We start from the raw sequence: 111860 nt of genomic DNA, 5'->3' as shown, positions 1-111860 counted from the left end.
ATCGCGGATCCGACCGGCCAGCCGCAGGGCAGCAACACCGGTGACGACACGATCGGTGTCGGCCTGGGCAAGAACAAGGCCCGCGGCAACGCCGGTGGCGACACCATCTCGGTGGCGACCGACCGTCCGGACGGCACCCTGCCGGCCGGGATCAACACCTTGATCGGTGACGCCGGTAACGACCGGATCTCCGGCGGCTCGAACGCGGACCGCATCTTCACCGCGGCCGAGACCGAGTTCGGCGTGGACGAGGACGGCCCGGCCGACACCGGCGCGACCAACACTGTCGACACCGGCCTCGGCAGCGACAAGGTCTGGGGCAGCACGGGTATCGACCTGATCACCAGCCATTCCCAAGGTGACCAGACGGCCCGTCTGCTCGGTGGCTCGAACGACGACATCCTGCTCGGCGGCTTCGGCACCGACGAGGTGTACGGCGGGCCCGGTCAGGACTACGTCATCGCCGAACCGGCCCAGGTCGGCCCGAACACCGGTGCCGACATCATCGACGGCGTGAACTTCGGTCCGCGCCGGCTGGTGACCAAGCTGCCACTACCGGCCGGGGTGGCGTCCAACGCCAAGACCCTGGTCGGTGGCCTCGGCGACGACCACGTGATCGGTGGTGACGGCCCGGCGAAGATCTTCGGTGACAAGCGGATCGACGGCGAGCTGTGCAAGCCGGGCGAGCCGGTCACCTCGGACCCGGTCGGTGAGAGCAGCAGCGAGGCCGACGGCGACGGTAACGACCGGATCCTCGGTGGTGCCGGTATCGACACGGTCTCCGCGGGTGGTGCGAACGACCTGGCCGAGCTGTTCGGCGGCAACGACCTGGCCTGTGGCCAGGAAGGCAAGGACACACTGCGCGGTGGCGGTGACAAGGATCACCTCTGGGGCGGCAAGGACGCCGACATCCTGTACGGCGACGCCGGAGTGGACTACGTCTTCGGCAACACCGGCAACGACGTCGCGTACGGCGGCACCGAGGCGGATGTGATCGAGGGCAACAACGGCGCCGACTGGGCGACCGGCGGCGCGGGTGACGACCTGATCTACGGCGGCACCCGGGCGGCAGGCCGGACCGACACCGGAAACGACGACCTGTACGGCGATCTCGGCCAGGACAGGTTGATCGGCGACAACGGCACGGTGGACAACCCGGAGACCGGGGCGGACGCCGCGGCGATTCCGTTCGACCTCGACGGCGAGACGGCCGCGGCCGGAACCGGCGACCGCATTCACGGCGGCGACGGCCACGACACGGCGTACGGCGGTCTCGGCGCCGACCAGGTCAACGGCAACGGCGGCAACGACCACCTGGAGGGCAACAACGCGGCAGACGTCGTGCACGGCAACGATGGTGAGGACGCCATCGTGGGTGGTTCGTTCCAGCAGGCGTCGGACGGCATCGGCCGTCCGGACACCGGTGACCAGTTGTTCGGTGACGCCGGACCCGACCTGCTGGCAGGCGACAACGCCATCCTGGGGCTGACCAGCGATCCGGCCGCGACCACGCCGGTGACCCGCAACCGCGGCTTCGCGCTGGGGCACACCGTGACCCTGCTCGACCTCGGTCTGAACCCGGCGGCCGCGACCTCCGGCAACGACCAGATGTCGGGTGGTGACGGCCAGGACGTGCTCTACGGCCAGGACGGTGAAGACCGGGCCAAGGGTGACGACCAGGACGACTACGTCGAGGGTGGTCAGGGCAGCGACTGGGTCGAGGGTGACCTGGCCGATGACGACCTCGTCGGCGGCAGCTCGACCCCGTTGGCCGGAGCGGGCGCGACCCGGACCGGGCAGCGTGACACGGCCGACGCGGTCTTCGGTGGACCCGGTGACGATGTGGTTGCCGGTGACAACGGTCAGGTACTGCGCCCAGGCGCCGGCCAGACCCCGACGCGGGCCACGGTCCGCCTCGGCACCGAGCCGGGTGAACTGATGGCCGGCCGGATCGTCGAGCGGTACGACCTGGCCGCACTGCCGGCCGCGGACCGCTTCGGCGCCGACCGGTTGTCCGGTGGTGCGGGCGTCGACATCATCTGGGGTCAAGATGGCGGCGACTTCGTCTCCGGCGGCAGCGGTGCCGACTACGCCGAGGGCAACGGTGGCGCCGACGTACTCCGGGGCGACCTGTCGCTCGCGGGGGACTCGGAGCTGACCACGGTGGCTCCGCTGGCCGACCCGGGCTGGCCCGGTGACGCGAGCGCGGCGGCCGTGCTCGAAGGCGCGCTCACGCCGGACGGTCAGGACGACCTGATCGGTGGTAGCTCCGCCAAGGGCTTCCGCGACACCGGTGACACGATCGAGGCCGACGGCGCCGCGGACGTCGTACTCGCCGACAACGGCACCCTGGTGCGCACGGTCACGGGCGCGCCGGGTGCCCGGGTGGAGAAGGTCTACGCCGATCGCTATCCGAACGGCACCCCGCCGGCCGGGGCGACCGTCTCCCGCACGCACGACCCCGACTTCAGCGAGCCGAGCACGCGCTTCTGCACCGAGGCGCAGGCGACCTGTGAAGCAGTAGGGGCCTTCGGCAACGACAAGGTGTACGGCGAGGCCGGCGACGACGGTATCTGGGGTCAGGACGGTGACGACCTGATCCTGGGCGGCGCCGACAACGACGACCTGTACGGCGAACTCGGCAACGACAAGCTGTTCGGGGAGAACGGCGAGGACGCCATCCTGGGTGACCGTGGTGGCGTGGTGAACCAGCGGCTCGACACCGGGGACAACCCGGCACAGTTCACCTTCAGCCTGAACTCGCCACCGGCCGAGACCTACGTCGGGTTCCGGCGCGGGGCCTACGACCGGCGGGTCGACCTGGAGCACGACGTCGACGGCGACCAGTGGATCGGGTCCGCGACCAGCGCGGAGATGCCGCACGACGGCATCACCACCGGTGGCCGGGACCAGATCCGGGGTGGCGCGGACGCGGACAACATTCACGCCGGGTACGGGGACGACCTGGCCAACGGCGACAGCGGCGGCGACCAGGTGTTCGGCGCCGACGGTGAAGACGTGCTCTGGGGCGGTAAGGGTTGCGACCCGGTCCTCGACGCGGCCACGCCGGACTGTCTCACCAACGGCGTGTTCGATCCGGACTCGCGCGGTACCAACGACCGGTTCATCGACCACATCTTCGGTGGCGTGGGCGAGTCGGATCCGGCCAAGCAGGACGTGATCGGTTCGGATCTGCTCGACTTCAACCCGCGGGGTGCCTACCCGGGTGACTGTGCGCCCGGCGACTGGCCGGTCACCACCGGTTCGGTCACGGTCGACCCGTGCCTGTGGTTCGAGCTGACCAACAAGTCCGACGACACGGCCGATCCGGAAACGCTGAAGAACAACAACCACCACCAGGGCACGGACTGGATCTACGGTGGCTGGGATCGCGACGTGATGCAGGCGGATGTGGCGCAGAACGGTCCCAACCCGGGTGACCGGCTGATCGACTGGAACGGCGCGTTCAACCTCTACACCCACTGCAACGCGGCGTACGGCGGCTTCAATGACGTACGGCAGCACTCCCCGGCGATGAAGGACTTCATCAACCTGCTCGCCTGGGGTTCAGGCGCCGGTCGCGCGACGACCGACGTGACCACCGCCGGCACCTCGGCGTACCGGGAACTGGCCTTCGCCTACAACCCGGACTTCAACACCCACGCGGTAGGCCCGGCCTATCCGACCACTCCGGGTCATTTCGAGGCCCCCGTGGCCTGCAATGACTGATCACTACTAGGAGCCTGTGAGGCCCTTGCCCCGTTGGGGTGAGGGCCTCACAGGTTTTTGAGGCTCACAGGTTCTCTAGGTAGGCCGCGGTGGTGGTGACGGTGCCGAGCTTGGGGAACATGTAGTCCACGGCGAACTCGTGCGCGTGGGCGTCGAGGCCGGTCATGGCGTCCGCCACGAAAACCACCGCGTAGTCGTGTTCGTCGGCGATGCGCCCGGTGGACTCGACACCGAAGTTCGTCGCGATACCCGCGAGCACGACGGTCTCGATACCGCGCTCGCGCAGCGCCTCGTCCAGGCCGGTGTGGTGGAAGGCGCCGAGCGTGCGCTTCACGATGACGAGATCGCCCTCGGCGGGCTCAACCGCCAGTTCGCTGCCCTCCGGCTGTACGTCGACGCCGGGCCGCTCGACCCGCACCCAGACGATCAACCCGCCTGCGGCACGGGTGGCGTCCGCGAGTTCCACGCAGCGCGCGAGCACGGCGGTTCCGTCGTACGGGCCGGTCGGCAGGGCCACGATGCGAGGCATCAGGTCGATCAGTACCAGCGCGGTTTTTGTCGTATCGGTCACGGCCGCACTCTATGACGCCACGGTGGCGCGCACGCGACCGTTTTCGGGCGCCGGCGCTACCGCGCACCAGCGGTGAGCCGACCAGGCTGGTCTAGCCGATTCCGCTAGATCGACCCGGAGGTTGTCCATGTCCGTCACCCGGTGCCTTGTCGCCGCCGGTTTGACCCTGCTCTCGCTGAGCCTGGTCGCCGCACCCGCGCAGGCCTCGACTCCCAGCGATGATCCGGTGCGCGCGCTGAATCGCCACGCGCAGCCGATCCGGAGCACCGAACCGTTCGCCCGGGCCGCCGATCTGCGCGGCCTGGAACGCGCGATCGGCCAGGCTTCGGTCGTTGGTGTCGGGGAGGCCACGCACAGCAGTCACGAGTTCTTCACGCTGAAGCACCGGATCTTCCGTCAGCTCGTGGAGCGCAAGGGGTTCCGGACCTTCTCCCTCGAGATCGCCTGGAGTACTGGGCTCCGCCTGAACGAGTACGTCCTGACCGGCAAGGGCGATCCCGCGGCCATCCTGCGCGCGGAGGACGCCGTCTGGGCGACCCAGGAGTACGTCGACCTGCTGAAGTGGATGCGCGCGTACAACCGCAGCCATCGGGACAAGTTGCGGTTCATGGGCAACGACCCGGTCTATCCGGGTAACCCCGTGTTCGCCGAAGTGACCGGCCATCTCGGCCAGGAACACCCCGCGCTGCTTGCGGCATACCAGCGGCTGCAGGCCCGGCTGCGGCTCGCAACGACGGAGCCCGAGGCCTGGCGCAACGCGTACATTGAGCGGCCGCTGGCGGAGCGCAAGGCTGTAGCCGCGGAAGCCGCTTCGATGCACCGCAAGTTGGCGCGAGCGTCCCGCAACGAGTGGGCCGTTCAGAATGCCCTGGTCATCGCGCAAACCCTGCACCTGCTGGCTTTCGACTTCACCCGGCCTGAGGAGGAGGCGCCGCGCGCGATGCTGTTCCGCGATCGCACGATGGCGGAGAACACGGCGTGGTGGCATCGGTACACCGGGGACAAGGTCGTGCTCTCGGCGCACAACGGACATGTCGGTTACGTCAGCCCCGATCGCTACTACCCGAAACTGCAGGGCGCGTTCCTCCGGGACCAGCTCGGCCGCAAGTACGTCAACATCGGCATGTCGTATTACCAGGGCGGTTTCAACGCGCAGGACGAAACCGGCGCCTGGAAGGAATTCCACCTCGGCCCCGCGCCGGCCGGATACAACGAGCACACCCTCGACCAGGTCCGGTACCGCGACTTCCTGATCGACACCCGTACGGCGCCCGCCGCCGCGCGCGGGTGGCTCGACAAAACGAGGCCCACCCGCGACGTCGGCACGGCTTATCCCGACCCGGACAACCTGATCGCGCTCGGCCGCTCGTACGACCTGGTCGTCCACCTGCACCGGGTGACCCCGGCCCGGCGCCTTACTTCACCGCTCCAGCGGTCACTCCGGCCACAAAGTGGCGCTGGGCGAGCAGGAAGCCGATGACGACCGGGATGCTGACGACGAGAGCCGCCGCCATGATCTGGTTCCAGTAGACGTTGGTCTGGGTGGAGTACTGGCGCAGGCCGACCGACAACGTGCGGTTGGCCTCCGTCGTCATCACCGAGGCGAACAGGACTTCACCCCAGGCCGTCATGAACGAGTAGATCGCGACCGCGATGACACCTGGACGGGCCGCGGGCAGCACCACCCGCCCGAGCGCGCCGAGCGGCCCGCAACCGTCCACCAGGGCGGCTTCGTCGAGCTCGCGCGGAATGCTGTCGAAGTAGCCGACCAGCATCCAGATCGAGAACGGCAGGCTGAAGGTCAGATAGGTGACGATCAGCCCGATCCGGGTGCCGACCAGCTGCAGCCCGATCGAGTTGTTGATGTTGACGAGATCAGGAACAACGGCAACAGGAACAGCACGCCCGGGAACATCTGCGTGGACAGCACCGAGGTGGTGAACGTGCCCCGGCCGCGGAAGCGGAAGCGCGAGACCGCGAACGCCGCCAGGATCGCGACCGCCACACTGAGCACGGTCGCGACCACGGCCACGATCGTGCTGTTCACGAAGTAGCGCGCCAACGGCACCGTGCGCCACATCTCGAAAAACGGTTCCACCGTCAGATTGCTCGGCCACCACTCGAAGGCGCCTTGTACGTCGCTCAGCGGTTTGAGCGAGGAGGTCGCCATCACGTACAGCGGAATGACGGTGAAGACGCCCAGCACGGTCAGCACGACCGCGCGGTAGATCTTGAATCCTGTGGTGTCACGCACGACGCGACCTCCGGTTCGTGATGACGAGATAGCCGATCGTGACGACAAGCAGGAACAGCAACAGCAGCACGGACATGGCCGCACCCGAGCCGAAGTTCCACGTCAGGAAGGACGCGTTGTAGATGTGGAAGGTGATCAGGTCACCCTTCGGCGGCTGTGCCGTGCCGAACAGCACGTACGGCGTGTTGAAGTCGCTGAAGGTCCACAGGAACAACACGAGAACCAGCACCAGGTTGACCGGCCGCAAGGACGGCAGCGTGATGTTGCGCCACTGCCGGACCGAGCCGGCGCCATCCACCGACGCCGCTTCGTACACGTCACGCGGAATGCTCTGCAGGCCCGCCATCAAGGTCAGGAAGGCGAACGGCCAAAGGCGCCAGACCGCCACCGTCACCAGCGACGTGAGCGCGTTGCCGCCGAGCAGCCAGAACGGCCGGTCCGACATCAGGCCGAGGTTGTCGACCAGCACGTGGTTCACCATCCCGGTGTCCCGCTGCAACATGAAGTTCCAGGTCAGGATGCCGGCGTACGCGGGCAGCGCGTACGGAATCAGGAACAAAGTGCGCATGAAGCTCCGGCCACGAAAGACCGGCTGGAGCGCGACCGCGGCGGCCATGCCCAGCAGCCACGAGATCGACACCGTCAGCAGCGAGAACGCGATCGTGACCAGGAACGAGCGCAACAGGCCCTGGCCGACCGTGCCGTTGAGATCGACCGCGATGCGGTAGTTGTTGAAGCCGGCCCAGGGCGCGGCCGACCAGTTCGCGATGAAGAACTTGGTCAGCTTGACGAAGCTCATCCAGATGCCGACGAACATCGGAATGATGTGGATCAGCAGTTCCAGCAGGACGGCGGGTGCCAGCAACAGGTACGGCAGCCAGCTCTTCTGCCCGGGCTGGCGCGGGGGTCGCGCGCGCGACCCCCGCCGCCGTGTGGATTCCTGGACGGCGACAGCCATCAGCCGCCCGCCGTCACCTGGTCCTGGGCATCTTTGAGGGCAGCCCGGACATCGTCGGCGGTCACCGTGCCCCCGGTGGCGATCTTGGCGAACATCGCGTTCATGGCCTTACCGACCGTGCTCTCGTACTGGTCCTCGGCCGGTACCAGCGGCAGCGGCTTGGACTTGGTGGCGTAGATGTCCTGGAAAATCTTCGCCTCGACCGGGTTGTCGGTGAACACCGGCGTCTCGTTCTTCAGTACCGGCAGCGAGGCGAACGGCTTGCCCAGCGTCTTCTGGGTGGCCGGATCCGTCATGTACTTGACGAACTTCAGCGCCGCGTCCTTGTTCTTCGTGTTCTGGAAGATCGACAGGTTGATACCCGCCACATGCGAGGCGACCTGCTTGCCGCCGGCCGGCGACGGGAAGGCCACCACGCCGTACTCGCTGCTCTTCATGCCGTTGGCGACGATCGAGGAGGCGGCGTTGTTCTGGTTCAGCACCATCGCGACCTTGCCGGTGGCGAAGTCGTTGACCGCCTTGGTGCCGTTGTCGTACTGCGCGTTGGAGGTGTTCGCGACCTTGTCCTTCTGCATCAGGTCGAGATAGCGCAGTACGCCCTGGACGTTGCCCTCCTCGGTGAACGTCGGCTTGCCCTCGGCGTTGAACCACTCGGCGCCGTTCTGCGCGCCGTTGATGAAGGCGAAGTGCACGTTCTCGGTGTAGCTGCCGGCGGCCAGCGCCATGCCGTACACCTTCTTGGCCGGGTTCGTCAGCTTCTTCGCGGCGGCGACCATCTCTTCCCAGGTCGTCGGCGGCTGCAGTCCGGCCGCGGCGAACATCGCCTTGTTGTAGTACAGGCCGTAGGCGAGACCGTAGAGCGGTACCGACGTCGGCGGCTTGCCCGCGGCACCACCGGTCGCGAGGGCGGTGTCGATGAACTTGTCCTTGCCGCCGATCGCGTTCATCGCCTCGTCGTCGAACGGCAGGAAGGCCTCGGTGGCCTGCAGCGACGCGGCCCAGGTATTGCCGATGTTGACCACGTCCGGCGCCTGGCCGGAGGTGATCGCGGTCTGGATCCGGGTCTGCAGGTCGTTCCAGCCGATCACCTCGAGGTTCACCTTCACCCCGGTCTCGGCGGTGAACTTCTCCAGCACAGGCGTCAGCACCTGCTTGTCGTGGTCGAGGCTGGTGCCCTGGTTACTGGCCCAGTAGGTGAGGGTGCCCTCGCCGGAGCCTCCTCCACCGTCGTCACCGCCGCACGCGGTGAGGCTGATCCCCAGTGCGGACACCGCTGCCGCGGCGATAAGCGAGCGCAGTCTCACGTCGAACTCCTTGATCGTGACAGCTCCCCGACCGGCGGGGAACGGGTCCGGCCATCCTCACCGAACCGGTTCAGCATGGGAACCCAAACCGGTTCAGTCGACCGGTCTTCGTTACCGGTCCGTAATCTCCGGAGACCTCTTGCGCGCTGTCCTGAGCGTTTCGCGCCGCTACGGACGGAATCAGGCGAGCTGGTCGGCTCTTGCGAGCAGATAGCGCTGCTCGGCCAGGCTGAGCGTGGCCCGGGCAGCGAGCCGGTACGCCGCGATCGCCCCGGCGAGATCGCCCATTCGCTCCAGCAGATGCGCCCGGACGGCGTCCACGCGATAGCTGCCGGGTAGTTCCGCGAGCTCGCGCAGGCCCGCCGCCGGGCCGTGGACCTCCGCGTAGGCGACGACCCGGTTGAGCGCGACCACCGGGCCCGGGGCGATCGCCGCGAGCAATTCGTACAGCCCGAGGATCTGGAACCAGTCGGTGTCCTCGGCGCGCGTGGCCTCGTCGTGCAGCGCGGCGATCGCGGCCTGGAGCTGGTACGGCCCTGGCCGGCCGGCCCGCTCGAGCGTACGGGTGACGAGTTCGGTGCCTTCGTGAATCAACGCGCGGTCCCACTTGCCGCGGTCCTGCTCGGTCAGCGGCACGAGGTTGCCCTCGGCATCGGTGCGGGCGGCGCGGCGCGCGTCGGTGAGCAGCATCAGCGCCAGCAGTCCGGCCACCTCGCCGTCGCCCGGAAGGCGCTCGTGCACCTGCCGGGTGAGCCGGATCGCCTCGGCGGAGAGATCCACTCGCTGCAGCGATTCACCCGAGCTGGCGGTGTAACCCTCGTTGAAGACCAGGTACAGCACGTGCAGTACGGCCGTCGGGTCGATCACCTCGGGCAGCACGAACGACGCTCCCTTGAGCTTCGCCTTCGCCCGGCTGATCCGCTGCGCGATCGTTGCCTCCGGTACGCCGAAGGCGCGCCCGATCTCGGCCGTGGTCAATCCGCCGACGGCCCGTAGCGTCAGCGCGACCTGCGAACTCGTGGTGAGCGACGGGTGGCAGCACAGGATCAACAGCGTCAGGCTGTCGTCCACGGCAGATCCAAGCGGTGCTGGTTCCATCGCCGCCACGGCCTCCTCCCGGCGCTGCCTGGCGGTTTCGCTACGCCAGATCTCCGTACGACGCCGGGTCGCGACCGTGATCAGCCAGGCCTTCGGGTTGTCCGGCAGACCTTCCTCCGGCCATTGCGTCGCTGCGGCCAGCAAGGCCTCCTGTACGGCGTCCTCGCACAGGTCGAACCCGCCGTACCTGCGGGTGAGTGCCGCGAGAACCTGTGGCGCCAGCTCTCGGAGTAGGCCTTCGACGCTCGGTCGTGGGGTCACAGGAGGTCGTTCAGCTCCCGTGTCGGCCGCACCTCCACCAGACCGAACTGCGCCTCGGGAATCCGGGCGGCGGTCTCGATCGCCTGCTCCAGGTCATCGCAGTCCAGCACGTAGAACCCGGCCAGGTGCTCCTTGGTCTCGGCGAACGGCCCATCGGTGCTGAGCACCTCGCCACCCGGCCCGACCCGCACCTGCTTGGTGGCGGCCGGCTCTGCCAACGGTGCCGTGGCCACCAGCCGGCCTGACGCGGCCAGGTCCTTCGTCAGGCCCGCGTAGTAGTCCAGTCCGGCCGACTTCTGCTCCTTCGGCATGCCCTCCCACATCTTCCGGGTCTCAAGATTGCCGTAAATCAGCACCAGAAACTTCACCGCGGACCTCCATCGATGTCGAGAACCAGCCCTCGGCTCCTACGTAACAACACAGTAGGCATATCAACCCCAAGGAGCAGTCATGTTCGAGCACACGAAAGCGTTCAGCGGATTCTCGGCCGACGACATCCCGGCGGCCAAGCGGTTTTACGCCGAAACCCTCGGCCTGAAGGTTTCCGAGACCAACGGCATGTTGCTGCTGCATCTCGCCGGAGACCGGGACACGCTGATCTACCCCAAGGACGACCATCAGCCCGCGACGTTCACCATTCTGAACTTCCCGGTCGACGACATCCATCAGGCCGTCGCGGATCTCGCCGCGCGCGGTGTCACCTTCGAGCAATACGAGGACACCGACGCCGCGGGTATCGCGCGGAACGAGGGACCGCTGATCGCGTGGTTCAAGGACCCCGCGGGCAACGTGCTCTCGGTCATCCAGGAGCCGGCCATCTGAACATTTCGCGGATGCCCTCCGGCGGGGCCATCCGGTCGGCGCCGAGCTCGATCCGGGTGACCGCGTCGGCGTAGTCCATCGGTACGTACGGCTGGTGCATCTCGGGCCACAGCCGCCGCATCCGGGCCATGCCACCGAACGACGCACTCTCGTCCTGCAGCACCATCGGGTCGCCGTACACGCCGGGCTGCAGGCCGAGAGAGGCGCCGTAGAAGATGGCGGAGCTCATCCGGTTGGAGGCGACGCGGCGGAATCCGCGCAGCACGCGGAGCTGGTTGGCGAGGAACTCGTGGTCGGTGTCCTTCCAGTGCAGGCCGCGATAGCCGTGCGTGATGACCTCGAACCCGGCGTTCTCGTAGATGGCGCGAACCTCGGGCATGCCGTACTCGTGCCAGTACAGGCAGACCGTGATCGGGCCGTCCTCCTTCTCCTTGATCTCGCGGACCAGGCCCTCGTGGGACCCGCTCACGTGCTGACCCTCCCAGCCGTGGAACGGGTAGAAGATCGTGCCGGTGGCGTCCGGTGCTTGTTTCGCCAGCTCGGGCTCGATCTTCAGCAGGTACATCCAGGGTGCGCCGACCACCGCGTAGTTGCGACGGCCCATCGCGTGCCCGCGGCGGCGAACGCTGTCGGACCAAACGAACTTCGGCATCCCCTCGCCGAACGCCGTACCGACGGCGAAACCGTCCAGGATGTTCCAGCCGTGCTGGAGGTAACCCCAGATCCGCTGGGACTCCTTCAGTCCGGCGTACTGCGCCATGATGTGGGCGTGCCCGTAGAAGTGGTTGGCGTGGTGCATGTCAGGCGCCCTTGCCCGGAATGCGGCGGGTGAGCGCGCGCAACTTGGAGGCCGGGCGCAACACCATGCCGCCGACGCGGTAGGTGCGCGAGCCGCGAATCCGGTTGACCGTCACTTCGAGCCAACTCACCTGCGACCGCAGGTCCTCGATCTCCGCGGACAGCCGGGTGATCGCCGCCGCCGCCTCCCGAAGCCCTTGCGGCACAGGGATCTCCGCCGCCGGAGCGAATCGCGGCCCGGTCTCGGCGGCCACCTCGGCATCCAGCTTCGCGGCAGCCTCGAACAACGCCTGGTCGCACTCGATCCCGGCACCAGCGGCCAACCTGGCCACTAGTTCCTCCGGCCGCGCGCCTGCCGGCCAAGGGGAACGAACCCCAGCGGCCAGCTGCCGAACGGCGTACCGAGTGAGGTTGCGAACGGCAACAACCTTGGCGTCAGCGGACAGTTTCAGCTGCCAGGCCGGATCCAGTACGGCGAACCCGTTGTCAGGCGTGACCACCACGTTGTCCGGTACGGCGATGAGGGCCTGCTGCTGGCCGGCGAGCCACCTGACATACGCCGTGGCCAACGCCTGCAGGTTTTCCTGGTCGTCCACCCGGCAGGCGGCCAGGAGACGATCCTCCAGTAGAGCCCCAGGCGGTACGACGACGTCGTTGCGGCCGGACAGGTTGCGCCCGGGCGCGGGGTTTCCGCTGACCACGCGACGGGCCCAGCGTCGTTCGTCCTGGCGGTCGAGCGACACCACCAGTGGCTGGTCATCGGCACCAGGCTCGGCCGCGAGTACGGCTGGTAGGCCCGTCGCCTCGGCGCCCAAGATGAACCACCAGGCGGGGGCGAGCGGAAGACCCAGGCCGTTCGTCAGTACGTCGCGCACAGTGTGCCGGGGGTCGGTGAACGCCTCGGCCGGATCCATCGCGGTGGCGATCGTGGCCTGGAGCAACGGATCGTCCGCGTGGTCGGTCAGCAGGCTCGCGCTGACGGTGAGGTGCGGCTGCGTCGTACTGGGGTAGACGGCGTAGCTCGCCTTGTGGCCAAGAGCCTTCTCGAGATTGGCCAGGCCCGACGGCGGTTCCGCGCTGACGAGGCGGGGCCAGGCATCATCGGTGGGCAGGCCGGTATTGGCCGCGCTGATGAGTTCGTCCAGGCCGAGGTTGTTGCTGACCGCAAGGATCAGACGACCGCCCGGTTTGACCAACCTGCGCAGGGTTTCAACCGACTGCTGCCAGGTCAGTTCGTTGCTGTCGGGGCCGTAGAGCCGGGTGATGCCGTCGAGGGCGATCACCACGTCGTACTCGGGTTTGGCTTCGACACGGTCCAAGCCGCCGCAGATCACCTGGGCGTCGGGGAACTTGCCCGCGAGCGCCGTGGCGTCGTCCGCCGATCGGACCAGCAGGTCGAGACCTCCCGCGCTCGCGCCCAGCGCCGTCAGTACGTCGAGGTGGTGCGGGCCGGCCACCAGCACCCGGTCGGAACCACCGATCAGCGAGCGCAGCAGCGGCACGGCGACCGGGCCGGACATCGCGGCCGGACCGCTCACCGGGTCGAGATCCGACCACTCGAGGATCTCGCCACCGACCAAGCTGAGCCGTTCGTTCATGCCGTTTGCCCTCCGGGCGCGTAGTAGTCAGAGCTGTCGCGGCACGCCGGAGCGTCGCTCAATCGCCGCACAAGATCATCGCCGTCCTCGACCAGCAGGGCATCGCCCCGGTCGATGGCCGGTCCCAGATACTCCCAGCCGGGCAGTTTCACCACCACGGTGCGGCAGCCCAGCACCATGCCCTCGAACAACGCGGTGGTGGAGACTCCGACCTGGTAGCGGGCCGCCGTCAGCAGGTCGTTCGTCGATTCGGACGGGCCCGCGGACAACCGGAAGTTCTTGGGAAAGTCCGTCCGCTCGTAGTCGGTCAGGTGCTCGCTCGGGTGCAACCGGAACACCACCTCCAGCTCGGGCCGCTTCTCGGCCAGCTGGACTGCCACCGGCAACAGGAACGAGCCGATCGTGCCCTGCGAGGCGACCAGGACGAGGTTCGGGTCCTTGGCCTTGGCCTCCGCCTCGGTCAGCCGCCGGATGAACGGCGCTCCGACCACCCGGGTGGTCATACCCGCGGGGAGCTCGACGTTCTCGGTCCAGTACTTGCCGAAACACCACAGCTCGTTCGGCTGATCCGCGACCTCCGGACGGCCGGGATAGCTGTAACCGAGGTGGAACGGGCTCATCGCGCCGTGTTGCAGCTCGACCACCGGGATGCCGAGATCCCGGGCGGCAGCGACCACGTGCTGGTGGAAGTACGCCACGACGACGTACACCGTGCCAGGCCGGGTCTTGCTGAACAGCGCGCGATAAACCGCCCGCAGGCGGCGGTGCTTGGTCAGCTCGCGCGTGACCAGCCCGCTGATCGGGACCTTGATCCCGGTCAGGCGATGGAGCTCTTCCTCCGCCTGCAAGGCTCGCGCCGCGTCGACCGTGCTCAGGCCGATGCGCAGCTTCTGGCGGACCTTCGCCTCGGCGTTCGCCGCGGAGGTGAAGAAGTCGAGGGTGCGGCTGTTCGGCAGGGGAGACCCGTTGATGCTGCTGTCGAGTACGAGGACCTTGCCGTCAAGCCCGGCCAGGATCGCGTCGGAGTAGATGTCCTTGCCGTCGATCTTGCGGTGATGCGGCACCATGACCGCGTCGTACTGCCGCCTGCCCAGGAACGGGTTCTGGCGCAGTAGCGCGGTCAGGTGATGCGTCACCAGCTTCGCCTTGGCCTTGCGGCCGCGACGGACCGGGTGCGGGTCACCGTGGATCCCGGACCGGCGGCTGAGCTCGTGGAACACGCGCATCCGGATCACCGGCCAGATGCTGACGCCGTCGATTTGCCAGTCAAGCAGGGCGAGCTGGGTCTCCGCCGTCCACACGGCCCGGCACACCGTCGCCACCGACAGTTCCATGGACCGTCCGGTACTCGTCATGGTTGATCCCCACTATGCCCGCGAGACTGCCGATCCCCGAGAAGAATCGCCGGAACCCCTTCAGCAGCCAGGGTTTCCTGGCCAGCACCAGACCGCCGAGCAGGAACACGACCGACGAGGCGAGTCGCGCTGAGGCGAACGCCACGACACGGAGATAGCTGCCCGGTGGCGAGCCGATTAACAACCGGCTGATGGTATCACCGCTGCCTGAGCGAAAGGCCCGTCGCCGCAACCAGGCCAGCGTTGTACGCGATGGCGGCACCTGCTCGGTGATGACCGCCTCCTCGCACCACAGGATCCGGAAACCGGCCTGGTGTACGCGGAGGAAAAAGTGCAGGTCACTGGACCCGGTGAAGCGGAAGGCCGGATCGAAACCGGGCGTCACCCGGTGGTAGACCCGCTGCGCCACCAGGGTGTTGTTGGTGTAGGCCTTGTCCAGTTCGTCGCCGGTCTGATGCTTGCCGACGGAGTTGTGTACGTCACTGTGGTGGTTCCAGGCCGGTGCGCCCTCAGGCAGGATGCCCTTGATCGGGCCGGTGATCACGTCCGCGCCGGTCTGTTGCCAGTAGCCGACGAGCGCCTGCAGCCAGCCGGGCGGCGCTTCCTCGTCGTCGTCCACGAAGATCAGCGCGTCGTCGTTCCAGGCGAGCTGGACCGAGCGTTCGCGCGCGAACGGAATGCCCGGCTCGGGTTCGACCGCGGACTCGATCGGCAAACGCGCGTTCTTCGAGGCCTCGGCGATCACCTCGGCGGCCGAACCGGCGGCGTCGTTGTCGACGATGACGATGCGTACGTCGTAGGCCGCGGCGGTTGCGGGCTCAAGTTCTTGGCTCTGCAGGCTGGCCAGCAGTTTGGCGAGCAGATCGGGCCGACGGCAGGTGATGATCGCGATCGCGATGCGCTGCCGGCCATCCGCGGCCGCGGGCGAGGGTTCCACGGCTGCACAATAGAGCCTCTGCCCTGATAGTGACCAGGCGACCACCGTGCGTGGCCTCTTGGCGGGCCGGTTGGTGAGACACGCATCGCGAGTATGGTCGGCCGGGCGTCACCCGAAATCCGACCGAGAGGACTCCATGCTTCGTCTCACCCTTGCCGGTGTGCTCGCCACGGCGACCGCCATCGCCGTGCCCGCCGCCGCCGTCCAGCCCGCGCCCGCGTACGCCGCCCAGGCGTCGACGACGGCCGCCGCGCAACTGGCCGCGATCAGCTGCTCGACCGCCACCGGCAGCAGTGACTTCTACGACGGGCCGTCGGCCTCGAAGGTCTACGACGCCAAGTTCAGCTCAGCGCCCGCGATCGCGCAGCTCAGCACGCACACCCCGCAGGGCGCCGGCACCTGGTTCAACTGGGACGGCGCGGGCAAGCACCTGCTGCTGGTCACCTCGTACCGGACCGGCTCCCGCTCGCTGATCATCGGGATCAACCCGTCGACCGGCAAGACCGTCGGCATCGTCGCGATCGCGGCCTCCCACGTCGGCGGTATCACCGTCAGTAACGGCTGGGCGTTCGTCTCGGGCACCAACTCCGGTAGCAACGGCACGATCCGTAAGTACCGGCTGTCGGAACTGCGCACGGCGATGAAGAAGGCCGGTACGCCGTACCTGAAGCAGGTCGGCTCCGCCCGGGTCGTCTACGGCTCATCGTTCATCTCCAGCTACGGCGGCTACCTGTGGTCCGGCCGGTTCCAGGAGAAGACCCGCGGCAAGATGTACCAGTACAAGATCAACGCCAACGGCTCGCTCACCACGATCAACCGCGCGTGGGAGATCCCGACCAAGACCCAGGGCCTGCTGGTGGCGAAGAACCACTTCATCTTCAGCACGTCGTACGGCCGGAGCAACCGCAGCAACGTGTACGTCGTTCGCCGTGGCCAGCCCGACCTCGACCGCGCGCGGCTGAAGTGCTTCCGCGCGCCGAGCATGTCCGAGGGCCTGACCGAGTTCGGCGGCCGGGCGTACCTGGTCTTCGAGTCCGGATCGCACCTGTACCGCTCGGATTCGCGCACGCTGAACGTCATTCCGCGCATGCACAAGACCCCGCTGTCCGCGCTGACCTCGATGGTCTGACGCGCTGCCCTTCGCCGTTCCTGCGCGCGGCCGTCAGGTCGTTCGCAGGGCGGGGAAGGTGAGCTCGATCGCGCTGTGGTCGAGGGTGACCGGCATTGAGCCGCTCAGCTTGGCCTCGGTGGCGGCATCCGCCCGCAGGTCGTGACCGGCCAGGATCAGGCTGATCGCCGCGCTTGTCGTCAGCAGTACGACGTTGCGCCCCGGGCAGACCGCCGGCCCGGCGCTGAACGGCACCAACGGCCAGTCGCCGTCGGATCGGCCGTCAAGCCAGATGGCGGGCTCGAAGCTGTTCGCGAAGTCGAGTGCCTCGTCGTCGCGATGGAAAACCGAGCTGATGATCGCGAACTCCGTGCCCACCGGTGCCGTCCGGCCGCGGAACTCCACCGGCCGGGTGTTCTGCCGGAGGATCACGAGCGTGGTCGGCCAGAGCCGGACGGACTCGTTGATCGCCGCACTGGCCTGCGGTAGCAGCGGCGAAGGCTGCGGAGCCCGGGCCTCCTCGATCACCGGCGCCGCGAGTTCGGGCCGGGCGGCGAGTACGGCGAGGGCGCGCCACAGGGCGATTCCCGCGGCGTCGAAGGCGAACAGCCAGTGCGGGACCTGTCCGGCCGGATCCAGGTCCTTGTCGGCGGCCCGGAGACCACCGGCCAGCGAGGTTGGCGGCGCGCTGCCGACGTACGCCCGGAGCCGGTCGGAGAACCGCTTCCTGGTCCGATCCGCCCGCCAGTGGAGTTGCGCCCAGTTGGCGTCGCTCCGCAGCTGGTCGAGCTGGTCGGTCAGGATCGTGTCGTCCCGCGCGGCGTCGCCGAGCACGATCCGCCGGGCGATCCGGTACCAGATCTCGCGGAAAGCCGGCCAGTCCATCGGTTCCAGCGTGGCCAGCTCGGCGCGCAGGATGTCGAGCATGCGCTGCCCGTTGCGATGTACCGGCTGGCTGCTGTCGAGGGCTTGCTCGTTGAGCTCGCGACGGGCCGCGCGGATGGGCGGATCCGAGGTGAGTACGGCGTGCGGCTGGAAATGCCTCAGCGCCCCGACCTTCTCGTCGGTGGCGGCGGTGAACGGCTCGGGCGTTTCCGCGAGCAAGCGTCGTACGTCGGCTGGATCGATGACCAGGGCAATGGTTCGGCCCGGGATCCGCAACAACACCGGCCCGTCGCCGTACCGCTGCCGGAATCGCCGGACCACCTTCAGCGCGCGCGACTCCAGGTCGAACCGTTCCGCCAGCACGAGCGCCCGAGGCCGTCGCAGGATCGCGCCCTCGGCCACGAGCGGCAGCAGGGCGTCACGAACCGCCCGGGCGGAATCGGTCACGGTTGCTGTGGGCAACATGTCGCTGCTCATCCCGCGGCGCTGATCGTGGTTTGGCCCCAGCTACGCAACAGGTGATCCGCGGCCAGGTTGTCGACGCCGAGCGAACACGCCGCGCCGAAGAGCACATCGCCCAAGCGGTGCGGGTCCTCCCGCACGAAGCTGTCGCACAGGTCGTGCGCCGCGATCTGCTCGTGTACGGCGTCGGCCTCGACGTGTTCGTTGAAGTACCGCGCGGCCTGTTCGTCGGCGCCGAGCCGGGCGGCACCTGCGGCGTACCGGCGGTTGGGGGCGGTCGACGTCATCTCCAGGGCCGCCAGGTGGCCCAGCAAGGCGCCGGTCCACTGGCGGTGCAGGGCGAACAGCGACATCACGTTCGAGACGGCCAGGGTGACCGCTGGCACCTCCGGCACGTAGTGGCCGTAGGTGTCGTTGAGGCCGAGCCAGCGCATGGTGGACCGGAACAGCTCGGCGTGCATCCGCTCGGGCCGGCCGCCGCCGTACTCGTCGGCCTGGATTTCCACCAGCGCCGCCTTGCTGACCCCGTCCAGCCGGGGAATGCCGAAGCTGTGCGGATCGGCCTCCTTCAACTGGTACACCGAGCGATTCAGCACGAACTCGCGGAACTGCTGCTTGGTCGCGTGGCGATGCAGGTACTTGGCGAGGCTCGGGCCGTTGTCGTTGTCGATCAGCTCACGTAGTTGCCTCGAAGCCGGTTCCGAGGTGATCCCGACGGGCGCGAAGCTGCCGCGCAACCAGTCGAGCCACGGCTGCTCAAGCTCGGCCCGGAAGGCCAGCACTGCCAGGTCCCACTCGGCCTCGGGCGGTACGTCCTCGAAACCGCGATAGTGCAACTCGTAGCAACACCAGAGCGCAAGCTGAAAATCCTCGTCCTGCCAGACCTCACCGCTGGTGGTCACGCTCGGGGCGGCCGTCGTTCCGCCGGTCAGGTGGCTGGTGAGCCAGTCCGTCAGCGGGCCACGGGCAGGGGGAAGCCGCATCTTGCACTCCTTGAGGGTTCGTTCGGACCACCCCGGTACCCCGCCGAACCACCGCACATGCAACGTGTCCGGATGGGTACTGGGCTCGCATGAGCGATTCGAAGGCGGTCATCCGGGCGTATCCGGACGGGCCCTTGCTGGTCCGCGGCGAGTTCGAGCTGCAGGACGAGAACGGCGAGCCGCTGGACCCCGAGCGGGCCACGATCGCGTTGTGCCGCTGTGGGCGTTCCGCGCTGAAGCCGTTGTGCGACGGCAGCCACGCCCTGACGCGGAAAGCGCATCGCGCCTGAATCGCTGCTCAGCGTGACGGGCCCGGCGTGTGGTGTGCCGCCGGGCCCGTCCATCCAACTTCGTTCCTGCTAGTCGAGCAGCTCCGTTACGGTGCCCGCGGCAACGGTGTGACCGCCCTCACGGACGGCGAAACCGAGGCCGACGTCCATCGCGACGGGCTTGGCCAGTTCGACGCCCAGTTCCACCGTGTCACCCGGGTGCACGAGCTGGATCTCCCCGAGGTCGATGCCGCCGGACACGTCCGTCGTACGGAAGTAGAACTGCGGCCGGTAGTCCGCCGCGAACGGCGTGTGCCGCCCGCCTTCCGCCGTACTCAGCGCGTGCAGTTGCGCGCGGAACCGCCGGTGCGGTTGCACCGTGCCCGGCAGTACCAGCACCTGGCCCCGCCGTATCTCGTCCCGCTTCACACCGCGCAGCAGCACCGCCGCGTTGTCGCCGGCCTCGGCCGACTCCAGCGACTTGCCGAACGTCTCCAGACCGATCGCGACACTGGTCACGGTCGGGCCGAGACCAACGGCCTCGACGGTGTCGCCGAGACGCAGCGTGCCGCGCTCGACCGCACCCGTGACGACCGTGCCACGCCCGCTGATCGTCAGCACGTTCTCGATCGGCATCAGGAACGGCTCACCCAGCTCACGCGGCGGCACCGGCACGTACGCGTCGATGGCGTCGAGCAGCGCACCGATGGCCCCGGTCCACTGCGGGTCGCCCTCGAGCGCCCGTAGACCGGACACGCGAACCACCGGCACCTCGTCACCGGGGAAGCCGTACTCGGCCAGCAGCTCGCGGACCTCCAGCTCGACCAGGTCGAGCAGCTCGGGGTCGTCGACCGCGTCGGCCTTGTTCAGCGCGACCACCAGGTACGGCACGCCGACACGCCGCGCGAGCAGCACGTGCTCCCGCGTCTGCGGCATGGCGCCGTCCTGCGCCGATACGACCAGGATCGCGGCGTCGACCTGGGCCGCGCCGGTGATCATGTTCTTCACGTAGTCGGCGTGGCCGGGCATGTCGACGTGCGCGTAGTGCCGCGTCGCCGTCTCGTACTCGACGTGCGAGATGTTGATCGTGATACCCCGCGCGATCTCCTCCGGCGCCCGGTCGATGCCGTCGAACGCCACGAACGAGTTGTTACCCGGGTCGCGCTCGGCCAGCACCTTGGTGATGGCGGCAGTCAGAGTGGTCTTGCCGTGGTCGACGTGTCCCATCGTGCCGATGTTCAGGTGCGGCTTGGTCCGCACGAATTGGCTCTTGGCCATGATCAATCCTTGTTCTTCAGGGTTTTCCGGCAGGTGAATGCACAGCTCGTTGCCGTCGGAGCTGGTGCCAGGACCGTGGAAACCGGCCATTCCCCTTTGTTCTTCGCGCCGTTCGCCCGTTGGTGGCCTGATTGCAGGTCTCGGGGCGCGCGGCGGCGGTTGGATCGGGGAGTGGCGGCCGGTTCAGCCGACCCTCCTCCGTCGGTCCTGCTGGAGCAGGAGGAGGGTCAGCGTCGGGCGCCGGTATCGGGCAGCGTCTTCAGCGTTTCCGCGAAGGAGCCCGAGGTGCACACGGCAGCGCCCGGCAGGCTTGAGCCTGACAGGAACGCGAAGGTGGCCGTGGCGAACATGCTGATCACGGTAGAGGTCAACACGGCTGGGAGCAAGCTAATTCCCGGGCTGGTGCCTACACGGTTTTGGGCGGTTGGTGGTGTGATGTTTCCCTTTGTGGATAAGGGGTCTTCTGGGATTTGGTGGGGTTTTTGGGTTGGTAGCGTCTTGGGCATGTTCGAGGGTGATCTTGGTGGCTTCGAACCGGCTCAGGTGCTTTCCTTCGCCGGTGAGTTCAGCGCGTTCAGGGAGCGGGCAGACGTCCGGATCCTTGAGGTTGCGCTGGCCTATGCCGATCTCCATCCGGAGCCGCGGGTGCCTGAAACGCCCCCGGTGTTGGCCGGTGTCGTGGCTGGGCCCGAGGGCCTACCGGGCATGGAGCATCTCAAGGTTTACGGCGGCGAGGGCTGCCCGGAGGTGGCGGAATTCGCCGTTGCCGATCTGGGGGTCGCGTTGGGGATCTCGTCGGCGGCTGCCGCTGGGGTGATGAGTGACGCTCTTGGGTTGCGGCACCGCCTGCCGCTGGTTTGGGCCCGGGTTCTCGCGGGCGAGGCTCGGGCATGGCGTGCCTGCCGGATCGCCCGGGCCAGTGCTGCGCTGCCGAAGGACGCAGCCGCGCTGGTGGACAAGGCTGTGGAGAAGATCGTGAACCGGGTCGGGCCGGATCGGCTGAAGAAGATCGTCAACGCCGCTTTGTGGACCGCCGATCCGGAGCGGGCCCAGCGCAACGCCGAAGAAGCGGCGCGGGCTCGGGGCGTGTGGATTGGCCGGTCCGACGAGTTCGGTACCAACACGTTGTTCGTTCGGGCCGCGACGGGGGATGTTGTTCGGCTGAACGCGACCATTAGCGCGTTGGCCCGGGCGTTGCGGGAGTTGGGGGATACGGATTCGGCTGCTGCGAGGCAGGCGAAGGTGATCGGATGGCTTGCGGATCCGGAGGCGGCGATCAACCTGCTTGCGGCGGCGCGCCATCTGGCCGGGACCGAGTTCGATCCGGTTCCGCCGGCTTCCTCGGCGGCTGCGTCGGCAGCGGAGGGTGGCTCGGATGGTGGTGACCGGTTCACGCGTGCGGCGTTGGCTGATCGGCTGCCTGAGCGCCTTGCGGAGTTGAAGGCCCGTGCCCGGAGTACGGCCAGGTCTCGCGAGCGACTGCTCAACGAGGCACGGCTTTCCTCTCCGGGTGCGGGTCGAACCGCGCGGGCGGCTGATGCGGTGTCTACCCCTGCGCCGGGCGGCGAGCCTGGGCCGCCGAGGGACGAGGCGGACTCGGCCAGCGTCGCGGTGGAAGACCTCCCGGCTGCCGCGGCTCCGCCCGCGGCGGATTTGGCGCGGCCGGGCGGATGGACCTCAGCGGTCCGGGACCTCGGTGGCGGTCGGCGCGACCTTTACGTACACCTCAGCGATCTCACCTTGGCCTCCGGTGAAGGCGTGGCCCGGGTTGAGGGCATCGGGCCGATGCTGTTCTCGCAGTTGCGCGAGGTCTTCGGCCATGACCAGATCGTGGTCAAGCCTCTGATCGATCTCAACGATCGGGTCAGCGTCGACGCCTACGAGACACCAGCCCGGATCCGGGAACGGGTCGTGCTGCGCGATCTCTACTGCACGTTTCCCTGGTGCGGCAGACGGGCGACCCGCTCGATCGATCTCGATCACATCGTTCCCTACGACCCGGGAGGGCCGCCGGGGCAAACAAGCACGGACAACCTGACTCCGAGCTGCCGATACCACCATCGTTTGAAGACCCACGGTGGCTGGAAGGTCATGCGGCTACCCAACGGCGGGCTGCAATGGACCAGCCCGTACGGCACGGTCGTCATCGTCGACCACACCGGCACGCGGTACGGCTCGGCCACTCGCCTGACCGGGGTGCGACGGGCGGACGATGGCGACAGCGTGCCCATCGATCGTCACCGCCTGTCCGGCGACGACCTCGATCCGGAGACGGAGATCAGAGCTCGTTCTGCGTAGGTCGTGAGGCGGTGGGCACTGGTGGCGGATGACCGTCTATGGATTCCATGCGTCGCATGAGCAGATTCCGCCCGGCGATCTGCTAGCCGCCGTCGTCCGGGCAGAGCAGGCCGGCTTCGGCGCGGCCATGTGTTCGGACCACTTCAGCCCGTGGAGCGAACGCCAAGGACAGTCGGGCTTTGCCTGGTCGTGGCTAGGTGCCGCGCTCCAGGCCACCAATCTCACCTTCGGTGTGGTCAACGCACCCGGCCAGCGGTATCACCCGGCGATCATCGCCCAGGCCATCGGCACGCTCGGCTCGATGTTCCCGGGGCGGTTCTGGGCTGCCCTCGGTTCGGGCGAGGCCAGCAACGAGCACATCACCGGCCAGCCCTGGCCTCGCAAGGAGGTCCGGAACCAGCGCCTGCGCGAATCGGCCGAGGTGATCCGTGACCTCCTGAACGGCGAAGAGGTGAGCCGGGACGGTTTGGTCACCGTCGACAGAGCGCGGCTTTGGACCCGGCCACAGCAGCGCCCGGACCTGTTCGCGGCTGCGGTGTCGCCAGAGACCGCTCAGTGGTGCGCCGATTGGGCGGATGGCTTGATCACTGTCGCAGCGCCTGCTGACCGTCTACGCGAGGTGATCTCGGCGTACAGAGACGCGGGCGGCCGAGGCAAAGTCTGCCTGCAGGTTCACCTGAGCTATCACGAGAATGAAGACGAGGCGCTGCGGATAGCGCACGACCAATGGCGTTCGAACGTCTTCGCGCCACCGTTTTGCTGGGACGTCGATTCGGCGACCGTCTTCGACCAAGCGGCGGAGCACGTCCAGCCGGAGGCGATGCGCGACGCGGTCCGCGTGTCATCCGACCCAGGCCGCCACGTCGAGTGGCTCGCCGAGTACGCCGACCTGGGCTTCGACGCGATCTACTTACACCACGTCGGCCAGGACCAGCGCGACTTCGTCGACGTATTCGGCGACCAGGTGCTACCCCGACTGGAGGTAACCAAGGTATGAGACTGACCCAAACGGCAGATCTGTGGTGGAAGAGCGCCGTGGTGTACTGCCTGGACATCGAGACCTTCTTCGACACCAACGGCGATGGCGTCGGCGACATCAGGGGCCTAGGGCAACGAATAGACCATCTCGCGGAACTCGGCGTGACCTGCCTGTGGCTGATGCCGTTCTATCCGACACCGGATCGCGATGACGGCTACGACATCACCGACTTCTACGGCGTTGACCCGCGCCTCGGTACGCATGGTGACATCGTCGAGCTGATCCGCCTGGCGGCCGACCGCGGCATGCGAGTCATCGCCGACCTGGTCGTCAATCACACCTCCGACCAGCACCCCTGGTTCCAGAGCGCTCGGTCCTCGCGCGAGTCGCCGTACCGCGACTGGTACGTCTGGCGAGACACCCCGCCAGAGGACGGTCCCGAGGGCGTGGTGTTCCCCGACCAGGAAGACAGCCTCTGGCAGTTCGACGAGCAGGCCGGCCAGTACTACCTGCACAGGTTCTACAAGCATCAGCCCGACCTCAACGTGGCCAACCCCGAAGTCCGGGAAGAGATCAGCCGCGTGATGGGCTTCTGGCTGGAGCTAGGTATGTCCGGCTTCCGCGTCGACGCCGTACCGTTCCTCCTCGAGACGGCAGGCGCGACGGATGCCTCCGACCTGCCCGACCCGCACGACTACCTGCGAGACCTGCGAGCGATGCTGGCCCGTCGCAACGGACAGGCCGTCCTGCTGGGCGAGGTCAACCTGCCGTACCCCGAGACGCAGAAGTTCTTCGGCGACGAGGACGGCGACGAGCTGACGATGTGCTTCGACTTCATCGGCATGCAGCAGCTCTATCTGTCGCTGGCCAGGTCGGAGCCGGGCCCGCTGATCAAGGCGCTGCGAGAGCGCCCGAAGGCAGCAGAGGAAGGCCAATGGGGCACGTTCATCCGCAACCACGATGAGCTCACCCTCGACAAGCTCACCGACGACGAGCGCCAAGAGGTCTTCAAGGCGTTCGGACCCGAAGAGCACATGCAGCTCTACGGGCGTGGCCTGCGTAGGCGCCTCCCGCCGATGTTCGGCAACGACCAAGCCCGGCTGCGTATGGTCTACAGCCTGCTGTTCTCGATGCCCGGCACTCCCGTGCTGTTTTATGGCGAGGAGATCGGCATGGGCGAGAACCTCGCAGTCGAAGGCCGCAACGCGGTCCGGACCCCGATGCAATGGACCGAGGGCTTCAACGGCGGCTTCTCCGTAGCCGACCCCGCCGACCTCACCGTGCCCATGGTCGACGGCGAGTTCGGCCCCGACAATGTCAACGTGGCAGCCCAGCGCCGCGACCCGGACTCCCTGATGTCCTGGATCAGACTCCTGATCCAGGAGTACCGTGCCTGCCCCGAACTGTCCTGGGGCGACTGCACGGTTCTCGAGCACGACGCCCCGGCGGTCTTCGCGCACAAGTCCGACTTCGAGGGCTGCACGGTGGTTGCCGTGCACAACTTCTCGGACCAGCCCGCCGAGTTCACTCTCGCGGTGGCGGGCGCCGGCCCCGGCCTGCGCTTGATCGACCTGCTGAAGGTCGGAGAGGCCGAGGTAGCCGACGACGGTACGACCCGTCTGGAGCTCGAGCCGTACGGCGCCCGCTGGCTGCGACTCCTACGCCCCGGCGACCGCTACGTCATCTGAGCAGGCCAGCCAGACGAAGCCAGTAAGAAGACAATGCCAAGCAGAAACGGCCGCTACCCCGATTCCGGAGTAGCGGCCGTTTCTGCATATGCGGTTCAGCTGTCCGAGGCCTGCTTGCGCAGTTCCTCCTTCAGCTCGTCCTTGCCCATCCCGGATACGCCGCTGACGTCGGCGTTGCGGGCCTGCTGCAGGAGCTGGTCCTTCGTGGTGTCCGCGGGCTGCTGACCGAGGTGCTCGGCCCGGCTGGCGGCGAACGCCTCACCCAGCTCAAGCCGCCGGTCGTCACTCAGCCGGTCCCGGATGCCCGGAAGAACCTTCGACTCCTCTTCCTCCACGTGGTGCGTCACGGCGTCAACCAGCTCGTTCAGGACCTGGTCGAAGTCGGGCGACTGCGGGTCGGTGGCAGCCAGCTGTTCCAGCAGTTTGTCCGCCTCGACGTGCTCTTCCTGGCTGTGCGCGACCTCGTCGGACTCGCCGGCCTCGTCCTTGGCTGCCGGGTAGACCTCGGCTTCCTCGGCCCGGCTGTGAGCGGTCAGCAGGGTGGTGAGAACGGGAACCAGATTCGGCCGCTTCTCGGGATGATTTTTCAGCTCATCGAAGAGCCGTTCCACCTCACGGTGGTCCTGCATGATCAGCTCGACAACATCTCCGGCCACGGCAGTACTCCTTTCTAGGTGTGCTGGGCGCCCGGTACCCCGGTTCAATCGCCAATACCCGGGTACCGGGGCGGCACGAACCGAAGCGGAGGAGAGGTCGATGCGCGCCCTGGTGCTGAACTGCACGCTCAAACCCTCGCCGGCGGAGTCGAACACGGCCAAGCTGGCCGCCGTCGTCATTGAAGCCCTGCGCAAGCAGGGGGTCGAAACGTCCGAAGTCAGACTCGCGGACCTGAATCTGCCTCCAGGAGTTTCCACCGACGAAGGGCCCGGCGACGACTGGCCGGGTGTGCACGAGAAGCTGCTGGCGAGCGAGATCCTCGTGGTCGCGACGCCGACCTGGGTGGGCCGGCCGTCCTCCATCGCGCAGCGCATGCTCGAGCGGATGGACGCGATGATCAGCGAGACCGACGACGAGGAACGACCGGTCGCCTACAACCGGGTCGCCGGCGTGGTGGTCACCGGTAACGAGGACGGCGCTCATCACGTCATCTCCGAGCTCAGCGGCGGGCTGGCCGATATCGGTTACACGATTCCGGGCCAGGCGTGGACGTACTGGAACCGCGGTCCCGGGCCCGGCCCCAGCTACAGCGAAACCACCGAAGGCCATGAGTGGTCGCACAAGACGGGCCAGGCGATGGCCCACAACCTGGTGGCGGTCGCTAAGGCGCTAGCCGCCAATCCGATCGGGAGGCCGCAGTGAAAGCACTGACCTGGCAGGGCAAACGGAAGATCGCGTACAGCGACGTACCGGACCCGGTGATCAAGGAACCGACCGACGCCATCATCAAGGTGACGTCGTCCGGCATCTGCGGATCGGACCTGCACTTGTACGAGGTGCTCGCGCCCTTCCTCGATCCCGGCGACATCCTCGGCCACGAGCCGATGGGCGAGGTGGTCGAGGTGGGCTCGGAGGTGGACAACCTCAAACCGGGGGACCGGGTGGTGGTTCCGTTCCAGATCGCCTGCGGCCGGTGCTTCATGTGCGAGCAAGGCCTGCAAACCCAGTGCGAGACCACCCAGGTCACCGAACAAGGCATGGGCGCCGCGCTCTTCGGTTACACCAAGTTGTACGGCCAGGTGCCGGGCGGACAGGCCGAACTCATGCGCGTTCCGCAAGCGCAGTACGGCCCGATCAAAATCCCGCAGGGCCCACCCGACGACCGGTTCGTCTACCTGTCCGACGTACTACCGACCGCCTGGCAGTCCGTGGAGTACGCCAACGTGCCCAAGGGCGGCACGGTCGTCGTACTGGGTCTGGGCCCGATCGGCGACATGGCGGCCCGGATCGCGGTCCACCGCGGCTTGCGGGTGATCGGCATCGACCTGGTGCCGGAGCGGCTCCAGCGTGCCCGGGTACGCGGCGTGGAGACGCTGGATCTCAACGAGCACGACGACATCGCCAACGTGGTTCGCGAACTCACCGGCGGGCGTGGTCCCGATTCCGTCATCGACGCCGTCGGTATGGAGGCCCACGGGTCACCGAAGGCCAAGGTGGGCCAGCAGCTCACGGGCATGCTGCCGGACGCGATCGCGCGCAAGGTGATGCAGACCGCGGGCGTCGACCGGTTGGCCGCGCTCTATCTGGCCATCGACATGGTTCGCCGCGGCGGCACGATCTCGCTGATCGGCGTGTACGGCGGTGCGGCCGATCCGTTGCCGATGCTGATCATGTTCGACAAACAGATCCAGCTGCGCATGGGCCAGGCCAACGTGCATCGCTGGGCCGGGGACATCCTGCCGCTGTTGAGCGACGAAGACGTGCTCGGCGTGGATCTGTTCGCCACGCACCACCTGCCGCTGTCCGAAGGCCCCGCGGCGTACGAGATGTTCCAGAAGAAACAGGACGGCGCCGTCAAGGTGCTGCTCAACCCCTGACCCCAAGAGCAAGCTGACCGCGCACGCTGAGCCCGGAGGCACTGGTGCAACGGATCGAGACGAGCCCCCTGACCGAAGAAGAACTGAGTGGCCTGGACGCCTACTGGCGGGCCGCCAACTACCTTTCGGTCGGGCAGATCTACCTGCTGGCCAACCCACTACTGACCGAACCGCTGGCGCCGGACCACCTCAAACCGCGCTTGCTCGGCCACTGGGGTACGACGCCAGGACTCAACCTGGTCTACGTCCACCTCAACCGGATCATCCGGCAGCGCCAACGCAAACTGATGTACGTCGTCGGCCCGGGCCACGGTGGTCCGGCGATGGTGGCGAACTCGTGGCTCGAGGGCAGTTGGACCGAGTTCTATCCCAACACCACCCAGGACGCGGCCGGGATGGGCCGGTTGTTCAAGCAGTTCTCCTTCCCGGGCGGAATCCCGAGCCACGTCGCGCCGGAGGTGCCTGGCTCGATCAACGAGGGCGGCGAGCTCGGGTATTCGCTCAGCCACGCCTATGGCGCCGCCTTCGACAACCCCGACCTGGTGGTCGCCTGCGTGATCGGTGACGGCGAGGCCGAAACCGGCGCGCTGGCCACCTCGTGGCACTCGAACAAGTTCCTGGACCCCCGCGGCGATGGCGCCGTACTGCCGATCCTGCATTTGAACGGCTACAAGATCGCGAATCCCACTGTGCTCGCGCGGATCGGTGACGAGGAACTCACGAGCCTGTTGGAGGGGTATGGGCACGAGCCGATCCTCGTCGAGGGGTCCGAGCCGGCCGAGGTGCACCAGGCGATGGCGGCAGCGCTGGATCGTTGCCTGGACCGGATCGACGAGATCCAGGCGGAGGCCCGTTCGCCGCAGGGCCTGGGCACCCGGCCGGCCTGGCCGATGATCGTGTTGCGTACGCCGAAGGGCTGGACCGGTCCGCGCACGGTGGACGACCTCCAGGTGGAGGACACCTGGCGGTCCCACCAGGTACCGCTGTCGGGCGTACGCACCAACGAGGAGCACCGGCGCCAACTCGAGGACTGGCTGCGGAGCTACCGGCCTGAGGAACTGTTCGACGCCGAAGGACGACCGGTGCCGGAGTTGCTCGAACTCGCGCCCGGACCAGAGTTGCGGATGGGGTCGAGCCCGTACGCGAACGGCGGGGTGCTTGCGCGGGAGCTCGAACTACCCGATCCCAGCGAGTACGCCGTGGCCGTGAAGGTTCCCGGCGCGGAGAACGCCGAGGCCACGCGGGTCCTGGGCAGTTACCTGCGCGACGTCTTCAGCATGAACGCGCCGTACCGGAACTTCCGCGTGGTCGGCCCGGACGAGACCGAGTCGAACCGCCTGGGCGCGATCTACGAGGTGACGGACAAGGCCTGGAACGCGAACAAGCTGGACACCGACGAGAACCTGGCCCTCGATGGCCGGGTGATGGAGATGCTCAGCGAACACACCTTGCAGGGCTGGCTCGAGGGCTATCTGCTGACCGGGCGCCACGGGTTGTTCTCGTCGTACGAGGCGTTCGTGCACATCGTGGACTCGATGTTCAACCAGCACGCCAAGTGGCTCAAAACGGTGAACCGGCTGGAATGGCGGCGGAAGATCCCGTCGCTGAACTACCTGCTCACCTCGCACGTGTGGCGGCAGGACCACAACGGCTTCTCCCACCAGGACCCGGGCTTCATCGATCACGTGGTGAACAAGAAGGCCGAGGTGATCCGGGTCTATCTCCCACCGGACACCAACACGCTGCTGTCGACGATGGACCACTGCCTGCAGACCAAGAACTATGTGAATGTCGTGGTGGCGGGCAAACAGCCGCAACCGAGCTGGCTGGACTGGGAGTCGGCCGCGCTGCACTGTGCGCGAGGCGCCGGCGTATGGCCGTGGGCCAGCAACGACCAGGGCGATCCCGACGTGGTGATGGCCTGTGCGGGCGACGTACCGACGATGGAGACGCTCGCGGCGGTCGACTTGCTACGCGAACACCTTCCTGACTTGAAGATCCGCGTTGTGAACGTGGTCGACCTGATGCGCCTGCAGGATTCCGCGGAGCACCCGCACGGGTTGACGCATCCGCAGTTCGACGCGCTGTTCACCACCGACAAGCCGGTGATCTTCGCGTACCACGGCTATCCCTGGCTGATCCATCGCCTCACCTACCGGCGGCGCAACCACGAGAACCTGCACGTGCGCGGGTACATCGAAGAGGGCACCACCACCACGCCGTTCGACATGGTGGTGCGCAACAACCTGGACCGGTATCACCTGGCGATGGACGTCATCGACCGCGTGCCCGGCCTCGGTAGCCGGGCGCTCACCTTCCGGCAGTACCTGGAGGACCAGCGGGTCCGGCACCACGCGTACGTGACCGAGTACGGCGAGGATATGCCGGAGATCCGCGAATGGCGCTGGGGCCGACGCGGTTAGCTGACAGCGGCGAGCGCGGGGCGGCCGCGGCCGACGGCGCGCAGGTCGTACGGGCGGTAGTCGAGCAGGCGGACCGCCGTACCGGTGCGATCGGCGAAAACGGCATACCGGCCGGTGGATCGATCGGTCGGTGGCACCAGCCAGTCCAGGTCGAGGTGCTGGGCGTAGAAGGTGTCGACGTCCCCGACCTCGTAGATCGCGCCGGAGCGCAACGCGGATTCGACCGGGTCGCGAACCAGCATCAGCGTCGGTGGTTCCGAACGGTCGGAACCCAGCAGCACGGTCTCGTCGTCCGGCCAGCTCAGCGGGTACAGGCCGAGGTCACGGTAGTAATCCACACTGGCGTCAAGGTGTTCGACCGGACGGAGCTCGAACAACAGCTTCACGGGGCGTCCTCCTTCTTCGCTGGCGCTTGATTGCTCTGACGGGTGGTGCTGGGCTGCTGGCGGACCTCGGCCGTGTCGGCGGCAAGGGCCGTGAGCTGGTCCGCGAGGGCCGGGTGGCTGGCGGCAAGGTGGGGTGTTACATCGGCGAGAGGCGCGATCAGGGCGGCGCTGTCGTTCTCGCCGAGGGCGGCGCGGACTCGGTCGACGCTGGCCTGGGTGGCGGGATCAAGGCCAGCGAGGGCAGTGATCTGGCCGGCGAGACCGCGCAGGGTCGCCGAGTTGTCCCGGGCCCAATCGGCCACCGCGCGATCGCCGGCCCGGCGGTCCCGCGTCGCCTGGACGCGTTGGTCGCCGGTCAGACTGGAGTCGCCGCCTTGGTCCTCAAGCCGAAGGAACCGTCGTTCGGCGGCCTGCCGGCTGGCCAGCCCGAGCGCCGGGGCGATCTCCGCCCAGCTCGCGCCGCGGTCCCGGGCGGCGCTGATCAGCAGCGGCTCCCAGCGGGCGATCTCCTGCAACAGGCCGCGCAGATCCGTCAGGCCGGTCAGCAACTCGACCTGAGTGGTCGACTCGTCGTCGAGCCGGTTCACCAGCGCGGCGAGCGTGTGGATGACCTCCGTGGCCGGGCGCGGAGGGGCTGCGGCGTCGAGGGTCATCGGTCCTCCATCGGGAAGCGGCCGTCGTCATTCCAGTGACAACCCTACTTGTCGTCGTTCCGATGACATGCTACAACAGGAAATGCGTATTGACCACCGTCGCGTAACGACAAACAGGAGGTGGAAAGGCGATGTTGATGCGCACCGACCCGTTCCGTGAGTTCGACCGGCTGGCCCAGCAGATGCTGAGTGGCGCCGCGCCCGGCACGTGGTCGCGGCCCAGCCCGATGCCGATGGACGCCTACCGCAGTGGCGAGGAGTTCGTTGTCGTCTTCGATCTGCCCGGCGTGAGCCCGGACGCGATCGATCTGGACGTCGAGCGCAACGTGCTCACCGTGAAAGCGGAGCGTCGCCCGGCCGACGTACCGGACAACGCCGAGATGCAGGTCGCCGAGCGGCCGCTGGGTGTCTTCTCCCGGCAACTGTTCCTGGGCGATTCCCTCGACGCCGACCGCATCGAGGCCCACTACGACGCGGGCGTGCTGACGCTGAAGATCCCGATCGCGGAGAAGGCCAAGCCCCGCAAGATCACTGTCGGTACGGCGGGATCCGACCGCCAGCAGATCAGCGCCTGACATTCCGCGGCGCGCACATGGCACTGCCCTGGGCTGTTGGGCCCAGGGCAGTGCTTTGTCGCGGGTGGCTCTGCCGGCTGTTGATCAGCGCGGTACGTCGCCTCGCCAGGCGCCGGTCTCGCTGCCTCGTGACTCGATGAACTCCTTGAAGCGCTTCATATCGCCCTTCACCTTGCCCTCGATCACGCCCAGCTTGTCGCCGATCTTCTCGGCGAAGCCTTCGGGATCGATGTCCATCTGAGCCGTCACCCGGGTGTGGGTGTCGTCGAGCTTGTGGAACGTCACCACACCGGCGTGATTGGGTCCGCTGTCGGACTTCCAGGCCACCCGCTCATCCGGGTGCTGCTCGGTGATGGTCGCGTCGAACTCCCGGGTGGCACCACCGACCTTGGTGACCCAATGCGTGTGGGTGGCATCCAGCTGACGGACCTCTTCGACACCGTCCATGAACTTCGGGAACGACTCGAACTGGGTCCACTGGTTGTACACCGTGGTGACCGGGACAGCCACATCGACCGATTCGGTGATCGTGCTCATCGGCTCGTACCTCCTTGATCTGTGGGGTTCTCCCTCCGGGTACCCAGCAATCCAGCTCCAACACGGGGTGATTTCCGGTTTGCCGACGGGTACGGGCGAAAGCGACCAGGGATGGAGGTCCGCAAATGCCGACCGTGATTATCACCGGCGCCGGAACAGGGATCGGCGCGAGCACCGCACTGCACCTGGATCGAACGGGCTGGCGGGTGTTCGCCGGCGTGCACGATCCGGCCGATGGCGAGGTGCTGGCCAAGGGCGGGTCCGACCGGATGATGGTCGCGCCGCTCGACGTGACCGATCTCGCCAGTATCAAGGGCTTTGTCGCGAAGGTCGACGATCAACTCGGCGGCGAAGGACTGACCGCCCTGGTCAACAATGCGGGCGAAGGCGTCGCCGGACCCTTGGAGTCGCTGCCGGTCGACCGCCTTCGCCACCAATTCGAGGTCAACGTCGTCGGCCAGGTGGCGATGACCCAGCAGGTGCTGCCGTTGCTGCGCAGGGAACGCGAGCGGCCGCGCATCGTTTTTGTCGGCTCGATCGGTGGGCTCGTCGCGGTGCAGTTCGCGGGCGCCTATCACGCGTCGAAGTACGCGATCGAGGCCATCGGCGATGCCTGGCGGCAGGAACTCGCGCCCGACGGCATCTCGGTGGTCCTGCTCGAACCGGGGCCGGTCTCGACCCCGATCTGGGCCAAGGCTGCGCACGCCCTGGACTCGCTGCCGGTCGCCGAGCGCTATCGCGAGCGGGTCGACGCCTTCCAGGAGACTTTGCGCAAGCAGGGCAAGAACAGCGCCAGCCCGCATTCGGTCGCGGAGCTGATCGCCAAGGCCCTCACGGCGGAGCACCCTCATACCCGCTACGCCGGCGGTCTCGCCGCCACCGTCGTACCCAAAGTGCGTCGCCTGGTGCCGGATCGCGTCTTCGACAAACTCGCTCAGCGCGCCACAAAGTGACACTGCCGGTTCTCGATCAGTCACCGGGGTCAGTGGAACAACCGCAGCGAGAATCCCATTGGGAAGCCTTTTCCCAGCGGGGGTTTGAGCTTATCGTGAGCGAGCGTACGCGGAAAGTACCCGCCCACTCTCTGCGATGAGGAAGCCCATGCCCCCATATTTACGTTTGCTCACGGCAACCACTGTGCTGGCCGGATCGATGCTCGCGGCCCCTACCGCGACGGCCGAGGTCGAGCCCGGCGGCTGGACGTCGTACTCGCCCGGTTTCACTGTGCAGGAACGCGGTTGCGGCCAGGTCAACGACCTGACCTTCCAGCTCACCTGCTCCACCACCAGTGGTGACCAGCGCGCCGAACGGCGTTATGCCACCTATTCGAGCGGTTCGCGGCAGTTCGAAGGCTATTTCCGGATCACCAGCATGGCCGGCACCCGGATCAGCCTGAAACAAACCTTCAACGAAAGCGGCTCCGGCCCATTCTTCATGCTCGCGGTCGAACGCGGTGGCCGCCTTTACCGGGTTGGTGGTGACACCATCGAAAGTGGTGCCGCGCCGGTCGGTACCACCGTGCGGGTCAATACCGTGCACGTTGTCGGTAGTGCCCATCGCACCTACATCAACGGATCCCAGCGGCACAGTATGAGCAGCCCTGGTGGCAGCTTCTACGACAAGTTCGGCTCGTACCGGACCGACAGTGGCGCAGGCCCGATCACCACGCAGTGGAGCGGTATTCGCTTCTGGCGGAAGTAGGCTCCGTTGCCACGATTGGCCTGTACGGCGGTCCTGCTGGCCGTGCTCACCGGGTGCTCAGGACCCAGTGCGCCGGCCGGCGGGGCAGCCGCCGGATCGCCCGAGCCGCGGCAGACGGGTGCCGTAGCGCTCGCCGCCACGCTCGTTTCACCGATCGATATCGAGCTGAGCTGGACCGGAACGCCCCGCGAGGCCGCCAGTGCGATCGTCGAGTTCGCCACCGAACCGGCCGGCCGGTACACAATCCTCGAGTTCGTACCGACCGGGCGAACGACGTTCCGGCATCCGGACTTGATGCCGCGAACGCCCTTCTATTACCAGGTCACGCCCGTGCTCGGGCCGGTTTCGGCCGCGCTCGACGTCAACCTGGCCAAGGGCGGCGGTCGAACCGCGCCGGGTGCAAGCGCCGTCCGGAAGGTCCCCGTGCGCGAGGCCGCCGCGGCGCCGACCGGCCTGCGGGTGGTGCCGTTGAAGGACGACGGCGCCCGCGTCACCTGGTCCGACAATGCCGAAGGGGAGGAGGGTTACCTGCTGGAGATCCGGTCGCAGGGCCAGTCCAGCTATCGTGTCGCGGGCTTCATCGATCCGGACGCCACCTCGGTCGAACTCACCACGTTGCCCGCCGAGCGCAAGGCGTCGTACCGCGTCCGGGCCTTCTATCGCGGCACGCCCTCCAACCTCGCGCACCAAACCACCGGCGCGGCCTGAAGCGATACCCGGTCAGGCCGCGACCCGGTCCTGGCGGATCAGCACGGTCTGGCCGTCGAACGTGCTGGATTCGGCCAGCTGCAGGTTGAACCGGCTGCGGTCGGCGCTGAACACGCGCTTGCCGCCGCCGAGTACGACCGGGTGCACGACCACGTGGTACTCGTCGATCAAACCCAGCTCGGTCAGTACGCCGGCCAGCTCGGCGCCACCGGTCAGCAGCAGGTCCTTGCCGGGCTGGGCCTTGAGCGCGGCGATCTCGGCTCCGAGGTCCGTCCCGACTACCCGGGTGTTCCAGTCGGCCGAGGTCAAGGTGGTCGAGCAGACCACCTTCGGGGTCTCCCGCCACAGCGGCGCGAACTTGAGGTCGTGCGGATCGTCCGACATCGTTTCGGCCTGCGGCCAGAACGACGACATCAGGTCCCATGTCCGCCGGCCGTAGACGAAAGTGTCGACGCGGTCGTGCAGGCCGATCGAGTACGCCGACAGCTCCGGGCCCATCAGCGGCCAGTCGAACTCACCGTTCGGGCCCTCGATGAAACCGTCGAGCGACTGGTGAACGAAGTAGATGAGCTTGCGCATCCGGTGACTCCCTGGTCAGTGCACCCGGCGGGTGCTTTCACAGGCAGGACGGAGCCGCCTCGGCTCTCTCGACATCTGACTCAGATCTTTTTTCAGCTGACCTTCAACTCGGCTCGGATGGCTCACGGCTTGAACCAAGCCCTGCCCGAATTCGCCGCGCGATCGTCATTATCGGTGCCGAGGCATTGACAGCGGGTGAACTTGGCGTGAAGGTGAGAGCGCTCTCACAGTATTTCGGACCGCCCCCTTCCGGATGGACTGTGAATACCGGCCAGGTCACCGCTCACCTGGTGTGAGCCGATCCGCCCCGATCGGCTTGCGAGCCGTGCCCCGGTATCTCACTCGTCACTTCCTAGGGACCGACCTGAGGAGGTATTCGAGCGTGCGTATCAAGCAGAAGACATGCGCCTTGCTCGCCGCCGCGGCGACCGTCGCGGCCGGCCTGACCGCCATCGTCGCCCAGCCCGCCACCGCGGTACCGGCGACGATCCCGCTGAAGTTCACCAACAACTCTGGCCGCGCCGAGCCCGTCTACATCTACAACCTCGGCACCGAGCTCTCGACCGGCCGGCAGGGCTGGGCCGACGCCGGTGGCGGCTTCCACCCGTGGCCGGCCGGCGGCAATCCGCCCACCCCGGCGCCCGACGCGTCGATTCCCGGCCCGGCGAACGGGCAGTCGATCACGATCCAGATCCCCAAGTTCTCCGGCCGGATCTACTTCTCGTACGGGCAGAAGCTGGTGTTCCGGCTGACCACGGGTGGTCTGGTGCAACCCGCGGTGCAGAATCCGTCCGACCCGAACCGCAACATCCTGTTCAACTGGTCCGAGTACACGCTGAACGACTCGGGCATCTGGCTGAACAGCACCCAGGTCGACATGTTCTCCGCGCCGTACGCGGTGGGCGTCAAGAAGCCCGACGGCAGCACCATCAGCACGGGCCGGTTGAAGCCGGGCGGTTACAACGGCTTCTTCAACGCGCTGCAGGGACAACCAGGTGGCTGGGGCAACCTCATCCACCGCAAGCCGGACGGCTCGATCCTGCGCGCACTCGCTCCGCTGTACGGCGTGGAGACCGGCGCGTTGCCCGCCTCGATCATGGACGACTACGTGAACCGCGTTTGGTCGAAGTACAGCACGCAGACGCTGACCGTGACGCCGTTCGCCAACCAGCCCGGTCTCAAGTACTACGGCCGCGTATCGGGTGGTGTCATGAACTTCACCAACGGTTCCGGCCAGCTCGTGACGTCGTTCCAGAAACCCAACGCCAGCAGCATTTTCGGCTGCCACCAGTTGCTCGACGCACCCAATGACCAGGTCCGCGGCCCGATTTCGCGCACGCTCTGCGCCGGCTACAACCGATCGACGCTGCTTACCAATCCGAACCAGCCGGACGCCGGCAACTCGGGCTTCTATCTCGACAACGTGACGAACCACTACTCGCGCAAGATCCACGCGCAGATGGCCGATGGCAAGGCCTACGGGTTCGCCTTCGATGACGTCGGCCACCACGAGTCGCTCGTTCACGACGGCAATCCCCAGATGGCCTACGTGACGCTCGATCCGTTCAACTGACCGCCCACGCCTACAAGCCCGTCGACCCCAGTGGCCGGCGGGCTCGCTGGTTACTGAAGGGTCGCCAAATCCAGTCGAGTGTTAGAAGGTGAGAACGGTTCGTCAGGACCTGTCAGTGAGGCTGTTGGAGGAGCGATGTCGATCTCGTCCGTCACCGAGACCGGTAAGGCCGCTGAGGAGCGGGTACGGCGCGAGCTGGCCCTGGCGTTGCGCAGCGGGCCTTTTCCAGCCGCGTTGCACCTGGCGATCGAGGTCAGCGGTCTGACGCTGGATCAGATCCGCGACTGGCTGGGCGATCACGGCGCCCATCTCAGCGTCGCGACGTTGAGCTACTGGCGCCGGGGCCGGAGCCGCCCCGAGCGAGCCGCCTCCCTTCGCGCGGTTCATCTGCTGGAGCAACTGCTCGAGCTGCCGCCGGACGGGCTGGTTTCCTTGCTCGGACCGAAACGCGCCCGGGGCCGCTGGATCGGGCATTCCCCGGGCAGCTTGGACTTCAGGCAGCTGTACGCCGACTCGCGGCCGGAGGACCTGCTCAACGCGGTCGGCCTCCCGCATGGTGGAGCGTTGCGCCGGGTCAGTACGCATGTCACGGTGCGCATCGGTGCCGATCGCAAGGTCCATTCGATCAAGGTCCGCGAGCTGGTCCGGGCGGCCGTGGACCGGGTATCGCGGTGCTGCGTGATGTATTTCGCCGAGGAACAACCCGACCACCCGCCAGAGCTGACCGGCGTCGAGTACGCGCGGGTCGGCCGGCTCGGCACCGATCGCCGGATCGGCCTGATCGCGGCCGAGCTGATCCTCGATCGGGTCCTCGAACAAGGCGAACCCGCGCTGCTGGAGTACGAGTGGCGCTTCGAGCCGTCGATGTACATCGTCAACTACGAACACCGGTTCGTCGATCCGATCCGGGAGTACGTACTGCAGACCAGGTTCGAGCCCGGGGTGGCTCCGGCGCGATGCCATCGCTATGACCGCCGGACCGTTGCCGCGCCCGAGGGCAATACCCAGGAGCTCTGGATCGGCGCCTCGAACACGGCCTTGCTGGCGGAGACGGATGTTGCCTCGGGCATCGTCGGCATGCGCTGGACCTGGCCCGGCGAGTAGACCGCCGGCGTCTCGTGGACGGTTAACAGTTTTGGCCTGAACTGTTAATGGGCTGTCTTAACAAGGCTGTTCGGCACGTCGTGGTCCTCCCTACCGTCGGTGCGGCACCCCACCGCCCAGGAGGAACCATGAGAATCCCGTTACGCCGGCGCAAGGCCATTGCGATCATCGGTCTGGTCGCCGCCGCGTCGATCGCCATCACCCAGGGTCCGGCCGCCGCGGCAGCCCCACCCGAGCCGGAAGGGGTTGTGGTCAGCAAGGCCAAGAACCCCGTGCCCGGCAGCTACCTCGTGACCCTGAGCCCGAGCCGCTCGCTCACGGCCGCGGCCGTGAGCGAGACCGCGAAGGCGCTTGTCGACCGGCACGGTGGCCGGGTGAACAGCGTGCTGACCGCAACCATGCAAGGCTTTGTGGTCAAGGGCCTGTCGGCCAAAGAGGCCCGTCGGCTGGCGGCCGAGCCTGGCGTGGCCGAGGTCCGCCAAAGTGGCACCACCGGCATCGCCGGCGCGTACGGCGCGTACGGCGCGTACGGGGCCTACGGCGCGTACGGGGCCTATGGCGCCTACGGTCCGGGCGGCACTCAGAGCAATCCGCAGAACTGGGGCCTGGACCGGATCGACCAGCGGGACCGGCCACTCGACAGCAAGTACACCTATCCGAACGACGGCGCCGGTGTGAACGTCTACATCGTCGACACCGGTATTCGCTACAGCCACCAGGAGTTCGGCGGCCGGGCCAAGTTCGGCGTCGACCTGCACGCGACGCAGAACCAGGGCAACGACTGCAACAACCACGGCACCCACGTGGCCGGTATCGCCGCCGGTACGACGCGTGGTGTTGCCAAGAAGGCCAACCTGATCTCCGTGCGGATTCTCGGTTGCGACGGCCGGGGCGAGGACGCCGGGCTGATCGAGGCCGCCGAGTGGATCACCAAGAACGCGGTCAAGCCCGCCGTGGTGAACCTCAGCGTCTACACCGACGACAAGGACATCGCCGTACCGGCCATCCGCGCCTCGATCCAGGCCGGCATCCAGTGGTCGCTGATCACCGGCAACAACGGCGGTAACGCCTGCAACTACGGCCCGGGCGGTCCGATCTCCGAGGCCCTCCAGGTCGCCAACTCGACCAACCAGGACACCCGGGCGTTCGACTCGAACGCTGGCACCTGCATGGACCTGTTCGCGCCTGGCTCCGGGATCGACTCGGCGTTCAAGGGCAGCGACACCTCGTACGGCCAGCTGAGTGGTACGTCGATGGCGGCGCCGCACGTCGCGGGCGCGATGGCCTTGCGGCTGAGCGAGGTCCCGGGCAGTACGCCGGCCGATCTGCACAAGTGGGTCATGGACAACGCCAGCACGGGCAAGATGTCGGGCCTGGCCACGGGGGTGCCGAACAAGCTGCTCTACGTTCCGAACGCGCCCACCAATCCGACCGATCCCGTCGCGAAGTTCACCGCGAGCTGCCCGACGGGTGGTTTGGCCTGCAGCTTCGACGCGTCGGCCTCGACCGATCCGGACGGCACGATCGCGTCGTACGCGTGGGCCTTTGGCGACAACACCAATGGCGACGGCAAGACGGTCAACCACACGTACGGAACGGCCGGTACCTACACCGTGCGGCTGACCGTCACCGACAACAGTGGCAAGACCGCGAGCACCGAGCAGCAGGTTCGTGTTGGGGACAGCGGTGGTGGCCAGGCACCGACCCCGAGCTTCACCGTGAACTGCCAGGCGGCGCTGAACTGCGCCTTCGACGCCTCCGCCTCGAAGGACCCGGACGGCTCGATCGCGTCCTACGCCTGGGACTTCGGCGATGGTGCCAAGGGCAACGGTGTACGGACGACGCACGCCTATCCGGCCAGGAGCGCGACGTACTCCGCCAAGCTCACCGTCACCGACAACTCCGGTCAGACGGCCACGACGGCCAAGCAGATCCAGTGCTGGTCCTTCAGCGCCACGCAGGGGTTCTGCTTCAGCAGTTGATCTCCCACCAGTGAGGAGAAGTCCATGAGAACACTCGTTCGTCTGGCCGCCGTCACCGCGGTCACCGCCGCCTCGATCGCGCTGGCCATTCCCGGCGCGACCGCCGCCCCGCGGGCTGCTACGGATGACCCGAGTCCGGGAGTTGTTGGTGGCAACCCCGCCACCGTTGCCAAGTACCCGTTCATCATCTCGCAGCACCGCACGGGTGGTGCCCGTCCGGCGGAGCAGTCCTGCACCGGCTCGGTTGTTGCCAAGCGCATCGTTCTGATCGCCGCGCACTGCAAGTTTGCCGAGGGCACCAAATACCTGGTGTACGGCCGGGATGATCTTTCGGACACCAGCAAGGGCGTCCGGATCGAGATCGAGGAATACCGCACGCATCCCAACTACAACGCCAACGACGGCTGGCGAACGGGCTGGGACGTGGCGGTCATCATCGCCAAGTCGGACATCCCCACGCCTGCCGGCATGGCCTATCCCGAGATCGCCAAGTCGGGCGACACCCTCCCGATCGGGACACGAGGTACGGCGATCGGATACGGCAAAACCGACGCGCAGGACGCCAACCGCAACAGCAAGCTCTACGAGGCGGTCCTTCCCGTGGTGGAAGGCCAGAACTGCAAGAACATCAACTCCCAGTACGACGACCGCTACATGATGTGCAGCGGTTACGGCAGTGGCGGTCCGAGCCTTTGCCAGGGCGACAGCGGTGGTCCGTACTACTACAACGGCAAGGTCTACGGCGTCTTCTCGTGGCTGCGAACCGACTGCGCGTCGTACAACGCTCACGGCCGGCTCTTCGGCGTGATGGGTGACTGGGTCCACCAGCAGCTCGGCACGAGTGGTCCGCCCACGGGCGGTCAAGCGCCGACGGCAAGCTTCACCGTCAACTGCCAGGCGGGTCTGACCTGCGCGTACGACGCCTCGGCCTCGGCGGATCCGGACGGCTCGATCGCGTCCTACGCCTGGGACTTCGGCGACGGCAGCACCGGGACCGGCGTGAAGACCACGCACGCCTATCCCGCCAGAGGCGCGACCTATACGGCCAAGCTGACCGTCACGGACAACTCCGGCAAGACCGGTACGACCGAGCGACGTGTGCAGTGCTGGTCGTTCGGTTCGGGTCAGGGGTTCTGTTTCGCGACCTAACCCCTCGACCGTGCAGGTGGCCTCCGATCGGCGGGCGCGATCGGAGGCCACCGGGTCACGTCTCGACCAGCGCGGGTACGGCGATGCGCTCGGCGTGCGCGTAGACGTTGAGCGAGCCGTTCCGGATGAACCCGGCGAGCGTCAGCCCGGATTCGCACGCCAGGTCGATCGCGAGTGACGAAGGCGCCGAAACCGCGCCCAGGACGGGGATTCCGGCCATCACCGCCTTCTGGGCCAGCTCGAACGAGGTCCGTCCAGACACCACCAGGATGCATCCGCGAGCCGGGATACGCCCTTGCAGCAAGGCCCAACCGACGGCTTTGTCCACGGCGTTGTGCCGCCCGACATCCTCGCGGACCACCAACTGCTCGCCTTCGGCCGTGAACAGCCCGGCCGCGTGCAAGCCGCCCGTACGGTCGAACACCTGCTGCTGCGACCTCAAGACATCCGGCAGCCCCGCGAGTACGTCGAGCGCCACCCGCACGGGATCACCCAGGGGCAGGTGGCGCGACTTCAGCCGTACGGCGTCCAGCGAGGCCTTTCCGCACACCCCGCACGAGGACGTCGTGTAAAAGTTGCGCTCGACCCCGATCTCGGGCGGTGCCACGCCAGGCGCAAGCGCGAGATCCAGCACGTTGTAGGTGTTCCGTCCCTCGTCGTCGCGGGAGTCGCAGTAGCGGGCACTGAGGATGTCGTCCGGGCCGCCGATCACGCCTTCGGTCTGCAGGAACCCGTGCGCCAATTCGACGTCGTGGCCGGGTGTACGCATCGTCACCGCCAGGGCCTTGCCGTTCACGCGCAGCTCGAGCGGTTCCTCGACCGCGATCGAGTCTGGCCGTCGCCGCGTCCCCTCGGGTCCGAACCGGACGACTGGCCTGCGCGCGATCAAACGCCCCACGAGTGCTCCCCTTGTGTCAGTGGCAACAACCGGGCGGTGATCGCCGTGGCGGGCCCGGGTTCGACCACGGCGAGGGCGTCGGCCATCGCGACGCCACGCAACATGGCCGAACCACCGTGTCCCACGGGTTCGGCGGCGCCATCGCGGAGGCGGACCGGAACCAGCCGGGTGCTGGCCGGATGGCAGTCCAGGCCGCCGCGAATAGGTGCCGTCGGCAAGAACGCGAGTGGTTCACCCCGAAGGCCGGCGATGGCAGGTACGGCGAGGGTGAGGAACGCCGTCAGCGCGGCGAGAGGGTTGCCCGGCAGGCCGATGACGAGCCGACCGTCCGGCAGTATCGCGAGCGCCTGGGGATGACCAGGGCGACAGGCGACGCCGTCCACCAGCAGCGAAGCGCCGAGGGAGTCCAGCGCGGGCCTGAGGTGGTCCGCGGGCCCGGCGGCGGAGGAACCCGAAACCAGGATGAGGTCCGCCTCGGCCCCCGCGAGTGCTGTCACGAGGCGTTGGCGCGAATCCGGTACGCGCCTCAAGGGCAATGCCGTTGCCTGGTGCAACAACCCCGGCAGCATCGGGCCGATCGCGTCGCGGGTTCGGCCCGGACCGGGCATGCCACTCGTGACCAGTTCGTCGCCGGTGACAAGGGCCGCAACGCGCGGCCGGGGGATGACCGTCAGGTGGTCGAGGCCCAGCGCGGCGGCATGACCGAGGACCGCGGCCCGGATGGGAGTTCCGGCCGGTAGCAGGACTTCCCCGGCTCGGCATTCCTCACCGGCGTACCGGATGTGCCGTTTGGGTCCGACCGTGCCGTGGACTCGATCGCCCTCACGCAGTACGTCCTCGTCGGGCAGTACGGCGTACGTGCCAAGGGGTACGGCGGCGCCGGTCACGACCGCCATCGCCTGACCGTCGGTCAACCGCCCTGGGCTGTTCGAACCGGCCCGGATGGTCCCGATGACCATCCACGGGCCTGGCCCGCGCACCGCGTACCCGTCCATGGCAGAGCGGTCGCAGGGCGGGAAGGCGGCCGGCGCGATCAGCGGTTCGGCCAGTACCGTGCCAAGGGCCTGCGCGAGCGGTACGGCGCGTGGGCGCAGTGGTTCGGCGGCGACATAGGCGAGCTCGCGGGCCTCGTCCCAGCCGACGGCATGCCCGGTATGGCTGGACACCAGAACCGCGCGCATCAGCGCCCCAGGCGCAATCGGTCGGCGGCACGAACCGCGACCGGATCGAGTTCGTTGCCGCCGGCATCGAGGTATTCGAGCAGGGCCGCCGTCATCCGTGGTTCCCAGAACGTCCGCAGATGCTCCGCGATGGCCGTCGCGGCGCGGTCCGGCGCCTGGTGGTGGAACTGGATCGCGATCTCGTTGGCCAGCCGCACATGCGGTGGTACGCCGTGCCCGCTCATCAGTCGCTCACCGCCACCGGCTCGCGCTCGGAAGACACTGTGGGCTGCTCGGCGGTGAGCGCCACCTGGACCGCGGTGACCTTGTACTCCGGGCAGTTCGTGGCCCAGTCGGAGTTGTCGGTGGTGATCACGTTCGCGCCGGTGACGGGATGGTGGAACGTCGTGTAGCAAACGCCCACCGGCATCCGCTCGGACAAGACGGCCCGCAGCGAGGTCCTACCGACCCGGCTGGACATCGAGACCATGTCGCCATCGGTGATGCCGCGCACCTCCGCGTCGTGCGGGTGCAACTCCAGCAGGTCCTCGGGATGCCAGGCAACGTTCGCGGTACGACGTGTCTGCGCGCCGACGTTGTACTGCGACAGGATCCGCCCGGTGGTGAGGATCAGCGGGTACTTCCGGGTCGACCGCTCACTCGTCGGTACGTACACCGTGTCGACGAAGCGGCCCTTGCCGCGGACGAACCCCTCCTCGTGCATGATCGGCGTCCCGTTCGGGGCGTGCACGTTGCACGGCCATTGCACGCTGCCGACCTTGTCCAGGTGGGCGAACGAGACCCCGGCGAACGTCGGCGTGGTGAAGGCGATCTCGTCCATGATCTCGGCGGACGAGTTGTAGTACATCGGATAGCCCATGGCCTGCGCGATTTCGCAGACGATCTCCCACTCCTGCTTGCCCGTGAGCGGCGCCATCACCGGGCGGACCCGGTTGATCCGGCGCTCCGCGTTGGTGAAGGTGCCGTCTTTTTCCAGGAACGACGTACCGGGCAGCAGCACGTGCGCGAACTTGGCCGTTTCGTTCTCGAAGAGGTCCTGCACGATCAGCAGGTCGAGCGCCGCCAGGGCCGCGTGCACGTGGGTGGTGTTCGGATCGGACTGCGCGATGTCCTCGCCCTGCACGAACAACGCGCGAAAGGTGCCCTCGATGGCCGCGTCGAACATGTTGGGAATCCGCAGGCCCGGTTCGTCCAGCAGCGCCGTACCCCAGAGTTGTTCGTAGACCGCGCGGGCGCCGTCGTCCGAGACGTGCCGGTAGCCGGGCAATTCGTGCGGGAACGAGCCCATGTCACAGGAACCCTGGACGTTGTTCTGGCCGCGCAGCGGGTTGACGCCGACGCCGGGCCGGCCGATGTTGCCGGTCAGCATGGCGAGATTGGCCATGCCCATCACCATCGTGGAGCCCTGGCTGTGCTCGGTGACGCCGAGACCGTAGTAGATCGCGCCGTTGCCGCCGGTCGCGTAGAGCCGGGCGGCCGCGCGGAGTTCCGCCGCCGGTACGCCGGTGATGGCCTCGACCGCCTCCGGGCTGTGCTCGGGCGAGGAGATGAAGGTCTCCCAGTTGTCGAAGTCCTCGCAGCGTTCGGCGATGAACTCGCGGTCGGCCAGGCCTTCGGTGACGATCACGTGGGCGAACGCGTTGATCACGGCAACGTTGGTGCCCGGCGCGAGCTGGAGGTGGTGCGCGGCCTCGATGTGGGGCGAGCGGACCAGGTCGATGCGGCGCGGATCGATCACGATCAGCTTCGCGCCCTGGCGAAGGCGCCGCTTCATCCGCGAGGCGAAGACCGGATGTCCATCGGTCGGGTTGGCGCCGATGACCAGGATGACGTCGGACTGGGCGACGGACTTGAAGTCCTGGGTTCCAGCCGACGTACCGAAGGTCTGCTTGAGGCCATAACCCGTCGGCGAGTGGCAGACCCGGGCGCAGGTGTCCACGTTGTTGTTGCCGAAGACGGCTCGCACCATCTTCTGAACGGCGTACACCTCTTCGTTGGTGGTCCGGGATGACGTGATCGCGCCGATCGATCCCGCGCCGTGCTGGGTTTGGATCTCGCGAAGGCGTCGGGCGGTATAGGTGATGGCCTCGTCCCAGCTGACCTTGCGCCACGGATCGGTGATGGAGTCGCGGACCATCGGCTCCATCACCCGGTCCGGGTGGCTCGCGTATCCGAAGGCGAACCGGCCCTTCACACACGAGTGGCCCTCGTTCGCGCCACCGTCCTTGTGCGGGACCATCCGGACCAGCTCGTCGCCGCGCAGCTCGGCCTTGAAGGAGCAGCCGACACCGCAGTACGCGCAGGTGGTGATGACGCTGCGAGTCGGCATTCCCAGCTGGACAACGGTTTTCTCCTGCAGCGTGGCCGTCGGGCAGGCCTGGACGCAGGCACCACACGAGACGCAGTCCGACTCCATGAACGAGACACCCGCGCCGGCGGCGACCTTCGAGTCGAACCCGCGTCCCTCGATCGTCAGCGCGAATGTGCCCTGGACCTCGTCACAGGCCCGGACGCAGCGGGAGCAGGTGATGCACTTCGAGGCGTCGAAGTCGAAGTACGGGTTGGACGTGTCCTTCGGGGCGTCGAGATGGTTCGCACCGGCGTCGACACCCGAGCCGTACCGGACCTCGCGGAGGCCTGTCACGCCTGCCATGTCCTGCAGTTCGCAATCGCCGTTGGCGGAGCAGGTGAGACAGTCGAGCGGGTGATCCGAGATGTAGAGCTCCATCACGCCGCGACGGAGTTTCCCAAGTTTCTCGGTCTGAGTCCGTACGACCATGCCAGGCGCCACCGGCGTCGTACACGAGGCCGGCGTACCGCGAGCGCCGTCGATCTCCACCACGCACAACCGGCAGGAACCGAAGGCCTCCAGGCTGTCGGTGGCGCAGAGCTTCGGGATGTCGAGGCCGGCCTCCTTGGCGGCGCGCAGCACGCTCGTCCCGGGTGGCACGAGCACGTCGATCCCGTCGATCGTCACGGTGACGGTGGCTTCACCGTGCCGCGCGGGCGTGCCGAAATCCGGTTCTTTGAGCAGGGTCATGCGCTGAAGTCCTCTCCGAAATGGCGTACGGCGCTGCGAACGGGCATCGGGGTCAGTCCGCCCATCGCGCACAACGAGCCGTCGGTCATCAGCTCGCACAGGTCATCGAGCAGTACGAGGTTCTTGCTCCGGTCCTCACCCGCACGGATCCGGTCGATCGTCTCCACCCCGCGGATCGCGCCGACGCGGCACGGGGTGCACTTGCCGCACGACTCCTCGGCACAGAACGCCATCGCGAACCGGGCCATCGCCGCCATGTCGACCGACTCGTCGAACACCACGATGCCGCCGTGGCCCACCATCGCCCCGGCCGCCGCGAAGGCCTCGTAGTCCATCGGCAGGTCGAACTGCTTGACGGGAAGGTAGGCCCCGAGCGGCCCACCAACCTGTACGGCGCGAACGGGCCGGCCGGACGCTGTACCACCGCCGAGGTCGTTCACCAGTTCGCCGAGCGTGATTCCAAAGGCGGTCTCGACGATGCCACCGCGGGCGATGTTGCCGCCGAGCTGGAAGACGCTTGTGCCGAGCGAGCGGCCGGTGCCGTACGACGCGTAAGCCTCGGCGCCGTTCGCCAGGATGGTCGGCACCGAGGCGAGTGAGAGCACGTTGTTCACCACGGTCGGACGGCCGAAGAGGCCTTCCAGGGCAGGGATCGGCGGTTTCGCGCGAACCGTGCCGCGTTTGCCTTCCAGGCTTTCCAGCATGGAGGTTTCCTCGCCGCAGATGTACGCACCCGCGCCGACACGGACGTGCAGGTCGAACGTCAGCTTCGAACCCGCGATGTCCTCGCCCAGCCAGCCTTTGGCCCGGGCCGCCTCGATCGCCTTGGCCAGCGCTTCGACCGCGTCGGGATACTCCGAGCGCAGGTAGACGTAACCCTCGGTCGCGCCGACGGCGTACGCGGCGATCGTCATACCCTCGATCAGCACGAACGGATCGCCCTCGATCAGCATGCGGTCCGCGAAGGTGCCGGAATCGCCTTCGTCCGCGTTACAGCAGACGAACTTGAGATCCGCGTCCGCGCCGAGCACGGTGCGCCACTTGATACCGGTCGGAAAGCCCGCACCGCCACGGCCGCGCAGGCCCGAGTTGGTGACCTCCTCGACCACCTCGGCCGGGGTCATCGTGAGCGCCTTGCGCAGGCCTTGCATACCGCCGTGCTGCTCGTACTCGTCGGCCGAGCGCGGATCGATCAGGCCAACGCGGGCGAAGGTCAGGCGTTGCTGGCGGCGCATCCAGTCGAGGTCTTCCACCAGGCCGAGGCTTTCGCCTGCGCCGTCGAGCATGCCCGCGGCGATGAGACCGTCGACCTGCTCCGGGGCGATCGGGCCGTAGCCGATCCGGCCCTGCGGGGTTTCGATCTCGACCAGTGGTTCGAGCCAGAGCATGCCGCGCGAACCGGTGCGCACCACCTCGACGTCGCGGCCGATCGCCTTGGCCGAAGCGGTGATGCGCTCGGCGACCTCGTCGGCCCCGACGGAGACAGCTGCCGAATCCCTGGGTACGTAGACCTTCATCGGGCTTCTCCCACGATGGCGTCGAGGCGGGCCGGACTGACCTTGCCGTGCAGTTTTCCGTTCACCTGGACGGCTGGGCCGAGGGCGCAGTTGCCGAGGCAGAAGACCTCTTCGAGCGTGAGTCTCCCGTCCACCGACGTTTTGCCGAAGCTCAGTCCGGTACGGCGTTTGACGTGCTCACCGAGGGCCTCGGCGCCAACGGCCTGGCAGGCCTCCGCCTGGCAGATGCGCAGCGTCGTACGGCCGGCCGGCTCACGGCGGAAGTCCTTGTAGAACGTGACAACGCCGTGTACCTCGGCGACGGACAGGTTGAGCACGTCCGCGATCACGGCGACGTCGACCTGATCGACATGACCGAGATCCGCCTGTACCGCGTGCAGGATCGGCAGCAGCGCGCCGCGGAGTTCGCGCAGCTCCGAGGCGATCTCCCGCACTCGTGCCGTGCGCACCGCGGCCGGGTTCGTCGTGTCGATGGTCATGTCACGAGGGTCGCCGTCCGGCATGAGCAGCGGCAAATACAACTTATCTATGTCGTCATAGGTGGTGCCTATCGTGACGGCCTGGGTACCGGACCGCTTACAGCCCGGGTCCGAGGGCTATCGGTGCTTGAGTCAAGGAGGACGTCGCGATGATCGTGGTCACCACACCGACAGGCCGGGTCGGGTCGCGGGTAACGCGGCTGCTGGTCCAGGCTGGAGAGCGCCCGACCGTGCTGGTCCGGGATCCGGCCCGGCTGGACCCCGGACTGCTGCCGTACGTCGATGTCGAGGTCGGCGATCAGGGCGACGTCGACTTCGTGGTGGGCGCGACGAAGGGCGCCGAGGCGTTGTTCTGGGTCGATCCGCCGACGGGTGACGACGACCCGGTAGAGGGTTACGCCCGGATGGGGTTCAGCGCCGCGAGAGCAGTGCTCTCGAATCAGATCGGGCGAACGGTTTTCCTCAGCAGCGTCGGCGCGGAGAAGCGCAAGGGCGCGGGCGAGATCGACGGCCTGGGCCGGACCGAGGAACTGCTCGACGCGACCGGCGCCGCCGTACTGCACTTGCGATGCGGCTACTTCTTCACGAATCTGCTGCTCGACCTGGAGTCCGTGCGCGAAGGCGTGCTGCGTACGACGATGCCGCTCGACGCGGTCATGTCGTGGGTCGATCCGCGGGACATCGCCGAGATCGCGGCGGTCCGGCTGCTGGCGACGAACTGGGTCGGCCGGCACGTCCAGGCGGTGCACGGGTCCGAAGACCTCAGCTTTGCCCGGGTGGCCGAGATCCTGACGCAGGTGCTCGGCCGGAAAGTGGCGGCCGAGCGGATCACCGACGACCAGCAGCGCGACACTCTTCGCTCGTTCGGCATGACCGAGGCGCAGGTGGAGGGCATCGTCGGTATGTCCGCCGGCCTCCGCGACTTCACCCCCGAGAACCCTCGCGACTTCCTGACCACCACCCCCACGACCCTCGCCGCCTGGGCCCAATCCCACCTTCTACCGGCGCTCTGAGTCGCCTCGACCGCGGCTAGGCGCCGGCCTGGCGGGCTCGGTGGGTGGCGGCTTTGACGCGGCTTTGGCATTGGGACGAGCAGAAGCGGCGCTTGCTGTTCTTGGAGGTGTCGACGAAGACCCGGTCGCAGTTCGGCGCGGCGCAGACACCGAGCCGCCCGGCGAGATCGCTGCCGAGCGCGATCGCCAGCCCGGCCGCGCAACCGGCCGCCCACCCGTTGGCGAGACTGTCGTCCGGTCCGTGGAAGTGCAGGTTCCACCCGTCGGTCTGGTCGAGCTGAGGCCGGGCGTCGGTGGCTCGCAGCAGGGCGTTGACCTCCGTCGCGGCCCGATCGGTATCACCCGCGTGAGCCGCCTCGAAAACCACTCGCATCCGGCCGGCCACGTCCGCCAACCGATCCGCGTCCGCTGCCGTGACCTGAGGACGTGGTCGGCCATCCGCCGATAACGCCTCCGCAACCGCCTCGACCCGGTCATCACCCATCGGCGCGATCAACGCCGTACCTCCGGCGTGCCCGGGCGTGAGCCGGTTGACCAGCTGCACCGAGGTGGTCAGCAGGATCAACACGTGACTATCGAAGTTCACTTGACCAGTCACTCCCAAGCTTCGTAAGGTCGAGGCGTTGTGACCAACCATAGCTGTTTCGATAGTCACGGGGGTGGGAGAGTGCCGCGGCTCTGGCGTGGATTACCGGTGCCGGTCTGGGTGCTGGTGATCGCGCGGGCAGTGAACCGCCTCGGCGCCTTCACGTTGCCGTTCCTGGGCATCGTGCTGACCGTCGAGCTCGGTGCGAGCCTGGCCGAGGCCGGGTTCGTCGTCACGCTGTTCGGTCTGGCGACCATCCCGTCGAGGCTGCTCGGCGGCCACCTGGCCGACCGGCTCGGCCCCAAACGCACGATCGTGGTGGGCCTGGTGGGTTGTGCTGTCGCTCAACTCTGGATCGCCCTCGCCGGAAGTCTCTGGTCGGCCGTGGTGGCGGTGGTCCTGCTCGGCCTGGTGTTCGAGATCTACGAGCCACCCAGCCAGGCGGTCATCGCCGACGTCACCGAACCGGCGGCCCGTCCTGCCGCGTACGGACTGCTCGGTGCGGCAGTAGCCGCGGGCGCCGTACTGGCTGGAATCCTCGCGGCGGCGCTCAGCCACGGAAGCCTCCGCTGGCTGTTCGTGGCAGACGCGGTCACCTGCCTGGCTTGCGCTTTGCTCATTGCCGTGGCGCTACCGCGTGCAAGTACGAGCCTGCGTCAGGACGGTTCCCGTGGTGGGAGCGGTTGGCGGGACAGGAGGTTGCTGTTGATGCTGGCGGCGGGTACGGCGTTCGCAACGCTCTACATGCAGCTGATGGTCGGCCTACCGCTCACACTGCTCGACCGCGACCTACCTGCTTCAGCGGTCGGGATCGTCCTGGCGGTCTCTGCGCTGACCCTGATCGCTGCACAGCCTCTGCAACGCGCGGCCCGCGTGCGGGATCTCGACGACTTCCAAGCGATGGCGATCGGCTATCTGCTGCTAGGGATCGGCCTTCTCGGTAACGGCTTTGCGACCACCTTGCCGGGATTCCTCGCCTGTACCGTCATCTGGAGCCTGGGCGATCTCCTACTGTTCAGCCGCACCTACACAATCGTGGCCGCCCTGGCGCCGGACAAGTCCCGCGGTCGGTACATGGCGACGTACGGCCTCAGCTGGGGGATCGCCACTACCGTCGCCCCGGTCCTCGGTACCCAGCTCCTAGCCGCCGCAGGCCCCACTACCCTCTGGACGCTCTGCGCCCTGGTCGCCTTCGGTCTAGCCGGCCTCCAACCGGCACTCCGTCTTCGCCTGAACCCGTTGACCCTGAGGCCTTCCGAGCTCGGCGGCTGAGGAGCACACTCGCCGTGGGGGTGCTTCGTGCTGGGTGGGAGACGAAGCCGCAAGCGTTTGGGGGATGGCATGACGGGACAAGTGCGTATTGACGAGGGTGGTTTGCTCGCCCACTACGCCGAATGGCGCAGCCGGACGGCAGGGCGATCGGTGGCGGCAATCGGGCCGGCGGATCTGAGCGCCACCGCATACGTCGCGGACGAGGTGATCGTCGACGAGGACGACCGGGACCTGATCGAAGAACTGACCGGCCGGTACGGCGCGGAGGTGATCGACGACCGGGCCTTGCCCGAGCCACCGGAGGGCCTTCGGGTCCGGGAAGACGTGCGCGAGGCGCCGATCGCCGTACGGCTGAGGTTTCGCGATGTGCCTTCGGTCGACGGGCAGGACGACCTGTTGCAGCGGGCGGTCGGTGACACCGCCGATGAGGTGTTCGCGACCTCCGAACAAGGCGCGGCCGTCGCGGCCCTGACGGCGCGATTCGCCTTCGAGGGCAGGCCGATCGGGCTGAACCTGTTCGGCGAACCACTCGCGATGCCGTTGTCCACGGCAACGGAGAGCGCGATACCGGGTGCCGGGGCGAACCCGTTCGCCTGGGCCGCGTTCGCCGGGCGGACCCGGATGGTCGAGGCCTGGCAGCTGATGGACTCGATCCAGCGCATGCGGAGCAACCCGTTCGTCGTACTGGCCGTGCTGGACAACGGCTTCTGGCTCGACGCCACGGGGGCGCCGAACCTTGCCGCTGGGCAGACCGAGTCCGACCTCGGCGCCGGGGTGATGCAGCTCAACCTGCTCGCGGAGGGAACGCCGGCGGGCGGGATCTCGCCGAACAACGGCTGGCACGGCAACGCGGTGGCCAGCGCCGGCGCGGGCCTGCTCAACAACGCGGCCGGTGCAGCGGGCAGCGGCGGGTCCGTGGCCTCGCCGATGTTGTTCCGCACCGACATCTCGGTGGACCAGATCCTGCGCTGTGTCCGGATGTGCGCGGCCTGGGGTCTCGACGTACTCAACATGAGCATTGGCACCTGGGGACAGACCGAGCTGTTCTTCCCGACCAGTAGCTGGGACAAGACGTTCCAGTTCGCGGCGGACAACGGCGTCGTGATGATCGCGGCCGCCGGCAACAGCACCCTGGACCTTCCGGATGATCTGAACATCCGGCCTGCCACCAGAACCCCGGGCGTACTGACCGTGGGCGCGCTCGACGCCGCGGACAACGCCGCCGGCTTCTCGAACTACGGTTCGTCGGTCAACCTGTGGGCACCGGGTACGGCGATCCCGGTCGCGCCGGACGGAGCCGCCCCGCTCGGCTCGACCAAGAACGGCACGTCGTTCGCCGCACCGATCGTGGCCGGTGTCGCGGCGATGATGCGCAGCGCCAATCCGGATCTGGATGCCCACGACATCCGGCGCATCCTGGTGGAGACCGGCTGGCAGGGAACCGGCCGGGTGAGCAAGGGCCTGGACGCGTTCGCGGCGCTGTTCGCGGCCGTCGGCGCGGCGATTCCCGACGACAGTGAGCCGAACAACACCCCGGCGCTGGCCCGGCAGCTCATTCCGACTGGCCCGGGTGGCGCGTTGCAGCCGGGACTCGGCCCGTTCACCACCCGGTCGAAGGCGGGGGATACGGACTACTGGAAGTTCCGCGTGGACCGGTTCGCCACGGTCGGCGTCGTCGTCGAGTGGTACGAGCGCCTCAGCACGCTGGGGGTTCTCATCGAGGCGGTGGACCCGGATGCCCGTGGCGTGACCGATCTGACCGCCTCGAGTACTGCCGGCCGGACCACGTTGACCGGGTTGCTACCACCGGGGGACTACCTGATCCGGATCACCGGCGGCGGCGTCACGGCGTACAGCCTGCGGGTGACACAGCGACCGGCCGCGTTGACGCGGGACCAGTTCGAGGCCAACGACTCGTTCGACTCGGCGGCGCGGATGATGTTCGTGACGAACAAGTGGAGCCAGTTCTTCCTGCGCAGTTGGGGTCCGGGCACGTACGAGGCGACCTTGCACCGCGACCTGTTCGTCTCGCCGTACATCGGTGGTGGTGTCAAAGGCTCGGTGAATCCCGACTACTTCCTGCTGGACGTGCCGGATCGAAGCGTCTTCAGCCGCCCGGCGGTCGCGGTGTTCGACGCCGACCAGCCCCTCGACGTGACGCTGTACGACGAAGCGCGCAACGTGATCGAAAGCCGGAGCAGCATTCGGAACGCGAAGTTGTACCCGCCGCCGAGTTCGACGTGCTACCTGCGCGTGAGTGGTGGTCAGGTCACCCGCTACCGGATCTCCACCCGGATGGAGGCCGACGCCCGGATCATTCCCGGCCCCTGGGAAGAGGTGCAGGTGATGCCGAAGTGGTGGGGTGATCCGCCACCACTGCGCGTCGCCGACGTGGTCACGCACTACCTGCACGAACTGGGCGAAGACCTGGGCGAAGGACCCGCGCTGGCCTTCACCGATCCCGGCGAAGACCTCCGGATCGAGCTCATCGACCGTACCGGCGAGGTGATCCGCGAGGCCCGCGTGCTCGGCGACCGCCTGCTCCTGGACACCGACGGCCTCGAACCCGGCCCGTACCTGGTCCAGTTGACCCGTCGCGAAGCCGCCAGCGCCATCGAAGTCCAAATCGTGCCGCCCCTCCACCACTAGCCGGGCTGGCGCGTTCCAACAAACGTCGCGGCGGTCGGCGTGAGCCGGAGTTCGGTGGTGAGCAGGGCCGGATGGTTGAACCAGTGCAGCCGGGCGTGGTCGATCGAACGGCCCTCGCCGGGTGATCTCGGACCACTCGCCGGTCACGATCTCCACGTCGGGCTCGGCGGCGAACAACTCGCGGACCAGATCGGCCCGCTCGGGGTCGCGTTCGACGCTCACGACTCGTACGCCGGGCCTGCGGCCGCTGATCAGCCAGGCCAGGCCGACACCACAACCTGTGCCGGTCTCACCGATAACTGTGCGCGCGCCACCTGCCAGTACCTGTAACAGGCGCCCATGCTCGGGCAGGCACGAGGTGGTGAAGCCCGTGCGGTCAGCGAGCTCCATGGCTGCAACAACCTGCAAAGGTGCTTCGGTCGCTCCCATAAGGCTTCATTGTGGTTGCTGCGGGAGTTGGCCGGGTCGTACGGGCGCGCCGAATCACGTCGACTCACGCCGGGCCGGGGTAATACCGGCTGCGGGGCAACCTGTTGGGGTCCTCCGCTCGTACAGGGGGCGGAGGAGGCGACAGCATGCGCGACAAACAGGTGGAATTCGCTCAGTTCGTGGCTCAGGCCTCGGCTTCGTTGCAGCGAACGGCGTACCTGGTGTGCGCGGATGAGCACTACGCCGACGATGCCGTGCAGGACGGCCTGACCAAGGTGTATCTGGCCTGGTCCCGGCTGAACCGGAACGGCAACGTGCTCGGCTACGCCCGCCGGGCCGTGGTGAACGCGGCCATCGACGCCTCACGACGGCCCTGGCGGCGGGAGCGCGTCACGGCGGAGTTGCCCGAGCGATCCAGTGACCCGGACGGACTCTCGGCGTACGTCGAACGCGACGAGGTGCTCACCGCGCTGGCGACGTTGCCGCCACGACGGCGTGCCTGCGTGGTGTTGCGGTACTACGAGGATCTTTCGGTCGAGGAGACCGCCGCGATCCTCGGTTGTTCCGCCGGCACGGTGAAGAGTCAAACCGCTCGTGGCATCGAGTCCCTCCGCCAAACGCTGGCCGGAACGCGGTCGGCTGCTGTGGCCAGGAAGGGAGAAGGCCAATGAGTGACGACGACCTGAAGACGATGCTGCGCGGCGCGGCCGATCGACGGACCTATCCGCGGATCGATGTCGGCCCGCTGATCGAGCGCGCCGACCGGATCCGGCGCCGGCGGCGCTGGGGCGCGGGTACGGCCGTCGCGATCGCGGTCAGCCTGATCCTCGCCGCGCCCATGACGGTCAAGGCGATCAACGAGCCGGAGCCACCCGTCACCTTCAGCGGTACGCCCATGCCTGGCGTGGGCCGCGGGGACGAAGCGCTCGCCAAGGTGACTGGGGCGGAGGCCATGCGCCGCTGCGAGCTGCAGTGGAGTACGACCCTTGGCCGCCCGGTCAAGGGTGAGGTCCTCGCGAAGGTCGGCGTGGATACCCGCCCGGTCCAGCCGGGTGCCGTGATCATGATGGTGAGCCAGGACGAGCAGGGCATGTTCGACTGTGCGATTCCGGGCGATACCGCGCCGAGCGCGGCGGATCTCGACGCCTTCGCCGAGCCGGACCCGCCGACCGAGCAGGGCGAGATCCTGCGGCGTTGCTCGACCCGCTTCTGGCATGACCTGAGCAGCTGGACCGTGCAGAGCATCAGTGTGGAGCCAGGCCTGGCGAGCGGCCTGATCGCGCTGTCGCCCTCGGGCAAATACGTGGTCAAGTGCTTCCTGACCGCACCGAAGGCGCGGAGCCAGCTCTGGGACAAGTCGGGTATCGAACCGGTCAGGCCCGCGCCGAAGGGCCTGTCGGAGCTGTCACCGTTGAGCAAGTCCAGCCAGATGATCTTCGACCGGGCCATTCAGCTGTGCGCGCGGAAGCCCGACGACTGCCGCATCTTGTTGCCCGAGGCCGGACGCGTGCCGCGGAACGTGGCGAAACTGCACGTCCAGACGAACACCGCCACGTACGAGGTGCCGGTGCGCGACGGCTGGTTCGTCTACACGATCGGCCGGAACAACGAGCCCTTCGAGCACGTGGCGGTGAAGGTGTCCGCGTACGACGCCACCGGCCGCAACCTCGGTCCAGTCCGCGGCTGGCCCCTAGACCTTCGCGGCACCGGCTAGCCCCCTCCCGCCGACCCGGCTCGCGCTAACCACCTGAGCCCTGCGTCGATTGGTCTGGACTTGCCCCGCTGGAGTGGCGGGTCAGATGTCCGCAAAAGTGCATGCGGGCAAATCCTGACGAATCGTCGCTAGTGCCGGACGACGTACCGCCTCCGCCACGGCCCACCGGCTGCCCGGCGGCGCGGGCATCGGCCCAATCGCGGCGAGCCGGTGTGGCGTGGGGATGGGTGGACAGATCGGGGTAACTGCGGCGCGGTGGGTGGGGCCGTGGTACAAATTCCTGCACCACTCCAGCGGCGCGGGTGGCCAGTGGCTGACGCATGTCTGGAGCCGGGTGATGGCCGAGTTCGACCCCGACGAGCCCTTCGCGGCGCATACCTTCGCGGAGTTGGCGGTCGAGTTGCATGACGCGCCCACGGTCGAGGAGACCGTGGAGGCGGTACTGCAGTTCGCGCTGCAGGCCGTGAACTGTGGCTACGCGGGTGTCGCGCTCGCCGCCCGAGGTGGCCGGGCCGAGATCGGCGCCGTCACGGATCCGGTGATCGAAGCGGTCTACCAGCTGCAGATCGACACCGGCGAAGGTCCGCTGCTGACCGCGCTGACCGAGCAGATCATCATCGGCGTACGCGACATCAACGAGGAAACCCGCTGGCCGCAGTGGTCGGCCAAGCTGGCCACCATCGGGATCGGCAGCGTGCTGCACATGCCGCTGGCGATCGGCGAGCAGACCGTGGGCGTGATGAGCCTGTACAGCAGCGAGCCGAACGCCTTCAGCGACGATGATCTGGCCATCGCCCACATCCTCGCCCGGCACGCCTCCATCGCCGTCGCCGCCGCCCGGCACGAGGAAACCATGGCCAAGGCCGTCGACGCCCGCAAACTGGTCGGCCAGGCGATGGGCATCCTGATGGTCAAGTTCGACGTCGACGGCGACCGCGCCTTCGCCATCCTCAAGCGCTACTCCCAAGACACCAACACCAAACTCCGCGACGTAGCCCAACGCGTCATAGACACCCGCAATCTCCCCACCTGACCCCGTCCGGCCCCAGGCGCCTCGCCAGCTGATACGCGCTGCCTGGGGAGGGTGTGGCGGGGAGAATACGGGCATGGACCTTGCCGAGCGTTTTGCCACTTTGACCACCGCGCATCTGGCTGATGCCTGCATTCGGGCCCAGGTGCCGGTGCGGTGCGGGCCGTTCCAGCTCAGTCCGGTGGTACCCGGGGGACGGGTCGTCGGGCCGGTTGTACCAGCTCGTCATGTCGGCAGCGTGGACATCTTTCTCGAGGCCTTCGAACTGGCTCAACCCGGCGGAGTGCTCGTCGTCGACAACGGCGGCCGCACCGACGAGGCCTGCGTTGGCGACCTGGCGGTGCTCGAGGCGCAGGCCGCCGGATTGGCCGGTGTCGTGATCTGGGGGTTGCATCGCGATACCGCCGACATCCTCGCGATCGGCCTACCGGTCTTCAGCCTGGGCGCACTGCCGACCGGCCCGCTGCGACTCGACGCCCGCCCGGACCAGGCCGTCGAGTCGGCCCAGGTGGGCGAGTGGACGGTCGGCCCGGCTGATCTCGTGCTGGCCGACGACGACGGCGTGCTCTTCATCCCGGCGGACCACGCGACGGAGCTGTTCGACCTCGCGGAGGGCATTCGCGATACCGAGCGCCGCCAGGCCGAACGGATCCGCGCCGGCGAATCCCTGCGCGCGCAAGTCGACTTCGGCACCTACCTAGCCCGGCGCAAGGACGACCCGGCGCTCACCTTCCGCGAGCACCTCCGCTCAGTCGGCGGCGCCATCGAGGAATAAGCCGCCACCGCACCATCGACGGCCAACCGTTAGGGGCGGTTGACGAGTGCGTAGGCTCGTGGGTAGTTCTGCTCTCCGGCCGGATCCCGGCTCACTCGGGTGTGCGCGTCCAGCCCGGCCTCGTTGAGTGCCGCGGCGAGGGTGTCCACCTCGCGCAGGTGGTAGTCGAGTTCCACCTCCTGGCCGAAGGCCTCGGTACGGCGGACCAGTTCGTCGCCGGCGACCACGGCGATCGCGATCTGGCCGCCCGGTTTCACCACCCGGCGGAATTCCGCGAACACCCCGGGCAGCTCCGCCGGTGGAATATGCATCAGGCCGTACCACGAAACGAGCCCTGCCAACGAGGCGTCCGGTACGTCGATGGCCGTCATCGAGCCGATCTCGAACCGCAGCTGTGGATGGGACGTCCGGGCGATCTCGACCATGCGCGGCGATAGGTCGATCCCGGACACGTCGAGCCCGAGCTCATGCAGATGCGCCGTCGTATGCCCTGGGCCGGAGCCGACCTCCAAGACCGGCCCGGCTGGTACCAGTTCGGCGAAGGCGGCGAGCAACGCCCGGTCCACCGCCAGCCCCTTCAGCTCGCTGTCGAATTGCTCGGCGTAGCTCGCCGCCATCAGGTCGTACGACTCGCGGGTTCGTGCCAGGAAGTCCGTCATGCCCGAGGACCCTAGAAGACCCCGCCGACAATTTCCGGCCCAAGGCCCAAGGCGCGCGACCCCAGGCCCTAGGCGCGCACCCCGCGTCGTACGGCGAACAAGGCGATCGGGAACAACGCCAGCAGCAACGCGAGCGTGGCGAAGCCAGCGACGAGGGTGGTCGCCGTGGCCACGGCCGCGACCAGCAACGGACCGCCGGCATCTCCGAGTTCGCGCCCGACCTCGGCTGATCCCATCGTCTGCCCGAGCCGTTCGGCCGGAGCCGAGGTGGCGAGGGCGGCGAAGCCCAATGGCGTGATGAGCCCCGTGCCGGTTCCGATCAGCAAGGCCGCGCCGAGTACTCCGGGCAGGCCCGGCACGATCGCGAAGGCCAGCCCGGCAGCCGTGAGGAGAAGACCCATCGTCAGGCCCATCCGGGTACCGAGCCGCCCGCTGTCGAGGGCGCGACCTGCCTGGGGCTGAACGAAGGCAGCGGTGGCGGCCAGGACCGAGACGGCCGCGCCGGTCGCGATAGCGCCGAGTCCGGCCGAGGCGCCCGAAACCGGGAGGAACCCGACGCCAACCGACAGCGCCGCGGTGGCACCGGCAAGAGCCGCGGTCGGCTGCCAGAACGACGGCTCAGCCAGACGCCGTGCCAGGTCGACAACCGTCTGTCGCGTCCTCGGAAGTGGTGCGACGGCTGGGACCGCCAAGGCGGCCCAGAGCGCCACAGCCATCCCAAGTACAGCCATCACGGTGAACAACAGTCGTAGGCCGCCAACCCACATAAGTACGCCACCCACCAACGGCCCAAGGGTGTATCCGATGCTCTTGTAGAACCCGTAGCTCCCAAAGGCCCTTCCATGCTTGGCAGCCGGGTTGAGCCGCGCCACCAGGGCCGAGGCCGCAGGGGAGAAGGCAGAGGCTGCAGCGCCTTGCCCGAGCCGTGCGGCCCACAACCAGCCCGGGCTGTCTGCCAACGCGTAGAGCGCCGATGCCGCCGCGAACGCGACAAGCCCGCCTAGCAGTACGGGACGAGCGCCAACGCGGTCAGCGAGACTCCCGAACAAGGGCTTGAGCACGACCTCAGCACCGTCGTACAGCGCGAGTAGTACGCCAAGGGCGAGCAGGGAGGTGACGGCATCACCAGAGGCTCCAAGGCTTGCGGCGATCCCGTGGGCGCCGAAGGCCGTCGTGAAGCCTGCGGCGTACAACGGCCACATCTGCCGCCTGTTCGAACTCATGGCGTGCCATGGAGTGCAGCGATCACGCGCTCGGCGTAGTCCTCGCAGGCGGCTGCACATTCACCTAGGCGTCGGGACGCCTCCACCGCTTCGGGCGTGCCAAAGACGTCTCGGGCGGTCAAGTCGCGATGCCACCGCCGCAGTCGTTCCAGGGACTGCTCTTCTTCTTCCAACTCGGCAAGCGTGAACTTGGCCTGCCGGATCTCCTTGGCCAACTCCGCCTCGAACTTGCCGCAGTCGGCCAGGAACTCGCGCCAGTCCTCCCGACGGGCTTCGGCGAACAAGTCCTCAAGACGCCGGGAGTCGGTCTCGGTCCGGCCCGCCGCGTCCAAGGTCACCACCTCGCCCTCGGCCCGCATCGCCAGTTCGACGGCTCGCGCGAGGCCGTCAGCGAACACCGGCACGTCCGGAACGGCCCAGGCGCCTTGTCCCAGCGAGAGCGCCCCGATCCGGCGAAGCTCGCGCCACACCGCCACCCGGTGCCGAGACGGTCCAGCGGGCAGCCGAACCAGCAGTACGACCCAACGCGTAGTCACATCGCGAAATGTAACACTCGCTACATCAACCGCTGAACGGCTAGGGTCGCGCCATGAGCGAGACCGACCTGCTGACGGCGGCACGCAGCGGCGACGAGACTGCGTTCGAGCAGCTCGTGGCCGCGCACCGGCGGGACCTGCTGGCGCACTGCTACCGAATGCTCGGCTCGGTCCAGGACGCGGAGGACGCCGTACAGGAGTCGCTGCTCAACGCCTGGCGCGCGTTCGACCGGTTCGAAGGCCGGAGCTCGTTGCGGACCTGGCTCTACCGGATCAGCACCAATGCCTGTATCCGGCTGAGCTCGAAGCGTGGGCCACGCCTGCTGTCGCCCGACCACGGCCCGGCGTACACGCAGACGGCCGACCTCGGCGAGATCGTGACCGGCCCGGTCTGGGTGGAGCCCTGGCTGGACAGCGGATCGGATCCGCTCGCGCACCGGGAGTCGGTCGAGCTGGCGTTCGTCGCCGCCCTGCAACACCTGCCCGCGACGCAGCGCGCGGTGCTCATCCTGCGCGAGGTTCTGGAGTACTCCGCGGCCGAGGTCGCCGAACTGCTCGACACCACCCCGGCCTCGGTGAACTCGGCCTTGCAGCGCGCCCGCAAAGCCGTCGACGAGCGGGTGCCGCCGGTATCGCAACAAGCGGAGGCGGCAGCCCTCGGTGCGACGGCCCAGCGCGAGCTGGTGGAGGCGCTCGTCACCGCGTGGCACCAGGCGGACGTCGACGCGCTGCTGGAGTTGCTGACCGAAGACGCCAAGTTCACGATGCCGCCACTGCCGGCCTGGTTCGAGGGGCACGCGGGCGTCCGTGCGTTCATGACCGAGCGCGTGTTCGCCGAACCCTGGCGGCTTCGCCCGATCGAGGCCAACGGCCAGCCCGCGTTCGCCTGCTACATGCGCGATCCGGCCGGACGATTCAGCCTGAGCAGCGTCCTGGTGGTCAGCATCCGCGACGGGCGGATCAGCTGGCTGGCGGCATTTCTCGATCCCGCCGCGCTGGCGCCGTCCGGTCTGCCGAAGGAACTCGCCGACTGATTTCGCCCGCACCGATGAATCCGGACGGGTCGCTGTCTCTATCCCGGTAAGAGCGTGCGAACGAACGCACCTCACCGAGAGGAGCACCCGAAATGCGCAAACTGATCGTCACCGTCATCGTCTCGCTGGACGGCTACTTCGAGGGCCCCGGCAAAAACGTGATGGCCCTGCCGATGGACCCGGCCTTCGACGCGCACAACCTCGAACGGTTGCGAGCCGCGTCCACGCTGCTGCTCGGCCGTACGACGTACCAGGGCTTCGCTTCGTACTGGCCCGGTGTCGCCGATGACCAGAACGCGCCGGAGGTCGAACGCGAGATTTCCCGGATCAACAACACGATCGAGAAGGTAGTCATCTCCGACACGCTGAACGCGGCTGAAGTCGGCAGTGCCTGGGCCGACACCACGGAGGTCGTACCGGTGGCCAACGCGTTCCGGCGGATCGCCGAGCTCAAGGCCGGTGAGGGCGGCGACATCGTCATGTTCGGCAGCCAGACGCTTTGGAGCGCCTTACTGGCTGAAGGCCTGGTCGACGAGCTGTACCTGATGTACGGCCCAGTGGCGCTTGGCGGCGGCACACCCGCCTTCAACGCCGGCGAGACCGCACGGATGAGTCTGCTTGGCGTTCGTACCTTTGAAGGCTCGGACAACTTCGTGGCCCGGTACGACGCCCAGCCGCGCTAACTCTTACCGGGACCTGGCGGTAGTGGTTGTTCCGCCAGGTCCGGAGGCGCGGCTTGTTTCCAGGAATCGACGACGATGTCGTACAACTCGTCGAGGCCTTCCAACGCCGCTAGCCGCACTCGAACCCACGCCGAAGCCGCCTCGTGCTGCGGGACCCAGAACTTCTCCGGCTCGGCGGCGATCAGTTCAACCCGCTCCTGCCGTGGGCAGCGAACGGCGAACGACAGTTGGTCATCCGGCACCGTGACGAACATCCGCCCGTTCACGTCGAACGTCGGATGGTTCCACCGCTCCTTCTCGCTGGTGCCGGGTAAGGAGAGGGCGATCCGGCGTACGTCATCTGCGTCAAGCACGCGCCTATGATGCCCGCTGACCGGCCCACCCGCTCGACGGGGATGAGCCTGGTATCGGTGGTGTTCCGCTGTCCGGCGTGTCGGCCACTCCGGGCGGCCAAGCCCGCTGCACGATTCTGTTTTCGCGTCAGTCATAACGAAGGCGCGACCGTGACGAGTGGAGCGTACCGACTTGAGTCTGGCCAGTGTTGTCCCGGAGATCCTGCAGAGCCAGGAACTGTCCGACAACGAAAGAAGAAGCCTCCAGGTCTCTGCCACCCCAGCGGCCTTGCTGCTCGGCCAGGTGGCGGAGATCCTGCGTACCTCGTTGTTCAGCGAGGACCCGGCCGAATGGGTCGACATGTGGCAGACCCATTCGCACGCGGCCCGGCTGGAGTGGAGCGGTGGGCCCGAGCTGGCCGTCGTACTGGCTCAGCTCGCCGCCAAGGACTACGAGGGTGAGATCGAGGGCGTACCCGGACTACGGATCCGCCGGAGCGATTCGTTCTACGGCGAGATGGTGTGGCTGGGCAGCGACGAGCCCGTCACGTTGCACCTGTCACGGGTCTGACGTCTACCGCGCGCACCGAACCCAAGCTCACGGCATTGCCACGCTCACCTATACGAACGTTTGATCCTTGCAGTAACCGGCAATGGGCTGCAGGTAGCTGCAATCGTTGCTGACGGCCCCTTGCCGATATGCGATCTTTCAGATGCGGCGGAGCGATTTCTCCCCCCAGTGTTCCGCCGCCGGTCCGTCCCGTGCCGTGACCCCCGTACCGCACGGGACGGACCCACTTTTTGTCTTGACCAGGCGGCATACGGCGGCGGCCGCACTCGATCGAGTGCGGCCGCCGTTCGTACGGTGCAGCCGGTTACTTCCCGGCGTTGTAGGCGTTGATCAGCACGGTGCAGGGGCCGACGCCGCCGAGGTTCTGGCTGTTGAAGATGACACTGGCCTCGATGCCGTTCGGGAACTTCGCGTGGCAGGTGTTCAGCTGGGTGCCGTTGTAGTCGAGCTTGCCATCGTGCCAGTAGATGCCGACGTTCGAGCCGCTGTTGGAGCCGCCGCGCCAGCCGAGCTTCTGGCTGTCCATCTGCGACCGCACGGTGTTCGAGACGATCGTGCCGTGGGCCAGATGGGCTTGCCAGCGAACCAGGTCCATGGCCGACAGGTGCAGCCCGCGGTGTCCGGCGCACTGCTCGAAGTCCGTACCGACGAGCTTGTACAGGTGGCCGCCGGCCGCGGGGTTGTTCACGTTGTAGACCTTGGCCGCGGTGGCGTCGTTAGCCGGGAAGCAGCTCGTGGCCGGGATGCCCGCCGGGGCGAGCAACCGCTCGTTCATGTAGGCGAGGGACCAGAAACCGGAGTTGGTCGGCGAGACCACGTCGACCTTGCGGGCCGGCTCGGCGTCGCGCCACAACCTCGGGATGATCAGCCGCAGGATGGCGTAGTTCATGTTCGTGTACCAGCCGGGGGATCCAGCCACGGGCTTGAGCGTCATGGCGAACTCGATGCCCGCATAGCTCTTGTTGTACTTCGCCTTGTCCGCGTCGCTCATGGCCTGTTCGAGCTGCTCGAGGCCGGAGGTGTGGGTCAGCAGGTGCTTGAAGGTCATCCCGTCCCAGGCCGACGTGGCCTTCTGCTGGAAGGTCAGCGGCAGGTACGGCTTGATCGGTGAGTTCACGGTCAGACCAGGGGTCTTCTCGATCAGCTTCTGGATCGCCACGGCGGTGAAGTTCTTGGTGGCGCTGGCGATCTCGATCCGCGTGTTCGGCGTGAAGTTGACGCTGCCGTCGGGTCCGGTGCGGGCCTTGCCGCCGTTGCCGGAGGTGGCGTACTGCCCGGCCTCGGCGATGGCATAAGCGAAGCCGACGGTGTTGCCGCGGCCCAGCGCCACCTCGATCGACGTGGCCATGGCGGCGGTGTCGATGTTCTCGCCGACGATGACATCGGCGGAGGCCGTGGTGGCGGTGGCCCCGATGGCGGTGCACAAAGCGGCCGCGGCGGCGACCATCGCGATACTGCGCTTGATGAACATTTTCGTATTCCCCCTGGTCCGGCACCGGCTGCTCCGGTGTCTTGTCACAACCATCGCGGCCGGCCACCCCTACCCGCATGAGGGCAAATCCCTCATCTCCTCCAGGCGGTACGACGTGGGGGTACGTCGCCCCTCGGGTCTGCCATCAGCGACCTCGGGGTCAGCCGGCTGACCTCAGTACGGCGTCGCGCCGCCAGCCCGAGGGCTCGGGTGGCGGCGCGACGGCTGCGTGCTACTTGGCGGAGTGGGCGGTGTTGCTGCAAACGTCCGCGCCATCCTTGACCCAGCGGCACACCTTGATCGAGATGCCGGTGGCGTTGGAAGGAGGCGACAAGATGACCTTGACCGCGGGGTCCGTGCTGTCGCAGTTGTGATCCCAAAGCTTCTTGGCGGTGTCGGAGACCCCGAGCCAGTGCCACTCGACGTACACCGCATAGGTGTCACAACCGGTGTCGTGAGCGATCAACCGGTTGGCGGCGCTCTCGTACTTGCCGATGCCGTTGACCGTACTCACGGTGGCATCCGCCAGCGCCGTACCGGCCAGCAGTGGCAATGTGCCCAGCGCGACCGCCGTGATGGCCGAGAGCCGGAACCCTGTCTTCTTCTGCATCAGTGCATCCCCTTCATCTGTGTGCTGCCCAGAAGGGACGATGGCATCGCCGCCGAACGCCCGGCCCGATATCGATCAAAGTCGGTCAACCGCATCCGGCCGGGATCCCGCTGACCCGCCGGTCATCGATCATGTCCGGATGAGCGAGTCCCTGCCGGCCGGCTGTACGGTCCGCCTCCCGACGACGGCCGACGCCCCCGCGATCTATGCGGCCGTCGCGGCGTACAACACGGCGATCCTCGGCTACCCGAACACCTCGCTGAACGACATCGCCGAGGGCCTCACCGATCCGGCGTACGACGCGGAGCGCGACGGCTGGCTCGTATTCGACGCGGACGGCCGACTCGTCGGCTATGCCCGGGTGATGCAGCGGACGGCCAACCCGATGATCACCGTGGAGGTCGACCTGCCGGACGGCCCGGTATCCGGCTGGCTGTACCGCACCGCCACGGCGCGGGCCAGGCAGCTGGCCAGCGAGCAGGGGTACGCCGAGGTCACGCTCGAGGCCATCGCCCATCGCGATGACGCGGCGTCCCGCGTACAGCTCGAGGCCAACGGATTCACGGTGCACACGTCGTACCACCGGATGCGGGTCGACCACCCGTCGCCGATCGGGGCTCCGGCACCGCCACCCGGTTGCGAGTTGGCCCACGGGCCCGTGGATGAGGTGGCCCGCCGGGCGGCGTACGACGTGATGGTGGCGGCGTTCGACGGCCAGACCGGCAGCGCGCTTCGGCCGTACGACCAGTGGGTGGAGGCGCACGACCGCCGGCCTACGTTCGACTGGCCTCAGCTGCTGCTGGTTGCGCTGGACGGTCAGGTCGTCGCGGCCTGCGATACCGACGACTCCTTCGTCGAGACGGACAACTGCGGGTACGTCGGCCGGCTGGGCGTGCGGCCGGAGTACCGCGGTCGTGGGCTTGCCAAATTCCTGCTGCGGCAGGCGTTCGCGGCGAGCTCGGCCGCCGGTCGCGAAGGGACCATGTTGCACGTCGACACCAACAACCCAACGCCCGCGCTCGGCCTCTACGAATCGGTAGGCATGCGCCCGATCCAGGTCGCCGACGTCTACCACCGCACGGTCACGACCGGCTGAAGTGCCGTCAGCCGCGGGATGGGGGCGTCAGCGCGCCGCGTCCGCCTAACCCGCCACAACCTCTAGGTCGATGTAACCTTTTGGGCGGTAGCGGCGTCTAGCTTGGCATGAAGCGAACTCTGTCCCTGTTCACCGGCGTCGTCCTGGCCGCCGGTTCTGTTTTTGTCCCCACCGCCTCCGCGGCGGCCGACCCGTGCCTGGACAACGGTGTGGGGGTGAGCGTCGGCGACTTGACCGACAAGCCTGCCAAGGTCGGGTTCGCGATCCTCGGCGATACCTGTGAAGGCGCCGCCGTTACCGTTCAGAAGGCCAATGGCACTGCGCGCCAGAAGGTGGCGCTGCCGACGTTCGACCATCAACCGGGCTGGATCGGTACCTACGGCAGCTTCTTGGTTCCGCTGTCGGGCGCCGGCACCTGGCAGGTCACCCACCAGCACCTCGGCGCCCAGACCAGGAAACTGCCGACGCCGAAGAACTTCGTCGTCCGGCGCGCCAGCATCGCGAAGGCGACCCACACCTCGGATCCGATCCTGCCGGGACAGTCCGCCACCATCGTCGGCTGGGCCAAGCACTACAACGCCAACGGCTCCCTGGTTGCCTTGGCCAACAAGAAGGTCGTCTTCCGCGACGCCGACCTGATCATTGGCACCTCCCGTACCGACGGCGTCGGCAAGATCGTGGCCACGGTCAAGATCCCGCGCAGCCGGGTCTTCGTGCACGTCGAGTCCAGTAACCCGTTGATCGAGAACGGGGCAGCGGACGTCGCCCTGAAACTCGCGCCGCGTCCGACCAGCATCACCGGTATCGTCGGCCCGACGGCGGGCGGCGTGGTCCGGCCCGGATCGAAGATGTCGACCTACGGCACGCTGAAGGTCCTGCGTACGACCGGCCAGACCACCGGCTTCTACTGGCAGAAGGTGCTCGTGCAGACCCGGCCCCGGTCGAACCCGAGCGCGCCGTACACCACCGTCGTGACCACCGAACGGACCAGCGACTCCGGCTATTACTACGCCAACTGGACCGCCTCCGTCGACGTCGACGTACGCGTCGCCTACATCTCGCCGTACGCCGACGTGAAGTCCGTCTACCGCTACCTCAAGATCATCGACGTCCAGTAGCCGCCACCGGGCCGTCTGCCCGGCAACGTCCGGGATCAGCCCGGGCCGACACCCTTCCACCCCGGTAGCCGAGACTGCGGTAGCAGCAGCTGGGGCGGCAGCGACTGCGGGCTGCTCCACCACCCACCTGGCCTACGGCAGCCGACGAAGCGACCGTGCTCGACAAAGCGCGCCAGGCGTTCCCTTGCAAGGGTCATCGAGCCGTAAGGAGGCAAGGGCTCCTGTTTCGGTGGACTGCCGATCTAGGTTGGCAGCATCAGTCCCTGTGGTCTTGGAGTTGTGATGCTCGTACGACGATCCGCCGCCGCCCTGACCGTTGCCTTGTTCGCGCTGTCCGGTTGCGGTGGGACGGACTCCGCGCCGGGTGCTGGTCCGGTATCCGGCAAGCCCTCCAGCGCGCCCTCTCCTACGGTCACGAAACCGGTTCCCTCGACCACCGCCGGGTCGACCTCGGCGCCCGTCGCCGTACCGCAGACCTTGCAGTTCACCGGCACCACGCTGGACGGTAAGGCCTTCGACGGCGCCACGCTGGCCGGGAGGCCGGCCGTGTTGTGGTTCTGGGCGCCGTGGTGCACGAGATGCCGGGGCCAGGCCGCGGCGACGGCGAAGGTCGCCAGCGACTATCAGGGCAGGGTCAATGTCGTCGGGGTCGCCGGGCTGGACAAGGCCGACGCGATGCGCGCCTTCGTCACCGACCAGAAGGTTGACGGCTTCCCGCACCTGTCGGACGAGATCGGCGCCGTGTGGAAGCGGTTCGAGATCACCGAGCAGAGCGTCTATGTGGTGCTGGATGCCAGTGGCAACAAGGTTTTCACTGGCAACCTTCCGGCGGGCGCCGGCCTGTCCGACAAGGTCGCCGAGCTCGTCGGCTGATGGTCCGGCACCCGGGATGAGTGAGATTCCGATCGCGCTGGCCCTGGCCGCGGGCATGCTGGCCGCGGTCAACCCGTGCGGCTTCGCCATGTTGCCGGCGTACTTGTCGCTGCTGGTGGTCGGCGACGATTCACCGTCGCCGAGGAAGGCCGTCGGACGCGCGCTGGCAGCGACGGCGGCAATGACGGCCGGCTTTGCGACGGTCTTCGGTCTCTTCGGGCTGGCCATCGCGCCGGTCGCCGGGCAGGTCCAACAGCACCTGCCCTGGTTCACCATCGGGTTGGGATTGCTGCTGGGCGTCGCGGGCGGCTGGTTACTGGCTGGCCGGGAGCTGCCCGTGCTGGTGCCGAAGTTGCGTCGTGGCCCGGCCGTCACCCGGTCGGCCTTGTCGATGACTCTGTTCGGCGGCGCCTACGCGATCGCGTCACTCGGCTGCACCATCGGGCCGTTCCTCGCGATCGTGGTTTCAGCTTTCCGCACGGACTCAACGGTGACCGGAATCGCGCTGTTCGCCGCGTACGCCGCCGGCATGGGCCTGCTTGTGGGCGCGGCCGCGCTGGCGGTCGCGCTGGCCCGGACCGGCACCATCGGCCGGATCCGCCGCTTCGGCGGTATCGCGTCCCGGCTCGGGGGTGGACTCGTCCTGATCGCGGGCGCATATGTCGCGTACTACGGGTGGTATGAGATCCGGGTGTTCCGCGGTACCGCAACCACCGATCCGGTCATCGACGCGGCCGGTCAGGTGCAGAGCCGGCTCGCCGACGGTCTCGGTCAGCTCGGAACTGCCGCGGTTGCCGCGATCTTCGCCCTGTTGCTCATCACGATGATCGGCGTCCGCCGTGCCAGCCGATCCCGCAGCCGCACCGGCCGGAATACGCCCAGCTCAACCTGAGCGGTACCAGCACCTCGCCATCCGCAGAGATCGTTGGACCGAGGATTTACTCGTGCCGTCGGAAGCTCCCGTAGGCCGGTCAAGAAGCCGGCCGAGGCCAGCCGGCGGCCAGCTCCACCCGCGCGCTACCGCGTGACCGGCGAGACCATGCCGGTCCGGGGCCGCGCGGCGCGCCGACAACCGCCGGGCGTGACAACGGATTGTCAGATTATTCAGACAGCGGGCCGCTTAACGGCCCGTTCCCGGCGCGCTGACGTACGGGTTGTCTCGGCCGCCGCTGTACACACAGCGCAGGTTGCCGGCCGAGTTTGTGTAGACGCACACCGTCAGGCCTGCTCGCGCCACGGTCAAGGTGGTCCTGAGGGTGAGAGTCCCGAAGTTCGTGCCGTCGCCGCCGCAGCCGTTGGTGTCCGCTTTCGGGGCGGCCCAAGTCCTGCGGACTCCGTTGGTCCCCCACATCGTCATGTAGGCACGCACCGGACGGCCGTCACCAGGACAGATGTCGCGCACCTTGAAGTTGCGAAAGACGACGGTCTTCTGCCCGACGAAGTCGAGATTCGCGGTGGCGAGCCCACCACTAACGGAGGTCCAACTCGGGTAGCGCACGCGAACGGAGTCCGGTCCGTCCGCTGCTTGCGCAGGACTTGCGACCAGCAATCCGCCCAGCACCGCTACGAGGCCTACCGCTGCCCTCAGAATGCTTGCCTTCACCGATATCCTCCATGGAGATGTCCCCCGAGCAGGCTTGTGCCCGCCCGCTGAATGCGTCCCGAACGGTAGGCGTCGTCGCTGACATCTCTCTGCCCGTACTGCGCCCGTACCGCGCGCGGGGCCAGCCGCGCGACAGTCCATCGCATTCTGGCCGCCGTGAACGTCATCACCCACGACCACGACCGACCTCGCGGTCGCTGTGGTCACTCCCCCTGCGGCAGCCGATCAGGCCGGTCCGCAGCGGCTGGCCTGCGCGGGCTGCGGCGCCGTTCTGAACGGCAAGGTCGCCGCTGCGGCTTCGCGACGAGCTGCAGACCGAGTGGTCCACGACCGGCCAAGAGTCGGCAACGTCGTACGGCACCGGATGGATCTGCTGCCAGCACGCCGCCACCGGGCAATCGAGCCCTGCCCGGGTCGGGGCATCTAGGGGCCGACCGGAGTACGCCGGAAACCGGCAGTAGGCGCCCGAGCTGGAACCGGGCCATGATTCCGATCGCACGCTGCGCCATCACAAGGGCCTGATCCGGATCCGGCTGGGAATCGTCGCTGAGCCTGAACAGGCCCGGTCGGTGGCCGAAGCAGCGATCCGGGCAGCGACGGCGACGAAGGACAATCCGGCTGACCTGATCAACGTCGCGTTGGAGGAACTGGTCCGGGCCCGGCTGGAGCTGCCCGGCTACTCCACGCTGGACGAGATGACCGCTGAGATCCGGGCGGAGGTCAACGCGGTGGTGTTCGCTTCGATCGCGGCGCGGATGAGTGGCCCTGACGCGGATGGTGGCGGGAGCAGCGACCGTGCACAAGCTGAAGGATCATGTCGAGCATCGGAGGTGGCTGGATGAGTTCGGCCCGACTGAGGTGTGGCTGGCGGATCGTGGCTCAGGTCGAGCCGGATTTCGATCTATGCTGGAGCGATGCCAGAGGTAGCACAGAGTCCAGAAGCCTTGTTTCTGCTGGGAGAGCTGACGGCGATGGAGGGTCGGAAGGACCCGTACCCGCGGTATGCGCGGCTGAGGCAGATTTCGCCGATCGTGCGAGCCCAGGATGGCGCATTGGCCGTGACCGGCTACGCGGACTGCGCGCGTGTGGTCCGCGACGAGCGGTTCGCACATATGCCACCAGACAACCTGCTGGCCTTCGTCGGATTCCCGGACTGGCGTGAGCATCCGGCTTTGCTGCATCTCTTCACCAGCATGATCACCCTCAACCCACCTGACCACACCCGGCTGCGCCGGCTCGTGGGTTCCGCGTTCACCGCACGACGGGTGCAGGGGCTGCGGCCGGCGATCGAGCAAATGGTCGACGGCCTGCTCGACCAGTTGAGCGGCGAGGTCGACTTCGTCGACGCCTTCGCGTTCCCGTTGCCGGTCAACGTCATCGGTGAGCTACTCGGAATACCGGTGCAGGATCGCGGCCAGTTCCAGTCGCTGGTGAGCGACTGGGCGCAAGTGCTCGAGGTGATCTCCCCTGAGGTGGTGAGCCGAGCAGATCCGGCCGCCGCCACCATCCGAGACTATCTCGCCGGGCTCGTCGAGGAGCGCCGCCGGAGGCCTGCGGACGACCTGATCAGTGCGCTGGTCCAGGCGCAGGCGGCCGATGACCGGCTGACCGACGAGGAAGTTCTGAGCAATGCGGCCTTCCTGTTCGCCGCGGGCTTCGAGACCACCACGAACTTGCTGTCCAACGGCTTGGCCGCGCTCCTCGCGCACCCCGACCAGTTGAAGCTTCTCGCCGACCGCCCCGAAATCGCCGGGGCAGCCGTCGAGGAACTGCTCCGATTCGACAGTCCGGTCCAGATCAGTAGTCGAGTGACGACTGAACGGGTCGAAATCGCTGGGATCGCTGTCGAGAAAGGCGAACGGGTGCTCGCCTATCTCGGTGCGGGCAACCGTGACCCCGAGCGGTTCGCTGACCCGGACCGGCTGCAACTGGACCGCCCGGACAACTCACCGCTGTCGTTCGGCGGCGGCCTCCACTACTGCCTCGGCGCGCCGCTTGCTCGCATGGAAGCACAGATCGCGCTGCCCGCGCTTGTCCGCCGCTTTCCGTCACTGGCTGCGGCCGGTCCTGGCCAACGTCGCAACAGCTTGACCCTGAAGGGATTCAGCTCGTTGCCGATCTGCACGACAGGATAGTGTCCTGAGTCGGGAGTTCGTGCACATCTCCGGCGCCCAGGCACGCACCTCGCGGCGTTGGAGAAACGGCCACGATGCTAGAGCATCGCGACCGCTTCTCCGCCTTGCGATGCACGCACCTGGACACCGGAGCTGAAGCACGAACTCCCGACTCAGGACACTAGGGCGAGCGGGTCGCGGCGGTCGGCTACTTTGTGGGGGCTGCGGTCAGTGCCGTCGCGATCGCGTCGATCGTAGGGTTGTCCCACACGAGTGTGGCGTCCACCGGTGTGCCGAATTTTTCCTCGACGTCGCCGGCGATCCCCAAGGCGTAGATGGAGTCGATGCCGTACGTCATCAGGTTCTTGTCGGGCTCGATCTCGGCTGGGTCCCGCTCGACGTAGAAGGCGACCCGCTCAGTGAGCCAGGCGATCACCATGTTCCGGTCGATCGATGTCATGCGTCCTCCAGAGGCGATTGTCAGGTGAGCACGGTCGTTTCGTTCAGGTCAAAGGAAATGCCATCCCGTTCCCGGCGGATCAGCTCGCGAAGCAGCCAGTCGGTGACGTCGGTGGGCAGGGCTTCAGTGTGGCCGCCAAGGTGCCCACGGAGCCGCGTCAGCACGGCGGCGAGCCACCGCGGGTCGCCGGCGAACGGATTCCCCCGGGTCTGAGCGGTCTGCCAGAAGCCGAGCCCAGCTGCCGCGGCCAAAAGCAGGGTGTACCGCCTGGCCAGGGCGAAGGTCTGCGGACCGGCCAGCGGGCCCCGCTCTGGCGGGGGGATGGCCGCCGAGTCCGTCGCGAGGGTATGCAGCTGGACGCGAAGGCTGCCGAGATCGCCGTCGAGTTGGTTGTCCTGGGTCTGCCCCGCGACCAGTAGCCCGGCCAGGTCGTCGCGTCCGCCGGCGCTGAGGGCGAGGCGGCCGAGATCGAGCGGAGGCAAGGTTTGTGCGGTGTCGAAGAGCGACGGTGGCGGCGGTGCCGGATCCTGCCACGCGTGCCGGCCGAGCGCGGGCAGCTGCGGGACGATTGTGAGCAGGCAGGTCGCCTCGCTGGCGTGGCCGATGCTGACCACCGGGAGGTCACGCAGGTGCTTGCCGAAAATGGCGTGGTCGCCTTGCCTCAGGTAGTAACGGGCGCCGAGCACGACCGCGAGGTCGTCCATCGCCTTGGTGAGCAGGTGGGCACTGAGGTACTTCGCGGCGGCGGAGTGGACGGACGACTGTGCCGGGAGCACATGGAGGCCACGGCATGCGGCTGCGGCGAGCGCATCGACGATCAGCAGGTCGGTGAAGGCGCCGGCGATGACCTGTCGCGCGTGTGGCAGGTCGAGGACGGTACCGCCGTAGAGGTGTCGTGACGCCGCGAAGCGCAGGACAGTACGCAGAGCCGTGTCCACCGATCCAACGGCGAGACCGGGGAGGACGGCACGGGTGACCTGAAACGATCGAAGGGCGGTTTCTACGCCGCCGCCGGCCGCACCGAGCAGCGTGGTGGCCGGCACCGGATGGTCTACGGCGCGCACACCGCCAAGCTGGACTCCGCGTACGCCGCTTGTCCGGGTGCGTGGCAGATAAGCCAGCCCGGAGCCGTCGACCTGGTCCCGCTCGATGAGCAGGAGGGAGTACGCGCGAGGACCCCCACCTTCACCAGTGCGCGCGAAAAGGACGAACGCCGCTGCCCGCGAGATGTTGTTGATCACCTGTTTCACGCCGGTGAGTCGGAGCTGGCCGGCGTCTGGCCTGGCGACGAATTCGTTGCGGCTGAAGTCATTGCCATGCTCCAGCTCGTGGTACGCCACGGACAGACGCTCGCCGGACATCAGCAGGCCGCCGACGTGCCTCTGCTGGGCCGGCGTGCCGGCGCACCAGACATTGACGGCAGCCATCAGTGAGGTGATCCCGTACCCGAGTCCCAGGCTGGTGTCCCGCCGGAACACCGGCCGGACGGCCCGCACCAAGCGGTCCGCGGTTGTCAGCCGCCCGCCGAGACGGGCAGGCACGAACTCGGCGTTGAAGCCCGAGCGGGTCAGCAGCTCTTCGCCCGCCGCGAGCAGCTCGCCCCGCTCGTCGGCGCGCAGGACCTGGCACGTGCCGACCGGGTTGGCGGTGTCGCGGGCGTCGCCGAGGAGCGACTCGAGATCGTCAGCCATCAAGCCCACCGGCAGGCATGCGGTCCGCACCGGCCGGTGCGCGACCGTCAGGCGTCAGGTTGACATCGAACACGGAGAAGAGCCGACCGTCGTCCGCTTGCGCCGTCAGCAGTTCCCACAGCGCCTGGTCGGCCTCGGGCTGGGTGGGTACCGACTCGCCGAGAGCGACCAGGATCCGGCTGAGGACCGCGGTGAGCCAGTGGCCGTCGTACCAGACCTGTTGGGTGCCGGTGCCGCCACTGTGGTTGGCGAGCCAGAGGGCGACCGCCGCCGCGCCGGCGTAGCAGAGCGTGAGGCGGCGGGCCGCCTCCAGGTGCGCAACAGGCGCCCCACCCCTGGCCGGCGGCAGACCCGCGATGGTGTCGTGGAGGCGGTCGGTCCGCTGAACGAGCTCGCCGGCGAGTGCGGCAACACCGACCAGACCTGGCCGCCGCACGGCCAGGTCGGCGAGAGCACGGGACGCGTCGGCCAGGGATGTGAGCAGGTGAAGGCCGTTCGGGCAGATCAGCCGGAGCCGCTCGGGGTCGTGGCGGGGCACCGGTCGGGTCACGTCGGCAACTGCATCCAACTCCGACCATGGCCGCTGCCGGCGGTAGGCGCGCGTCAAGACGGGAAACTGGGTGACAATGGCGTGCAGGTTGACGACTGTGCTGCCGTCGAAGAGCGAGACGATGCGGGCGTCCCGGGCAACCTTCTGAAAGTCCGCGTCCGCGAAGATCGAGCGAGCACCCAGTAGACGACCGAGCGCGGCGACGCTTGCCTCGGCCTGGACCGGGAGGAGGTACTTGACGGCTGCGCTGGCCAGGCTCAACTCCTCTGGTCGCCAGTGGATCATGCGGCTGCTGACGACAGCTACAGCCTCCGCGCAGAGATGGTCGGTGTAGGCGTCCAGCAGGACCCGCCGCGCGGCCGGTAGGTCGGCCAGGCTGCGGCCGTACAGGCGCCGCGAAGAGGCCCAGGCAATGGCGATCCGCAGAGCGTTCTCGCCGACCCCTAGGGCGAGGCTGGCACACATCGTCCGGGTCAGTTGCAGGCCCTTGAGCACGACCTCGAGGCCAGAACCAGGTGCCCCGAGATGGGCGGCTGTGGGCAGCCGCGCGCCGGTGAACGCGATGCCGCTGATGTCCGCCCCGCGGATACCGTGCGTGCGCACCTTCGGCAGGCACCGCCAGGTGTCGGGTTCGAGCTGGTCCTTGTCTACCAGGAGCACACCGAAGCCACGCGGGCCACCCGCCGGGTCGGTACGGGCCAGCACAGCCACGAGCCGGCCGCGGGTAGCGTTGTTGATCAGCCATTTCTCGCCGGTGAGCTGGAAACCGCCGGCCGCCGGTGCCGCGGCCAGCTCACTGGCGAGCAGGTCACTGCCGTGGTCGCGTTCGGTCAGGGCCCAGGCGAGCTGCGTGCCGTCCAGAATCCGGGCGGCCAGGTCCGCGCGCTGCCGCGGCGTGCCCGCCACCCAGGCCGAAACCGCGCCGAGGAACGTCTTGCCGTATCCGACCGCCACCGTCATGTCGCGTCGCGCGACGAGGCGGATCAAGTGCAGGAGCTGCTCGTAGGAGTGCAGCCGCCCACCGTGCTCTGCCGGGACGAAGTACTCGTTCAGCCCCCACGAGGTCAGAGCCGCGCAGCTCGCCTCGGGAAACTCCTCCCGCTCGTCGAGTGCCAGCGAGTTCGCGTAGGAGAACGCGACGGCCGGATCGGACGGGTCACCCAGGTACCGGTCCAGGTCCCGGGCCGGGCCGAACGGGTCGTACGACACAGCGGGGGTCATGCGCCCGGCAACGTGTGAAGCGGATTGAGCAGGCCACCGAGGTACAGGTCCCGCATGTGACCCCGACGGATCTTCCCGCTCGTCGTCCGCGCGACAGAACCCCGGTCGACGAGCACGACGGTGGGCGCCGGCACACCGGCCGAGTGAGCGACCGCCGCCTGGATCCGCGCGGCGAGGGCTGGCAGAGCGACGGTCGCGGGCTCGCGCACCTCTTGGACGAGCACCAGTTGCCGGTCGTCCTCATCGCGAGCGAAGGCTGCACAGACGCCGAGCGCGGGGTCCGCGCGGGTGACGTCCTCCAAATCCTCCGGATAGATGTTTCGTCCATTGAGGATGATGAGGTCCTTGAGGCGCCCAGTGCAGAACAGGTGGCCATCCATTAGGAAGCCGAGGTCGCCGGTGCGAAGAAACGGACCGTCGCCAGTCGCGCTGCGGGCCTCGAACACCGCATTCGACTCCTGCCGCCAATAGCCGGAGGCCACACTCCCACTGCGCAGCCAGATCTCGCCGACCTGCGAGGTGGGCAGCTCAGCCAGCGTCTGCGGATCGACGATCCGTAGGTCGGCGTCGAGAGCCCCGCCACAAGCGACCAACTCCGTCCCATCGGCGACCGGGACGGCGTAGCCCTTTCGCAGGGCCTCGGCGTCGAAGGCCCGGATCACCGCCCCGCGATCCCGGTCGGCCCCGGTCACGATGAGCGTCGCCTCAGCCATACCGTAGACGGGCATCCATGCCTCCGGCTGGAATCCCAGCGGACCGAGCCGCTCGGACACCCGGCGGATGGTCCCCGGACGGACCGGCTCCGCACCGTTCATGGCGACCCGCACCGAATTGAGGTCGAGACCGGCGAGCTGGGTCTCGGTAACCTTTCGTACACACCAGTCGTACCCGAAGTTGGGCGCCACGATGATGTCGGCGCGATAGCGGCTGATCATTTCCAGCCAGGTGACCGGTCGCTTGGCGAAGGTGGCGGGTGCGGTGAAAGCGACGTTCATTCCGGCATACAGCGGCTGGAGCAGCATGCCGATCAATCCCATGTCGTGGTAGTGCGGCAGCCAGCCAACGATCGTACCGTTTCGTGGCCGACCCAGGTGCGTCCAGATCGCGTGTTCGTTGTGGACCAGGCTCGCGTGCCGCAGTACGACGCCCTTGGGTTCGCTGGTCGATCCCGAGGTGTACTGCAGGAACGCGATGGTGTCGGGGCCGATGCGTGGAGCGGACCAGCGCGCACTCTCCGAAGCGGCCATCGGGTCGGTGGCCACACAGGTGATCGGCGGCAGGTCGAGTCCCGCCAATTCCCGGATCAGCACCTCCCGCGTGGCGGTATCCGTGAGGACCAGGCTCACATCGGCATCCCGGACGATGGCGCGACACCGGTCCAGTCCGCGCGGGTCTTCGGACGGCAACGACGAGGGCACCGCGATCACCCCGGCGTAGAGGCAGCCAAGGAAAGCGGCGACGAAGTCCAGGCCGGCCGGATAGATCAGCAGCGCGGTCTGGCCTGGCGAGGAGTTGTCGGCCAGCCAGACCGCGATGGCGCGGGCCCGTGCGTCGAGACCGGCGAACGAGAGCCGCTCCTCGACCAGTTCGCCGTCCACTGGCCGGACGTAGGCCAGCCAGCGCTCGTCGCCGTACTTCGCGACACTGTGCCGGACGGCGGTCACCAGGTCTGGATGCATCGTCACCTTTCCGGGGAGAGCCGCGTGGTCATTGCACGCGCCTGCGCCGCCAGCGCCGGACCGAAGATCTCCGGGCGGTAGATGTAGGAGGTATGGTGCCCAGGGATGCTCGCGACCTCGCAGTCAAGCAGCTGGGCCAGCGGCGGGACCGTCCGGGCGTAGTTGTACCCACCCGCTCGGCTGCCATCGCCGAGGGCGAGCCTGATCCGCACCCGGGTCCGCAGGGCATCGAAGTCCGGAAGATACGAGACCATCGCCATCAGGTCGTGCCGGAAGACGAAGTCGCCGTCGGCCTGCGTGCGTTCCAGGAACGTGGGCCGGATCTTCAGGGCGAAGTCGCGGCCCATGTACTCCATCCAGGCGCGCATCGCGGCGACCGGACCATCGGCACGGTTGAGCTCACACATGTCCTGGAAGAAGGCGAGCTGCTCGGCTGCGTCGTCCAGCACCCGCACGGTGATCGGCTCGTGGGCGAGCAGCGCTTCCACCCGATCCGGATAGCGGGCGCAGAACTCGAACGCGATCGAGGCACCACCGCAGGTGCCGAAGACGACCGGGCGGTCAGCTCCGGCCGCTTCCAGCACCGCCGACACATCCGCGGCCTGCTGCTCCAACCCACCGTCGCGCGAGCCCTGACCGGTGCTGCGGTTGAGCCCGCGCCGGTCGTAGGTGATCACCCGGAACTCCTCGGCCAACGCGGGGACAATCGCGGCGAAGCTCGCGGCGGTGCCACCGGCGCCGGCGATCAATAGCAGGTCCGGGCCGTCACCGTGTGTCTCGTAGTAAAGCTTCGCGCCTTCTGTTTCAGCACATCCCGTGTACACCGGCGACATCTAACCACCCACCGGTTCCATTGGACCTTTTCACCATCACTATTCGATGGCAGCCGAAATGGTGCCGGCATGACACCTCTCGGCGGCTTTAATGCGCCTGTGCTGGACCTTGACGGTGAACTGCGTGCCGCGGTGTCGGGCGACCCCCTGTTGCGCTTGTACGCGGCGGTCGCCGGCCCGAACGGGCCATGGCCGGCCCATCCGTCCTATCCGGAAGGCACCGTGACGGTGCCTCTTGACACCTTTGTCGGTGTGGCCAGTCCGCGACTGGCCGAGTGCGTGGTGCGGCCCTTGGTGACCGCCTTCCGGGTGGCACTCGATCGGCACGGCGTGGTCCTCGAAACCGACCCACGGAGCGTCGCGGTGGAAGTCTCCCGCCGAGGCCGTGCGACCGGGCGAGTCGTGTTCACCAACCGGACCGCGAGAGACGTGGACGAAGCGGCCCGCCGACTCGCCACCTGTTTGGATCTCGTCGCAGGTTCGCCGGCCGCCACCGGCGATTCGCACCTCGACGTATGGCGGCTCGCCCGGGCCGAGCTGCGCTTTCTGCGCCTCGCCACGGCCAGCCTCCTGCGCGGCGACCACCCACTCGCCGATCAGATCCACTCGGTCTCACCGGCACAGGACAACGTCCTACGGCAGGTTCTCGACAGCGTCGAGAAAAAGGCTCGGCGGCGCAGATCGGATCCAACGCTGCCGCGACCGGCGGTGATGCTGGACCTCGATTTCGTCGTCCTGGACCCACGGCGCCGCATCCGGCACGCGGCTCGACAGGTCTGCGGCGTCCGGCCTGGGGCACCCCACGGCATCCCCGAGTTCGCCCATCCGGAACTGCTGACTCTCCTGCCCAACCCCCATCCACCCGACTGGGCGCGGTTCCTCGACCTGAACGGGCTACGGCAGGCGTATCCGGCGGTCGACTTCGACACGCTGCGAGAGCAGTTCTTCCAGGCATTCCATCGACCCTGGTCGAACCTGACCTGGGACGACCTGGCCGAAGGTGTGGTGCGGTTCGTTCGCGACGTGGAAAACCGTGGTGGCGCGGTGGTCTACAACACTGGCCGGCGCGAACGCGTCCGAGCGCAGACTGAGGCGGCGCTGGCCCGTGGCGGCCTGCTGCGGCCAAGGTTGCTGATGATGCCCGACGACCGCACCCGGCCAGTGGCCGAGCTGAAGGCCTTACACGCCGCCAAGGTGTCCGACCTGGACGTCGTGGCCGTCTTTGACGACCTCGCCGACAACCTCCAGGCACTGGCAGAGGCGCTGCCACAGGCGCACCTCGTCGCGGTCGCCCCACTGGGATACGTACCTGGCAGCGACCTGGAACGCATGGACACGATCCAGACGTTCGAACGGATACCACACCCTACGCATTCACCGGCCCTGTCCCACGCCACGTCGATCGCGGAGCTACCGCTCGGCGAGCTGAGAGCCCGGCCCCTCCTCGCCGAGCACGGCGTCCGCCTCGACCATGCCGCGTCCACCGCGCTGGTGGAGCGCCTGCTGACCAGCGCGCTGGCCATCGCGGCGGAGACCGCTGAACGCACCCGGCGACAGCTGCCGGACGCCCCGGCGCTACGGCTCGTCCACCACATCCTGACCCGCAAGCAGTTCCGCCGCGGCACGCGGGCCGCGTACCCACCGGAGGTCGCCGCGCGGGACATGCTGCCGTACATCGAACGCGGTGAGCCGATCCAGATGGTGCTCCCCGCCTTTCCCATCAAGCAAGCAGACAGCCGCCTCAAGGCTCTCGGCACCCTGCCCGACCTCGCCGAACTCGGCCTGCTCGTGCGGCTCCGCGAACTCGCCGCGGCGGTGGCAGCCGTCTACCCGCCCGGACTCCGGATCACCGTCCTCACCGACGGCAACCACTTCCGGCTCCGATCCCGCACGGTCACCGCCGAGTATCTGCGAAAGGTCGCCGACTACGTCGACCTCGTCGGGGCCAAGGAGATCGAGCTGCGAGACATCGACGAGGCCGCGGCCGAGCAGCTCGGCCGCGATGCCGTCCGGTCCCGGCCCGAAATTCTCGCCGCACACCACACCAAACTGGCCGATGCCTACCGTGACCTCGACGTCACCGCAGACCCCGCCGGAGCGCTCGCGCAGTCGTACGACCTCGATCCGGCCGGACCGCATCCGCCGGGACTCGCCCTACCGGAGATCTTCCGATCGCTGGTCCACTCGGTGCCAACGCCCACCGGCACCGGAACCGGCGACTGGGACGCCCTCATCTACGCGGACATCTACAACGTCGGCAGCGCCGTGCCGCCAGAGGTGGCGCAAGCCCGCCGAGTGGTCCTGCGAGCCGCCTGGGACGCCGCACTGCGGTATGTCGCGGTCACCCGCGCCGATCACGACCTGGGGTACGACCGGATGTTCTGGCCACGCGTCCGGCTCACGCTGAGCACCTCGGTGCCAGAGCGGTGCGGATTCGCCGGGCTCGGCGGCTCTGCGGTACCGCCCTGGCAGGGCACAGCCGCTGTCGACCCCCGTGGACATATCTCGACCGACTTCGTGGTCCACCTGCGCGACCAAGGATTCGTGCCGGTCTACTCGCCGCTACTCGGCGACGACCAGCCATGGTTCATGGCACCGATCACCATGACCGAGCCGCTCGACCTCCCCGGCCCTAACCGCTTGATCCCAAAGTTTCAGGACCGGATACGCCTACGCCGACATTGAAGACCGTTCACACCACTGCCCCTCGCCGCGATCGGCGACCGCTACCTACGCCTCGGCCCCGGCGCCCTCGACGTACGCCGCCTCGACCTGCCCCAGGCCGCGCCCCGGGCACTGTCCGACCGCGACATCACCCGCTGGCTGCGGACCGTCGAACGCTGGGTCAACCCCCGCGACCGGATCCTGGCCCTCATCCCGTTCTACGCCGGGCTGCGTCTCGGCGAAGTCGTCGCTCGCAACCTCGACCACATCGCCCTGTCCGCCCGCAAAGGACTCATCACCTTGTGGGCAGGCAGGCAAAGGCGAGCGCTACCGCGAAGTCCCTGTCCACGCCGGGCTACGCGCCGAGCTCACGCTCTGGATCAACGAAGCAGCCCAGACCAGTGGCGTGACCTGGGGATATGTGGGCCCCGTGGGACTCGAACCCACAACCCGCGGATTAAAAGTCCGCTGCTCTGCCAATTGAGCTAGAGGCCCGCAGCCCGGAGGCCGCGAGGAACAGTGTGTCAGGTCGAGGGGTGATCGCGCGCGTCAGGGTGCCGGTTGCGGGTCGGTGTCCCGATGGTCCCACACGACCCGGCGCACGACCCGGCGCACGACCCGGCGAACGGCCGCCGTGGGATGTGTCGGGGGAGGTTCGCAGGCCGGGGCGGATGGCGCCCGGTGGGAGTGGGGTTGGTGGTGTTCACGGAGGCTCGCAGAGATGGCGGGGCCGGCGGTGCGAATAGTGGGTGGAGGTTGGTGGGGGCAAGGGGATGGGGAGGTGCGTTGGTCACAGGGTGGGTGGTTGACCGTTCAATGGGGACGTTGCTATGGGTATCGAAAAGGTCACGGTTGGTTGAACCGAATGCCAGGCTGTTCCGTTCAGCGGATGTGAGGGCATCGCCGTCCAAGCCCAATGGGCGGTGGTGTGGAACTCCCGTTCCCGTCCAATGGAGGAGAAACCATGTCCGTGCTCGAGCGTTGGCAAGATGAAGTGCTGGCCATATTCCGGATCGTCATCGGGTTCTTGTTCGCCACCCACGGGTTGTCCTCGTTGTTCGGGGTGCTCGGGGCGGAGGGCAGGCAGGTGGAGGCGTTCGCGTGGCCGGGGTGGTGGGCCGCGGTGATCCAGCTGGTCGGCGGGTTCGCGGTGATGATCGGTCTCGGGACCCGGGTGGCGGCGCTGCTGTGTTCTGGTTCGATGGCCTACGCCTACTTCATCGTGCACCAGCCGGACGGCCTGTTCCCGATCGAGAACGGTGGTGAGAAGGCGGCGCTGTTCGCGTTCGCGTTCCTGCTGATCGCGTTCCTCGGCGCCGGCACCTGGGCGATCGAGGACGGCCTCAAGCGAACCGAACGCGAGCGCCAACGCGCCACCGCCTGACCCGGCAAGCACGCTAAAGGCCTGAGAGCCCTAAAGGCCTCAACCCCGCCACCGCTGAAGAAGAAGAGGAGCCGATGGTCGACGACCGGGCGGCACTGCTGCGCGCGTTGCACGATGTGCACGCGCCGTCGCTGTGGCGCTTTGTCGTTCGGCTGACCGGTGATGACGGCTTTGCCGAGGACGTCGTACAGGAGACGTTGTTGCGGGCGTGGCGGCGCCCGCACATCCTCCAGCAGGACCAGGCCGCGGCCCGGGCCTGGTTGTTCACGGTGGCCCGCAACCTGGTCATCGACGATCGGCGCAGCGCCCGGATGAACCGGGAGTTCAGCAGCGACGAACTACCCGAACGGGCGAGCACGGATCACGCCACCGCCGTACTCGATGCCTGGCTGGTCTCGGATTCGCTGGCGCAGTTGTCGGACGACCATCGGCAGGTGATCGTGCGGGCGTATTACGGCCGGCGCACGGTTACCGACATCGCCGAGGAACTCGACATTCCGCCGGGTACGGTGAAATCGCGCCTGCATTACGGGTTGCGCGCACTGCGGTTGGCGCTGCAGGAGAGGGGGGTGACCAAGGAATGAGCGATCCGTTCCGGGAGTACGACGCGGCCTACCTCCTGGGTGCTCTCTCGCCTGGAGATCGCCGGGCCTTCGAGGAGCACCTCGCGGGCTGTCCCGAGTGTGCAGCATCGGTAGCGACCTTGGCCGGCGTACCTGGCGTACTGGCCGTGCTGCCGCAGGAGTGGGCCCTAGAGCCTCAAGCCCCCAACCTCATGCCCAAGCTCGCCCGAGAGGCTGAGCGACGTGAACGGCGTACGAAGCGTCGGGCCCTCATTACAGCGGCAGCGGCCGTTGCGACCGCGGTAGTCGCCAGCGTGGGCCTCCTCATGCCCAGGGACGGCCAGCCGCATGAACAGCCCGGGCAAGTCGTATCCCTCGCGCAACTCGTCACGACCAAGCTGCACGCCAAGGTGCGGATAGTCGACGAACCCTGGGGGACGACGATCCAGACCACCTGCATGTACGACCGCAGCCCAAGTTCCAGTACGAGGGCCAGGGGATACGCCCTGTTCGTGACGGATTCCCGGGGCGAGGTGACTCAAGTCGCGACGTGGTCCGCCAGCCCCGGCAGCATCGCGACGCCCACCGCTACCACCAAGCTGCCGCGCGGGGAGATCCGTGTGCTCGACATTCGCAGTACCGAAAGCGGGCGCGTCCTGCTGAAGGCCTCGCTATAGGACGTCGGGTTCCGCCAGCTCGGCCATCCATCCCGCCACGGGGTCATCGAAGGGCCCGCGTTCCGCCGCCGGAAGGGGTGCCAGAACTCGTTGCCAGGCAAGCGCCCGACCGACTTTGGCCACCTTGATCGCGAGTCTGCTGAGCTCGACAAGTTCAGCCCGGTCGTGACCGTCGGTCCAGACCTCGAGGTAGGCGTCCCGGCAACGGGTCAGCTCCTCGCGGGTGAACCTCTGAGCCGCGCTGCGCAACATCACCAGCAGTACGCCGAACGGGAAGGCCACGCCGGCGTCGCCCCAATCGAAGAACCGGTAGGCGCCGTCCGTTCCGATCAGCACGTTGTTGTCGTGCAGATCGTCGTGCTGCAAGGCAGGGCCGATTCCGCAGTCAGCGAGTTCCGCGCACCACTGGACGTACTCGGCGCGCAGCCGGAGAGGCCCGTCGGCCGTTGCCAGCTCGTCGAAGTGCGCCGGCATCAGCGAGGGGCGTACGTCCGGCAGGCTCAGTTCGAGCAACTCCGCCACCCGGGCTTGCGAGGCCTTCTGCAGCTCGGCGTGCCGTACCAGGGCCCGCTCCCAGTGCGCCGGATCGGGGTCGACGGCAAACCTGGTCCGAAGTTGTTCACCACCGTCGGCCTGCAGTGACCACGCCCGCGACACGTCGACGGCCAGTACCGGCACGGTCCACTCGGCGGCCCATCCGGCGAGCGAGCGCAACAGCCCGGGCTCGTACGCCGTACCAGGGCCGTTCGCCTTGAACCAGAGGGGTCCATCCGGCGTCGGGACGCGCATCGCGGTGGACCACGGCATCACGTGCGGCTGGGTGATTTCGCCGCTCAGAGGGATGCCCGTGGCCGCGAGGCGGTGCTCGATCCAGGCCCGGGCCTCGCGCTGCCACGCCGGGTCCACCCACTGTCCAGTCACCGCGCCAGCCTAGTGGCACTCGAATTCCGTTGCCTGAGGCAACAGGTTTGCCTGCGGGGAGGTGGGGTACCGGGGTGAGGTCGTCGCATGGCACAGCGATCCAGAGGGAACTTGACGGTTTAGGGGCTCCCAGTCGCTCGAGAGGCTGGGCGTTCCAGGCCCCGGCGTCCAGAACAGTGCGCCGGGGCCGCCTCATGTCGGTCGCACCCTGTAAGGTTCTGACCAGGTTGGGAAGTCAGCCGGCGCTCCGGGCATGCCCGGGATATCGCCATTCCCAGCCATCTTGAGGACAGCTCTGTGCATCGCCTTCCCATCCCGCCCTCGCGGCTTTCGGTGGCGTGACCGAGGATTTCGCCGCTGAGCTCGCCCGGATGGCACTTGAACTGCACGACCAGCCGGACGTCGATCAGACCGCTCAGCGTGTGCTCGACTTCGTGCCCAGGACCATCGGCTGCGATCAGGCCGGCATCGTGCTGGCCAATCGCGGCCGCCTGCGCGCCGTGGCGGCCAGTGGACCGGAGAGCGCGGCCGTCGACCAGTACCAGGTCCGGGTCGGTGACGGGCCTGCGACCGTAGCGGTCGAGCAGAGCGCGAGCGTGCGCGTCGACGATACCGAGGCCGACGGCCAGTGGCCCGCCTGGAGCCGCCTGGCCGCCGCGCACGGCCTGCGCAGCGCGTTGAGCGTGCGGCTGTACACGTTGGGGTCGACGATCGGCGCCCTCACGCTGTACGACGCCAAGCCGAGCCGGTTCGGCCCGGAGCAAGAGGCGGTGGCTCATGTGCTGGCCCATCACGCCTCGGTGGCGCTGTCGAGTGCGCGCAATGAGGAGACGCTCTGGGAGGCGATCGACGCGCGGAAGGAGATCGGCCAGGCTCAGGGCATGCTGATGGAGCGATTCGCGCTGAGCGCCGATCAGTCGTTCGACGTGCTTCGCCGCTACTCCCAGGCGCACAACGTCAAGCTCCGCGAGGTCGCCCAGCGCCTCATCTCCACTCGCCGCCTCCCCGGCTGACCCCCGCTGCCTCCGCCGTACGCCGCGTCCCCTGAGTGCCGGACGCCGTCGGCCGGGCCGAAATCCGCGGTACGACGGCGCGAAAAGCCGCTCGGGGACCTGGTTGAATCGGGGTCTAGAAGGCTGACTGAGACTTTTTTGTGAACTGGCTGTAACGCTTCGGTGCCCGTGAGCGATAAACGCGTCGTAAGGCCGTGAGGACCTCGCACCAGACCGACCGCCCGAAGGTTTGGAGCGGGGTCCTCCGTGTACAAGACGGTCCCGTCGCCAGGCGCCCCGACGGGCCTTGTACGCCAACGGCGGCGGTGCCCCGCTCGGGCACCGCCGCCGGTCTTACGGCTCGAATCAACTGGTTGTCAGGCGGCGGCGGCAATCTGGTCGGCCGGCAGCTGGGCGGTGACCTCGGCACCGTCGTCGTCGTCGAACTGGACCGTGCCGAACCAGCCCTCTGGGTCGTGCACCCGCGCGATCAGCCAGGCGGGGCGCCACTTGCCACCCGCGAACACGGTGACATGGCTCGGCAGGGGCAGTCGTTGGATCAGCTCCGGTTCCGCCGGAGTAACGAACTTGTCCATGGGCGAACCGTAGGCGGTCGCACCGACATCCGCGCGATCCCGCGTGTCAGATCGCGGACAACCGCACGTTCCAGTGGTCCGCGAAGGCCCGGATTCCCTTGTCTGTCAGGCGAACCGCCCGTCCGCCGGGGATCGGCGTGATCCACGCCTCACTCAGTGCATGTCCACACAAAGCAGAGGCGATCGGCCCGGCCAGGTGGGGCCGTCGTTCGGTCACGTCCAGACATGGCCGCAGTGGCGGCCGCCCCCGCTTGACCGGTACGTCGATGCCCAGGTCGCCCAAACTGCGCGCGCCCTCCGGCGTGAGCTTGACGCCCTCGGTCCAGTCCACGAGCCCCGCGTCGGTCATAGCGTCTGCAAGCGCCACACCGAGCCGTCCGGCCAGGTGGTCATAGCAGGTCCGGGCCCGGGCGAAGGCGTCTCGACGGCTTGCCGCGGACAAGGTGGTCGTCACCTCGACCTTCCGTGGTTGAAGCGCCGCAAGTCCCTCCAGCAGCTGCGCCACCTCCGGCCCGGCCAACTTCACGTAGCGGTGGCGGCCCTGCCGAACCTCGGTGAGCAGTCCACCCGCGATGAGCTGGTTGAGGTGCTCGCTGATGGTTGGCGCCGACACCTTGGTCAGGCGAGCCAGTTCGGTCGCGGTCCACGCGCGCCCGTCCAGCAGCGCGAGGCAGACCGTCGCCCGCGTACCGTCGGCGAGCATCCGTGCCCAGGCGGCGAGCTCGCGTCCTTCCGTCACGGTGGTCATGGGTCCATCCTGCCGCCGCGACAGTTCGGCCGCGACCGAACGAACGGCTCAGACCTCCAACTGGGAGATCGCGCGAGCCTCGGCCGAAGTCAGTTCGACGTCGAGCGAGGCCAGTACGTCGGGCAGGTCCGTCGCGCGTACGGTCTCGGTCTTGCGGCGGCCATCGGCGTACTCGTGCGTGAGCTCGTTCCCGATCAGACGACGGCTGAGGCCCTCCTCCAGCCGCATCACCACGAGCTTGTGGCTGAACGGCGAGTCGGGGTGGCTCGACACGTAGTGATGCGACACCTCGTAGTCGATGAGGCGTTGCGGCTGCAGGTCGTGCCGGTGCTGCGGTTCCCAGCCGTCCGGGGTCTGCTTCGACAGGGTCCACGCCGGTCCGGTCGGGGTGTCCTCGAGGTCGAGGCGGTGCGGCCAGCCGGCCTGATTCACGATCGCGCCATCGGTCAGCGGCATCGCGTGCATCATGCCGGCGCCGAAACCGACATCTGCGAGGTAGGCGCCTGCCTCGGTCGCCACGTGCAACATCATGTGCGTGCGCGGACCGTTCCTGTGCGGCTGCACCCGGGCCTGGCGGCGATGCACGGTGAAGCCGAGCTGTTCGAGGGCGGCCGCGAAGAGCAGGCCGTGTTCGTAGCAGTAGCCGCCGCGCCGCCGGCCGATGAGCTTCGCCGCGATCGCGTCGAGCGTGATGCCGGGGTGCTGCCGCAGGATGACGTCCACGTTCTCGAACGGGATGGCCGCGACGTGGGCCGCATGTAGCGACCCGAGCGCCGCGGCCGACGGCTGCACCCGGGGATGTCCGATCCGCGCGAGATACGCGTCCAGCTGGACCTTCTCGATCTCCCAGTTCGTCATGACTCAAGCCTGAAGGTTCAACAAAACTTGAAGTCAAGCCGGGCTTCGTCCTGCAGAAGCGCGATGGCCTGGTCCCAATCGAGCGGATCGAGCCGTACGCCGTCCCGCCGCCGCGGCGCGACCTGGCCCGCTTCGGCCTCCCGGCCGCCGATGATCGCCTGGTACGGCGCGAGGCGGGCGGCGCGAATGCGAGCGCCCAAGGTGCCCGCCTCCGGCCAGGAGACCTCCGCGCGCAGACCGGCCACCCGGCATAGCCGCGCGAACTCCCCGGCCTTGCCGGCTTCCGCCTCGGAGATCGGCTGGACCACCACCTGAAGCGGCGCCAGCCACAGCGGGAACGCGCCGCCATGGACCTCGATGAGCTGCGCGATGGCCCGTTCGGCGCTCCCGATGATCGAACGATGCACCATTACCGGCCGGTGCTTCCCGCCATCCGGGCCGACGTACTGCAGGTCGAACCGTTCCGGTTGGTGGAAGTCGATCTGTACGGTCGAGAGGGTCGATTCCCGCCCGGCCGAATCCACGATCTGCACGTCGATCTTCGGGCCGTAGAAGGCGGCTTCGCCTTTCCCGCGCTCGTACGGGAGATCGCCAAGGGCGGCCACGAGCATGTCGGTCGCCTGCTGCCACATCGCAGGATCGCCGACGTACTTGCCGCCCGGCCCCGGCAGGGACAACCGGTAACGAGCCGCCTCGATGCCCATCGCCTGATAGGCCTGCGCGATCAGGTCCAGCGCGGCCCGGGCCTCGCCCGCGACCTGGTCGAGGCTGCAGAAGACGTGGGCGTCGTTCAGCTGGATGGCCCGGACCCGGTTGAGGCCGCCGAGCACGCCGGACAGCTCCGAGCGGTACATGTTGCCGATTTCGGCCATCCGGTACGGCAGTTCGCGATAGCTGTGCGGCTGCGAGCGGAAGATCAGCGCGTGATGCGGGCACAGGCTCGGGCGAAGCACCATCTCCTCGCTGCCGAGCGCCATCGGCGGGAACATGTCGTCGCGATAGTGGGACCAGTGGCCGGAGATCTCGTACAGCTCGCGTTTACCGAGTACTGGCGATGACACGTGCTGGTAGCCGGCGAGGCGTTCGGCCTCGCGGATGTAGTCGTCGAGCGCCTGCTTCACGGCGGCGCCCGCGGGCAGCCAGAACGGCAGACCCGCGCCGATCAACGGGTCGCTGTCGAAAAGGCCGAGCTCACGGCCGAGCTTGCGGTGGTCGTACATGGGTTCTCTCCTGGATGCGTGCGAGGCGAGAACCCGGACAAGCTTAAACCCCGGGGCACTCGCCCCAGGGCTTCGATTGACAGGTAGCAGTCAGCGCGCCGGGACGGACCTCGGCGTCGTCGTGACTGCTGCGAATGACATGGCCCCACGGTAGTCGGCCGCCGCCACCGCTGCAGCTGATTTTCGGCCGGATGGAACTGAGCCCGGCTTCTTCCCGTCACGGGGAACTGCCAGAAATTCCGGTACCAGGCGAGTCTGGACAAGCTTTTCCGGATCGGGTAAAACGCCGCCGAAATTGACCGGAGCCGAATTCCGGACCAGCTCTGGTAAAAGACGCTTTGGAAGTCTTAGTGTGCCTTTGCCCGGTCCGCCGGGCCGGGTAACGGATTGACGGCTCGCCCCGTCACGATCGTTGGGAGTGCACACCATGGTGGAAACTCAGCGCGAGATCTGGATCGCCCCTGACTTCATCGAGTTCGAGACGCCGACGGAGGTCACCTCCTACGCGGCCCGGGTGGACTGACACTAGCGGCGGGGGCGATTCGTCCCCGCCGTACCGCCTGAAACGCACGGCCGTATCCCCTGACTGTCCAGCCGCCGCGAACGCTGTGAGGTGTCATGTCAGGTATGCCGTCAGTTGCTGTCAGAAATTCCGAAGAATTCGTTGCCGCCTTGCGCGGGCTGTCGCATCGTTACTGGGGCACACATCCGTTCCACCGGCGTCTGCATGCCGGTGAACTCGATGAGCGCGAACTCCGGATCTGGGCCGCGAACCGGTGGTATTACCAGAGCGTGATCCCGCAAAAAGATGCGGCGATCATCAGTAATTGCCCGGTGCCGCGGATCCGCCGGCAGTGGCTGGATCGCCTGATTTACCACGACGGCCGGCAACTCCCGGACGGCTCGGTCGTCGAGGGCGGGCTGGAGCGGTGGTTGCGGCTGTGCGAGGCGGTTGGGCTGGACCGCGAGGAGGTTCTGGACGAACGCCATCTCGCGCCCGGCGTACGCTTCGCGGTCGACGCCTACGTCACCTTCGCGCGCACCCGGCCATGGCTGGAGGCGGTGGCCTCCGGGCTGACCGAGATGTTCTCCGGCCATCTGATGAAACAGCGGGTGGCCGACATGCTGGCCAACTACGAGTGGATCCGCGCCGAGGATCTCGCCTACTTCACCAACCGGATCGACGCGGTCTCGGGGGAGGGCCAGGGCACGCTCGACCTGGTGGTGGAATTCGCCGTCACCCGTGAGCAGCAGAATGCCGCGATCGCCGCGCTGTCGTTCAAGTGCGACGTGCTCTGGTCGATCCTCGACGCCATCGAACGAGCGGCGGCGAAGGCATGATCCCGCGGCTACGACGAGGCGTCCGCCTCACCTACGACCACACCCGCGATCTGCAGGTATTGCTCTATCCCGAAGGCGTGCTGGTTCCGAACGCCACCGCGACCGCGATTCTCCAGCGCTGCGACGGTACGACGACCGTGGCCGAGCTGGTTGTTGCCCTTGGCAAGGTTTACGAAGGTGTCGACGAGCAGCACATCGTGGCCGTGCTGACTCGGCTGGCCGACCGGCAGGTGGTGGAGTGGCTATGAGCGAGGTCGTCACCGCGGCAGCGCCGCTCGGATTGACCGCTGAACTGACGCACCGCTGTCCGTTGCATTGCCCATACTGCTCGAATCCGCTGGAACTGATGGCGCGCGAGTCCGAACTGACCACCGGCCAGTGGAAATCCGTGCTCTCTCAGGCGCGCGAGCTCGGCGTACTTCAGGTCCACTTCTCCGGTGGCGAACCACTAGCGCGGCCGGATCTGCCCGAGCTGATCGAGCACACCGCGAACCTCGGCTGCTATGTCAATCTCGTCACCAGCGGCCTCGGACTGACCGGGGAACGCCTTGCGGTGTTGATCGATCGCGGGCTGGCGCACATCCAGTTGTCCGTCCAGGCAGCCGATGCGGAGCGGGCCGACATGATCGCCGGCACCAGGGCGCACGCCCACAAGATCGTGGCCGCCGAACTGATCAAGCGGACCGGCCTGCCGCTGAGCGTGAACGTCGTTCTGCATCGGGCCAATCATGACCAGCTCGAGGGCATCATCGCGCTGGCCGAGCGAATGGGCGCCGATCGGCTGGAGCTGGCCAACACGCAGTACTACGGCTGGGCCCTGAAGAACCGGGACGCGTTGATGCCGACGCCGGAGCAACTGGCCGCCGCGGCTCCCGTCGTACGGGCGGCGATCGACCGGCTGAAGGGCACGATGCAGGTCATCTACGTCGTCGCGGACTACTACGAGGACTACCCGAAGCCGTGCATGTACGGATGGGGTGCGCGCCAGCTCACCATCGCGCCGGACGGCACCGTCCTGCCCTGTCCGGCGGCGAGCGCGATCGAGACGTTGACGCTCGACAACGCGACCAAACGGCCGCTCACGGAGATCTGGTACGGCAGTGAGTCGTTCAACGCGTATCGCGGCGAAGAGTGGATGAGCGACACTTGCCGCAGTTGCGATCGCCGCAGCGTGGACTACGGTGGCTGCCGCTGCCAGGCCTTCCTGCTGACGGGGGATGGCGCCAGCACGGATCCCGTCTGCAAGAAGTCGCCCGACCGCGGATTGGTCGACCTCATTCTGGCCAGGCCCGTTGGTTCACCCGATTTCGCGATGCGCGGTCCGAAGGGCAGGCAACGGTGAAGGTCGTCATCCTTGGTACGGCGGCAGGCGGCGGTTTCCCGCAGTGGAACTGCAACTGCGGCCGCTGCGCTTCCTGCCGTACGGCGGCCGCGGGCGTAGTTCCGCGTACGCAGGACGGCCTCGCGATCAGCGCCGACGGCTCCGATTGGTACCTCGTGAATGCCTCGCCGGACATCCGCGCGCAGATCCTCGCGACGAATCTGCTGGCCCCAGGGCCAGGCCCGCGCGAGAGCCCGATCCGCGGCGCCTTATTGACCGACGCCGAGCTGGACCACAGCCTCGGTCTGTTGATGCTGCGCGAAGGCGACGGACTTGAGGTGCACGCACCAGCGGCGGCGCTCGATGCCCTGCGCAACGACTTCGCAGTACGCGAGATCGTCAGCCGGTACGGGGATTGGGCCTGGTTCTCCGTTGACGACGGCATGACGCTCGGCCGCTTGCGGGTTCGGGTCCTTGCAGTCAGCAACAAACGACCCAAGTACACCAGGGCGGATGCACCCGGACCGTGGGTGGTTGCCTTCCGCATCGAAGATCCGGCGACCGGGGGTGTGCTCGTTTACGCGCCATGTCTGGCCACTTGGCCGGAGGAGTTCGACGCCTTCGTGGACGGAGCGTCGTACGTGTTGCTCGACGGCACGTTCTTCGGCCCGGACGAGATGTCCGGCTCGACCCGCGCGGGTGTCGGGACGCAGGCTCAGCGCGCGATGGGCCACCTGCCGATCGCCGGCCCGGACGGGAGCCTGGTGCGCATTCGCAAGCTCTGCGCGGTGCAACCCGGCACCGGCTGGGCATACGTCCACCTCAACAACACCAACCCGGTACTGGACGCGACATCCCCCGAATACGCCGAAGTCCGTGCCGCCGGGGTCGAACTACCCCTCGACGGCACGGTCCTCGACTTGTAACGCCTACTGCTCGTACGCCGCGCGCCGCGTCTGTGCCTTGTGAATGCGGGCCACGTCGAGCTTTTCCGACCGGTCGAACCGGTAGATGCCGTTCTCTTCCTGGAAGACGTCCGTCAACTGGGTGTAGCAGTAGCCGAACATCAGCGGGTTGTCGAGCAGTACGTCGACGAGCCCGGTGAACCGGTTGTAGAAGTCCTCCTCGTCGCGCACGCGCTGGCCGTATCCCCAGGACTCGAGGTTGTTGTTCCCGGCCGAGGCGGCTGCGGACTCCGGGTTCCACCAGATGCCGCCGAATTCGCTGCAGAAGTACGGCTGGCCCGCGTACGGCTGGGACATCACCAGGTCTTCGCGGGCACCCGGATTCACGTACGGCTTGCCTTCGGCCAAACCGCTCATGGCCACGCCGAACTTCTCCGGGTCCTGCTCGTAGTTGTGCGAGTCGTACACGTCCGTCTCGAGCACGCGATGCGAGTAGCCCGAGGTGTCGAGCACCGGCCGGGTCGGATCCGCCGCCTTGGTGGCAAGGAACATCGCCCGCGTCACCGTGTCGAGCTGGGTGATCCGGTCGTGCAGATGCTGGTGCGTCTCGTTCAGCGGGCACCAGCCGATGATCGAGGGGTGGTTGTAGTCGCGCTCGACCGCTTCCAGCCACTCCGTCACGAACGAGGCCGTCGGCTGCTGGTTGTTGTCCTGCGTACCGCCGCCGACGTTCGCGCCCCAGTCGCCGAACTCGCCCCAGACCAGATAGCCCAGGCGGTCCGCGTGGTACAGGAACCGCTCCTCGAACACCTTCTGGTGCAGTCGCGCGCCGTTGAACCCGGCCGCCAGGCTCAGCTCGATATCCGCGATCAGCGCCTCTTCACTTGGCGCCGTCATCAGGCTCTGCGGCCAATAGCCCTGGTCGAGCACCAGCCGCTGGAAGACCCGCTCGCCGTTGATCAGAATGGCCTGACCGTTGATCGATACCGAGCGGAGACCCGCATAGCTGTCGGCGGTGTCCGCGATGTTGCCGTCGGCATCAACCAGCTCCAGCCGTACGTCGTACAGGTGCGGGTCCGTCGTTGTCCAGAGGCGGACACGATCCGCGGGAATGGCCAGCACCAGCCGCGGCGCCAGGTCCAGGTCGGCCGAAACCTCGGTGCGGGTGATCTCGCCGTTGCCATCGGCAAGGATCGCCCGGACCTTCCAGCCCGGCTTGTTCGCTGACAACGGTGTGACCAGGTGGAACATCGAGTTGGCCACATCCGGGGTGATCCGCGGCCGCCGCAGGTGCGTCTGCGGCACGGCCTCGAGCCAGACGGTCTGCCAGATGCCGGTAGTCCGGGTGTAGTGGCAGTCGTGGTTCTCGTACCGAACGGCCTGCTTGCCGCGGGCTTGGGCGCCGTGCCGGGTGTCGCGGGCGCGAACGACGATGACGGCCTCGTCGCCGGGACCGGCCACGCCGTGCAGATCGGCGCTGAACGGGGTGAATCCGCCGCGGTGCCGGACCACCTCCACGCCGTTCACCCAGACGGTGGCGTCCTGGTCGACGGCCTGGAAGTGCAGCAGCACGTGGTTACCGGCCCACTCGGCCGGCAGCTGGACGGTCCGGCGGTACCAGACGGCCTCGAGGAAGTCGGTGTTGCCGATGCCCGACATCTCGGACTCCGGCGCGAACGGCACCGTGATGGTGGTCAGCAGCTCACGCTCCGCGACACCGCGTTCGAGGCCCGAGTCGGACCGGTCGAGCTCGAACTGCCACTCGCCGTTCAGGTTCAGCCAGCTGGGCCGGACGAACTGCGGGCGAGGATGCTCGGGACGGGGTAGAGCGGTCGACATGCGAACTCCCGGAGGTTGGCGGCGTCAGGACTGTACAACGTTGGAAACGGCGTAACAAGGGTCGTCCCGCGCCCTGGATTCGACCCGAGTCGAACCCATTTGCGGTCCACCTGCTGAACTGATTGCCTGGGAGGGCAACCTTTGGCCGCTCGGCTGCGTATATGGCAAGCAGAAGCGGATTCGGGCGATTGGGGTGTGGGTGACAAGCGATATGACGGTCGACGTTCAGCAGTTCTCGTTACGGGTGCCGCAGAGTGATCTCGACACGCTGACTCAGCGGCTGCGCGAGTACCGGGACGAGGCTCTTTTCGAAGCCGCCGGGCTGGGCAGCGTCGTGCCCGCGGCCTACGTGCAGGATCTGCTCGACTACTGGTGCGACAGCTACAACTGGCGGACCTACGAGGCCCGGCTCAACGTGTACCAGCACTTCCGTACGGCGATCGCCGGGCAGCCCGTGCACTTCCTGCACATCCCGTCCAGCGAGGCCGACGCGACACCCCTGCTGCTGACTCACGCCTGGCCGAGTTCGGTCATCGACGTGATCGACGCGTCCGCGCGGTTCGAGGCGAAGGGCGAGTACCACCTCGTCATCCCGTCCATCGCCTGGGAGGCCCTGGCCGGTCCGGCCGGTGGTTCGGGATCACCGAGCCGGCGTACGGCGGCGGGCTGGACCGAGTTGATGAACCGCCTGGGCTATTCGTCGTACCTGGTGGCCGACGATCGCAGCGGCCCGGGCGAGCCTCCGGCGTACACGATCGCCGCAGGCCCGGAGATCGTGCAGACCGCGCCCGCGGGGTTGTACGAGGAGGAGTTGCGGGACGTGCGCTGGTTCAACGAGAACCTCGTCGCGTTCACCGAGCGCCAGCAGATTCCGGCGTTGGTCCTCGCGACGGCGGTGCTCGCGTGGAACGCTCAGCAGGTCAACCTCGACGCCGACCGCGACTCGATCCTCACCGGTGTCACGCTCGCGTGGTTCGCCGGCCGGCTCGCGGGGGTCAAGGATCCGCTCAGGCCGCACTGAGTTTCATCAGTTTGTGGCCGTTCTCCCAGCAGACGGCGCGAAGCCAATCGTCACCCAGGTCCAGGCTCTCGAGTGCCTGTAGCTGTACGGCGTACTCGTACGGGATGTTCGGGAAGTCCGAACCGAGCACCACGCGATCCCGCAACGCCGCCAACCGCGGCCGAAGGTCCTTCGGAATCGGCGCGAGCGCCTCGGTGAACGGCGTACCCGCCATCGTCGTATCCAGGTGCACGTTGGGATAGGTCTCGGCCATCGCCAGGTGCTCCTCGTACTCCGGCATGCCCAGATGCGCGATCACCGCGGTCAACCTCGGATGCCGGCGCAGGACCTCGCCGAACGGCCCGGGCCCGGTGTGCCTGCCCGGGACCGGACCTGAACCGCAGTGCACCACCACCGGCGTACCGGCCTCGGCGAGCAGACCCCACACCCGGTCGAGCTCAGCGTCGCGCGGGTCGTAATCGCCCACCTGGACGTGCACCTTGAACACCCGAGTGCCCCGATCCAGCGCCTCCTCGACGTACGCCGCCGCGCCCGGCTCCGGGAAGAACGTGCCACTCGCAACGCACCCAGGTGTTTCGGCGGCGAAGGCCCGGGCCCATTCGTTCAGCCAGGCGGCCATATCGGGCTTGTGCGGATAAACCAGCGCGGGGAACGCCCGCACGCCCAGGCGTTCCAACGTCTTCACGCGAGTGGTCGCGTCTGTGCGGTAGGTGATCGGCCAGGCCACGCCGTAGTGCCGCTCGGCCTGATCGAAGTACGCCCACACCGCGTCCATCACCGGATCCGGCAGAAAGTGCACATGCACGTCCACCAACCCGGGCAACCCCAACCGTCCCCACCACTCGGGCACCTCGTCGTCCGTCACGCGCCCACTCTAAAAGCCACGTCTTTCCAGCAGTAGCGGGCGCGTGGCTCCTTGTGAGCTTTTACGTAACTACGTAACATCCACAACTGTGGAAGAGCCTGTGGATAACTCCCTGGCCGAGCGCCTAGCCCGGCTGGAGCAACGCCTCTCCGCCCTCGAATCCACAACCCACCCCGCCTCCCGACCAGCTCCCGCCGCCCCGCCCACCCCGCCGAACGCGGCGGCCGCCTCGGGCGTCGCGAACGGCGCGGGCGCATCGGACGGGGCGGGCGCGTCGGCCATCTCGGCGATCGGGCCGCCGATACTCACGGGCGAGACGCTGCTGGAGTCGCTAAGAGAGCAGGTGTCACAACCCGGAGCAGTGCTCTCGGCCGGCAGAGTGACCCTGCCCAACACCCAGCTGATCGAGTGGCAGAACGCGCACCCAACGACGGAGCTCCTCGACCACGACTGGTCCACCCGAGCCTCAGCCCTAGCAGCCCTGGCCCACCCCATCCGCCTGAAGCTGCTCCAAGAAATCCTCCGAGGCCGAACCTCGGTAACCGCCCTAGGCGAAGTAGAAGGCCTAGGCACCAGCGGCCAGATCTACCACCACCTCCGCCACCTGACCGCCGAAGGCTGGCTCCACACCCCCACCCGAGCCACCTACACCATCCCCGCCCCCCGCCTCCCCGCCCTCCTAACCATCCTCACCGCCCTCCAATAAAAAAACCGCCTCCCACCAAGGGGAAGCGGCATGTATATCGGCTCAAGCGCCTAGTCACTTGAGCCGAAGGCGTAGGTTCAGTGGTGGCTGGGAATTGGCTCGTCGGGATAGAGGTCGCTCCAGATCTTCGCGAGGAACTCGGTATCGCTGTCCTCGTCGTCGTACCAAGTCGCCTGGGTGATGGCCTGTGGGTGCAAGCCGTCGCGCTCGCCCCGCAGTAGAGCAGCTAGCTCGACCTTGAACTGCTGCATTTCCTCATCGTCAGGGCGGCTTTTTCTGGCTCGTGCCTTCAGCAGCTCATACGATTCCGCGCGCACCTCCGGGTGGCAATAAGCCTCAAGGAGATTCAGCAGGATGTAGAAGGGAACGGACTCGTTCGCCTTTCCATGCCAGTACGGTTTCACGCCCGCCATCTGTCTAGTTCCCTTCAGCTCCGGGTGAGACAACAAAGGCCGATTTGAGCTGGTACTTCTTTGCGCCGAAGTCCTGCACGAACTGTATCTGGAGGCTTGCTCCCTCGAAGCTGTCGATGGGCTCCGCGTCAGGTAGCGCAATACTGCTGAGGTCAGCACCTGAAGCGCGGGCCATGGCCCATCTCTTGCGTGCGCGTTTGGACGCCGGCCACTCGCCCTTGAGCCGAAAGCCCACGCAATGGCGATGTCCGTCGGAACCCAGCAAATCGGCGATTGGAACCTCCGCAGGCAAGGGCCTGCGGTCCTCGTCCCACTCGGTAGCCAAGACCGCTTGGATATCAGGGTGCTCCAAGGCGCGCGCCATGGCTGTGGCGAAGGCTCGAGGGTCGGCGATGCGAGTCGCCTCGATGCCGCAGTAGTGGAGGTTGCCGGGGGCGAAGGCGTCTTCGCTTTTGGCGCGGAGGGTGGGGTTGGTTTGGGCGGGGTCTTCTAGGTAGGCGACTCGGCGTTCGTAGAGGGTGTCGTCGCCTAGGCCGTCGTGGCGGTGGTGGGCGTGGCCGAGGCCGTTGTCGAGGGTGGCGTAGACGCGTTGGACTTCGGGTTCGCAGTCGGCCGCGGGGGCGAGCCAGGGGCGGGCTTCTTTGTTGGCGGTGATGTAGTCGACGGCCTCGGTGAGAGACATCTCGGGGAGGTTGGCCTTCGCGGGGTCGTACCGCTTGAGGATCTCGCGCGCGGTGATTTCGTCGTCGGTGCCTTCGCCGAATTTGAGGTCGAGGTTGAAGGGTTCGCGTTTGCTGGCGTCCTCCGTCGGCTTCTTGTCCTTGGAAGACGGCTGCTCGCCAAGGTCCGAGCCGGAGCCGGAACCGTCGCCCGCGCCCCCGTCGCCGGACCTCTCGCCGTCACCGCTGGCGGTGTCAGAACCGCCGGACCCCTCGCCGCCCGAGCCGTCGCCGGAGTCGGCGGAGTCGCCGGGAGCGGCGGGTGGCAAGGGTGCGGGGAGGGGCGACGGGGCCAAGGGCAGTTGGCGGTCGTCCTCGTCGTCCTGGTCATCTCGTTGTTCCGGTACGAACTCCCGCAGCTCCACGGGCTCGTCGCGACGTTCGCGTGCCTCGTCCGCTTCCGGGACCTCGTCCAACTCCAGCTCGCGCTCGCGGTCATCCCGCTCGGACGACTCGCGGTCCTCCCGTGAGTCGCGGTTGAGGGTGGTGGCCGGGTTGCGGTTGGCGGTGCCTGAGGTGGAAGACCCGGCGGAGCCACCTACGGCCGCGATGGCCCAGGTTCGGCCGATGGTGGTGGCGTTGGCGGAGAGGGCGGCGGCTTCGTCGCAGGCGTGGGCCGCGGCCGCGAGGTGCTCGGCCGCGGCGGCGGCGCCGGGCAGGAGGATGGCGAGTTCGCCGACCAGGCTGGCCAACTCTTGGCATTCCCCGGCCGCTTGGCGCAGGTCGGCGGACATGCGGGGGTTCTGCTCGAGGTAGTCGAGCAGGCCCTGCGCGATCCGCTCCAGATCAGACGCCATCGCCGATCAGCCCTCAGTCCACAAGCCGGATCGCACGGCCAGCCCACGGTCTCGGAGCTCGAGGTTGGATCGCACGGCCAGCCCACGGTCTCGGAGCTCGAAGTTGGATCGCATGGTTAGGCCTGGCTGGCGGAGCGGCACATGCTTTCGGCCGCTTGCAGGGTGGCTATCGCCTGGCGGACCGCGCCGCTGGCGTCGCCGAGATGGCGGGCGATGGTGTGGTCGGTGCCGGGTTCGGTGCCGCGGATGAGTTGCTGCACCCGGTCGTTCTGGTGCAGGAAGGTCTCCTCGTAGCCGGCGACCCGCTGGATCACCCGGCCGACGCGCGCGGCGGCGTCGGCCAGCTGCTGCTGGGCCATCTGCCGCCGGCGCAGCAGCTCGGCGGCTTCGGCGTCCAAGCCCGTTTCGGACACGAGTCCCCTTCACTCAGGCGTGCGCAACGCCACCATTGTGACGCAGCGTGGTTCAGTGCTTCTGATCCGCCACCCAAAGGCCGATCAACCCGCGGAAATGTGCCAGGAACTTCTCCTGCTCATGCGCCGGGTAGGTCGCCCGCACGGTCTCGGTCAGGATCCGGTCGCAGTCCGGCCCGGCGGCCCACTCGACCACCTGGTCGGTGAAGTGCGGCAGGTTCTGCGCGCACCACTCGTGGTAGCGCTCGGTCTCGAAGTACTCGTTCGCCAGCGCGAGATAGCCGTCGAGCTTGGCGTCGTAGTCGAGCGAGTCGTCGTCCGCGATCGCGAAGTACCGCTCGGTGTGCAGGTCGACCTTGGTACGGCGGCCGGTCGCGAGCGAGAAGGCCGACCATTTCACCAGGGCGGAGATCGCCCACGGGAAGTAGTAGTGCAGCGAGGTGATCGCGACGTCCGGGCAGGCGTTCGCGTAGTCGATCGGGTGCACCGAATCGCCCTCGACGAGCATCTCGCAGGAGTTGAACTCCCAGCCGAAGAAGGCGTTCACGATGCGGGAGATCGCGACGGACTGGTGTCCGGCGGACGGGCTGAGGAAGTCGTGCGAGACCGCGTACCGGTTGTGCATCGGCTCGTCCGGCCGGAAGTCCATCACCATCGTCTCGGCGCCGATCGACAAGGCCCGGGCGAACTTCTCGTACTCCACCGTCGCCTGCAGGTGCATCAGCATCTCGCCGGACTCGTCGTACGCCTGATGCAGGTCGTCGCGGTTGTTGATCCGCGAGACGCCTCGCCAGCCGCCGCCGTCGAACGGCTTCATGTACATCGGATAGCCGAGGTCGTCCGCGATAGCGTCCAGGTCGAACGGCTTGTTGTACTTCGCCGCGGTGTAGGCCCAGCGCACGTTGTCGACCGGGTTCTTGTACGGGACCAGCACCGTGCGCGGGATCTTCAGCCCGAGCCGCATCATCGCGCAGTAGGCGCTGTGCTTTTCCATCGACTGGAAGGTGAACGGCGAGTTCAGCAGGTACGTACCGTCCATCAGCGCGGCCTTTTTCAGCCACTCGCGCGGGTGGTAGTACCAGTACGCCAGCCGGTCGATCACCAGGTCGGTACGCACCGGGTCCGCCAGGTCGAACGGCTCGATCGTGAGCCGCTCGCTGACAAAGTCGTGGGTCACGCCGGTGTCGTCGGTGACGGGTCCCACCCGCCGCAGCAGCGCCTCGAACGCCTGCGGCCAGTCCTCTTCCGCGCCGAGTAACAATCCGACCAGGTGCTGCGAGCGGTCAGCCACGTTCACTCCTCAGAAAGTCGGGCGAGTCGTCGAGATTCAGACGAATCGCGGTAGATGGTGAGCGATTTGCTTGCGCCACCAGGGCCAGTCGTGCGCCACGTCATGGCCCCACATGTCGAGTTCGTGCGGGATGTCCTTCGTCCGCAGCAGCTCGGCCGTGGCCAGGGCCGACGGCAACGACCCGGTCGGGTGTGTCTCCCAGTCACCCTGGCCAACGGTCAGAACCAGGTAGACCCGGCTGCGCAGCCAGTCCAGGTGTTCCCCGGACATGTTGGGCAGGTAGTCCGCCGGGTTACTGAAGTACGTCGCGTCGCCCCGCTCGCCCCACGAATGCCAGGCGGACGCGTCGTAGTTGCCCGACTGGCAGATCGCTACCGGGAAGAGGTCGGCCCGCTTCAGCGCGAAGTTGAACGCGTGGAAGGCGCCGAGACTGCATCCGGTGGTGATCAGGTCGGTAGTGCCGGGGGAGTCCGTCCCGATGGCCGGAACCACCTGGTCCAGGACCCACGACTCGTAGCCGCCGTGGCGCCGTGCGCGCTCCTCCAGCGGTATGGACCGGTCGGACCAGCTGAGGTGGTCGTACGAGTCGACGCAGTACAACTTCACCCGCCCGGCCTCGATCAGATCCGCCACGGCGTCGACCATGCCGTTGTTCTCGTAGTCCCAGGCGCGGCCTTGCTCACTCGGGAAGACCAGTACCGGCCGCCCGTAGTGGCCGTAACGGATCAGCGTGCCGGGCCGGTCCAGCCCGGGCGCGTCCAGTTCGACCTGCTCGCGTTCCATCTGCCTCACTCCCATCCGTCGAACCCAGAATTCCGTACTTCCGCCTCTCCCGGGTGGTGACGCATGTCGGGACTTACCGAACCTCCTGCGAGGTACGACTGGCAAGGGAACGACCAGCGAGTGGACCGAGCAGTGCGACCAGCACGGCCAGTACGGCGACTCCGCCGAGCGCCGCGGGTAGGAACCAGCCGATGATGCGGCGCCAACTGCAGCCGGTCCTAGCAGGAATCCGAGGTAGGCGATGGTGGTAACCGTTGAGATGGCACTAGCGCGTGAGGCCGGCCCAGCCCACGTTCCGGCCATATCGATGATCGTGGGCGCGCAGACCGACGTACGGCGAATACGGCCGGAGCGGGGCAAGCGCAGGAGCGCCGCTTGTCCGCCTTCTGGCGGTCTGCAACCAGCCGAGTGGTTCTAGCCCCTGGCAACGACAAGAACAGGGATATGGCAACTACAACCGCGAATACAGGCCGAAGGCGGCGAAACCACCTAGTGTCCTGAAGCACGAACTTCCGACTCAGGACACTAGCGCGCGGCGACGTTCACGGATCGCGTCCACCGAATCGAGGCTATAGCGCCTAGATCGGGTGCTCCCAGACGCGCTGCAGTAGGCCGGTCAGGCACGGATCCAGCACGTCGCGCCAGGCGGTGAAGTTGTGCATGTCCGGAGTCTCCTGAAAGTCCACCGGCAGTCCGATGCGGTCCAGCTTGGCCGCCATCACCCGGTTGTTGTGCACGTTCTCCTCGGGCGTCCCGGCGGTCATCGCAACCTGAGTCCGGGTCGGCGCCGTCGCCTCGGCCAGTACTGATGCCACGAACGAGGTCACCTCGGCGTAGTACTCGAACCCGGACTCCTGCGGATCCGTCTCCAGTGTGAAGAACGAGCCCGACTGCAGGAACAACCCGTCGAACGTGCCGGGGTGGTTCCACTCGGCATGAAGCGCACTGAGCGCCCCGAGGCTTGCACCCATCAGTACGGGTTTACGGCTCTTGAAGGCGTCCATGACGGTCGGTACGACGTGCTGGGTCAAGGCCGTCGCGTAGTCGGGATTAGCCGCGTACCAGAGGTTCCGGGAACTCGGGCGTATCAGCGCGAGGCGTAGTGGCGGTAAAGCCCCACTGGCGACCATGGCGCCGACGTAATGCGTCAGACCGGCGTACGACGCGAACTCGGGCCCATCGTGCGACAGCAGCAGGGGGAGTTCGAACGACGGCAAGATCCCGTCGGGAGCCCATACCTGCACGTCGATCGGGCCAACCGGCGTCGGGTCGACTGGGAGCGGCATAACGCTCGCGGCGATCGGTTCGACCGCGATCCAGCCCGGCTCGGTGTAACCGGGTAGAGGCAGCCACGAGTGTTCCCCGAAGGCTCCACCGACTACCCGCGGGTTGGTCGGGTCAAGCGTCATGCCCTGGTCCGCGATGTCGAACAGATACTCCATCCGGTGGACCGACGGTCTCGGCAGCCGGAGCTCCCAGCCGTACTCGACGGGCTTGAAGCCCAGATCCTCGGCGGCGATGCCGAGTTCCTGCCAGAGCCGTACGCCCGTGAGGGCATGCTCCGCGTCGGCGAGGCGGAACACCACCTCGGCCCCTTCTACGGCACTCACTGGCGGCTTATCGGGCACCTGTTCACGGTACGTGGCCGCTACCCGGGACAAATCGGTAGGCCCGGAGATCCAGCAGTGGCAGGCTGCGGGCATGGTGACAATCGAAGACGTTCGGGCGGTCACGGCGGACCTACCGCGCAGCTACGAGGTGCTGGTGCGGGACCGGGTGAAGTTCCGCGTCGGGCGCATCGTCTACCTGGCGTTTTCGCGCGATGAGCAGACGATGGGCCTGGGTTTCCCCAAGGAGCAACGCGCGGCCGCACTCGCCGCCGAGCCGCACAAGTTCCTGCCGCCGAGCAAGGCGGATGAGCGGTACCAGTGGATCGAGTGCCGCTTGGACGTGTTGGAGTTCGAGGAGATGCGTGAGCTGGTGCTGGACGCGTGGACCATGTGCGTGCCGAAGAGCGTCTCGAAGGCCTACTTCGAAGGCTGAGCCGCATCTCGCCGGGCGAGGGCCCTACTTGGTTGGTTGGCCGCCGAGCCCCTGCAGGCCGGTCTCGCCCGGCCGGACCACACCCGTCTCATAGGCGACGACAACCGCCTGAACCCGGCTGGAGAGCTCCAGCTTGCTCAAGACGCTGCTGACGTGGCTCTTGATCGTGGTCTCGGTCACGAACAGGTGGTCGGCCAGATCGCGGTTGGAGAGTCCCCGAGCCAGCCCGACCAGTACATCCCGCTCACGGTCGCTCAACTGCGCAAGGCGCGTCGCCCAGCGCTGATCCGCCTGCACCGGATCCTGCCCGCCGACGCGGCGTTCGAGCTCCACGCACCGCGCCAGCAGAACCCGCGTCGACGCCGGATCCACCAGGGAGTCGCCACGGTGAATCGCCCGGATCGCGGCCACCAGCAGATCCGGATCGGTGTCTTTCAGCAGGAAGCCCGAGGCTCCGGCGCGAACCGCCCCGAGCACATAGGCCTCGTCGTCGAAGGTGGTCAGCGCCAGCACGCCAGGTTTGCCCGTGCCGGTCGCGGCGGTGATCTGCGCGGTCGCGGTCAGACCGTCCATCACCGGCATCCGGATATCCATCAACACGACATCGGGCCGCAGTTGCGTCACCAGCCGCAAGGCCTCCTCGCCGTCGCCGGCCTGGCCGACCACGACCAGGTCTGGCTCGTGGTCGATGATCATCGCCAGGCCCATCCGGATCACGCCCTGGTCGTCGACCACCAGAACCCGGATCTGCTCGTCGCTCATCTCGCCGGTACCGGCAGCCATGCCTGGATCCTCCATCCGCCCAAGGGGCTCGGCGCGACCGAAAGGGTGCCACCACAGGCAGCCGATCGCTCGCGCATTCCGATCAGGCCGTTGCCACGGCCGTTCTCACGTTTGGCCGTGGCCAGCACATTCGGCGGTGGTGGGCCGGTCCGGCCGTTGTCGTCCACCGTCAGCAACTCGCCGTCGGGTTCGCTGTGCCAGCTGACCCGGGCCGAGGTCGCGCGCGAATGCACCATCACGTTGGTCAAAGCCTCCTGAATGATCCGTACGGCGGTGACCTGCGTGGCGGAGGTCAGCTCGCCGGGCCGCGGCGGCAGATCCATGGTCACGTCGATGCCCACCGCCTTCAGCCGGTCGCCCATCCGGACCACATCGGCCAGGTCCGGAACCGGCGCGGTGTCGGCCGCATCCGCCGAGGAGGCGGTGTTGAGCACCCGCACGGTCTCGCGCATCGCAGTCAGGGCCTCCTTGCCGCTGGCCGCGATCCAGCGCACGGCCTCCCGCAGTTCCTCAGGTCGTTGCTCCGCCACCCGATCCGCGGCCTGGGCCCTGATCACCACCGCGCTCATGTGATGGGAGACGACGTCGTGCAGGTCGCGCGCGATCCGGGTCCGCTCGGCCGCGGCGGCTCGCTCGGCCGCGACTACGCGCAGCCGGACCAGCTCCGCGTTGCGTTGCTCGAGCAGGATCAGGCTCGATCGGCGCCGGCGACTGCTCGCGCCCAGCAGCACCATGCCGCCCACCAAGGCCGCCGCCGCCACGAACAACGAGAGATCGATATAGCGGATCAGCCCGGCCATGGTCTCGGGATACAAGGCGAGCGCGGGCATGGTCCGCGGCCCGAGCACGCTCAGCGCCAGGGCACCGGCCGTCGGCAGGAAGACCATCAGAGTCGCGAGACTGCCCAGAGTGAAGAACAGGCAGGTCGGCACCCGGACGCCGCCGGCGGCAGCCTGGTAGCCCACCACCAGCAGCGGAGCCAGGTGGATCTCCGAGTGCAACGCGGTCGACGTGTCCTGCTGGTTGATCACGAACGTGTAGGCGAACGGGTAAAGCACGCAAACGGCGGCGAGCAACGTTCGCGGATAACGTCGCACGAGGGCGACGCTCATCACCAGGAAGACGCCCGCCACCAGATAGGCCTGCCACTCCACCAGGAGCGAGTAATACCGGCTGAGCACGGCGAGACCGATGCCCCAGGCAACGGCCAGGGCGATCGCGAGGAGAACGTCCTGCCTCCCCGGGGAGATCCGCCGCCAGTAGCTCAACACATTGCTCAGCGTAGCCGTCGGCACGGTTGGTCACCTCGGACAGACGGACGGTAGGTAAGTCCTCCGAAAGGATGAGGCCGACCCCTACTCAGGTCGCAGAGTGGGCCTGGCAGGACGGTCCCTGGGGCCGATGTCCCGCGGCGGGAAATTCGCGAGGGTAGACACCATGACGAACGACTTTCTGCCCCGCCGCCGCCAGGCCTCACTTCGGGCCCAGCTGATCACGGTTCTCGGCATCGTCGCCGTCGTTGCGATTCTCGCGATCTGGCGGCCCGGTGTCGGTGAACTCTTCAAGCCCTCGGAGGGCCCGAAGTTGCAGGTGACCACCAGCGGAACCGATTGATTTTCCAGCTCGCGCATCGATGCGGAAACGCTCCGAACTTCTGACGGCGAACCGTCGTCTGAGTAGGCAAACACCGCCCCGGCGGTTTCAGAGGAGGACGATATGAGCACTGTCACCATCACCCGCGGCCGCCACCACGCCGTACCGGCACTGTGGCGTCAGGTGGTTCGCAACGAGCACGGCCGGATCGATCGGGGCAGCGACCACGCCCCGATGAGCCCGGACGAGCTGCTCCAGGCCGTTACCCAGCTGGAGCTGTACGAAGGACTGCTGCGGACCCACCGTGGCACGGCCGAGCAACGCGACCGCCTGATCGGCCGCGTCAGCCAGCTCCGTGCCGCCCTCGACCGCTGACCGTACCTGGCAGCGTGGCAGGGCAAGGGTGAACCGCTGACCACGGCGAACCTGGGAAAGCACCTGTGGCAGTACCGAACTGATGACGGCGAAGCAGCCGACCGGTTGACGGAGGGGTCGATCGGTAGTCGCTTTTACGGCGTCAGTAGCGCGAGCAGGGCTTCGGCATAGGCCTGCTCGGCGTCCGGCCCGGTGAACGTGTGTTCATCGCCGTCAGCCGCCAGCACGACCGCGTAACCGTCCGGCACCGCCTCCAGCCGGACGAAGCGGTCGGCCAGCAACTCGCGCAGCTGGTTCTCCCGGGGCAGCCAAACCACCTCGCGCTGTTCGATACTGTCCAGCGCCCATTCGGTGGTGCCGTTGAACCCGATCACCTTGCCGCCGGGGTAGTCGTGTACCTCGACCGTCATATCGCTGACCACGAAGACGTCGTCGTCCATCTCCCGGTTCGGCACGATGAAGCGATCGCCCGGTCCAGGGACCCACAACACCCCGGCGCGTCGCAATCGCCTGGCCTGCTCAAGTGTGATCACCCCACCAGTCTGCCCAGGCAGCCGAAACCAGGCCCGCCGAACCGGCCCGTCGAGGTGCGACGTCAGGCTTGCTTGATGGCGCGGATGTACTGCTTGCCGTGCTCGTCGCGTACGACGTAGCCGAGCTTGCCGACCTCCTGCCGGAACTCCCGCACGTCTGCCTTGCCTTTGTCGCCCGCCGCGATCGCCTTGGCGCGTGCCTTCAGTACGGCGTTGACCGCCGGCGGAACGTCCGGGTGGTCCTCGATCCAGCGGCTGAAGGCGTTCGCGTGCGGATCACCGTCCTCGGACCACGCGTATCCGTGCTGCCGGAAGGCCGGACCGAATTTAGCCCGGCCCGACGCGAGCTGGTCATGCTTTTCCCGCGCGAGTTCACGGGACGTGGCGTCCTGCAGTACGAGTTCCTTGCCGTCCAGGAAGGCCAGCGCGAGGTCCGATCGCCGTACGGTCTGGGTCTTGGTGTTCTTGAGCAGCTCGACCTCGGTATCGGTGACGGTCACCTTGAGGCTGTCTTCCAGAGCTACCGCCGCCAGCAGGAGTCCGCCGATCAGGCCCGCCAGCATGAGAATGCCGACGACCCACCAGGCATCCCACTCGGCGATGAACCTGAGCGGGCCCTTCGGCAACCACTTCTGGGTCATCGCCCAGTCCGCGATCCGCGGCAGGAAATACCCGAGCACCAGGCCCACCACCGGCAGCCCGCCGTACAGCACGAGTTTGTCGACAGTGGAGTGACCGATCACGGTCTGCCGCTGGCTGTTCATCGTTCGGGCTCCTGGGTATCGGTGGCGAGGCGGAACAGCGTCACCAGTTCTTCGGCGTACGTCGCGAGATCGGTCTCGGGCTGTTCGGCCCATCGCGTCATCGCGCCCTCCAGGGCCTGGGTCACGGTCATCGCGAGCACCATCGAGTCGAACGCGCGGAACTCGCCGGCGCTCTGACCCGCACGCAGGATCGCCAGCAACTCGTCGACCGGTTCGGCGTCGCGCTCGGCGAAAACCAGGCGGCCGTCGGCGTCGCGGTGGTTCATGATGATTTCGGTCAAAGCGACCACTCGGCGCCGGTTCTCCCGCAGGTAAGCCAGCCGCGAGCGGATGTACGCCGCGAGCCGTCCGGCCGCGGTCGGTTCCGCCTCGAGCAGCGGCCGCATCGACGCGTTCCAGTCGGACAGGACCTGTTCGACGACCTTCTCGAGCAAGTCCTCCTTGTTCGAGAAGTGGTACGAGATGACGCTTTTGCTGATCTCGGCCTGCCCCGCGATCCGAGCCAGCGACGCCTGCCCGTAACCGATCGCCGCCACCGTCTCGATCGCCGCCTCGATGATCTGCGCCCGCCGAGCCGTCTGAATGAACGACATCCGGCCACCCGCTCCATTTTTAGACCGCACGGCCTGAAATTAGCACGAACCATCATCCACGGCCGAACTCCCCCGCAACCAGACGCGTCGCCCACCACGCCCGCGGCTAGTGGAACCTCCTGTGGACAGACCTCGCACGGTCGGACGCACTTTGCGGTGAGCTGTGAATGCCGGCGGGGCGCCGCGCGGAGGACGCGAGCCGGCCCGCATTTCGCGTCCGACCGTGGCAGGGATATCCACAGGTGGCGCCCGTATTTCGGGTCCGACCGTGGTGGGGTGTCCACAGAGGGCCGCATTCTGGGTCCGACCGTGGGAAGGGTGTTCACGGAGGCCGCATTTCGGGTCCGACCATCGGTGGAGCGTCCACAGGGGTGGGCGTGCGCTGGGGTGGATGGGGGTGGGTACGGGGCCGCTGGTGTTGCGGTGGGGTGAGGGTGTGATGTTTGATCAAATCCCCTGATGGAGGTTCTTGATGCCTAAAACGCAGCTCAGTAGTCCGGATCTGCGCAGCCCGAACGGCGTGTTCTCCCAGGCCACGGCGGTGGAGGCGACCGGTCGGCTGGTGTTCGTGTCCGGGATGACGGCGCGTACGCCGGATGGATCGATCGTGGGCGTCGGTGATGTCGCGGCCCAGACCCGGCAGGTGTGCGAGAACATCCAGACCGCGCTGGCGGCGGCAGGTGGAACGCTCGACGATGTCTGCCGGGTGGACGTGTACGTGCGCAATATGGACGACTTTGCCAAGATCCATCAGGTGCGAGCCGATTACTTCCGAGAGCCGTTGCCCGCGTCCACCATGGTCGAGGTCAGCCGGCTGGCCCATCCGGATTATCTGATCGAGATCAACGCGATCGCGGTGCTGGCCGGATGAGGTTCGCGACGGTCGAGTTCGAGGCCGTGGAACGTCCGGCGGTGATCGACGGCGTCGACGTGGTGCTGTTGCCCGAGGGCTGGTCCGACCTGGCGTCCGTGATCGAAGGTGGTCAGCCGGCGATCGACTCCATCCGTACGGCGCTGCCGGAGCTGCGGCGGGTGTTGATCGACGAGGTCCGCCTGGTGGCTCCGATTCGCCGGTTCCGCCGGGACATCCTCTGCACCGGCTGGAACTACTGGGACCACTTCTACGAGAGCAAGGGCAAGCGCGAGGGCCAGGACGTGGATCCGCCGTCGCAGCCGACGTTCTTCGGTAAGGCGCCTGGAACCGCGATCGGGCCGTACGACGACATCGCGTACGACCCGAACCTCTCGCGGCAGTGGGACTACGAGGCCGAGGTGGCGGTGGTGATCGGCTGGCGTGGCCGGAGCATTCCCGAGGAGAAGGCGCTCGATCACGTCTGGGGTTACACCTTGGCGAACGACGTGTCCTTGCGGGATGTTCAGCGCGCACACGGCGGTCAATGGCTCAAGGGCAAAAGCATTGACCAGACGATGCCGCTCGGGCCTTGGATCGTTACACCGGATGAACTCGGTGACCCGCAGAACGTCCGGCTCGAGTGCCTCGTGAACGGTGAACTCCGGCAGAGCGCTTCGACCGCCGAGATGGCCTTCAGCATTGCAAGGCTGATCAGCGAGCTGTCGTTCGGGATGACGCTGTACCCGGGTGACGTCCTCCTGACGGGTACGCCCTCCGGTATCGGCAACGCCCGCGATCCGCAGCTCTTCCTGCAGGACGGCGATGAGGTGGTCGTGCGGGCCGAAGCCATCGGAGAGCTCTGCAACCACGTCACCCGGGCACCCCTCGCCGAACCGTCCTAACCGCAGGAGCCACTAGAGCATCGGCGCCAATCGTGCGGTGAAGTGGCGCATCACTGGGTCCTGGTGGACGATCCGGTAGCCCGGGATGGCCTCGGCGCGCTTGACCACCGCGGCAGCGGCTTCCACCACGTACTCCAGGTGGCTCCGCGTATAGACCCGCCGCGGCAGGCAGAACCGTACAAGCTCTCGCGCCGAAGGGATGTCCGGACCGCCTGCTGGGTCTACCCGCCCGAAGGCGAGAGTCCCGAGCTCGCTGGCGCGGATACCGCCCTCCAGGTAGAGCTCGGCCAGCAACGCGTTCGCGGGCAAGTTCCGCCCAGGCAGGAGTTCGCCCGCGTCGATGTAGACCGCGTGCAGGCCGACCGGCTCGACTACGGGCATGCCAACCGCCCGCAGCGCCTCCCCGAACCACCGGGCCGACTCGGCGCGATAACGCAGGTACGACGGCTCGGTGACCTCCAGAAGTCCCTGCGCGAGTGCATCGAGATCACGCCCGGCCAGTCCGCCGTACGTCGGGAAGCCTTCGTACGCGATCAGTTCGAGGCGGCAGCGTGCGGCCAAGTCCGGGTCGTTCAGCGCGACCAGTCCGCCGATGTTGGCGATACCGTCCTTCTTCAGACTGGCCCAGATGATGTCGGCCGACCGGAACATCAGCTCGGCCACCTTGCGCGGCGAGTGCCCGGTGAACTCCGGCTCCAGCTCGGTGATCAAGTAGGCGTTCTCCGCGAAGCGCGCCGCATCCAGGGTCAGCGGTACGCCGAACTCGTCGCAGATCGCCCGGGTGGCCCGGATGTTCTCCATCAGCACGGGTTTGCCGCCGAGGCCGTTGTTGGTGACGGTCAGTACGACGCACGCCACGTCCTCGGTCGCGAAACTCGCGCGCAACCGGACCAGGTCGATGTTGCCGCCATCCGGCGCGGGCAGATCCACGGCCTTGCCGCCGGCGAGTTCGACGTGCGCCCGGGTGGTGTCGAAGTGGGTGTTGCTCACGCTGGCCTGACCCGGCTTGAGCAGTGCCGACAGTACGAGTCGTTCCGCCGCACGACCCTGGTGGACCGGCAGCACCTCGGCGAAACCGGTCAGATCGCGGACCACTGATTCGAACCGGCGGAACGACCGCGCCCCGGCGTACGACTCGTCGCCGGACAGCAGCGCCGACCATTGCGCGGCCGACATCGCGCCGGTACCGGAGTCGGTGAGCAGGTCAATGGTGATCTGGTCGGCATCGATCTTGAACAGGTTGTACCCGGCGGCCTCCAGCGCGGCGCGACGTTCCGCGGCGGTGGGAAAGGCGATCGGCTCGACGGACTTGATCCGGAAGGGCTCCATGAAGGCGGTCATGACCTGAGTGTCGGGACGGCGCCGAAGCCGCGACAACATATTCGCGAAAGAGATAATCAGTTCTGTGATCACCCTGCGGATGCCACCCGACGCGGCCGAGCACGTCAGTTTCGAGCTGTCCGCGCTGGCCGAGACGGTGCATTCCTGGCATGCCCTGAGCGCGCCCGGGCATCACGCGCTGCAGCTGCCCTGGGTACGGCGATGCCGGGATCTGCCGCCTCAACTTCGCAACGACCTGCGGCGGTTGAGCTGGGTCGTTCGCGATTACGTACCGGCCTTGTTCGAGGCGGGCGCGGGGCATCTCGACCGCACCTTCGCGGAGGAGGTCGAGATAGTGCGCGCCCTGCCAGCCGCGCACATCGCCCGCGACCTCTCCGAAGCAGTCCTGGTCAACGAATCGGCCAAGGCCAACGCCGCGAACCTCCGCAAGCTGATCAAGAAGGACCCAAGAGGCGTACTCGACGACGTCCTCACCACCCTCACCACCTACTGGGAACTTGCCTTCAGCAAGGAGTGGGACCACCTTGAACCACAGCTGCTCGACACCGTCGCGGAAGCTGGAAC

113 protein-coding genes and 1 tRNA gene (2 of these 114 cut by a window edge) are annotated in these 111860 nt (G+C 67.7%); 54 read left to right on the top strand and 60 right to left on the bottom strand.

All coding sequences use genetic code 11. The annotated features are described in order from the left end of the window. A protein-coding gene (locus ACFFGN_RS11280) for a calcium-binding protein (protein WP_380046229.1) crosses the window boundary here: on the top strand, positions 1–3729 show its end. The gene continues 6768 nt to the left of window position 1, outside the view; 3729 of the gene's 10497 nt are visible here — the last part of the coding sequence; its start codon lies off the left edge, out of view; it ends in the stop codon at positions 3727–3729. Between the two features lie 64 nt (positions 3730–3793). Here ACFFGN_RS11280 and ACFFGN_RS11275 read toward each other — a convergent pair whose 3' ends face one another. Beyond that, positions 3794–4300 carry an isochorismatase family protein gene (locus ACFFGN_RS11275; protein WP_380046227.1) on the bottom strand — a complete coding sequence of 169 codons (507 nt, stop codon included), beginning with the start codon at positions 4298–4300 and terminating at the stop codon, positions 3794–3796. Between the two features lie 127 nt (positions 4301–4427). Between ACFFGN_RS11275 and ACFFGN_RS11270 the strand changes: the two genes are divergently transcribed. Beyond that, a complete protein-coding gene (locus ACFFGN_RS11270; protein WP_380046225.1) occupies positions 4428–5780 on the top strand; it encodes an erythromycin esterase family protein in 1353 nt (450 codons plus the stop codon). Here the strand turns inward: ACFFGN_RS11270 and ACFFGN_RS11265 are convergent. From ACFFGN_RS11265 to ACFFGN_RS11240, 6 genes are all read right to left on the bottom strand, one after another. Further along, entirely contained in the window at positions 5716–6075 is a 360-nt protein-coding gene (locus ACFFGN_RS11265; RefSeq protein ID WP_380046223.1) for a carbohydrate ABC transporter permease, read from the bottom strand. The two genes, ACFFGN_RS11270 and ACFFGN_RS11265, sit on opposite strands and share 65 nt — an antisense overlap. Before the next feature lie 41 nt (positions 6076–6116). Beyond that, entirely contained in the window at positions 6117–6554 is a 438-nt protein-coding gene (locus tag ACFFGN_RS11260) for a carbohydrate ABC transporter permease (RefSeq protein WP_380046221.1), read from the bottom strand. Beyond that, a complete protein-coding gene (locus ACFFGN_RS11255) occupies positions 6547–7512 on the bottom strand; it encodes a carbohydrate ABC transporter permease (RefSeq protein WP_380046219.1) in 966 nt (321 codons plus the stop codon). The genes ACFFGN_RS11260 and ACFFGN_RS11255 overlap by 8 nt, the downstream gene beginning before the upstream one ends. Further along, positions 7512–8816 carry an ABC transporter substrate-binding protein gene (locus tag ACFFGN_RS11250; protein ID WP_380046217.1) on the bottom strand — a complete coding sequence of 435 codons (1305 nt, stop codon included), beginning with the start codon at positions 8814–8816 and terminating at the stop codon, positions 7512–7514. Before ACFFGN_RS11250 ends, ACFFGN_RS11255 begins: the two co-directional genes overlap by 1 nt. A 180-nt stretch (positions 8817–8996) precedes the next feature. Continuing rightward, positions 8997–10175, bottom strand: a complete 1179-nt coding sequence (locus ACFFGN_RS11245; RefSeq protein WP_380046215.1) for an RNA polymerase sigma factor — start codon at positions 10173–10175, stop codon at positions 8997–8999. After that, a complete protein-coding gene (locus ACFFGN_RS11240) occupies positions 10172–10543 on the bottom strand; it encodes a YciI family protein (protein WP_380046213.1) in 372 nt (123 codons plus the stop codon). Before ACFFGN_RS11240 ends, ACFFGN_RS11245 begins: the two co-directional genes overlap by 4 nt. Positions 10544–10625: 82 nt before the next feature. Here ACFFGN_RS11240 and ACFFGN_RS11235 point away from each other — a divergent pair, with 82 nt between their 5' ends. Then, on the top strand, positions 10626–10997 hold the full coding sequence (locus ACFFGN_RS11235) for a VOC family protein (protein WP_380046211.1): 372 nt from the start codon (positions 10626–10628) through the stop codon (positions 10995–10997). Here ACFFGN_RS11235 and ACFFGN_RS11230 read toward each other — a convergent pair. The 4 genes from ACFFGN_RS11230 to ACFFGN_RS11215 are packed head-to-tail and all read right to left on the bottom strand — an operon-like array spanning position 10975 to position 15685. After that, positions 10975–11796, bottom strand: coding sequence for a hypothetical protein (locus ACFFGN_RS11230; protein ID WP_380046209.1), 822 nt, complete (start codon positions 11794–11796; stop codon positions 10975–10977). The genes ACFFGN_RS11235 and ACFFGN_RS11230 overlap by 23 nt on opposite strands. Position 11797: 1 nt before the next feature. After that, positions 11798–13393 carry a class I SAM-dependent methyltransferase gene (locus ACFFGN_RS11225; protein WP_380046207.1) on the bottom strand — a complete coding sequence of 532 codons (1596 nt, stop codon included), beginning with the start codon at positions 13391–13393 and terminating at the stop codon, positions 11798–11800. Further along, the gene (locus ACFFGN_RS11220) at positions 13390–14748 is read right to left on the bottom strand and encodes a hypothetical protein (protein ID WP_380046205.1); all 1359 of its coding nucleotides are present in this window, start codon (positions 14746–14748) and stop codon (positions 13390–13392) included. Before ACFFGN_RS11220 ends, ACFFGN_RS11225 begins: the two co-directional genes overlap by 4 nt. Next, positions 14660–15685, bottom strand: a complete 1026-nt coding sequence (locus ACFFGN_RS11215; RefSeq protein ID WP_380046203.1) for a glycosyltransferase family 2 protein — start codon at positions 15683–15685, stop codon at positions 14660–14662. The genes ACFFGN_RS11220 and ACFFGN_RS11215 overlap by 89 nt, the downstream gene beginning before the upstream one ends. 136 nt (positions 15686–15821) lie before the next feature. Between ACFFGN_RS11215 and ACFFGN_RS11210 the strand changes: the two genes are divergently transcribed. Then, positions 15822–16814: a hypothetical protein gene (locus ACFFGN_RS11210; protein ID WP_380046201.1), complete on the top strand. Its 993-nt coding sequence runs from the start codon at positions 15822–15824 to the stop codon at positions 16812–16814. 33 nt (positions 16815–16847) lie between these two features. Here the strand turns inward: ACFFGN_RS11210 and ACFFGN_RS11205 are convergent, their stop codons facing one another. Both ACFFGN_RS11205 and ACFFGN_RS11200 read right to left on the bottom strand, forming a co-directional pair. Next, on the bottom strand, positions 16848–18155 hold the full coding sequence (locus ACFFGN_RS11205) for a cytochrome P450 (protein WP_380046199.1): 1308 nt from the start codon (positions 18153–18155) through the stop codon (positions 16848–16850). Next, the gene (locus tag ACFFGN_RS11200; RefSeq protein ID WP_380046197.1) at positions 18152–19123 is read right to left on the bottom strand and encodes an iron-containing redox enzyme family protein; all 972 of its coding nucleotides are present in this window, start codon (positions 19121–19123) and stop codon (positions 18152–18154) included. Before ACFFGN_RS11200 ends, ACFFGN_RS11205 begins: the two co-directional genes overlap by 4 nt. An 89-nt stretch (positions 19124–19212) precedes the next feature. On the opposite strand from ACFFGN_RS11200, the gene ACFFGN_RS11195 reads away from it, so the two are divergent. Then, positions 19213–19413 carry a CDGSH iron-sulfur domain-containing protein gene (locus ACFFGN_RS11195; RefSeq protein WP_380046195.1) on the top strand — a complete coding sequence of 67 codons (201 nt, stop codon included), beginning with the start codon at positions 19213–19215 and terminating at the stop codon, positions 19411–19413. A 69-nt stretch (positions 19414–19482) separates the two neighbouring features. Here ACFFGN_RS11195 and tuf read toward each other — a convergent pair whose 3' ends face one another. Both tuf and ACFFGN_RS11185 read right to left on the bottom strand, forming a co-directional pair. Then, on the bottom strand, positions 19483–20670 hold the full coding sequence (gene tuf, locus ACFFGN_RS11190) for an elongation factor Tu (RefSeq protein WP_380046193.1): 1188 nt from the start codon (positions 20668–20670) through the stop codon (positions 19483–19485). A gap of 227 nt (positions 20671–20897) precedes the next feature. Beyond that, entirely contained in the window at positions 20898–21020 is a 123-nt protein-coding gene (locus ACFFGN_RS11185) for a hypothetical protein (RefSeq protein ID WP_380046191.1), read from the bottom strand. Positions 21021–21174: 154 nt separating this feature from the next. On the opposite strand from ACFFGN_RS11185, the gene ACFFGN_RS11180 reads away from it, so the two are divergent. From ACFFGN_RS11180 to ACFFGN_RS11170, 3 genes are read left to right on the top strand one after another with little or no spacing between them, the layout of a single operon-like run. Further along, positions 21175–22968: an HNH endonuclease signature motif containing protein gene (locus tag ACFFGN_RS11180; RefSeq protein ID WP_380046189.1), complete on the top strand. Its 1794-nt coding sequence runs from the start codon at positions 21175–21177 to the stop codon at positions 22966–22968. A gap of 28 nt (positions 22969–22996) precedes the next feature. Then, positions 22997–23965: a TIGR03885 family FMN-dependent LLM class oxidoreductase gene (locus ACFFGN_RS11175; protein ID WP_380046187.1), complete on the top strand. Its 969-nt coding sequence runs from the start codon at positions 22997–22999 to the stop codon at positions 23963–23965. Next, the gene (locus ACFFGN_RS11170) at positions 23962–25635 is read left to right on the top strand and encodes an alpha-amylase family protein (RefSeq protein WP_380046185.1); all 1674 of its coding nucleotides are present in this window, start codon (positions 23962–23964) and stop codon (positions 25633–25635) included. The genes ACFFGN_RS11175 and ACFFGN_RS11170 overlap by 4 nt, the downstream gene beginning before the upstream one ends. 95 nt (positions 25636–25730) lie before the next feature. Here the strand turns inward: ACFFGN_RS11170 and ACFFGN_RS11165 are convergent, their stop codons facing one another. Beyond that, a complete protein-coding gene (locus ACFFGN_RS11165) occupies positions 25731–26291 on the bottom strand; it encodes a hemerythrin domain-containing protein (RefSeq protein WP_380046183.1) in 561 nt (186 codons plus the stop codon). Between the two features lie 100 nt (positions 26292–26391). Here ACFFGN_RS11165 and ACFFGN_RS11160 point away from each other — a divergent pair, with 100 nt between their 5' ends. The 3 genes from ACFFGN_RS11160 to ACFFGN_RS11150 are packed head-to-tail and all read left to right on the top strand — an operon-like array spanning position 26392 to position 30592. After that, positions 26392–26994 (top strand): flavodoxin family protein, encoded by a 603-nt coding sequence (locus tag ACFFGN_RS11160; protein WP_380046181.1) that lies wholly within the window; start codon positions 26392–26394, stop codon positions 26992–26994. Next, positions 26991–28169, top strand: a complete 1179-nt coding sequence (locus ACFFGN_RS11155) for a zinc-dependent alcohol dehydrogenase (RefSeq protein WP_380046179.1) — start codon at positions 26991–26993, stop codon at positions 28167–28169. Before ACFFGN_RS11160 ends, ACFFGN_RS11155 begins: the two co-directional genes overlap by 4 nt. Before the next feature lie 44 nt (positions 28170–28213). Further along, positions 28214–30592 (top strand): phosphoketolase family protein, encoded by a 2379-nt coding sequence (locus ACFFGN_RS11150; RefSeq protein WP_380046177.1) that lies wholly within the window; start codon positions 28214–28216, stop codon positions 30590–30592. Here ACFFGN_RS11150 and ACFFGN_RS11145 read toward each other — a convergent pair. Together ACFFGN_RS11145 and ACFFGN_RS11140 are read right to left on the bottom strand one after the other, a co-directional pair. Then, complete coding sequence (locus tag ACFFGN_RS11145) at positions 30589–30978, bottom strand: hypothetical protein (RefSeq protein ID WP_380046175.1); 390 nt, start codon at positions 30976–30978, stop codon at positions 30589–30591. The two genes, ACFFGN_RS11150 and ACFFGN_RS11145, sit on opposite strands and share 4 nt — an antisense overlap. After that, positions 30975–31631: a hypothetical protein gene (locus tag ACFFGN_RS11140; RefSeq protein ID WP_380046173.1), complete on the bottom strand. Its 657-nt coding sequence runs from the start codon at positions 31629–31631 to the stop codon at positions 30975–30977. The genes ACFFGN_RS11145 and ACFFGN_RS11140 overlap by 4 nt, the downstream gene beginning before the upstream one ends. Positions 31632–31762: 131 nt before the next feature. Between ACFFGN_RS11140 and ACFFGN_RS11135 the strand changes: the two genes are divergently transcribed. Then, complete coding sequence (locus tag ACFFGN_RS11135; protein WP_380046171.1) at positions 31763–32206, top strand: Hsp20/alpha crystallin family protein; 444 nt, start codon at positions 31763–31765, stop codon at positions 32204–32206. Between the two features lie 84 nt (positions 32207–32290). On the opposite strand, the gene ACFFGN_RS11130 is transcribed toward ACFFGN_RS11135, so the two are convergent. After that, positions 32291–32743, bottom strand: coding sequence for an SRPBCC family protein (locus ACFFGN_RS11130; protein WP_380046169.1), 453 nt, complete (start codon positions 32741–32743; stop codon positions 32291–32293). Between the two features lie 125 nt (positions 32744–32868). Here ACFFGN_RS11130 and ACFFGN_RS11125 point away from each other — a divergent pair, with 125 nt between their 5' ends. From ACFFGN_RS11125 to ACFFGN_RS11115, 3 genes are all read left to right on the top strand, one after another. Next, positions 32869–33696 carry an SDR family NAD(P)-dependent oxidoreductase gene (locus ACFFGN_RS11125; protein ID WP_380046167.1) on the top strand — a complete coding sequence of 276 codons (828 nt, stop codon included), beginning with the start codon at positions 32869–32871 and terminating at the stop codon, positions 33694–33696. 148 nt (positions 33697–33844) lie between these two features. Continuing rightward, complete coding sequence (locus tag ACFFGN_RS11120; RefSeq protein ID WP_380046165.1) at positions 33845–34444, top strand: hypothetical protein; 600 nt, start codon at positions 33845–33847, stop codon at positions 34442–34444. Positions 34445–34450: 6 nt separating this feature from the next. Further along, positions 34451–35152: a fibronectin type III domain-containing protein gene (locus ACFFGN_RS11115; RefSeq protein WP_380046163.1), complete on the top strand. Its 702-nt coding sequence runs from the start codon at positions 34451–34453 to the stop codon at positions 35150–35152. Between the two features lie 12 nt (positions 35153–35164). Here ACFFGN_RS11115 and ACFFGN_RS11110 read toward each other — a convergent pair whose 3' ends face one another. Beyond that, positions 35165–35731, bottom strand: coding sequence for a dihydrofolate reductase family protein (locus ACFFGN_RS11110; RefSeq protein ID WP_380046161.1), 567 nt, complete (start codon positions 35729–35731; stop codon positions 35165–35167). A 382-nt stretch (positions 35732–36113) separates the two neighbouring features. Here ACFFGN_RS11110 and ACFFGN_RS11105 point away from each other — a divergent pair, with 382 nt between their 5' ends. From ACFFGN_RS11105 to ACFFGN_RS11090, 4 genes are all read left to right on the top strand, one after another. Continuing rightward, positions 36114–37304, top strand: coding sequence for a glycoside hydrolase family 64 protein (locus ACFFGN_RS11105; protein WP_380046159.1), 1191 nt, complete (start codon positions 36114–36116; stop codon positions 37302–37304). Between the two features lie 135 nt (positions 37305–37439). Next, on the top strand, positions 37440–38408 hold the full coding sequence (locus ACFFGN_RS11100; protein ID WP_380046157.1) for an XRE family transcriptional regulator: 969 nt from the start codon (positions 37440–37442) through the stop codon (positions 38406–38408). A 128-nt stretch (positions 38409–38536) separates the two neighbouring features. Beyond that, a complete protein-coding gene (locus ACFFGN_RS11095) occupies positions 38537–40390 on the top strand; it encodes a PKD domain-containing protein (protein WP_380046155.1) in 1854 nt (617 codons plus the stop codon). Positions 40391–40414: 24 nt separating this feature from the next. Beyond that, complete coding sequence (locus ACFFGN_RS11090) at positions 40415–41539, top strand: trypsin-like serine protease (RefSeq protein ID WP_380046153.1); 1125 nt, start codon at positions 40415–40417, stop codon at positions 41537–41539. Between the two features lie 55 nt (positions 41540–41594). Here ACFFGN_RS11090 and fdhD read toward each other — a convergent pair whose 3' ends face one another. The 6 genes from fdhD to ACFFGN_RS11060 are packed head-to-tail and all read right to left on the bottom strand — an operon-like array spanning position 41595 to position 48654. Beyond that, entirely contained in the window at positions 41595–42437 is an 843-nt protein-coding gene (fdhD, locus tag ACFFGN_RS11085) for a formate dehydrogenase accessory sulfurtransferase FdhD (protein WP_380046151.1), read from the bottom strand. Then, the gene (locus ACFFGN_RS11080) at positions 42425–43618 is read right to left on the bottom strand and encodes a molybdopterin molybdotransferase MoeA (RefSeq protein ID WP_380046149.1); all 1194 of its coding nucleotides are present in this window, start codon (positions 43616–43618) and stop codon (positions 42425–42427) included. The genes fdhD and ACFFGN_RS11080 overlap by 13 nt, the downstream gene beginning before the upstream one ends. Next, a complete protein-coding gene (locus tag ACFFGN_RS11075) occupies positions 43618–43842 on the bottom strand; it encodes a formate dehydrogenase subunit delta (RefSeq protein WP_380046147.1) in 225 nt (74 codons plus the stop codon). The genes ACFFGN_RS11080 and ACFFGN_RS11075 overlap by 1 nt, the downstream gene beginning before the upstream one ends. After that, complete coding sequence (gene fdhF, locus ACFFGN_RS11070; protein WP_380046145.1) at positions 43842–46658, bottom strand: formate dehydrogenase subunit alpha; 2817 nt, start codon at positions 46656–46658, stop codon at positions 43842–43844. Before fdhF ends, ACFFGN_RS11075 begins: the two co-directional genes overlap by 1 nt. Further along, entirely contained in the window at positions 46655–48175 is a 1521-nt protein-coding gene (locus ACFFGN_RS11065) for a formate dehydrogenase beta subunit (RefSeq protein WP_380046143.1), read from the bottom strand. Before ACFFGN_RS11065 ends, fdhF begins: the two co-directional genes overlap by 4 nt. Next, the gene (locus tag ACFFGN_RS11060) at positions 48172–48654 is read right to left on the bottom strand and encodes a formate dehydrogenase subunit gamma (RefSeq protein ID WP_380046140.1); all 483 of its coding nucleotides are present in this window, start codon (positions 48652–48654) and stop codon (positions 48172–48174) included. The genes ACFFGN_RS11065 and ACFFGN_RS11060 overlap by 4 nt, the downstream gene beginning before the upstream one ends. Before the next feature lie 149 nt (positions 48655–48803). On the opposite strand from ACFFGN_RS11060, the gene ACFFGN_RS11055 reads away from it, so the two are divergent. Then, a complete protein-coding gene (locus ACFFGN_RS11055) occupies positions 48804–49667 on the top strand; it encodes an NmrA family NAD(P)-binding protein (RefSeq protein WP_380046138.1) in 864 nt (287 codons plus the stop codon). A gap of 16 nt (positions 49668–49683) precedes the next feature. On the opposite strand, the gene ACFFGN_RS11050 is transcribed toward ACFFGN_RS11055, so the two are convergent. Continuing rightward, the gene (locus ACFFGN_RS11050; RefSeq protein ID WP_380046136.1) at positions 49684–50253 is read right to left on the bottom strand and encodes a CGNR zinc finger domain-containing protein; all 570 of its coding nucleotides are present in this window, start codon (positions 50251–50253) and stop codon (positions 49684–49686) included. 108 nt (positions 50254–50361) lie between these two features. Here ACFFGN_RS11050 and ACFFGN_RS11045 point away from each other — a divergent pair, with 108 nt between their 5' ends. From ACFFGN_RS11045 to ACFFGN_RS11015, 7 genes are all read left to right on the top strand, one after another. After that, positions 50362–51525 carry an MFS transporter gene (locus ACFFGN_RS11045; RefSeq protein WP_380046134.1) on the top strand — a complete coding sequence of 388 codons (1164 nt, stop codon included), beginning with the start codon at positions 50362–50364 and terminating at the stop codon, positions 51523–51525. A gap of 81 nt (positions 51526–51606) precedes the next feature. Beyond that, on the top strand, positions 51607–54174 hold the full coding sequence (locus tag ACFFGN_RS11040; RefSeq protein ID WP_380046132.1) for a S8 family peptidase: 2568 nt from the start codon (positions 51607–51609) through the stop codon (positions 54172–54174). Between the two features lie 57 nt (positions 54175–54231). After that, positions 54232–54504 (top strand): hypothetical protein, encoded by a 273-nt coding sequence (locus tag ACFFGN_RS11035; protein ID WP_380046130.1) that lies wholly within the window; start codon positions 54232–54234, stop codon positions 54502–54504. 245 nt (positions 54505–54749) lie between these two features. Then, positions 54750–55274, top strand: a complete 525-nt coding sequence (locus tag ACFFGN_RS11030; RefSeq protein WP_380046128.1) for a SigE family RNA polymerase sigma factor — start codon at positions 54750–54752, stop codon at positions 55272–55274. Then, entirely contained in the window at positions 55271–56317 is a 1047-nt protein-coding gene (locus ACFFGN_RS11025) for a hypothetical protein (protein ID WP_380046126.1), read from the top strand. Before ACFFGN_RS11030 ends, ACFFGN_RS11025 begins: the two co-directional genes overlap by 4 nt. Before the next feature lie 337 nt (positions 56318–56654). Next, on the top strand, positions 56655–57350 hold the full coding sequence (locus tag ACFFGN_RS11020) for a GAF and ANTAR domain-containing protein (RefSeq protein WP_380046299.1): 696 nt from the start codon (positions 56655–56657) through the stop codon (positions 57348–57350). 73 nt (positions 57351–57423) lie between these two features. Beyond that, complete coding sequence (locus ACFFGN_RS11015) at positions 57424–58122, top strand: RraA family protein (RefSeq protein WP_380046124.1); 699 nt, start codon at positions 57424–57426, stop codon at positions 58120–58122. A gap of 29 nt (positions 58123–58151) precedes the next feature. Here the strand turns inward: ACFFGN_RS11015 and ACFFGN_RS11010 are convergent, their stop codons facing one another. From ACFFGN_RS11010 to ACFFGN_RS11000, 3 genes are all read right to left on the bottom strand, one after another. After that, complete coding sequence (locus tag ACFFGN_RS11010) at positions 58152–58781, bottom strand: class I SAM-dependent methyltransferase (protein ID WP_380046122.1); 630 nt, start codon at positions 58779–58781, stop codon at positions 58152–58154. Positions 58782–58849: 68 nt separating this feature from the next. Next, entirely contained in the window at positions 58850–60004 is a 1155-nt protein-coding gene (locus tag ACFFGN_RS11005; RefSeq protein ID WP_380046120.1) for an MFS transporter, read from the bottom strand. Then, positions 60001–60540: a Chromate resistance protein ChrB gene (locus ACFFGN_RS11000; RefSeq protein ID WP_380046118.1), complete on the bottom strand. Its 540-nt coding sequence runs from the start codon at positions 60538–60540 to the stop codon at positions 60001–60003. Before ACFFGN_RS11000 ends, ACFFGN_RS11005 begins: the two co-directional genes overlap by 4 nt. A 53-nt stretch (positions 60541–60593) precedes the next feature. Here ACFFGN_RS11000 and ACFFGN_RS10995 point away from each other — a divergent pair, with 53 nt between their 5' ends. Both ACFFGN_RS10995 and ACFFGN_RS10990 read left to right on the top strand, forming a co-directional pair. Continuing rightward, positions 60594–61574, top strand: a complete 981-nt coding sequence (locus ACFFGN_RS10995) for an RNA polymerase subunit sigma-70 (protein ID WP_380046116.1) — start codon at positions 60594–60596, stop codon at positions 61572–61574. A gap of 92 nt (positions 61575–61666) precedes the next feature. Continuing rightward, a complete protein-coding gene (locus ACFFGN_RS10990) occupies positions 61667–62257 on the top strand; it encodes a dihydrofolate reductase family protein (RefSeq protein ID WP_380046115.1) in 591 nt (196 codons plus the stop codon). Here the strand turns inward: ACFFGN_RS10990 and ACFFGN_RS10985 are convergent. Continuing rightward, positions 62254–62610 (bottom strand): MmcQ/YjbR family DNA-binding protein, encoded by a 357-nt coding sequence (locus ACFFGN_RS10985; RefSeq protein WP_380046113.1) that lies wholly within the window; start codon positions 62608–62610, stop codon positions 62254–62256. The two genes, ACFFGN_RS10990 and ACFFGN_RS10985, sit on opposite strands and share 4 nt — an antisense overlap. 157 nt (positions 62611–62767) lie before the next feature. On the opposite strand from ACFFGN_RS10985, the gene ACFFGN_RS10980 reads away from it, so the two are divergent. Next, on the top strand, positions 62768–63160 hold the full coding sequence (locus ACFFGN_RS10980; RefSeq protein ID WP_380046111.1) for a hypothetical protein: 393 nt from the start codon (positions 62768–62770) through the stop codon (positions 63158–63160). A gap of 304 nt (positions 63161–63464) precedes the next feature. Here the strand turns inward: ACFFGN_RS10980 and ACFFGN_RS10975 are convergent, their stop codons facing one another. Together ACFFGN_RS10975 and ACFFGN_RS10970 are read right to left on the bottom strand one after the other, a co-directional pair. After that, the gene (locus tag ACFFGN_RS10975) at positions 63465–64631 is read right to left on the bottom strand and encodes a serine hydrolase domain-containing protein (protein ID WP_380046109.1); all 1167 of its coding nucleotides are present in this window, start codon (positions 64629–64631) and stop codon (positions 63465–63467) included. A 232-nt stretch (positions 64632–64863) separates the two neighbouring features. Beyond that, on the bottom strand, positions 64864–65241 hold the full coding sequence (locus tag ACFFGN_RS10970) for a hypothetical protein (RefSeq protein ID WP_380046107.1): 378 nt from the start codon (positions 65239–65241) through the stop codon (positions 64864–64866). 139 nt (positions 65242–65380) lie between these two features. Here ACFFGN_RS10970 and ACFFGN_RS10965 point away from each other — a divergent pair, with 139 nt between their 5' ends. The 4 genes from ACFFGN_RS10965 to ACFFGN_RS10950 all read left to right on the top strand — a co-directional run bounded on the left by ACFFGN_RS10965 (position 65381) and on the right by ACFFGN_RS10950 (position 69220). After that, a complete protein-coding gene (locus ACFFGN_RS10965; RefSeq protein WP_380046105.1) occupies positions 65381–66337 on the top strand; it encodes a GNAT family N-acetyltransferase in 957 nt (318 codons plus the stop codon). A 107-nt stretch (positions 66338–66444) separates the two neighbouring features. Further along, positions 66445–67455, top strand: a complete 1011-nt coding sequence (locus ACFFGN_RS10960; protein WP_380046103.1) for a hypothetical protein — start codon at positions 66445–66447, stop codon at positions 67453–67455. Positions 67456–67737: 282 nt separating this feature from the next. Continuing rightward, positions 67738–68328, top strand: coding sequence for a redoxin domain-containing protein (locus ACFFGN_RS10955; protein WP_380046101.1), 591 nt, complete (start codon positions 67738–67740; stop codon positions 68326–68328). Between the two features lie 16 nt (positions 68329–68344). Further along, complete coding sequence (locus ACFFGN_RS10950; RefSeq protein WP_380046099.1) at positions 68345–69220, top strand: cytochrome c biogenesis CcdA family protein; 876 nt, start codon at positions 68345–68347, stop codon at positions 69218–69220. Positions 69221–69448: 228 nt separating this feature from the next. Here the strand turns inward: ACFFGN_RS10950 and ACFFGN_RS10945 are convergent, their stop codons facing one another. After that, positions 69449–69931, bottom strand: a complete 483-nt coding sequence (locus ACFFGN_RS10945; RefSeq protein WP_380046097.1) for a hypothetical protein — start codon at positions 69929–69931, stop codon at positions 69449–69451. A gap of 470 nt (positions 69932–70401) precedes the next feature. Here ACFFGN_RS10945 and ACFFGN_RS10940 point away from each other — a divergent pair, with 470 nt between their 5' ends. After that, a complete protein-coding gene (locus ACFFGN_RS10940) occupies positions 70402–70773 on the top strand; it encodes a DUF4158 domain-containing protein (RefSeq protein ID WP_380046297.1) in 372 nt (123 codons plus the stop codon). 216 nt (positions 70774–70989) lie between these two features. Next, positions 70990–72066 carry a cytochrome P450 gene (locus ACFFGN_RS10935; RefSeq protein WP_380046295.1) on the top strand — a complete coding sequence of 359 codons (1077 nt, stop codon included), beginning with the start codon at positions 70990–70992 and terminating at the stop codon, positions 72064–72066. Positions 72067–72253: 187 nt separating this feature from the next. Here the strand turns inward: ACFFGN_RS10935 and ACFFGN_RS10930 are convergent, their stop codons facing one another. Genes ACFFGN_RS10930 through ACFFGN_RS10910 form a run of 5 tightly spaced genes read right to left on the bottom strand, consistent with a single transcriptional unit; the run spans position 72254 to position 78479 of the window. Next, complete coding sequence (locus ACFFGN_RS10930) at positions 72254–72505, bottom strand: acyl carrier protein (RefSeq protein ID WP_380046095.1); 252 nt, start codon at positions 72503–72505, stop codon at positions 72254–72256. Between the two features lie 20 nt (positions 72506–72525). Then, a complete protein-coding gene (locus ACFFGN_RS10925; protein ID WP_380046093.1) occupies positions 72526–74196 on the bottom strand; it encodes an acyl-CoA dehydrogenase family protein in 1671 nt (556 codons plus the stop codon). Then, a complete protein-coding gene (locus tag ACFFGN_RS10920) occupies positions 74189–75967 on the bottom strand; it encodes an acyl-CoA dehydrogenase family protein (protein ID WP_380046091.1) in 1779 nt (592 codons plus the stop codon). Before ACFFGN_RS10920 ends, ACFFGN_RS10925 begins: the two co-directional genes overlap by 8 nt. Continuing rightward, the gene (locus tag ACFFGN_RS10915) at positions 75964–77646 is read right to left on the bottom strand and encodes a fatty acyl-AMP ligase (protein WP_380046089.1); all 1683 of its coding nucleotides are present in this window, start codon (positions 77644–77646) and stop codon (positions 75964–75966) included. The genes ACFFGN_RS10920 and ACFFGN_RS10915 overlap by 4 nt, the downstream gene beginning before the upstream one ends. A 2-nt stretch (positions 77647–77648) precedes the next feature. After that, positions 77649–78479 (bottom strand): alpha/beta fold hydrolase, encoded by an 831-nt coding sequence (locus ACFFGN_RS10910; RefSeq protein WP_380046087.1) that lies wholly within the window; start codon positions 78477–78479, stop codon positions 77649–77651. A gap of 69 nt (positions 78480–78548) precedes the next feature. Between ACFFGN_RS10910 and ACFFGN_RS10905 the strand changes: the two genes are divergently transcribed. Next, positions 78549–81164 carry an L-tyrosine/L-tryptophan isonitrile synthase family protein gene (locus ACFFGN_RS10905; RefSeq protein WP_380046085.1) on the top strand — a complete coding sequence of 872 codons (2616 nt, stop codon included), beginning with the start codon at positions 78549–78551 and terminating at the stop codon, positions 81162–81164. 45 nt (positions 81165–81209) lie between these two features. Here ACFFGN_RS10905 and ACFFGN_RS10900 read toward each other — a convergent pair whose 3' ends face one another. Both ACFFGN_RS10900 and ACFFGN_RS10895 read right to left on the bottom strand, forming a co-directional pair. Further along, positions 81210–81410 (bottom strand): hypothetical protein, encoded by a 201-nt coding sequence (locus ACFFGN_RS10900; protein WP_380046083.1) that lies wholly within the window; start codon positions 81408–81410, stop codon positions 81210–81212. A gap of 155 nt (positions 81411–81565) precedes the next feature. Then, positions 81566–81638, bottom strand: a tRNA-Lys gene (locus ACFFGN_RS10895). A gap of 469 nt (positions 81639–82107) precedes the next feature. On the opposite strand from ACFFGN_RS10895, the gene ACFFGN_RS10890 reads away from it, so the two are divergent. The 3 genes from ACFFGN_RS10890 to ACFFGN_RS10880 all read left to right on the top strand — a co-directional run bounded on the left by ACFFGN_RS10890 (position 82108) and on the right by ACFFGN_RS10880 (position 83767). After that, the gene (locus ACFFGN_RS10890) at positions 82108–82527 is read left to right on the top strand and encodes a DoxX family protein (RefSeq protein WP_380046081.1); all 420 of its coding nucleotides are present in this window, start codon (positions 82108–82110) and stop codon (positions 82525–82527) included. A gap of 74 nt (positions 82528–82601) precedes the next feature. Further along, on the top strand, positions 82602–83111 hold the full coding sequence (locus ACFFGN_RS10885) for a sigma-70 family RNA polymerase sigma factor (protein ID WP_380046079.1): 510 nt from the start codon (positions 82602–82604) through the stop codon (positions 83109–83111). Then, complete coding sequence (locus ACFFGN_RS10880; RefSeq protein ID WP_380046077.1) at positions 83108–83767, top strand: anti-sigma factor family protein; 660 nt, start codon at positions 83108–83110, stop codon at positions 83765–83767. The genes ACFFGN_RS10885 and ACFFGN_RS10880 overlap by 4 nt, the downstream gene beginning before the upstream one ends. On the opposite strand, the gene ACFFGN_RS10875 is transcribed toward ACFFGN_RS10880, so the two are convergent. Next, complete coding sequence (locus ACFFGN_RS10875) at positions 83762–84688, bottom strand: phosphotransferase (RefSeq protein WP_380046075.1); 927 nt, start codon at positions 84686–84688, stop codon at positions 83762–83764. The genes ACFFGN_RS10880 and ACFFGN_RS10875 overlap by 6 nt on opposite strands. Positions 84689–85026: 338 nt before the next feature. Here ACFFGN_RS10875 and ACFFGN_RS10870 point away from each other — a divergent pair, with 338 nt between their 5' ends. Continuing rightward, entirely contained in the window at positions 85027–85701 is a 675-nt protein-coding gene (locus tag ACFFGN_RS10870) for a GAF and ANTAR domain-containing protein (RefSeq protein WP_380046073.1), read from the top strand. A gap of 356 nt (positions 85702–86057) precedes the next feature. On the opposite strand, the gene ACFFGN_RS10865 is transcribed toward ACFFGN_RS10870, so the two are convergent. From ACFFGN_RS10865 to thrS, 4 genes are read right to left on the bottom strand one after another with little or no spacing between them, the layout of a single operon-like run. Continuing rightward, on the bottom strand, positions 86058–86276 hold the full coding sequence (locus ACFFGN_RS10865; RefSeq protein WP_380046071.1) for a hypothetical protein: 219 nt from the start codon (positions 86274–86276) through the stop codon (positions 86058–86060). A 46-nt stretch (positions 86277–86322) separates the two neighbouring features. Beyond that, complete coding sequence (locus ACFFGN_RS10860) at positions 86323–87024, bottom strand: ArsR/SmtB family transcription factor (protein ID WP_380046069.1); 702 nt, start codon at positions 87022–87024, stop codon at positions 86323–86325. Between the two features lie 48 nt (positions 87025–87072). After that, positions 87073–87882 carry an arylamine N-acetyltransferase family protein gene (locus tag ACFFGN_RS10855; RefSeq protein ID WP_380046067.1) on the bottom strand — a complete coding sequence of 270 codons (810 nt, stop codon included), beginning with the start codon at positions 87880–87882 and terminating at the stop codon, positions 87073–87075. Between the two features lie 17 nt (positions 87883–87899). Further along, on the bottom strand, positions 87900–89192 hold the full coding sequence (gene thrS / locus ACFFGN_RS10850) for a threonine--tRNA ligase (protein ID WP_380046293.1): 1293 nt from the start codon (positions 89190–89192) through the stop codon (positions 87900–87902). Between the two features lie 337 nt (positions 89193–89529). Between thrS and pqqA the strand changes: the two genes are divergently transcribed. The 5 genes from pqqA to pqqB all read left to right on the top strand — a co-directional run bounded on the left by pqqA (position 89530) and on the right by pqqB (position 92690). Next, positions 89530–89625, top strand: coding sequence for a pyrroloquinoline quinone precursor peptide PqqA (gene pqqA, locus ACFFGN_RS10845; RefSeq protein ID WP_380046065.1), 96 nt, complete (start codon positions 89530–89532; stop codon positions 89623–89625). Positions 89626–89729: 104 nt separating this feature from the next. Continuing rightward, positions 89730–90443 carry a pyrroloquinoline-quinone synthase PqqC gene (gene pqqC / locus ACFFGN_RS10840; RefSeq protein ID WP_380046063.1) on the top strand — a complete coding sequence of 238 codons (714 nt, stop codon included), beginning with the start codon at positions 89730–89732 and terminating at the stop codon, positions 90441–90443. Further along, positions 90440–90691, top strand: a complete 252-nt coding sequence (pqqD, locus tag ACFFGN_RS10835; protein ID WP_380046061.1) for a pyrroloquinoline quinone biosynthesis peptide chaperone PqqD — start codon at positions 90440–90442, stop codon at positions 90689–90691. The genes pqqC and pqqD overlap by 4 nt, the downstream gene beginning before the upstream one ends. Further along, positions 90688–91785 carry a pyrroloquinoline quinone biosynthesis protein PqqE gene (pqqE, locus tag ACFFGN_RS10830; protein ID WP_380046059.1) on the top strand — a complete coding sequence of 366 codons (1098 nt, stop codon included), beginning with the start codon at positions 90688–90690 and terminating at the stop codon, positions 91783–91785. Before pqqD ends, pqqE begins: the two co-directional genes overlap by 4 nt. Continuing rightward, entirely contained in the window at positions 91782–92690 is a 909-nt protein-coding gene (gene pqqB, locus ACFFGN_RS10825) for a pyrroloquinoline quinone biosynthesis protein PqqB (protein ID WP_380046057.1), read from the top strand. The genes pqqE and pqqB overlap by 4 nt, the downstream gene beginning before the upstream one ends. 3 nt (positions 92691–92693) lie before the next feature. Here pqqB and ACFFGN_RS10820 read toward each other — a convergent pair whose 3' ends face one another. Further along, positions 92694–94508, bottom strand: a complete 1815-nt coding sequence (locus ACFFGN_RS10820; protein WP_380046055.1) for a glycoside hydrolase family 2 protein — start codon at positions 94506–94508, stop codon at positions 92694–92696. 211 nt (positions 94509–94719) lie between these two features. Here ACFFGN_RS10820 and ACFFGN_RS10815 point away from each other — a divergent pair, with 211 nt between their 5' ends. Continuing rightward, positions 94720–95529, top strand: a complete 810-nt coding sequence (locus ACFFGN_RS10815; RefSeq protein WP_380046053.1) for an epoxide hydrolase N-terminal domain-containing protein — start codon at positions 94720–94722, stop codon at positions 95527–95529. Here the strand turns inward: ACFFGN_RS10815 and ACFFGN_RS10810 are convergent. Continuing rightward, positions 95516–96394 (bottom strand): amidohydrolase family protein, encoded by an 879-nt coding sequence (locus ACFFGN_RS10810; RefSeq protein WP_380046051.1) that lies wholly within the window; start codon positions 96392–96394, stop codon positions 95516–95518. The genes ACFFGN_RS10815 and ACFFGN_RS10810 overlap by 14 nt on opposite strands. A 100-nt stretch (positions 96395–96494) precedes the next feature. Here ACFFGN_RS10810 and ACFFGN_RS10805 point away from each other — a divergent pair, with 100 nt between their 5' ends. After that, the gene (locus ACFFGN_RS10805) at positions 96495–97100 is read left to right on the top strand and encodes an ArsR/SmtB family transcription factor (protein ID WP_380046049.1); all 606 of its coding nucleotides are present in this window, start codon (positions 96495–96497) and stop codon (positions 97098–97100) included. A gap of 77 nt (positions 97101–97177) precedes the next feature. Here ACFFGN_RS10805 and ACFFGN_RS10800 read toward each other — a convergent pair whose 3' ends face one another. The 6 genes from ACFFGN_RS10800 to ACFFGN_RS10775 all read right to left on the bottom strand — a co-directional run bounded on the left by ACFFGN_RS10800 (position 97178) and on the right by ACFFGN_RS10775 (position 103144). Continuing rightward, a complete protein-coding gene (locus ACFFGN_RS10800) occupies positions 97178–97513 on the bottom strand; it encodes a hypothetical protein (protein WP_380046047.1) in 336 nt (111 codons plus the stop codon). 4 nt (positions 97514–97517) lie between these two features. Beyond that, positions 97518–99029, bottom strand: coding sequence for a hypothetical protein (locus ACFFGN_RS10795; protein ID WP_380046045.1), 1512 nt, complete (start codon positions 99027–99029; stop codon positions 97518–97520). Positions 99030–99145: 116 nt separating this feature from the next. Then, the gene (locus ACFFGN_RS10790) at positions 99146–99442 is read right to left on the bottom strand and encodes a hypothetical protein (protein ID WP_380046043.1); all 297 of its coding nucleotides are present in this window, start codon (positions 99440–99442) and stop codon (positions 99146–99148) included. 52 nt (positions 99443–99494) lie between these two features. After that, complete coding sequence (locus ACFFGN_RS10785; protein ID WP_380046041.1) at positions 99495–100733, bottom strand: ATP-grasp domain-containing protein; 1239 nt, start codon at positions 100731–100733, stop codon at positions 99495–99497. A gap of 36 nt (positions 100734–100769) precedes the next feature. Next, on the bottom strand, positions 100770–101516 hold the full coding sequence (locus tag ACFFGN_RS10780; protein WP_380046039.1) for an esterase family protein: 747 nt from the start codon (positions 101514–101516) through the stop codon (positions 100770–100772). Positions 101517–102094: 578 nt separating this feature from the next. Next, a complete protein-coding gene (locus ACFFGN_RS10775; RefSeq protein WP_380046037.1) occupies positions 102095–103144 on the bottom strand; it encodes an alpha/beta hydrolase in 1050 nt (349 codons plus the stop codon). 73 nt (positions 103145–103217) lie between these two features. On the opposite strand from ACFFGN_RS10775, the gene ACFFGN_RS10770 reads away from it, so the two are divergent. Beyond that, entirely contained in the window at positions 103218–103559 is a 342-nt protein-coding gene (locus ACFFGN_RS10770) for an MmcQ/YjbR family DNA-binding protein (RefSeq protein ID WP_380046035.1), read from the top strand. 24 nt (positions 103560–103583) lie between these two features. Here the strand turns inward: ACFFGN_RS10770 and ACFFGN_RS10765 are convergent, their stop codons facing one another. Beyond that, on the bottom strand, positions 103584–104342 hold the full coding sequence (locus ACFFGN_RS10765; protein WP_380046033.1) for a response regulator: 759 nt from the start codon (positions 104340–104342) through the stop codon (positions 103584–103586). Continuing rightward, positions 104318–105637 (bottom strand): histidine kinase, encoded by a 1320-nt coding sequence (locus tag ACFFGN_RS10760; RefSeq protein WP_380046031.1) that lies wholly within the window; start codon positions 105635–105637, stop codon positions 104318–104320. Before ACFFGN_RS10760 ends, ACFFGN_RS10765 begins: the two co-directional genes overlap by 25 nt. A gap of 142 nt (positions 105638–105779) precedes the next feature. Here ACFFGN_RS10760 and ACFFGN_RS10755 point away from each other — a divergent pair, with 142 nt between their 5' ends. Continuing rightward, entirely contained in the window at positions 105780–105956 is a 177-nt protein-coding gene (locus ACFFGN_RS10755) for a hypothetical protein (RefSeq protein WP_380046029.1), read from the top strand. Between the two features lie 102 nt (positions 105957–106058). Beyond that, on the top strand, positions 106059–106310 hold the full coding sequence (locus ACFFGN_RS10750; RefSeq protein ID WP_380046027.1) for a hypothetical protein: 252 nt from the start codon (positions 106059–106061) through the stop codon (positions 106308–106310). A gap of 134 nt (positions 106311–106444) precedes the next feature. Here the strand turns inward: ACFFGN_RS10750 and ACFFGN_RS10745 are convergent, their stop codons facing one another. The 3 genes from ACFFGN_RS10745 to ACFFGN_RS10735 all read right to left on the bottom strand — a co-directional run bounded on the left by ACFFGN_RS10745 (position 106445) and on the right by ACFFGN_RS10735 (position 108200). Then, positions 106445–106843, bottom strand: a complete 399-nt coding sequence (locus ACFFGN_RS10745) for a pilus assembly protein CpaE (RefSeq protein ID WP_380046025.1) — start codon at positions 106841–106843, stop codon at positions 106445–106447. Positions 106844–106905: 62 nt separating this feature from the next. Continuing rightward, the gene (locus tag ACFFGN_RS10740; RefSeq protein WP_380046023.1) at positions 106906–107607 is read right to left on the bottom strand and encodes a YqeB family protein; all 702 of its coding nucleotides are present in this window, start codon (positions 107605–107607) and stop codon (positions 106906–106908) included. Continuing rightward, positions 107604–108200: a TetR/AcrR family transcriptional regulator gene (locus tag ACFFGN_RS10735; RefSeq protein ID WP_380046021.1), complete on the bottom strand. Its 597-nt coding sequence runs from the start codon at positions 108198–108200 to the stop codon at positions 107604–107606. Before ACFFGN_RS10735 ends, ACFFGN_RS10740 begins: the two co-directional genes overlap by 4 nt. Before the next feature lie 472 nt (positions 108201–108672). Here ACFFGN_RS10735 and ACFFGN_RS10730 point away from each other — a divergent pair, with 472 nt between their 5' ends. Beyond that, positions 108673–109071 carry a RidA family protein gene (locus ACFFGN_RS10730; RefSeq protein ID WP_380046019.1) on the top strand — a complete coding sequence of 133 codons (399 nt, stop codon included), beginning with the start codon at positions 108673–108675 and terminating at the stop codon, positions 109069–109071. Then, complete coding sequence (locus tag ACFFGN_RS10725) at positions 109068–109955, top strand: fumarylacetoacetate hydrolase family protein (RefSeq protein ID WP_380046016.1); 888 nt, start codon at positions 109068–109070, stop codon at positions 109953–109955. Before ACFFGN_RS10730 ends, ACFFGN_RS10725 begins: the two co-directional genes overlap by 4 nt. Before the next feature lie 12 nt (positions 109956–109967). Here the strand turns inward: ACFFGN_RS10725 and ACFFGN_RS10720 are convergent, their stop codons facing one another. After that, on the bottom strand, positions 109968–111296 hold the full coding sequence (locus ACFFGN_RS10720; RefSeq protein ID WP_380046014.1) for a tryptophanase: 1329 nt from the start codon (positions 111294–111296) through the stop codon (positions 109968–109970). A 64-nt stretch (positions 111297–111360) separates the two neighbouring features. Between ACFFGN_RS10720 and ACFFGN_RS10715 the strand changes: the two genes are divergently transcribed. Next, positions 111361–111860, top strand: the beginning of a protein-coding gene (locus ACFFGN_RS10715) for an ArsR/SmtB family transcription factor (RefSeq protein ID WP_380046012.1). It continues 508 nt past the right edge of the window; only the first 500 of its 1008 coding nucleotides appear in the window; its start codon is at positions 111361–111363; its stop codon lies beyond the right edge, outside the window.

It is taken from the genome of Kribbella deserti, assembly GCF_042434725.1.
In the GTDB taxonomy this organism is placed as follows: domain Bacteria; phylum Actinomycetota; class Actinomycetes; order Propionibacteriales; family Kribbellaceae; genus Kribbella; species Kribbella deserti.
Note: the sequence above shows the minus strand (reverse complement) of the source record. Positions and strands in the feature narration are given on the sequence as shown.

What these genes read in the sequence shown, in the direction of transcription:
- ACFFGN_RS10860 (WP_380046069.1), bottom strand. Translation starts at nt 87,024, where the DNA reads ATGACCACCGTGACGGAAGGACGCGAGCTCGCCGCCTGGGCACGGATG.
- ACFFGN_RS10755 (WP_380046029.1), top strand. Translation starts at nt 105,780, where the DNA reads ATGACGAACGACTTTCTGCCCCGCCGCCGCCAGGCCTCACTTCGGGCC.
- ACFFGN_RS11225 (WP_380046207.1), bottom strand. Translation starts at nt 13,393, where the DNA reads ATGAACGAACGGCTCAGCTTGGTCGGTGGCGAGATCCTCGAGTGGTCG.
- ACFFGN_RS10960 (WP_380046103.1), top strand. Translation starts at nt 66,445, where the DNA reads ATGAAGCGAACTCTGTCCCTGTTCACCGGCGTCGTCCTGGCCGCCGGT.
- ACFFGN_RS10725 (WP_380046016.1), top strand. Translation starts at nt 109,068, where the DNA reads ATGAGGTTCGCGACGGTCGAGTTCGAGGCCGTGGAACGTCCGGCGGTG.
- ACFFGN_RS10865 (WP_380046071.1), bottom strand. Translation starts at nt 86,276, where the DNA reads ATGGACAAGTTCGTTACTCCGGCGGAACCGGAGCTGATCCAACGACTG.
- ACFFGN_RS11230 (WP_380046209.1), bottom strand. Translation starts at nt 11,796, where the DNA reads ATGCACCACGCCAACCACTTCTACGGGCACGCCCACATCATGGCGCAG.
- ACFFGN_RS10930 (WP_380046095.1), bottom strand. Translation starts at nt 72,505, where the DNA reads ATGACATCGATCGACCGGAACATGGTGATCGCCTGGCTCACTGAGCGG.
- ACFFGN_RS10780 (WP_380046039.1), bottom strand. Translation starts at nt 101,516, where the DNA reads ATGGAACGCGAGCAGGTCGAACTGGACGCGCCCGGGCTGGACCGGCCC.
- ACFFGN_RS10735 (WP_380046021.1), bottom strand. Translation starts at nt 108,200, where the DNA reads ATGTCGTTCATTCAGACGGCTCGGCGGGCGCAGATCATCGAGGCGGCG.
- ACFFGN_RS11120 (WP_380046165.1), top strand. Translation starts at nt 33,845, where the DNA reads ATGCCCCCATATTTACGTTTGCTCACGGCAACCACTGTGCTGGCCGGA.
- ACFFGN_RS10955 (WP_380046101.1), top strand. Translation starts at nt 67,738, where the DNA reads ATGCTCGTACGACGATCCGCCGCCGCCCTGACCGTTGCCTTGTTCGCG.
- ACFFGN_RS11255 (WP_380046219.1), bottom strand. Translation starts at nt 7,512, where the DNA reads ATGGCTGTCGCCGTCCAGGAATCCACACGGCGGCGGGGGTCGCGCGCG.
- tuf (WP_380046193.1), bottom strand. Translation starts at nt 20,670, where the DNA reads ATGGCCAAGAGCCAATTCGTGCGGACCAAGCCGCACCTGAACATCGGC.
- ACFFGN_RS11170 (WP_380046185.1), top strand. Translation starts at nt 23,962, where the DNA reads ATGAGACTGACCCAAACGGCAGATCTGTGGTGGAAGAGCGCCGTGGTG.
- ACFFGN_RS11010 (WP_380046122.1), bottom strand. Translation starts at nt 58,781, where the DNA reads ATGACGGACTTCCTGGCACGAACCCGCGAGTCGTACGACCTGATGGCG.
- ACFFGN_RS11075 (WP_380046147.1), bottom strand. Translation starts at nt 43,842, where the DNA reads ATGAGCGGGCACGGCGTACCACCGCATGTGCGGCTGGCCAACGAGATC.
- ACFFGN_RS10720 (WP_380046014.1), bottom strand. Translation starts at nt 111,296, where the DNA reads ATGACCGCCTTCATGGAGCCCTTCCGGATCAAGTCCGTCGAGCCGATC.
- ACFFGN_RS11210 (WP_380046201.1), top strand. Translation starts at nt 15,822, where the DNA reads ATGCTTCGTCTCACCCTTGCCGGTGTGCTCGCCACGGCGACCGCCATC.
- ACFFGN_RS10880 (WP_380046077.1), top strand. Translation starts at nt 83,108, where the DNA reads ATGAGCGATCCGTTCCGGGAGTACGACGCGGCCTACCTCCTGGGTGCT.
- ACFFGN_RS11060 (WP_380046140.1), bottom strand. Translation starts at nt 48,654, where the DNA reads ATGACCATCGACACGACGAACCCGGCCGCGGTGCGCACGGCACGAGTG.
- ACFFGN_RS11025 (WP_380046126.1), top strand. Translation starts at nt 55,271, where the DNA reads ATGAGTGACGACGACCTGAAGACGATGCTGCGCGGCGCGGCCGATCGA.
- ACFFGN_RS10885 (WP_380046079.1), top strand. Translation starts at nt 82,602, where the DNA reads ATGGTCGACGACCGGGCGGCACTGCTGCGCGCGTTGCACGATGTGCAC.
- ACFFGN_RS10765 (WP_380046033.1), bottom strand. Translation starts at nt 104,342, where the DNA reads ATGGCTGCCGGTACCGGCGAGATGAGCGACGAGCAGATCCGGGTTCTG.
- ACFFGN_RS11195 (WP_380046195.1), top strand. Translation starts at nt 19,213, where the DNA reads ATGAGCGATTCGAAGGCGGTCATCCGGGCGTATCCGGACGGGCCCTTG.
- ACFFGN_RS10770 (WP_380046035.1), top strand. Translation starts at nt 103,218, where the DNA reads ATGGTGACAATCGAAGACGTTCGGGCGGTCACGGCGGACCTACCGCGC.
- ACFFGN_RS11100 (WP_380046157.1), top strand. Translation starts at nt 37,440, where the DNA reads ATGTCGATCTCGTCCGTCACCGAGACCGGTAAGGCCGCTGAGGAGCGG.
- pqqE (WP_380046059.1), top strand. Translation starts at nt 90,688, where the DNA reads ATGAGCGAGGTCGTCACCGCGGCAGCGCCGCTCGGATTGACCGCTGAA.
- ACFFGN_RS11270 (WP_380046225.1), top strand. Translation starts at nt 4,428, where the DNA reads ATGTCCGTCACCCGGTGCCTTGTCGCCGCCGGTTTGACCCTGCTCTCG.
- ACFFGN_RS10995 (WP_380046116.1), top strand. Translation starts at nt 60,594, where the DNA reads ATGAGCGAGACCGACCTGCTGACGGCGGCACGCAGCGGCGACGAGACT.
- ACFFGN_RS11135 (WP_380046171.1), top strand. Translation starts at nt 31,763, where the DNA reads ATGTTGATGCGCACCGACCCGTTCCGTGAGTTCGACCGGCTGGCCCAG.
- ACFFGN_RS11110 (WP_380046161.1), bottom strand. Translation starts at nt 35,731, where the DNA reads ATGCGCAAGCTCATCTACTTCGTTCACCAGTCGCTCGACGGTTTCATC.
- ACFFGN_RS10795 (WP_380046045.1), bottom strand. Translation starts at nt 99,029, where the DNA reads ATGGCGTCTGATCTGGAGCGGATCGCGCAGGGCCTGCTCGACTACCTC.
- ACFFGN_RS10975 (WP_380046109.1), bottom strand. Translation starts at nt 64,631, where the DNA reads ATGTTCATCAAGCGCAGTATCGCGATGGTCGCCGCCGCGGCCGCTTTG.
- pqqC (WP_380046063.1), top strand. Translation starts at nt 89,730, where the DNA reads ATGCCGTCAGTTGCTGTCAGAAATTCCGAAGAATTCGTTGCCGCCTTG.
- ACFFGN_RS11235 (WP_380046211.1), top strand. Translation starts at nt 10,626, where the DNA reads ATGTTCGAGCACACGAAAGCGTTCAGCGGATTCTCGGCCGACGACATC.
- ACFFGN_RS11130 (WP_380046169.1), bottom strand. Translation starts at nt 32,743, where the DNA reads ATGAGCACGATCACCGAATCGGTCGATGTGGCTGTCCCGGTCACCACG.
- ACFFGN_RS10905 (WP_380046085.1), top strand. Translation starts at nt 78,549, where the DNA reads ATGACACCTCTCGGCGGCTTTAATGCGCCTGTGCTGGACCTTGACGGT.
- ACFFGN_RS10920 (WP_380046091.1), bottom strand. Translation starts at nt 75,967, where the DNA reads ATGACCCCCGCTGTGTCGTACGACCCGTTCGGCCCGGCCCGGGACCTG.
- ACFFGN_RS11205 (WP_380046199.1), bottom strand. Translation starts at nt 18,155, where the DNA reads ATGAGCAGCGACATGTTGCCCACAGCAACCGTGACCGATTCCGCCCGG.
- ACFFGN_RS11220 (WP_380046205.1), bottom strand. Translation starts at nt 14,748, where the DNA reads ATGACGAGTACCGGACGGTCCATGGAACTGTCGGTGGCGACGGTGTGC.
- ACFFGN_RS10820 (WP_380046055.1), bottom strand. Translation starts at nt 94,508, where the DNA reads ATGTCGACCGCTCTACCCCGTCCCGAGCATCCTCGCCCGCAGTTCGTC.
- ACFFGN_RS11180 (WP_380046189.1), top strand. Translation starts at nt 21,175, where the DNA reads ATGTTCGAGGGTGATCTTGGTGGCTTCGAACCGGCTCAGGTGCTTTCC.
- ACFFGN_RS10950 (WP_380046099.1), top strand. Translation starts at nt 68,345, where the DNA reads ATGAGTGAGATTCCGATCGCGCTGGCCCTGGCCGCGGGCATGCTGGCC.
- ACFFGN_RS11200 (WP_380046197.1), bottom strand. Translation starts at nt 19,123, where the DNA reads ATGCGGCTTCCCCCTGCCCGTGGCCCGCTGACGGACTGGCTCACCAGC.
- ACFFGN_RS11140 (WP_380046173.1), bottom strand. Translation starts at nt 31,631, where the DNA reads ATGACCCTCGACGCCGCAGCCCCTCCGCGCCCGGCCACGGAGGTCATC.
- ACFFGN_RS10915 (WP_380046089.1), bottom strand. Translation starts at nt 77,646, where the DNA reads ATGCATCCAGACCTGGTGACCGCCGTCCGGCACAGTGTCGCGAAGTAC.
- ACFFGN_RS11175 (WP_380046187.1), top strand. Translation starts at nt 22,997, where the DNA reads ATGACCGTCTATGGATTCCATGCGTCGCATGAGCAGATTCCGCCCGGC.
- ACFFGN_RS10965 (WP_380046105.1), top strand. Translation starts at nt 65,381, where the DNA reads ATGAGCGAGTCCCTGCCGGCCGGCTGTACGGTCCGCCTCCCGACGACG.
- ACFFGN_RS11005 (WP_380046120.1), bottom strand. Translation starts at nt 60,004, where the DNA reads ATGAGTTCGAACAGGCGGCAGATGTGGCCGTTGTACGCCGCAGGCTTC.
- ACFFGN_RS11265 (WP_380046223.1), bottom strand. Translation starts at nt 6,075, where the DNA reads ATGCTGGTCGGCTACTTCGACAGCATTCCGCGCGAGCTCGACGAAGCC.
- ACFFGN_RS11090 (WP_380046153.1), top strand. Translation starts at nt 40,415, where the DNA reads ATGAGAACACTCGTTCGTCTGGCCGCCGTCACCGCGGTCACCGCCGCC.
- ACFFGN_RS11020 (WP_380046299.1), top strand. Translation starts at nt 56,655, where the DNA reads ATGGCCGAGTTCGACCCCGACGAGCCCTTCGCGGCGCATACCTTCGCG.
- ACFFGN_RS10740 (WP_380046023.1), bottom strand. Translation starts at nt 107,607, where the DNA reads ATGAACAGCCAGCGGCAGACCGTGATCGGTCACTCCACTGTCGACAAA.
- ACFFGN_RS11065 (WP_380046143.1), bottom strand. Translation starts at nt 48,175, where the DNA reads ATGAAGGTCTACGTACCCAGGGATTCGGCAGCTGTCTCCGTCGGGGCC.
- ACFFGN_RS11095 (WP_380046155.1), top strand. Translation starts at nt 38,537, where the DNA reads ATGAGAATCCCGTTACGCCGGCGCAAGGCCATTGCGATCATCGGTCTG.
- ACFFGN_RS10890 (WP_380046081.1), top strand. Translation starts at nt 82,108, where the DNA reads ATGTCCGTGCTCGAGCGTTGGCAAGATGAAGTGCTGGCCATATTCCGG.
- ACFFGN_RS10815 (WP_380046053.1), top strand. Translation starts at nt 94,720, where the DNA reads ATGACGGTCGACGTTCAGCAGTTCTCGTTACGGGTGCCGCAGAGTGAT.
- ACFFGN_RS10970 (WP_380046107.1), bottom strand. Translation starts at nt 65,241, where the DNA reads ATGCAGAAGAAGACAGGGTTCCGGCTCTCGGCCATCACGGCGGTCGCG.
- ACFFGN_RS10750 (WP_380046027.1), top strand. Translation starts at nt 106,059, where the DNA reads ATGAGCACTGTCACCATCACCCGCGGCCGCCACCACGCCGTACCGGCA.
- ACFFGN_RS10910 (WP_380046087.1), bottom strand. Translation starts at nt 78,479, where the DNA reads ATGTCGCCGGTGTACACGGGATGTGCTGAAACAGAAGGCGCGAAGCTT.
- ACFFGN_RS11080 (WP_380046149.1), bottom strand. Translation starts at nt 43,618, where the DNA reads ATGCGCGCGGTTCTGGTGTCCAGCCATACCGGGCATGCCGTCGGCTGG.
- ACFFGN_RS11030 (WP_380046128.1), top strand. Translation starts at nt 54,750, where the DNA reads ATGCGCGACAAACAGGTGGAATTCGCTCAGTTCGTGGCTCAGGCCTCG.
- ACFFGN_RS11055 (WP_380046138.1), top strand. Translation starts at nt 48,804, where the DNA reads ATGATCGTGGTCACCACACCGACAGGCCGGGTCGGGTCGCGGGTAACG.
- ACFFGN_RS11160 (WP_380046181.1), top strand. Translation starts at nt 26,392, where the DNA reads ATGCGCGCCCTGGTGCTGAACTGCACGCTCAAACCCTCGCCGGCGGAG.
- ACFFGN_RS10730 (WP_380046019.1), top strand. Translation starts at nt 108,673, where the DNA reads ATGCCTAAAACGCAGCTCAGTAGTCCGGATCTGCGCAGCCCGAACGGC.
- ACFFGN_RS10925 (WP_380046093.1), bottom strand. Translation starts at nt 74,196, where the DNA reads ATGGCTGACGATCTCGAGTCGCTCCTCGGCGACGCCCGCGACACCGCC.
- ACFFGN_RS10855 (WP_380046067.1), bottom strand. Translation starts at nt 87,882, where the DNA reads ATGACGAACTGGGAGATCGAGAAGGTCCAGCTGGACGCGTATCTCGCG.
- ACFFGN_RS11185 (WP_380046191.1), bottom strand. Translation starts at nt 21,020, where the DNA reads ATGTTCGCCACGGCCACCTTCGCGTTCCTGTCAGGCTCAAGCCTGCCG.
- ACFFGN_RS11015 (WP_380046124.1), top strand. Translation starts at nt 57,424, where the DNA reads ATGGACCTTGCCGAGCGTTTTGCCACTTTGACCACCGCGCATCTGGCT.
- ACFFGN_RS10990 (WP_380046115.1), top strand. Translation starts at nt 61,667, where the DNA reads ATGCGCAAACTGATCGTCACCGTCATCGTCTCGCTGGACGGCTACTTC.
- pqqA (WP_380046065.1), top strand. Translation starts at nt 89,530, where the DNA reads ATGGTGGAAACTCAGCGCGAGATCTGGATCGCCCCTGACTTCATCGAG.
- pqqD (WP_380046061.1), top strand. Translation starts at nt 90,440, where the DNA reads ATGATCCCGCGGCTACGACGAGGCGTCCGCCTCACCTACGACCACACC.
- ACFFGN_RS10800 (WP_380046047.1), bottom strand. Translation starts at nt 97,513, where the DNA reads ATGGCGGGCGTGAAACCGTACTGGCATGGAAAGGCGAACGAGTCCGTT.
- ACFFGN_RS11125 (WP_380046167.1), top strand. Translation starts at nt 32,869, where the DNA reads ATGCCGACCGTGATTATCACCGGCGCCGGAACAGGGATCGGCGCGAGC.
- fdhF (WP_380046145.1), bottom strand. Translation starts at nt 46,658, where the DNA reads ATGACCCTGCTCAAAGAACCGGATTTCGGCACGCCCGCGCGGCACGGT.